The sequence below is a fragment of the Streptomyces griseus genome, from assembly GCF_001715295.1.
GTDB classification, from domain to species: Bacteria; Actinomycetota; Actinomycetes; order Streptomycetales; family Streptomycetaceae; genus Streptomyces; species Streptomyces griseus_G.
Map to the genome: position 1 here is coordinate 1,255,951 of NZ_MDKB01000001.1, position 108,747 is coordinate 1,364,697.

Genomic DNA, 108,747 nt, shown 5'->3' on the forward strand with positions numbered 1-108,747 from the left:
CGCGGTCGGGATCGTCAAGGGCAAGCCCTTCGAGCCGGACGAGCGGATGCGGAAGATCCTCACCGAGGCGGCCGCGGTCGGCAACGCGACCGCCCGCACGCTCGCCTGCCGCCCGCGCCCGGCCGAGGGGGCGCACTACTACGGAGCCTCGTCCCGGTGGGTCAACGGCCTGCTCGCGTCCGGCTACGACTTCATGACCCCGCCCGCGGACGTCACCGACCGCGGCGTCGAGCCTCGTCCGGTCAGCGGCGCCCGGAAGCTCAACCTGCGGTCCTGGTGGTGGTACCTGGCCGTCGGCATCAGCCCGACGTTCGCCACGCGGCTGACCGGCGTCGGCTCGCAGTACCTGTTCTCGTTCGCCGACCGGGAGGGCCGGACCCTCGACGGCGGTGGGTACTACCGGCTGGTGCTGCCGCCGGACATTCCCGCCGCCCGGTTCTGGTCGGTCACCGTCTACGACAACCAGACGCGGTCGATGCTCGACACCCCGCAACGGTTCCCACGGGCCGGCAGCCAGGCGTATCCCACCCCGGCTGCGGTTCCCGACGGGGACGGCACGACCACGGTGCACTTCGGGCCCGATCGGCCCGACGGTGTGCCGGACGGCAACTGGATCCGAACCACACCCGGCCGGGGGTGGTTCGTGGTCCTGCGGCTCTACAGCCCGCTGCAGCCGTTCTTCGACAAGACCTGGCGGCCGGGCGAGATCGAGTCGGTGGACTGACCTTGCGCGGTGATCCCAGGGCGTCACGGTCCGGACAGTCGAGGTGGTCATGGGCACGTCTTCGCTGGGGAGTTGGAACGACGGTGCCGCGAAGCGGGCGATCGTCGAGTTCGTGACGTCCGCGGCCGCGGAAGGGTCTCCGGGCTACGTTCCGCCGATGGACCGGGTCGCCGTGTTCGACAACGACGGCACCCTGTGGGTCGAGACCTGGGGCCTGCCGAGGGAGAACGTGATCGGCTCGGCCCCGGAGTTCGCCTACCGGGACGGCACACTGGTCCGCCAGGCGGTTCTGCACGGCCCTGTCGCGCTCGGGCCCGGAAAACCGGAGTACGTCCTCGCCCGCACCGGCCGATTGCCGCGCCTCGCGGCCGGCAACGACGACGTGGACGTCGAGATGCTGCGGTCCGCCCGGTTCGCCCTGCTCGTCGTGCATGACGACGCCGAGCGGGAGTACGCCTACACCGACGGCGCGGACAGGGCACGCGCCATGGCGGGAGAGGCCGGCTGGACCACGGTCAGCGTCAAGAACGACTGGAACACGGTTCTCACGGCACGACCCACTCAGGAGGAACCCAGTGCCTCATGTCAGTGACGCCCCCAGCCCCGGCACGCCGGCCGGGACCCTGAACTCGATCAGCATCCCGGACCGGTTGGAGACGGTCTTCGGAGCGATGGACTTCTTCGACGGCCTGCCCCTGCCCGGATCGGTCACCCGCAGCTACGACGCTCTGGACCTGCTGCGCGGGATCGAGGCGTTCCTCAACTGCGTACCCGGCGCCTCCATGGTGGCGATGCGGCGCGGACTGCGCAGCCTCGGCATCGACTCCCACACCATCGGCTACACGGCCCCGCGCTGCACCTCCGCACCGGTGCTGCTCACGGGCAACACGGAAACCACCTACGGGATGACCTTCCTGGCGCTCGACCAGGACGGGCCCACCGTGGTCGAGGCGCCGGGGAACTCACTGTGCATCGTCAACGACCTGTGGCAGCGCTACGTCACCGACATGGGCATCGCCGGGCCCGACAAGGGGGAAGGAGGCAAGTACCTCTTCCTGCCCCCGGGCCATGAGGGCGACGTTCCCGAAGGGTACTTCGTCGTGCGGCCGGCGACGTACGCCTCCTGGGTGCTGCTGCGGGCGCTGGGTGGCACGAAGGGCCTGCTCACGGCGCGGATCTACCCGCTCTCGGCCGCGGCGGACCCGCCCGAGCAGCACTTCCTCGACTGGGCGGAGTCGGACTTCAACACCGTTCACGCGAACGACTTCTCGTTCTTCGAGGAGATCGACACCCTCGTCCAGGGGGAGCCGCCCGGGGCGCTGGATCCCGAGCGGGCCGGTCAGCTCGCCGCGATCGGCATCGTGCCGGGCAAGCCGTTCCGGCCGGACGACCGGATGCGCTCGATCCTCGACACCGCCGCGAGGATCGCGTCGGGCATCGTGCGGACGCTGGCCTTCAAGCCCCGTGACCGGAGCTTCTACTACTACCCCGACAGATCATGGAAGACCCCCTTCCCCACGCGCAGTTACGAGTTCCTGTCGCAGGAGGGCGCACGCCAGCTGGACTCCCGGGCGGTGTTCTACTACTTCGCGGCCGCCGCCTCGCCGGCGATGGCGGCGGCGGCCGTCGGGGCCGGGTCGCAGTACGCCTACACGGCGGAGGACTCCGCGGGGGAGTGGCTCGACGGCGGCAGGAGTTACACGCTCACGCTGCCGCGAGACATTCCGGTGAAGAACTTCTGGGCCGTCAACGTCTACGACCCACAGACCCGGTCGCTGCTGCGCACGGACCAGCCCTACCCGAGCGTCAACAGCCTGTCGCACGACGTCCGGTCCGAGAGCAACGGCGACACGGTCATCCACTTCGGCCCGACCGCGCCGCAGGGCAAGGAGGGCAACTGGGTCCGGACCGTCCCCGGCAAGGGCTGGTTCACGCTCCTCCGCCTCTACGGCCCGCTCGAAAGCTGGTTCGACAAGAGCTGGCGGCCGGGCGAGATCGAACCGGCGTGAGGCAGGCGGCCGTGGGTGAGGCGATCGGTCAGATTCTGCCCTACGGCGTCGCCGTGGCGCTGAGCGCGTTCCCGATCATCGGGGTGGTGCTGATGCTCGCCACCCCCAGGGCGCGCTCCAACGGGCCCGCGCTGCTCCTCGGCTGGGCCCTCGGCCTGGCTCTGGTCGGAACGATCGTGCTGCTGGTCTCCGGCGGCGCCGGCCCGAGCGACCAGGGTCAGCCGGCCGACTGGGTCAGCGCGCTCGACCTGGCGCTCGGCGTGCTGCTGCTGTGGGTGGCGGTGAAGGAGTGGCGCGGCCGGCCGCGCGGCGACGAGGAGGTGACGTTGCCGAAGTGGATGAAGACGGTCGACTCGTTCACTCCGGTCAAGGCGCTGGCACTGGGGATGGCACTGTCCTCGGTCAACCCGAAGAACCTGCTGCTCTCGATCGCTGCGGCGTCGACGATCGCACGCACGGACACCTCCGCCGGTGCACAGGCCGTGGCACTGGGCGTCTACGTGGTGCTCGGGGCGCTCGGGCCCGGAACACCGGTCGTGCTCTACTTCGCCCTCAAGGAGCGCTCGAAACACGTCCTCGACGGTCTCAAGCTCTGGATGGAGCGGAACAACACGGCGATCATGGCCGTGATCTGCCTGCTCTTCGCCGCGAAGCTGGTGGGCGACGCCGTCAGTGATCTCTCCTCGTGAAGGCGGACATGCACGGGCTGTTCCCCTCACTGCGCGGGTACCGGCGGCGGTGGCTGGGCCGGGACGCGCTGGCGGGGATGACCGTGTGGGCGGTGCTCGTGCCCGAGGCACTCGCCTACGCGACGATCGCCGGGGTCTCACCGGTGGTCGGCCTCTACGCCGCCCCCGCGGCTCTGCTCCTCTACGCCGCCCTCGGCAGTTCCAGGCATCTGGTCGTCGGGCCGATGGCGGCGACGGCGGCACTGTCGGCGGCGGTCGTCGGAGGCGTCGCGGGCGGTTCGAGCGCCCACTTCACCGCGATGACGGCGGCGCTGGCCCTCACGGTGGGCCTGGCGGCGCTTCTCGCCGGACTGCTGCGCCTCGGTTTCCTCGCCGACTTCATCTCCGAGCCCGTGCTGAAGGGCTTCATCGTCGGCCTGGCACTGACGATCATCGCGGGCCAGTTGCCGAAGCTCTTCGGTGTCGAAGGCGGGTCCGGGAACTTCTTCGAGAAGATCTGGGCCCTGATCACCCACCTCGGAGGAACCAGCGGCCTCACCGTCCTGGTCGGTCTCGGGAGCCTCGTACTGATCCTCGTCCTCAAGCGGGTCGCCCCCCGGACGCCCGCCTCCCTCATCGCGGTGGCGGTGGGAACCGCGGTGGCTGCGGCCTTCGGCCTGGCGGGTCACGGTGTCCAGGTCGTCGGCAGCGTCGAGGCCGGCCTGCCCTCGTTCGGCTTCCCCGACGTCTCGGTCGGCGAACTCGGCGACCTCGCCGCCGGGAGTGTCGGCGTGCTGCTCGTCGCCTTCGCCGAGGGACTCGGGGCGGCGAGGAACTACGCCTCCCGCGGCCGGTACGAGATCGACGCCGACAGGGAACTCATCGGGCTCGGGGCCGCCGGGCTGGGCGCCGGCCTGTCCAGCGGCATGGTCGTCAACGGCAGCCTGTCCAAGACCGCCGTCAACTGGTCGGCGGGCGCGCGCACCCAGCTCTCGGGCGTCTTCGCGGCCGTCCTGACCGTCGTCACGCTGCTCTTCCTCACCGGCCTCTTCGAGAAGCTCCCGGAGGCCGTCCTCGCGGGGGTGGTGATCGCGGCCGTGGTCGAGCTGGTCGACGTCCCCTCGCTGGTCTCTCTCCACCGCGTCTTCACCCGCAGGCTCGGCCAGGCCTACGGTGTCGCCGCGCGGCCCGATTTCCTCGCCGCGATCGCGGCGATGCTCGGGGTGATGGCGTTCGACACGCTGCCCGGCCTGTTCATCGGTATCGGGGTCTCCCTGCTTCTGCTGCTCTACCGCTCCTCGCGCCCGCACATCAGCGAGCTGGGCCGCATGCCCGGGGACGGTCATTTCGCCGCGCTCGACAGGCACCCCGGACTCCGCGGGATCCCGGGTGTGGCCGTCCTGCGCGTCGAGGCCGGCATCTACTTCGCCAACGCCGAGCGCATCCGGTCCGAGGTGCGCAGAGCCGCCGCGCGGGAGGGGGTGACGGCGGTCGTGATCGACGCCGAGACGGTCCCCTTCATCGACGTCAGCGCGGTGCACATGCTCGACGACCTGGCCGGGGAACTCGAGACCCTGGGAGTCCGGCTCCTGCTCGCCCGCGACACGGGCCAGGTGCGGGATGTGTTGCGTACGGCCGAAGCCCGGGCGGAGTTGCGGCGCGTGTATCCCACCGTCCGGGCGGCTGTCGACGCGGCCGGAACCCGCACATGACCCCAGCGGGCGGCTCCGGCCCACCCGCGTTCCGCTCGGATCACCTCGTGCGCACCTCCCCGCGAACCTCTCCGGGCGCCCCGGCCCGACTGCCTGCGCCACGCGGTCCCCGGTCGCGTGAGGCTCTCGACGCCGTCACTCCGCACCTGTCTGCCGGCGTCCTCCGGCCGTGCCCCTGTGCCCACCTGACTCGCGCTCACCCCGCAGAAGGCCCAGGGGTGGTGAAGCCGTGGTCAGCCGGTGGTGAGGCGACCACCACCCCCTCACGTGCCCCGGGCGGGCCGCCGTCGAGAGGCCGATCAGTCCGGCCGTCCACCCTCTGACGTGCCGTCCAGCCCCGGCGGGGCAGACGCCGACCGGCCGGCTCTCCCCGTACAACCCCCGCTACGTCAGGCCCCGTCGGGCCGGGATTCGCGAGCGGAACCGTTCCGCACGGCTGTTACACAACGATCATTGAGTGCGCCCGAACGGCCCCTGAATACTTCGGAGCCCGGGGTCGTACGCGTATCCGAACGCGTCCCCGTGCGGGCCGGGCCCTCGCCCGCCCGATCCACTCCTGAGCAGGGACAATCTTGCGTAGACGATCAAAGAAGGCGTACGCCGTCGCCGCTGCGGCCGCCGTCGCCCTGACCGCGGGCATGACCGGCCCGGTGTCGGCGAAGACCGGCGCCCCGGACACGGCATCCCCTGGCACCGCCAAGGATCGGGGGGCGGACGGCAGGACCGTGCACACCGTCACCCTGATCACCGGCGACCGGGTCCACGTGGACTCCCGTGGCCGGGTCGGTGGCATCGCGCGGGCGAAGGGCCGGGAGGACATCCCCTTCTTCACCGAGACGTACGAAGGCCGCACCTACGTGGTGCCGCGCGACGCCCGGCGGCTGATCGCCGACGGCACACTCGACCGGCGCCTGTTCGACATCACCGGACTCAGCCGGCCGGACAGCCGCAAGGCCAACCGGGCCGGGCTGAAGGTGATCGTCGGTTACCGGGGCCCGGCGGCCGAGGCCGCCCGCGCCGAGGTGCGGTCCTCCGACGGCACCACCGTCCGCCGGACCCTGTCGGCCCTCGACGCCGACGCCGTCACCAGCGCCGGTGTCACCGACAGCACGGGCTCCCTGTGGGACGCCCTGACCCGGCGGAAGGGCGACGGTTCGGCGGCCACGACCACCGGTGTCGCGCGTATCTGGCTGGACGGCGTACGGAAGGCGACGCTCGACCGCAGCACCGGCCGGATCGGCGCCCCGGCGGCCTGGGCCCGCTCGTTCGACGGCAAGGGCGTGAAGATCGCCGTCGTCGACACCGGAATCGACGCCACCCACCCGGACCTGACGGGCCGGGTGGTGGCGGAGCGGAACTTCAGTGCCTCTCCCGACGCCCGCGACCGAGTCGGACACGGCACGCACGTGGCCTCGGTCGCGGCCGGGGCGGGGACCAAGGACACCCGGTTCAGGGGTGTGGCACCCGGGGCCGAGCTGATCAACGCCAAGGTGCTGGACGACCACGGCTCCGGTGACGACTCCAGCGTCCTCGCGGGCGTCGACTGGGCCGTCGCCCAGGGTGCCGATGTCATCAACATGAGCCTGGGCGGCCCCGACACCCTGGGGACCGACCCCCTTGAAGCGCAGGTCGACAAGGTCTCCGCCGAGAAGGGCGTCCTGTTCGCGATAGCCGCGGGCAACAGCGGGCCGGGGCGGGGAACGGTCGCGTCCCCGGGCAGCGCCGACGCGGCCCTGACGGTCGGCGCCGTCGACGACGACGACCGGATGGCCGACTTCTCCGGCGTCGGGCCCCGCACCGGGGACGGTGCCGTCAAGCCCGACATGACCGCGCCGGGCGTGGACATCACGGCGGCCGCGGCGGCCGGTACCGGGGCACAGAATCCTCCCGGGTACGTCAGCCTGAGCGGTACGTCGATGGCGACCCCGCACGTCGCGGGCGCCGCGGCGATCCTCAAGCAGAAGAACCCCACCTGGAACGGCGCACAGATCAAGGCCGTCCTCATGGGCTCGGCCGTCGGCGGTTCCCACTCGGTCTTCCAGCAGGGCTCGGGCCGGCTCGCCGTCGACAAGGCGATCGACCAGACACTCGTCTCCGAGCCGGGCTCGCTCAGCCTGGGCACCCAGCAGTGGCCCCACACCGACGACACACCCGTCACCGAGCCGGTGACGTACCGGAACAACGGCACCGCCGACGTGACGCTGGACCTGTCACTGGCCGAGCCCACCGGCGGCGACGGGCAGCCCGCCCCGCCCGGGTTCTTCACCCTCGGAGCACAGCGGATCACGGTCCCCGCCGGCGGCGAGGCCTCGGTGGACCTGACGGCCGACACCCGGCTCGGCGGGACGGTCGACGGCGCGTACTCCGCCACGGTCGTCGCCTCCGGGGGCGGCCGGAGCGTGCGCACCGCGGCAGCGGTGGATCGTGAGAGCGAGTCGTACGACGTCACCTTCACGACCATCGGACGCGACGGTGCGGCCAGCACCGCCTGGCAGGCCGACCTGAAGGGCTACCGCGACTCCGCCGCGAACCAGCGGTTCTTCCCCGATCTGTCCTCGGGCTCCACCACGGTACGGCTGCCGCGCGGCACGTACAGCCTCGCCGCCGACATGCTGGTCGACCCCGCGGCCCCGCGCAAGGGCGCCGATCTGATCAGCAACCCGCAGCTCACGGTGACCGGCCCCACCACGGTCACCCTCGATGCCCGCACCACGCGGCCCGTGTCCGTCAAGGTGCCGGACGCGAACGCACGCTTCACGCGTGCCGGGATGATGTACACCCTGAACACGCCCGAAACCTTCCTCATCCAGGGGGGCGAGTTCAGCAGCTTCGACAACCTGCGCACCGCGTACCAGGGCCCCACGATGGACGAGGGCTCCCTCACCCAGCAGTGGTCCGCGAACTGGGAGCGGGACACCACCGAGTACAACGTCCTCACCGGCGGCCCGGTCCGGCAACTCGCCACCGGCTACAGCAAGTCGTACTCGTCCCAGGACATGGCGCTGGTCAAGGCACGGATCGGGTCGTCCGTACCCGGCCTCGACGGCGCGCTCGCGGCGCACGGCATCCTGGACTACGGCGGCGGGGTCGAGGCCCTCTACTCCGTCCAGGCGGCACCGGGAACCCGCAACGTCTACGTGTCCACGGCCGAAGGCGCCGCCTGGAACATCGTCGCGGGCGTCCTGGGCGAGGCGGACGCGGGTGGCTACCGCGGCTTCGACTCGGCGTACGACCTCGGCGAGCCGCGGCGGTTCACGGCGGGGGCGACGTACACCGAGAACTTCAACGTCGGTGTCCTGGGCCCGCGGATGAACGCGAACGAAGGACTCGTGCGCGACGGCGACACGATCTACGGGGCGTTTCCGCTGGTCGGTGACGGGGCGGGTCATGCCGGGTTCGTCCAGTACTCGAGTGCGAGCACCACGATCCACCGCAACGGCGAGCTGTACAGCCGGAAGGGGGCCGCCATCGATCAGGAGCAGTTCACGCTGCCGCCGGAAGCCGCCACGTACAAGGTGGCGACCACGATCCACCGGAACACCGCGCTCAACCGCGCCGGTACCCGGATCGACGCCACGTGGACCTTCGACTCGGCGCACACGGACAGCGCGACCGGACTCCCGGTCTCCACGGTCCGCTTCCTGCCGAAGCTCGCGTGGGACTCCACCGCCCCGGCGGGAGACGTCCAGACCTTCCCCGTCACGGTGCAGGGCGCGGCGGCCGGCGCCGAGCTGAAGACGCTTCGGGTCCTCGTGTCGTACGACGGCGCGAACTGGCTGTCCGTCCCGGTCGTGGCGGGCAGGATCACGGTACGGACCCCGGAGAAGGGCAAGGCGATCTCCCTGCAGGCCGTGGTCACCGACACGAGTGACAACCGGTCGACGGTCACGATCCACAACGCCTTCTTCGGCAGGTGAGGCGACACCGGTCCTGAAGCCGCGGGGACGCGCGACCGGACGACAGGCCGGCGTGCGGGACACAATCCCCGGACGACGTGACGAGAGCGGCCCGCCGGAAACGAGGCTTCCGGCGGGCCGCCGCATTCCCCTCCGGGACGACCGGAGCCCGGTCCGGTCGGCACGGCCCTTCGCACGCCGTCCGGAACGGATCACCGGGCCGGTACCGGAACCGGGCGAACAGGGCACTCGGCCGGCGGGAGGCGTCCCTCCTGCCCGACCAGGGTGACGGACACCGCCCCTTTCGTGTGCGCCGCGTAGGCGGCCGTGCAGACGAGCTGGTCGCGGGCGGGAGCCGACAGCCGTGCCACCCGCGCGCGCAGCACGACCTCGACGGTCAGGTCGCCTTCGTCGATCCGGTCCGCGACGGACGCACCGGGCAGCGAGGGAGCACTGCGCAACCCGGCCCGCCGTTCGGACGTGTCCGGACCGGCGAGAAGGGCGGTGACGGCTGCCAGCGTCGAGAGGGGCCCACTCATCCCCCCGTCCCCCGGGGGCGGACCACCGAGGCCGTTCCCTCCGGGTGTCCCGTCAGCCGGGGCCGACGGGTCGTCCGGCATCGAGGAAGCCGGGACGCCGCCCCGCCACGCCGCATCGACGTTCCGCGGCACGGGCAGCAGTTCGCCGTCCGGGGAGAAGAAGAACAACAGCACACGTCCCTCGCGCGGGGGAAGCAGATCGGCGACAGCCGGTCTGCCGGCCTCCACCACGGCCGTCTCCTGGATACCGCATCCCGCGAGCGGACCCACACCGAGCACCAGCAGCAGGGCCGCGCACCGGGCCGTCCGGGGCAGACCGCGCGACACCGGCTTCCTCACGACGTGGCCTCCGTCCGGTCGCCCCCACGCGCGGACCCCGGACCGTCCGGAGCGCCGCACCAGGACGCGGGCCCCTCGAAGGGCAGCTCGACGGTGAACAGCGCGCCACCCCCGGGGGCGTTCTCCGCACGGATCGTGCCGCCGTGCAGGTGGACGTTCTCCGCGGTGATCGCGAGCCCGAGTCCACTGCCCGATGAGCGGGACCGAGCGGCGTCCGCCTTGTAGAAGCGGTCGAAGAGGTGCGGCAGCGCCTCCGCCGCGATCCCGGGGCCACTGTCGCGTACCTCGGTGATCAGCACACCCTCCCGTGCCGACAGCCGGACCGTGACCGGCTCGCCACCGTGGCGAAGGGCGTTGCCGACCAGGTTGGCCACGACGACGTCGAAGCGGCGCGGATCGAGGCGGATCCGCAAGCCGCCGGGCAGCTCCGCGCGGACCCGGCCCAGCCACTGCCTGCCGGACAGGGTGCTGCGCACAGCCTCGGCGGCGTCCACCTCATCGGCGACGAGTTCGGCCGCGCGGGCGTCGAAGCGGGAGATCTCCATCAGATCCTCCACCAGCACGGCCAGTCTGCCGGTCTCGAGGCTGATCAGCCGCACCGCGCGGGCGGTCTCCGGGTCGAGTGTCCCGGCGTCCTCGTCCACCACGTCCGTCACCGCGAGCATTCCCGCGAGCGGGGTGCGCAACTCGTGCGAGACGTCGGAGGCGAAGCGCCGGGCCCGCACCCCCGCGTCCCGCAACTCCTGCACCGAGCGCTCCAGTCGGGCCGCCGAGTCATTGAACGTCCGGGCCAGGTCGGCCATTTCGTCCCGGCCGTGCACGGGTATACGGGTGTCCAGCTGCCCGCCGCCCATCGACTGCGCGGCGCGCCGTAGAGCCCGGACCGGACGCAGTACGCTCCGCGCCGCGAGCAGCGCGGGCACCAGAGCCACGGCGAGCCCCGGCAGCGCGCCGTCGCGGGCAGCGGTCACCAGGGCGTCGATGTCCCCCTCCTCGTTCGTCATGGGCATCACCGCGAAGAGGACCAGACCGCTCGGCAGCGCGTCCCCGCCTGCGACGACCCGGGTCATCACCGGCATGGCGATCGTCAGGTACGCCTTTCCGTCCTTGACGACGCGTTCGAAGCTGCCGTGGGGCGAAGTGAGCGCCGTGCGACGCAGCTCCGCGGTCAGAACACCGGAGACGGGCCGGTCACCCGAGGAGGCGCGCAGGGAACCGTACTCGGCGAAGACGATCCACGGATGCGGTTTGGCGCGGGCCGCGATGGCGTAGAGGTCCCACCGCAGCGACTCCGGGTCCAGGGGCAGGCCGGGGACGAACTGCTCGACCTCCTCCCGGAAGGAGGCGACGGCTGTGTCCTGCGCACGCACCAGGAGCGCGCTGCGGGCCTCACGGTAGGTCAGTGCGGCGGTCGTGACGGCGCTGACCGCGGCCACCAGCAGGAACGCGATCACCAGCCGGGTGCGCAGCCCGAACGCGGCGGTCACCCCGGGCATCCTCACAGCGGGCCGAAGCGGTAGCCCGAACCCCGGACGGTCTGGATGTACCGAGGCTCGGGGGAGGGGTCTTCGATCTTGGTGCGTAAGCGGCGCACACAGGCGTCCACCAGCCGGACGTCGCAGTGGTACTTGTGCTCCCACACCTCCTCCAGGAGCCTCTGCCGACTGAAGACCTGTTCCGGCGCCGCCGACAGGTGCAGCAACAGCTTCAGTTCGGAGGGCGCGAGGGCGACGGAGTCACCCGACTTGAGGACGGTGTGAGCGGCGCGGTCGACGGCGAGTTCACCATGGTGCTCCAAGGCGGGTCCGGTGCCGGCCGGCCGTGCCGCGCGGCGCAGCACGGCACGTATGCGGGCCTCGATGACCCCCGTGCGGACGGGCTTGACGACGTAGTCGTCCGCCCCCGCCTCCAGGCCGAGCACGACGTCCGTGTCGTCACCGCGCGCGGTCAGCATGATGATCGGCAACTGGCTCGTCCCGCGCACCCGGTCACACACCTGGACTCCGCTCATGGCGGGCAGCATCAGGTCGAGCAGGAGGAGGTCGGGGCGAAAGCCGCCCAGTGCCTCCAGACCGGCCTCACCGGTCGCGATGGCGAGAACCTCGTGGCCGCGCCGCCGCAGCCCGAGCTCGACCCCCTCGCGCACGGAGGGGTCGTCTTCGATGAGGAGGACACGGGGCACGGCGGGTCTCCAGGAGCGTGGGGAACGGGGGAGTCGTAGGAGTTCGGCGACCGCGCGGCACGGTGGGAGCCGAAGGCCGGAGGCCCGCGTCGGCGATTCGTCTGCGCGTACGCGCCACCGCTCGACCGGTGACCCGCGTCAGCGTGTACGCCGCGGCCGGTCGGCGAGCCGGCCTTGTGTCGCGTCGGCCTCGGTCGGCCGAGCGGCGTGCGTGCCGACTGCCCGGATGCGAGGGCGACTCCCTCCCGGCCCTGTGACGGCCCGTCGGGTGCGGGGCCGACGAAAACGGGGGCGGGGACGGGGCATGTCGTACTCCAGGAGTGAGGCGGCGGCCCCCATGATCCCAGGCGTGGGTGAACTCCTGTCCCGGGGTGTGGACGGACGCCGCTCCCGGTCACCGCGTCCTCCGGGACGATGCCCGCCGCCGGGGCCACCCCGGGCACCGGCCGGCCCGACCTCCTGGGCGGCCCCCGAGGCACCCAGGCCGGAACAGACCGCGGGAGCCCGGGCGCACCGCGCCGCTCATCGTGGTGACGCGTCACACGGTGGCGCTCCTGCCCGGCATGTTCCAGCCGGTCCTCGCCGTAGGCCGGCACACGTACCCCTCCACTCGAAGACGCTCCGATGGCCCAGGTGCGGTGGTGGCCTGCGGTAGGTGAGGCACATGGTCGACAGGGCGGCCTCTTCCCGAGAACGGAGCGATCCCTTGCAGCGCACCGCACAGATCTCACCCCAGGCCATGGAGTCGATCTCGACCCCCGAGCGGGTCGAGACCCACCTCGGCACGCTCGAATTCCCGCTGGGCGTGCCCACCGAGGAGACCGCGAACCGGGTGTACGACCATGTGAGCCATGTGCGCGCGGTCAGCGCGTTCCTCGACGCCTACTCCGGCGTCAGCCTGTGGGCGGCCCGCCGGGGATTCCTCGAGGCAGGAATCCAGGACCACGACGTCCTGCTCTTCTCGGAGTTCATGGACTCCGCCTCGCTGGTGCTGACCGGAAACGCCGACACCGTCTACTTCCTGAGCTTCCTCGACCTGACCGAGGGTCCGCTGGTGGTGGAGGTGCCGCCCCTGGCACTCTGTTTCCTCAACGACATGTGGTTCCGCTGGGTCGCGGACCCCGGCATGGCCGGTCCGGACCGCGGAGCGGGCGGCACGTACCTCTTCGTGCCTCCCGGGTACGACGGCCCCGTTCCCGAGGGCGGGTTCTTCACGCTCCGGACCCGCACCACGCGGCTCATCCTGGGCGGCCGGGCGTTCCTGGAGGGCGACGACCCGAAGCCGGCGGTCGAGCGCATCAAGGAGGGACTGCGCATCTACCGCTATGTCCCCGGTTTCTACGGGACCAGCATCGGGGAGATCGTCACCGGTGGCACGGCCCCGCCGCTGCCCTGGACGGCGGAGACCTGGAGCGCCGCGTTGCGCAGGCCCGATCCGCCGCGCTTCGTCGAGGGCTCGGGGCTCCCGGTGAACACGGTCCCGCCCGGGGACGCGACCTACTTCGCCTTCGCGAGCGAGCTCGTGCACGATCAGCCCGCCGAGGCGCTCGACCCCGAGATCGCCGGAGCTCTGGCCGCGGTCGGGATCGTCAAGGGCAAGCCCTTCGAGCCGGACGAGCGGATGCGGAAGATCCTCACCGAGGCGGCCGCGGTCGGCAACGCGGCCGCCCGCACGCTCGCCTGCCGTCCGCATCCGGCCGAGGGGGCGCACTTCTACGGTGCCTCGTCCCGGTGGGTCAACGGCCTGCTCGTGTCCGGCCACGAGTTCCTGGCCCCGCCCGCCGACATCACCGACAAGGGCGCCGAGCCGCGCCCGAACGACGGCGCCCGGAAGCTCGATCTGCGGTCCTGGTGGTGGTACCTGGGCGTGGGCATCAGCCCGGCGTTCACGGCGCCGCTGACCGGCGTCGGCTCGCAGTACCTGTTCTCGTTCGCCGACCGGGAGGGCCGGACCCTCGACGGCGGTGGGTACTACCGGCTGGTGCTGCCGCCGGACATTCCCGCCGCCCGGTTCTGGTCGGTCACCGTCTACGACAACCAGACGCGGTCGATGCTCGACACCCCGCAACGGTTCCCACGGGCCGGCAGCCAGGCGTATCCCACCCCGGCTGCGGTTCCCGACGGGGACGGCACGACCACGGTGCACTTCGGGCCCGATCGGCCCGACGGTGTGCCGGACGGCAACTGGATCCGAACCACACCCGGCCGGGGGTGGTTCGTGGTCCTGCGGCTCTACAGCCCGCTGCAGCCGTTCTTCGACAAGACCTGGCGGCCGGGCGAGATCGAGTCGGTGGACTGACCTCACCCGACAGCGCTTCGGACGGTGAGGTGCATGGGCACGGCCTCGCCGGGGAGTCGGGACGACGGTGCCGCGAAGCGGGTACTCGTCGACCGGGTGACGTCCGCGACGACGGTGGAAGGCCCGCCGGGCTTCGTACCACCGATGAACGGGGTCGCCGTGTGCGACCACGACGCACCCCGGTGGGCCGACACGGCGGCACCGGAGCGGACGGTGCCCTCGTCGCCCGGCACGACGCCGCCCGGGAGAACGCCTGCACCGACTGTGCCGAGCGCGCACCCGCGACGGCGGAGCGGCCCGGCCGGACGACGGCCGGCGTGAAGAACGACTGGAAGAACCGTGCCCGACCCGTGCCCGAGGAACACCCCGCTGGCATCTCCGTAATCAGCGACCGCACACAGCGCGCACATCTCAATCAGCAGCCAGGGCGCCCCGGAGAGCCGGACGGCCACTCCTCGGAAGCCACTGAAGGCAAGAACCGATAAGCCACATCCGGCCCTCCCGGGCCACCCAACAACTTACGGAGGAACCCGATGACTCACGTGGGCGATGCCCCCAGCCCCGGCACGCCGGCCGGGACCCTGAACTCGATCAGCATTCCGGACCGGTTGGAGACGGTCTTCGGAGCGATGGACTTCTTCGACGGCCTGCCCCTGCCCGGATCGGTCACCCGTAGCTACGACGCTCTGGACCTGCTGCGCGGGATCGAGGCGTTCCTCAACTGCGTACCCGGCGCCTCCATGGTGGCGATGCGGCGCGGACTGCGCAGCCTCGGCATCGACTCCCACACCATCGGGTTCACGGCCCCGCGCTGCACCTCGGCACCGCTGATCCTCACCGCGAACACGGAGACGACGTACGGGATGGCCTTCCTGGCGCTCGACCAGGACGGCCCCACCGTCATCGAGTCACCGCCGAACTCGCTCTGTTTCGTCAACGACCTGTGGCAGCGCTACGTCACCGACATGGGCATCGCCGGGCCCGACAGGGGGGAAGGAGGTAAGTACCTCTTCCTGCCCCCGGGCCATGAGGGCGACGTTCCCGACGGGTACTTCGTCGTGCGGCCGGCGACGTACGCCTCCTGGGTGGTGATGCGTGCCCTGGAAGGCGAGGAGGGCTTGCTGCGGACGCGGATCCATCCGCTCTCGGCCGCGGCGGACCCACCCGAGCAGCGTTTCGTCGACTTCGCGGAGTCGGACTTCAACACGGTCCACGCGAACGACTTCTCGTTCTTCGAGGAGATCGACACCCTCGTCCAGGGGGAGCCGCCCGGGGCACTCGATCCCGAGCGGGCCGGTCAGCTCGCCGCGATCGGCATCGTGCCCGGCAAGCCGTTCCGGCCGGACGACCGGATGCGCTCGATCCTCGACACCGCCGCGAGGATCGCGTCGGGCATCGTGCGGACGCTGGCCTTCAAGCCCCGTGACCCGATCTTCTACCACTACCCCGACAGCGCGTGGAAGAATCCGTGGCCGTCGCGCAGCCACGAGTTCCTGTCGCAGGAGGGGGCCCGGTTGCTGGACGCCCGTGCGGTGTTCCACTACGTCGGGGCGGGTACCTCGCCGGCGATGGCGGCGGCGGCCGTCGGGGCCGGGTCGCAGTACGCCTACACGGCGGAGGACTCCGCGGGGGAGTGGCTCGACGGCGGCAGGAGTTACACGCTCACGCTGCCGCGAGACATTCCGGTGAAGAACTTCTGGGCCGTCAACGTCTACGACCCACAGACCCGGTCGCTGCTGCGCACGGACCAGCCCTACCCGAGCGTCAACAGCCTGTCGCACGACGTCCGGTCCGAGAGCAACGGCGACACGGTCATCCACTTCGGCCCGACCGCGCCGCAGGGCAAGGAGGGCAACTGGGTCCGGACCGTCCCCGGCAAGGGCTGGTTCACGCTCCTCCGCCTCTACGGCCCGCTCGAAAGCTGGTTCGACAAGAGCTGGCGGCCGGGCGAGATCGAACCGGCGTGAGGCAGGCGGCCGTGAAGGTGGTGACCGGTCGGCTTCGCCTCGAAGCCGGTGGGCGACGCCCCCGGTGATCTCGCCTCGTGAGGGCGGACATGCACGGGCTGTCCCCCTCACCGCGGGTGCTGATGGCGGCGATCGGGCCGGGACGCGCCGACGGGGAGGAGGAGCCGTGCCTGGCCGACCTGGGCATCAGCTACTCCTTCCGCCCGCCGGCCCGCGGCCCGCACGGCGAGACTCCGGTCCTCGGCACCGACAGGGCCGTCCACGTCATCGATCCGGACACCGGCCGGATCGAGACACACCTCCCCCGCACCTGACACGCAGCCCCGGCAGCGCGCTCGACCGGAAGCCTCAGCACCCTCTCCCTGAGCACGGGACAACGCGCCGGGAACCGGACCAGTGAGGCTTAGGAGCGGTTGTACCTGGAAACGACTACTCCCGAGCGATCGCCGTTTCGGCGGTCGGCCGGCACCGGGAGAGGTCTTACGTGGACGCGCCTTTATACCTGAGGCCCAGGGTGGAACCACCGCTCGCCGCACTGCTGTCGGACCGGAAATTCCTGCACTCGCTCGTCGACGCGCTGGGGTCGCCGCTCAACGTACTGCTCCCCGAGGCCGTGGCCGAGAACGTCGCCCGCTTCCGTGCCGTCTACCGCCGTCACCGCCTCACCGGGCGGGTGTACTTCGCGCACAAGGCGAACCGTTCCAGCGCCCTGCTGCGGCGGCTGGCGGCGGAGGACCCGGCCGTCGTCGGCGTCGACGTCGCCTCCGTGGCGGAGCTGAGGCACGCGTTGGGATGCGGGTTCACCGGAGACCGCATCATGGCCACCGGTCCCAAGGACTCCGCGTTCCTCTGGCTGGCGGCCCGCGTGGGTGCGACGGTCAACCTGGACTCGCCCGGGGAACTGGAACGGCTCTCCGGACTGGTGCGCGCGCACGGGCTCGGCCAAGTCGCCGTGCTGGTACGCCTGTCGGGGTTCGACCACGCCTCCGGTCACGGGGCAGCGGGCACCCGGCTGCTGTCCCGGCGGAGCCGTTTCGGCACGCCGCTGCGGGACACGGAGGCGCTGCTGGCGGCGCTCGAACGCCACACGGAGACAGTGGAGTTCCGCGGCGCGGCTTACCACCTCGACACCACCGGAGTCGAGGAGAAGGCGCGGGCGCTGGAGCAGTGCGTGCTGTTCATGGACGCATGCCGGGCACGGGGACTCTCGCCGCGCGCTCTCGACATCGGAGGCGGATTCGGCGTCGCCTACGTCGGCGAGGCGGAGGAGTGGGAACGGTGGACCACCGCGCTGACCGAGGCGGTGCTCGGTGTCCGCCCGCCGCTGACCTGGCGCGGTCACGGATACGGGTTGCGCAACGAGGGCGGCACGGTGCGCGGTGCCGCCGCGCTGTACCCCGCGTACCGTCCCACAGCCGGCCCCGGATACCTCGACGAGCTGCTCACCCAGCCCGCGCCGGTACTGGGCCGCCCGCCCTCCACCCTTCTGCTCGAGCACCTCCACGACCTGTACATCGAGCCCGGGCGTTCTCTCGTCGACCAGTGCGGACTGACGCTCGCGCGCGTGCTGGACGTACGGCCCGTGGACACGGAATCCGGGCACCACCTCGTGCACCTCGCCATGAACGCGGGCGACATGAGCCTGGAGGAGCACGGAGTACTGGTGGACCCCGTCCTGCTGCCACGGGGTGAAGCCGCGGCCGGTGACGGGCAGCCGGTCGGCGTCCACCTCACGGGCAACCTCTGCCTGGAAGGTGACCTCATCACTCGCCGTACGGTCTTCCTGCCCCGGCTGCCGCGGGCGGGGGACGTGCTGGCTTTCGTCAACACCGCCGGCTACGCGATGGACTTCCACGCCCACCACGCGCAGCGGCAGCCGGTCGCGCGGACGGTCGCGGTGGATCGGCGGGGCGCATCCTGGAACTGGTGCCCGGACGAGGACTACTGGCCGATCACACCCGTGGGGGGAACAGCCGGATGAGGTACGACAGCATCACCGAGGCCATAGGGAACACGCCTCTGGTGCGCATCGATCCCGCCGTGCACGGACTGCGCCACATCGACCTCTACGCCAAACTGGAAATGCTCAACCCCTTCGGGTCGGTCAAGGACCGGCCCGCGTGGCACATGGCCCGGCCGCACCTGGAGGCTGCCACCGACGGTGACGGGACGGTGGTGGAGCTTTCCAGTGGCAACACCGCCAAGGCGCTGGCCCTGCTGGCCGGTATCCACGGCGTGAGGTTCAAGAGCGTCACCAACCGCATGCGTGTGCCCGAGATCAAGGAACTCCTGCTGCTCATCGGCGCGGAGATCGAGGAACTTCCCGGGCGCAGCGAGTGCCTCGATCCGTCCGACACGGACGATCCGCTGACGCACTTCCACCGGGCCCTCTCCGACCCGGGAAGCACGTATCTGCACACCGATCAGTACTTCAACCCCCGCAACATCGACGCCCACGCGGAGGGCACCGGCCCCGAGATCGTGAAGGATCTGGACGGCCGGGCGCCGGACTGGTTCATCGCCTGCGTGGGTACGGCCGGTTCGTCGACCGGTGTCGCCAGGGTCCTGCGCGAGCACGATCCGCGCGTGCGGGTCCTCGGCCTGGTCGCCCACAAATCGGACTTCATCCCGGGTATCCGCACCATCGACGAGGTCCATCAGGTCGGCCTGTTCGACCCGGCGACGTACGACACCATCGAGTCGGTCACCTCGGACGAGGCCGTCGACGGGATGATCACTCTCATCCGCCGCTGCGGACTGCTGAGCGGACCGACCGGGGGTGCCGCCTACCAAGGAGCGGTCCGGCAACTGCGGTACGCCGACGACGAGCTGGACGGGACGGGGGAGCGCCGCACGGCGGTGTTCATCGTGTGCGACCGGGCCGAGAGCTATCTCAGCTATGTGCGTCAGCGGCGCCCGGAACTCCTGGGCCGCACGGCCCGAGGGCGGTCCGCGACGGCCGTCACCGACTCCGAGGCCCGTGCGGAGGCTCGCGTCATCGGGGTGGAAGAGGCCCGGCGCTGGTCTGCCGCGGGCGATCCTCGTCCCCTCGTCGTCGACCTGCGCAGCCCCCACGCCTATGCCGCCCTGCACATCGAGGGCTCGGTCAACATCGTGGACGAGATGTTCGAGGACCTGCTCCGTGGTGGGCTCCCCTTCAGCAAGCGCACTCCCGTACTGCTCGCCTGTCCCGTAGGCGAGAGATCGATGCGTCACGCTGCCGCACTGTCCCGGATGGGCCACCCGGACGTCCGGAGTCTGGCCGGTGGGATCGTCGCCTGGCGGGATGCCGGCGCACCGCTGGTGCGCGAATGAGCCCGGCCGGCCCGCTTCCTTCCCTCGAGCCCGGGAACCCGCTCTGGCAGCAGGAAGCGAGGGAACAGTTCCCCATCGTCACCGCGCACCCGGAACTGGCATACCTCGACAGCGCTGCCACGTCCCAGAAGCCACGTGCGGTGCTGGAGGCCGTGCAGACCTACCTCACGACGTCGAATGCCAACGCCGGCCGCGGCACCTACCCCTGGGCCAACCGGACGACGGAACTGGTGGAGTCGACCCGGGAACGTGTCAAGGAGTTCCTCCACGACCCCGAACCGGGCCGCTCCGGCGTCCACTTCACCAGTGGCACCACCGAGGGCCTGCGCACCGTCGCCCGTGACTGGCTCGTGCCGTACCTCGACGACGGGGACGAGATCCTCGTGCCGTACGCAGACCACCGGGCCAATCTCGACCCCTGGCTCGAGGCCGGTCGGCTTCTGGCCGAGCGCGGTGTCCAGGTGCGCGTGAAGCCGCTGCCCTACCAAGCAGGCTCCGGAGACTACGACCATCGGGCCTTGGCTCAGGCTGTGGGCCCGCGGACCCGCTTCGTGGCCGCCACCCACGTCCACCACGTCTACGGCGGTGACATGAACGTGCACCGTATCCGTGAGGCGGTCGGCCCGGACGTGGCTGTCTGCCTGGACGCGGCGCAGAGCGTCGGTCACCTCCCCGTCCGCCTCGACGATCCTTCCCTGGACGTGGACTTCGTCGTCTTCTCGGGTCACAAGGCGATGGCTCTGCCAGGCTCAGGGGTGATCTGGGCGCGCAATACGCGGGGGCCGGTGTTCCGGCCGGGGGGCTGGCAGGGTACGCCCAACACGGCGGGCATCGTCTCGCTGCGGGCCGCTCTCGACTGGCTCGACACGATCGGGCCGGAGCGCGTCGCGCACTGGACGACGATGCTCACCACCCGGTTGACGGATCGGCTCGCGCGCCTGGGGCCGTACGAGGTCATCGGCTGTCAGGCGAGCCTGTCCGCCGACTCCCCCCTCCCCCCGGAGCAGCGTCGACGCGGCATCGTCACCTTCCGGCACCGCGACATCCCCTCGGACGATCTCGGGTTCATCCTCTTCAGCCACGGATTCATGGTGCGAGCCGACAACCTGTGCCAGGCCGGCTCCGACGGCCGGGACGCTTCGGTGCGCGTGAGCCTGCACGTGTACAACACGGTGGAGGAGATCGACCGGCTGCTGGCCGTCCTCGCGTCGCTGGCGTGAAAGGCAATTGATAATCGTTACCATCTGTAGGTCCGTCGGTGCCCCCGCACGGACGGGAGACGGACGAGGTGACGCGAGCTATGGGTGTGAGCATGGCGACGGCCAGGGCCTGGGTCGAGCGCTGGGACCGCCAGCAGGAGCGGTACGCGGTGGACCGCGAGGAGCGGTTCACCGTGATCGGCGATGTCGTCGAACACGCCGTCGTCGGCCGTGCGGACCCCTTGCTGCTGGACCTCGGGTGCGGTCCCGGCTCCCTGGCCGCCAGGCTCGCCGACCGGTTCCCGCACGCCGAGATCGTGGCCGCCGACATGGACCCCCTGCTGCTGGAACTGGGACGCACCCACCACGCCGACGCCGCCCGCTACGTCGACACCGTCATCGGGGCGGACGGCTGGACCGGCGCCCTCCGGCTGGGCCGCCCCGTGGACGCCGCCGTCTCGACGACCGCGCTGCACTACCTGCCCGAGCCTGCGCTGCTGCGCACCTACCGCGCCCTCGCGTCCCTGCTGCGCCCCGGAGGTGTCCTGGTCAACGGGGACCACTTCCCGCCGGACGCGGCGGCCTGCTCGGAGCTCACCGCCCATGTGGGCCGTCGCAGGTCCGAACGCGCGGGCGGCCACGCGGGCGAGGACTGGCGGTCCTGGTGGGACGCTGCGGCCCGGGACCCCGAACTGACCGACCTGCTCGAAGAACGCCGACGGCGCCACGCCCTCCGTGCCGGCAGTGGCGACGAGCAGGTCGCGGTGGGCCGGCACACCGCACTGCTGCGTCGGGCCGGCTTCGCCCACGTCGCGCCGGTCTGGCAGTTCGGAGACAGCGCCGTCCTGGTGGCGGTCATGGGTGACACGGGCGGGCCATCCGCTCCCGCCGGAGCCTGAGATGTTCCATCTCGGTGTCTCAGGGTCCCGGCGAACGCCGTCCGCCCGGCGTTCGCCGATACCTCACGGGTGACAGGGCGAACACGGTCCGGCGGCGGACCGTGGGACGCCTGCGTCCCGATCTTCCCGGCGATCACCGCCACCGGAGTCCGGTCGAGGCCGATGCCGAGGGTGTCGATGGCTTGGCGGTGCAGGTGGAGTCGGACGTGGGCGTAGGTGCCGGATGTGACGCCGATGCACTGCGGGGCTTCTTCACCGAGCAGGCCACCACAGGGTGCAGCGTCCGGCGAGGGCGCTGACGTACTCGGACTCCCCGTTCCGGGGCCACCGCGAGCAAGGACGCGGGGACCGATCAGGCCAGCCGACCCACGGCACGCGCGTTCGCTCGTCGGTCTGCATGTGGCGCGGGCATGGTTGCGCTCCGGACCTTTGGCTCCGGTGTCGCGGGCGAGGAAGGGGATCTGCGCGCGCAACTGCCGTCTGATCGAGGACCAGGAGAGCCGGCTCGCGCCGAAGGGGCGCTGGTCGCTGCCGCGCCGGGCGAGTGCGCTGTTCGACGAACATCTGCGGCTCATCCAGGGCTTCGAGATCCCGATCGGGCGCATCGACGGCGTGTACAAGCTGGGCCAGATCAAGTCCCCGGCCGACAGGGCCTCCCAGGCGAAGGCCTTCCGGGAGCGCGGCACGGACAGCATGGACCGGCTCGCCGACTGCATCGAGCCACAACAACTGCCCCGGCAGGAGCCGGGCCGGTTCGGATCAGCCCGTGCAGGGGACAGGCTGACACGCCGTAGGGCGGGAGCACGACGGAGGCGCCGCCTCTTCGGAGGTGGCGCCTCCGTCGTCGTTCCTACTTCCGCGGGGCGACGCCCGCCAGGCCGTGGCGCAGCAGGGCGTAGGCGTGGTCGGCGTCGGCGACCGCCTCGGGGTGGACCTCGTCCGCGGACCGTCCCGCGACGATGCGCCGCCAGTTCACCGACGCCAGGATGCGCTCGGTGGCGATCACCTGGCCGGCCAGCAGGGCCGCGGTGATCTCGTGGTCCGAGTCCAGCGCACCGGCCAGGGTCTCGGCCAGCGCGTTCTCGGCCTGGGCCAGGTACTCGCTGACGCGCGCCACCAGGCTCGGCGTGGAGTACACGAGATGGTGAAAGGCCAGGACGTCCTCGTCGTCGTTGAGCCCCGTGATGGGGTCCCGGGCCGCCAGCCCGTCCAGGAAGTGCTGGTGCAGCGCGTCGATCGCGGACACCCCGGGCGGCCGCTCGGCCACGATGCTGCCGGCCACCGTCTGGTGGTCGGCGAAGCGGTGGACGACCAGGTCTTCCTTGGTGGGGAAGTACTTGAACAGCGTGGGTTTGGAGACCTCGGCGACCGCCGCGATGTCGACGACCGAGACCTGGTCGAACCCGTGCTCCAGGAAGAGCGAGATCGCCGTGTCGGAGATCGTCTCTCGCGTTCGCTGTTTCTTGCGCTCCCGCAAGCCCATCGGCGCGTTCACCAGGCCATCCTAGCGCATCCCTTACCGGGGCAATCGCGTAACTGAGTATGTGAATTTACTTGGCTAAGAAATCTGCTCCAGTGTCCGCCGCGGAAGAGGAAGGGCTGCTGCCCGCGCTGACGGAAGGACGGGCAGGACATGGCACAGGCAACAGCGGCTTCCATCGTGAGGTCGGTGCGCTACCGGTGGTGCGGGCTGGGGGTGATTGCCCTGGCCCAGCTGATGGTCATGCTGGACATGACGATCGTGAACCTCGCCCTGCCCTGGGCCCAGCAGGACACCGGTATGTCGGACGCGAGCCGGCAGTGGGTGGTGACCGCCTGCACCCTCGCCTTCGGCGCGCTGCTGCTTGGCGGACGCGTCGGCGATCTCGTTGGCCACAAGCGCGCCTTCATGGCCGGGGCCATCGGCTTCGCCAGGTTGTATGGTCCGTCCGGCGATGGACATTCGCGAGATTCCCCCCGTGATACCGAAGCTTCGATACGTCTTCAGCCACCCTGCAACTCCACGGAGTCCACAGTGCGATCAGTGACTATCGCCGCAGGGATTTGGTGCAAGTGCGACCGTCGGGGGGCGGAAATCCGGCCACTTCCCACACAGCGGCAACCACCAGGGGCCCTGATCCGCCGTGGAATTCGTCAGTCGGCCCTGAAGAAGATGCGGCCCAGGGGAGTCCCGGACCGCACATCTCGGCCACATCAGCGCCGTCAGGCGGCGAGCGGCTCCGGCAGGGGCCTGGCGTGCAGGACCTCCAGCCGGGACACCGCACGCGTCACCACCACGTACAGCCGGTGCAGTCCGCGCGGCTCGGACTCGACGATCGCCGCCGGCTCCACCACCACGACATGGTCGTACTCCAGGCCCTTAACGACCGTCGCGGGCAGCACCGTCACCCGGGCGGCCGTGCCGACCTCGTCGGCGGTCGCCGTCTCGATGCCCGCCTTGCGCAGGGCCGCCGAGGCCGCGGCCACCGCGTCGTCGGCGGCGATCACGGCGACCGACCCCTCACGGTCGAGCGCCGCACGGACCGCGGACACCGTGGCGGCCGCCACGTCGTCGACCTCGCTGACCGTCAACTCGCCGTCGTGGCGCAGCGAACGGGCCGGCGGCACATCCACGCCGAGGGCCCCCACCAGCCGGTTGGCCAGCTCCATCACCGCGGCCGGGACACGGAAGCCGGTGGTCAGCGGGACGACCGTGGCCTGCGCCTTACCCAGATACGTCAGCTGCTCCCGCCAGGACCGCGCCGACCAGGGCGCCGTCGCCTGCGCCAGATCACCCAGCACCGTGATGGAACCGAACACGCTGCGCCGGGCGATCGCCCGGCACTGCATCGGCGACAGGTCCTGTGCCTCGTCCACGACCACATGGCCGAAGCCCCCGGGGCGCTCGATGAGCCCCGCTACCTCGTCGAGCAGCAGCACGTCCTCGACCGACCAGGAAGCGCTCTTCTCCGACCGCGGCGGCTTGGCCCACAACAGCGCCTGCTGCTCGGCCGCGTCGAACACGCCGTCCGCCGCCTCCTCCATCACCGCCGGGTCGCTCAGCAGCGCGGCCACGACCTCCTCCGGCCGCGCCACCGGCCACGCGACCTCCAGCAGCGCGGCCACCGGCTTCGAACGGCCGATCTTCCGCGCCCAGGTGACACTTTTCGGCCCGGCCCGCCGCTCGGCCTGCTGCTGGATCAGCGTCACCACCCGCGAACGCACATGCTCACGCCCGACCCCGTACGGCACTCCCATGCCCCGCACCTCGTCGATGACCCGGGCCAGGTCGTAGGAGTCGATCCGCCAGCGGTACGAGCCGTCGGTGACCGCGATGGACTCCTCAGGGTGCCTCACCCTGGCGTACAGGGCCCGCTCCAGGACGTCCGCCATCCGGTCGCTGTGCTTCAGGGCGCTGACGTCCTCCCCGTCCACCCGCTTGACAGGGTGCCGGGCCACCACGTCCTCCACCGTGAGCTGCGCGATGTCGATCTCGCCCAGCGACGGCAGCACCTCGGCGATGTAGCGCAGGAAGGTGCGGTTCGGGCCGATGATCAGCAGACCGCTGCGCTGCAGCCGCTCCGGGAACGTGTAGAGGAGAAACGCCGCGCGGTGCAGGCCCACGGCGGTCTTGCCGCTGCCCGGCGCGCCCTGCACACACACCGACTCGTTCAGCTCGCTGCGGACCAGGTTGTCCTGTTCCGGCTGGATGGTGGCGACGATGTCACGCATCGGGCCGAGCCGGGGCCGTTCGATCTCCGCCGAGACGATCGCGCTCGCCGCGTCGCCGTCGCCCTCGGCCCGCGCGTGGTCGAGATGCTCGTCCTCCAGGCCGGTGAGGTCCTCCGGAGCACCGTGGCTCCAGGGGGCCCAGCCGAAGCGTCGTCGCACCGCGACGCCGCGCGGTTCCAGGGCGCTCGCCTGGTAGTAGGTGCGGGAGACCGGCGCACGCCAGTCGATCACCAGGGGCGGTGCGGCCGGGTGCTCCGAGACCCGCCTGCGGCCGATGTAGTACCGCTGCCGCCGGTGGTCCCCCGCGTCCTCCGTGTCCTCGAAGTCGAGCCGGCCGAAGAACAGCGGGCTGTCGGGCTCCTCCGCCATCTGCCGTGCGCGGGTCCGCAGATAGCGGCCGAGCGCCTCGGCGCTCGCGCCGTCGCCCGACACGTCCTCGCCCGCGACGACCTGGTACTGGGCATCGTCCACCTGGCGGGTCATCGCTTCGCGGCACATCGCGACGTAGGCACGCCCCAGGGCCAGCTCGTCGTCGAGTCCGACGCCCTCCTGGGTGCCGTACGTGTCCCGGACGTGTGGCGTCATCGATCGACCTTTCCGAAGTGACGGCCTTGCGCTCCGCCCGGCGGGACCGGACGGCGAATTCCCGATCCCAGCATAACTGAACCAGGTTAATAGAATGGCTTGGTTGTGTTATTGGTAGGCGTGGGGAGGGCTGGGTGGCGATGGGGTCTCCCGCGTACGCCGACCTGGGTCAGCGCCAGGCCGAGGCCTACGTCCGCGCTGGGCGGCGGCCCGGGGCGCTGAGGGGCCGCGACCTGCGTAAGCGTCGGGCGGTGCCTCATCTCCGCCGGGCCTCGGCCTGGGGCCCCGCGGGTGCGACCCTGGGGTCGGGTGGCGGCTGGGCCTCGCCGGGCCCTACACGGGTCGGCATCGGGCGGCGACCTCTGGCGCCGAGGGCCCTGAGCTGGGCAACGTCCGGGTAGCGCCTGGGTGGGCGGCGGCGCGCCGTCCGCCGGACGACGACCGGTTTCGCGCCCCGCACCGGGCGCCGGCCCGGGTCCTCGCCAGGGCGAAGTTCAGGTCAGCGCCGGGCCGCGAGCGGTCCTCCCGGTGCCACCGCCCGCACCAGATGGGCAGGTGCGTACAGCTCCTTGCCGATCCACAGCGGGGGTGGCGTTCCACGTCCAGACCGTGTTCCAAAAAAAGGAGCAGCCCCGTCGCGCGGCCTCGGCCGTCGCCGAGCGGGCGTCGGTGGGCAGCTCCAGCAGGGTGCGAACCGCGCATGCGGTCTCTTCGGCCGTGCCCTCCCAGCGGCCAGCGAGCCGTTGTCGCGCTGCCGCTGCAGGAGCCAGTCGACGGACCCGTGCAGGAAGTCGGCTGCGTCCGGGCCTGCGTGCCGGTGGTGGCCAGGGCGCAGCGCATCGTAGCGAAATAGGGGCATTGGTGCCATTTGTCGGACCAACTGTCGTCCCTCGACATCTTCGAGTTCCACGCGTGCCCGTGTACAGTGAACAACGCCCCTGACCTGCACAAAGCAGGCAGGGAGCCGTCTTCCAGGAGTCCAAAGTGCTGCGTACTCTGTTCAAGTCCAAGATCCACCGGGCCACCGTCACCCAGGCCGACCTGCATTATGTCGGGTCCGTGACGGTTGACGCGGATCTGATGGACGCGGCTGACCTGCTGCCCGGCGAGCTCGTCCATATCGTGGATATCGACAACGGTGCCCGGCTCGAGACGTACGTCATCGAGGGGGAGCGTGGTTCCGGTGTCATCGGGATCAACGGAGCCGCCGCCCACCTGGTGCACCCCGGTGACCTGGTGATCCTCATCAGTTACGCCCAGGTGGAGGACGCCGAGGCCCGCACCTTCACGCCGCGCGTCGTGCACGTCGACGCGGACAACCGCATCGTCGCCCTGGGGGCCGACGCGTCGGCACCCGTGCCGGGTTCCCGTACGGAGCGCAGTCCGCACGCGGTGCCCGCACAGGCCTGATCCGACCGTTTCCCGATTCGCGTCCAGCCTTCGAGGAGCAACCCCATGGCAGCAGAGAACACGTCGGTGGAGATCCGCGACGACCGCGAGCACGGCAAACTGGTGGCGTACGAGGACGGTACGGTCGCCGGAACCATCGCGTACTTCGTGATGTACCCGGAGCCCGGCGCCCTGGTCGCCGTCCACACCGTCGTCAGGCCGGCGTACGAGGGGAAGGGCATCGCGGGGGCCCTCGCCCGGGAGTTCTACACCATGGCGGCCCGCGAGGGGGTACCCGTGGTCCCGCTCTGCCCGTACGTCGCGAAGTGGGCCACCCGCCACCCCGAGCAGGCTCCCGAAGCCCCGGAGGAACTGGTCCGGGGCGCGCAGAGGCAGCTCGAGTCGCACCCTGAGCTGCTCTGATCCCGGCCGGGGAGTGCGGGGCCGGGCGAGAGGGACCGCGTACGGGGACGGCCGCGGTATCACGTGTGGACTCGGCAGGCGCGGGCAGCCGCATCGGGAGACGGTGGAGATGCGACCATCTCGATCCGCTCGTACCTTTGTCTGCTGTTGGAGGCCCGAGATGACCCATCCGATTCCCGACCCGGTTCCGCCCCCGCCGGCCCCGCCCGTGCCCGGCCCGCCGTCGCCGGTGCCGACGCCGCCCGCGCCGGACCCGGCACCCGTTCCCTCCCCGCCCCCCGGCCCGCCGCAGCCGGTGCCGCCCGGCCCGGCACCGGATCCGATTCCGCAGCCGCCGAGCCCGAACCCGGAGCCCGTACCTGAACCGGAGCCCTCGCCGCAGCCTGCGGGCTGAGCTGCCCGCGGACCGGGCCGACGGCCGGAGCCGAAGGCCGTGCGGGTACCGGCCCCGCCCGCTCGGCCGGCGCCCCCGCCGAGCGGGCAGCATGGTGGCCGGCCGGTTCCGGAGCGCCGTGTCAGGGGGCCGGCCTGCGTTCGGTCAGAGCCGTCAGCGCGTCCGCGTGGTCCAGCCCGCTCTCCGCAGCCACCGCATCCAGGGACTGCGCGTCGCGCACCGGGGCGAAGTGCGGTCCGTCTCCGTCCGGGCCGAAGGAGAAGCCGTACACGGCGGGCCGCGGAAGGCTGTTGTAGGCCCACGGGGTGGAGAAGTAGTACGCCCCGGTGTCGTACAGGACGACGAAGTCGTCCTCCCGGATCTCGGGCAGTTCCCGGGCGTGAGCGACCACATCCCCGGCGAAACAGCAGGGCCCCGCGACGTCCTGGACCATCGGCGGCCCGCTCCGGGGGCGTCCTTCCCCGTCGAACACGCCCACCCGGAGCGGCCAGGCCTCGGGCATGAAGACCGTACGGGTGGCGATCTGGGCCCCGGCGTGGGTGAGCGCGATGCGGCGGCCGCCCGCGTCCTTCGTGTACTCCACGCGCGCCCCGATGAAGCCGTTCTTCGCCAGCAGGGACCTGCCGAACTCGGTGACCAGGTGGTAGCGGCCGTCGAAGAGGCCCGGAGCCGCCGCCCGGAGTGCGGCCACATGGTCCGAGAAGGCGGGACGCACCTCGTCGTCGGCGAAGTTGACCGGCAGCCCGCCGCCGATGTCGATCCCGGTGACCTGCCGGGCCCCCACCGTGGCGTTGATCTCCTCGGCCAGCCCGTACGTCTCGGCGATGCCCTCGGCGATGAGTTCCGGCGGGCAGCCCTGGGAGCCCACGTGGGTGTGGAGCCGGGTCAGCCAGGGACGCTCCGCGAAGGCCTGGACGACCTGTTCGCGGGCGCCCGGGTCACGCAGGGCCACACCGAACTTGGAGGTGGCCGTCGCGGTGCTCATCGCCCCGATGGAGCCGCCTCCCACCTGCGGATTGACGCGCAGCCCGAGTACGGACGCCGAGTCCGGGGAGCGCAGTTCCCCGATGCGGCGCAGTTCGCCCGGGCTGTCGGCGTTCACCGCCACACCGAGCGCCAGCGCCAGCCGCAGCTCCTCCCGGGTCTTCGCGGGGGAGTCCAGGACGATCCTCTCCGGGGCGAACCCCGCCTCGACGGCGAGCCGCAGCTCACCCGGGCTCGCCACCTCGCAGCCCATGCCGCAGTCGGCGAGCAGCCGCAGCACAGGGACGAGGGAGGCGGCCTTCGCGGCGAAGGTGTGCAGGACGGGCACGCCCGGAACCGAGGCGAAGGCCTCGTGCAGCGCGGTGACGGAGTCCCGGACACCGTCCACGTCGAGGAAACCGGCCACGGGCTGCCGCTCGCCGAGCAGTCCGTCCGCCACGGCCCGGCGGACCGCCTCGGCGAACCGTGCCGCGCGCGGGCCGGGCGGGGAGTGTGCCGCGCCTGCGGCGCGAGTCGTCGATGTCATACGGCGAGAGTGGACGAGAGGAACCCCCCGGGTCTTCGTCGCGCAGGACAACGCCGGCGGCGCAGCCCGTCCGGACGCACAACTCGCGGACCGACGTGCCACCCGGCGGTCACGTGTCACCCGCCAGCCGCACCGCGAGTGTGAGCAGCAGCCGGGTGTCCGGGTCGTCGAGATCGACGCCGAACCGCTCCCGCACACGGCGAAGGCGGTACCGCAGCGTATTGGGATGGACGACGAGCCGCCGCGCCGCCCGCACCACGTCACCCGAGGCGTCGAGATACGCGGCCAGCGACCGCACCAGCACACCGCCGGCCGTGAGATCGGAGCGCACGAGGTCGTGCACGGGGCCGGTGCCCGCCTCCCACAGCGGCCGCACCGCGTCCAGGGCACGCAGGACGTCGATCCCCGGCCCGGCCTCCGCGGGCCCCGCGTGCCGCAGTGCCGGGCCCGGCCCGCCCCGCCGTTCCCGCTCCCGCAGCACCCGCACCACCAGAGCGGCCTCCTCCCGGGAGGCGGCGGCTTCGACGGCGGACGGGACCACGCACCCGGCCCCGGCCCGTACGGGGACCCCGCCGGGCAGGGCGGACGCCAGGCCGGCCAGTTCCCGGGCGAGGCCGAGCACCTCGCGTTCCTGACCGCCGCCGCGCAAGGGGAACAGCACGAGCAGCCGCTCGGCCTCACGCAGCACCAGGACACCGGAGCGGTACGACAAGGCCTGCAGCGCCAGCGCGTCCAGCGTCCGCCGAATCCCCGACCACGTACCGAATGCGGGCGTCCACGGGCCCTCAGGAGGCGGCGGCGCACCGGACGGCTCCGGTACGTGGGGCAGGGAGGCGTCCGCGGTGCCCGGCTCCGGGTCCGGGAACGGCGACGCACCGCCGACGGGCGGCGTCGTACCGCCGACGGGCGGCGTCGTACCGCCGACGGGCGGCGTCGTACCGCCGACGGAAGGTGTCGCATCGGCGTGGGGCGGCTGAGTGCCTCCCACCGGTTCCGGCCGTACGCCGTGCCCCGGGGCCCCGGCGGGTTCCGCGATCACCACCGCGCACGGGGCCTCCGGCGCTAGCCCCAGCGACCACGCGTGCGTGCGCCCGTCGCCCTGCCCGTACAGCAGCCCGCGCAGGGCCCCGTCCCGGCGGCGTACGGCTCCGCTCTCCCGCAGCCGGTGCCTCACCAGGAGCGGGGCGGCGGCCTCGGCGGCCCGCCGCAGTGCGTCCCCGGCACGGAGCGAGAGGCTGCGGCCGTCCGCCGCCGCCCAGATCGAGCCCAGTACCTCGGGGCCGTTACGGACGGCGACGACCAGGCGCTCGGGGCTGTCGCCGTCGGCGGGCCGGCGGATCACGTCCCGGGAGGTCCACAGCGCCCGCAGCACCCCGCTGCGCCGCAGTTCCGCGATCCGCCACTCCGGCACCCGGCCGCCCAGGATCGTGGAACGGCGTACGCCGTCGGCCTCCGGCAGGGTCGCCGAGTGGGCCAGTACCCGGAACGAGGTGTCCTCGATCGTGATCGAGCCCCCCGTACGCGCGGCGATGGCGGCGGCCAGCGCGTCGAGGTCGTCGCCGTACGGGTGGGCGTCCGCTCCCGGGTCGCCGGTGGTCGCCGCGGCGAGGGCCAGCGCGGAGCGCAGCAACGCGGCGGTGTCGCTCCAGTCCGTCCAGGCCGCCCTGGCGAGCAAGGCGACCCCCGCCTCGGCGGCCGCGGCCAGGACCTCCGGTGCCGCAGGCGCTCCCTCCGTCTCCCGCAGCACCACGGCGCAGGCACCGCTCCGGGCCGCCTCCCGCACGGCCTCCGTCGCGTCGGCGCAGGCGGCGGACGGACCGACCGCCAGCACCACGTGCCCACCGGCGTGGCCGCCCGCCCCCTCGTCGCCGAAGACCACGGCCCGCACCGCCACGTCCCGCTGGGCGGGAGCCACCAGCAGTCGCAGCGTCCCCGCGTCGTCGTAGGCGAGGAGCCGGCGGAGGGTTGCCCCGGGATCCGGTTCGGCGGGAGACGGGCTGCTGGTCACGGGCCGAGCATACGAGGACGGCTGATCAGCCGGCCGGGACCTCCGACCTGTCGCCGCCCCACAGTGTGTGGAACGAGCCGTCCCGGTCGGTGCGCCGGTAGGTGTGGGCCCCGAAGAAATCACGCTGGCCCTGGGTGAGCGCCGCGGGCAGCCGGTCGGCGCGCAGCCCGTCGTAGTACGAGAGGGCCGCCGCGAAGCCGGGGGTCGGCACTCCCTGCCGTACGGCCTCGGCGATCACCGTGCGCCAGTCGTCCTGCGCCGCACCGATCTCGTCGGCGAACTGCTGGTCGGAGAGGAGGCTCAGCAGGTCGGGCCGGCTGTCGTACGCCGCGCGGATCCGGTCCAGGAAGGCAGCGCGGATGATGCACCCGGCCCGCCAGATCGATGCCACCGCCCCGAGGTCGATGTCCCAGTCGTACGTCTCGCTGCCCGCCCTGATCTGGTGGAACCCCTGCGTGTAGGACACGATCTTGGAGGCGTACAGCGCCTGCTCGACCCGGTCGGCGAAGGCGGCCGCCTCCTCCGTGCCCAGCGGTGCGGCCGACGGGCCGGGCAGGCCGCGGGCCGCCTCCCGGAGGTCGGCGTGGCCGGACAGGGAGCGGGCGAAGACCGCCTCGGCGATACCGGACACGGGCACGCCGAGGTCGAGGGCGATCTGTACGGTCCAGCGTCCGGTGCCCTTCTGCTCCGCCCGGTCCTGGACGACGTCGACGAACGGGGAGCCGGTCGCCGCGTCCGTGTGGGCGAGCACCTCGGCGGTGATCTCGATGAGGTAGGAGTCCAGGCGTCCGGTGTTCCAGCTGCGGAAGGTGTCCGCGATCTGCGCGGGGGAGTAGCCGGCGACGGCACGCAGCAGGTGGTAGGCCTCGGCGATGAGCTGCATGTCGGCGTACTCGATGCCGTTGTGGACCATCTTCACGAAGTGACCGGCGGCGTCCGGCCCGATATGGGTGGTGCAGGGCGTCCCGTCCTTCGCCTTGGCCGCGATCTTCTCCAGCATCGGACCCAGCGACGCGTAGGACTCCTCCGAGCCGCCCGGCATGATGCTCGGCCCGTTCAGTGCCCCCTCCTCGCCTCCGGAGATGCCCACGCCGACGAAGTGGATCCCCTGTTCCCGCAGTTCCTTCTCGCGGCGCCTCGTGTCCTCGAAGTGAGCGTTGCCGCCGTCGATGACGACGTCACCCTCCTCCAGGAGCGGGGCGAACTCCTTGATCACGGCGTCGGTCGGCTCCCCGGCCTTCACCATGATCACGAGGCGCCGTGGGCGTTCCAGGGCGGCCACGAACTCCTCGGGGGTGTGCGCGGGGACGAACGTGCCCTCGTCGCCGAAATCCTCGACCAAGGCGTCGGTCTTCGCGGTGGTGCGGTTGTGCACCGCCACGGTGAAGCCGTTGCGGGCGAAGTTGCGAGCGAGGTTGCGGCCCATGACCGCCAGGCCTGTGACGCCGATCTGCGCAGTGCCGCTCATCTGTCTGCTCCTGCTGTCCGGTGCGGGGGGGAAGGGGAGGAGGGAGGGATCGAAAGGGGGGCGACGGAGAAGGGACTCGGGGGAGGGACGGGGAAGTGGCCGGAAGGAGGAGGGCGGGGCGGGGCGTGCCGGAAGCGAGGGCCGGTCAGGTGTACGAGGCCCGGGCGCCGTGCGTCCGGCACCTCACCTCCGCGTACCCTCTGACGCGCGCGGCGGTTCCGTGCCGGTACCCGCCCGTCGCCGTGGGGATCGGTCAGTACCTCTGCTCATCCCCCTCCTCGGGGATCACATGCATCGCCGCCTCCTCCGCCGAGGCCGCGGCACCGTCGATGCCGACGTCCTGCGCGGTGAGCGTGGCCTCGACGTGGCCGTCGCCCTGCTGGGTGAGCCGGCCGGCGCGGTCGGTGCCCACCTCCGTGTCGTAGAGCTCTCCGTCACCGTCCGCCAGATCACCCAGACCGTCGCCGGGGGAGCCGGCTCCCTCGGGGACTTCCCTGGTCAGGCGGGTGGCGAGTGATTCGCGGGAGTGCTGCTCCGATGCGGTGGTGCCTTCGTCGTCGACCGCCCACGGCCGTTCGGGCGGTGAGTACCCCTCGTCGAGGAGGTCGGTGACCCCGGACGTGTCCAGGGTGTCCTCCAGGTCGAGCAGGTCGTCCCGGTCGAAGGCCTCCGGTTCCTGGGGCTGGTAGACGTCGTCCCCTCGGTCGGTGTCGGTCATGGTGCGTCCCTTCCGGTCCGGTGCGGACGGCCTGCCGCCGTGTCGCGGGGGCGCCGTTCTCGCTCACGCCCATCCGTGTCCCTGTACGCAATTCCACTCCGGTCCCGGGAGGGACGCAACGGAAGCCCGTTCCCCACCCCGCGGGCACCGGACCGGGACGAGGACCCGGAGGTGACGACCCCGGGATGACGGCGCCGGCCGACGACTGTCGGTCACGACGCACCTGTCCGGTACGACGCGGGTATCCGGCCGGGGCCGGCGATCTGTCCTGTCATTGGCATGGACCTGCCTAGCTCCCCTCCACTACAGTCCTGGAAGCCGCCTGAGAGCGCTCTCAGAGCGATCTCAGGCGCCTGTTCCACCCCCACGATGCTGGAACAACAGAAGGGGAACTCCCCGTGAGACACACGACGATGGTGCGGACCGGTCTGTCCGCCCTGCTCATCCTCGGCACCTGGGCAGCCGCCGGCGTCACCCAGGCCTCCGCCGCGGACACTCCCCCCGCCGAACCGCAGGCGTCCGCAGGCCTGATCTCCGCGATGCAGCGGGACCTGGGTCTGACGCAAGCCCAGGCGGAGGCGCGGCTGACCGCGGAGAAGGAGGCGACCGCTCTGCAGGCCCCCGCGCAGAAGGCGGCCGGCGCCTCCTTCGGCGGCTCGTGGTTCGACACCGCGTCCGGGAAGCTCACGGTCGCCGTCACGGACCGTACGGCCGCCCGTTCCGTGCGCGCGGCCGGCGCCGAGACCCGACTGGTCGAACACACCGCCCGGCAGCTGGACACCGCCAAGGACCGGCTGGACGCACTCGCCGCGCCGAGCGGCATCAGCAGCTGGCACGTCGATCCGCGGGCGAACACCGTCGTGGTGAACGTCGTCGCGTCGGAACGGCGTGACAACGATGTCCGTGCCTTCCTCGCGAAGGCGCGGAAGGCCGGCCCGGTCACGGTGAAGGAGACCGCCGAGGCCCCGCGGACGTTCGCCGCGGGAACGGTCGGCGGAGACCCGTACTACACGGGCAACGTCCGCTGCTCCATCGGGTTCTCCGTCCACGGCGGCTTCGTCACGGCAGGCCACTGCGGCCAGGCGGGCGGAGCGGTCAGAGGATGGGACGGCTCGGCCATAGGCAACTTCCAGGGCTCGTCCTTCCCCGACAACGACTACGCCTGGGTCAACGTGGGCAGCGGCTGGTGGACCGTACCGGTCGTCCTCGGTTGGGGCCAGGTCTCCGACCAACTGGTACGCGGATCCAACGAGGCCCCGATCGGCGCCTCGATCTGCCGGTCCGGCTCCACCACCCACTGGCACTGCGGCAACGTTCTGGCGAAGAACGAGACCGTGAACTACAGCCAGGGCGCCGTCCACCAGATGACGAAGACCAGTGTGTGCGCCGAACCGGGCGACTCGGGCGGCTCGTTCATCAGCGGTGACCAGGCGCAGGGAGTCACCTCGGGCGGCTGGGGTAACTGCAGCGGCGGCGGCGAGACCTGGCACCAGCCCATCAACGAGATCCTCAACCGCTACGGACTCAGGCTGCACACCGCCTGAACCGCCCCCGCCGGGGCCCGGTGACCCCGACGGTGCGTGAGCGGTCTGCTGCGGTACCGGGCCCGGTACCGCAGCAGACCCGGGCCGTACGGGGGACGCGGAGGTCCGCGCCGGCCGGGCCGTCCCCGGCCGGGTTGCCCGGTCCCGGCCCCTCGGTCCGGTCCGTTCCAGCTACCGGCCCCGGCCCCTCGGCACGCTCCGCTCCGGAGCTAGAGCGAGCCCTCGGGGCCCTCCTCGCCCTCGTCGTCGGCGCTGAGCTCCTCGGCGCGCAGTGCGAGGTCCTGCAGCACGTCGGTGGAGGTCACGTCCTGCTGGCCGGAGTCGTGGATCTGGGCGAGCGCGATGAACGCCAGGGTGAACGCTCCGACCAACTGCTCCACGGCTCCGCCGACTTCACGGCCGACCAGGGCGGCCATCTCCTCGACGCTCGCATCGGCGGGGATGGCGATGTGCGGCATCGTCTCGTTGAGGAGGGTGGTCACGATGCTGCCGCCCGCCTCCAGGTCGCCCCCGCTCATGTCCTCGGCCTGGCGCTGCATCTCGCCCGCCTCGGTCAGGATGCCGATCACTCGCTTGAGGACTTCGCTCTGCTCCATACGGTGAGCATAGGTGTACCCGCAGCCCGAACCGGATCGGCTGTCCGCACCGCTCGCGCGCGGGAGGGCGGAGGCCGGCACGGGACGCCCGGCCGGCCCACGGCGGCGGGCTGGGCACCGCCCACCCGTCCCGCGTACCGCTCCGGAGGCCGACGGAAGCGGTACGGCGGGTGAGCCGAGCGTGCGCCCAGTGCGAATGGAGCGCAGATCGAGCGCGCAGGGGGCGCGGAAGACACCGGCAGTGCCGGGATCGAGAGGGCCCCCTTGTCACATCCCTTTGCCTCCCCATAAGTTGACGCCTGCGACGTGTCCTAGAGCCAGTGGGGGAGCCGAGTCATGGCCGCGAACGGACGGCACCGCAGATATCAGCCCAGCCTGATCAACCGTGCCTCGCTCACGGTGACGGCGGGCGGCGCGGGCCTCGCGCTTCCGCTCCTCGCGGCCGCACCGGCGGGCGCGGCATCCCAGGACGTGTGGGAGAAGGTCGCCGCTTGCGAGTCGAGCGGCAACTGGCACATCAACACGGGTAACGGCTTCTACGGCGGCCTCCAGTTCACCGGCTCGACCTGGGCCGCCTACGGGGGCACCGCCTTCGCCCCCCGCGCCGATCTGGCCACCCGGGAGCAGCAGACAGCCGTCGCCGAGAAGGTGCTGAACGGGCAGGGACCGGGCGCGTGGCCCACCTGCTCGGTGCAGGCCGGCCTGACCCGCGGAGGTGACGCGCCGGACATCGCTCCGCAGTCACGGCGCAGCACGCCGGTCGACGGGACGAAGGCCGGAGCCGTGAGGGACAGGGCCGCTGCGGACGGATCCGCCCGGGCCGAGACCGCGTCCGCGCCTTCGGAGGCCCCGCGGGGCCGGTCCGGTCAGGCGTCCGCGTCGGCGACGTCCGCCCCGGGGGAGCGGGACGCGTACACCGTGGAGCGCGGCGACTCCCTCTCCGGCATCGCGTCCGCCGAGCGGGTACAGGGCGGCTGGCAGCGCCTGTACGCCGCGAACCGCTCCGTGGTCGGCACGGACCCCGACCTCATCTTCCCGGGGCAGCGTCTCCGCCTCGACGTCGCCGAGGCGCCGAGCACGGCAACAGGAGCGCCGAAGCGGAAGGAGGCCGCCAGGCCCGCCGGGGGACCGGGGGCCAAGCCGGCCCACCCGACGGAGCGCACGGCCGAAGCGGCCCCGGAACGCACCGCGAGGCCCGCCCCGGAGCGCACGCGTCAAGCGGCTCCCGAGCGCACCGCGAGGCCCGCCCCGGAGCGCACGCGCGAAGCCGCTCCGAAACAGGTCTCGAAGCCCTCCGCCAAGTCCAGGGAAGCCAGACAGCACTCGGGGTACACCGCACCCGTGCAGGCGAGCACCGGCACCCCGTACCACCAGGCGGGTTCCTGGTCGAGCGGCTACCACACGGGCGTCGACTTCCCCGTCCCCACGGGAACCTCGGTGAGGGCCGTGGCCTCCGGGACGGTCGTCTCGGCCGGCTGGGCGGGGGCGTACGGCTACGAGATCGTCATCCGCCACAGCGACGGCAAGTACAGCCAGTACGCTCACCTCTCCGCGCTCAACGTGCGCGAAGGCCAGCAGGTGAGCAGCGGCCGGCGGATCGCACGCTCGGGCTCGACGGGCAACAGCACGGGCCCGCATCTGCACTTCGAGATCCGTACCGGCCCCGGATACGGTTCCGACATCGACCCCTTGGCCTACCTGAGGGCCGGCGGCGTCAGCGTCTGAACGGCCCCGCCGTCCTCGGTGCCCTGGGCGCGTAAGTTGCCCCGGCGCCCCGAGCCGGCGCCGGAAGGCTTCCCGCCGAACTCCACGCGCCGACCACCGTGCCCCCGCGTCAGGGGCAGGGACACCCCCGTCGGCGCCGGGAACGGGGCAGGGCCGTCCGGCTCATGCCGGGACGGCTGCTTCCCGGGGACGGGAAGCGCCCTCGCGGCCGGAGCACCGTGTGGGGCGTCCCCCGTCCGCGTCAGGGTGACAGGATCCGGCGTACGCACCTCCGTGCCCGCATCGGCAGGGTCGCGCCCCTCCGTCCTGGCCTTCTCCGCCGCGCGGCGCTCGGCCCCCACCCGCTCCGTGGTCAGCAGGATCAGTCCGGCCGCCGCCAGCGCCCCGCAGCCGAGCGCGAGCAGGGTCCCCGTCACGCCGTAGCGGAACTGCTCCCCGAACAGGGCGATGCCCACCCCCGCGGCCACCACCGGATTCACCACCGTGACGGTCGCCAGCGGAGCCGTCAGCCCCGCTCCGCGGTAGGCGGCCTGGGAGAGCAGCAGGCCCGCGGCGGCCAGGCCCCCGATCACCAGCAGGGTCGGCAGACCCGAGGTCACCGAACCGGACGTCCACTCGACCGCCACGGTCTTGGTGAACACCGACGCGATACCGAACGCGATCCCCGCGCCGGTGGCCAGTACCACGCTGCGCAGCATCGGACGGCGCCCTGTCACGGCCCGCGCGAGCAGCAGCACGACGACGACCGCACCGGACGTCGCGGTCGCCAGCATCAACTGCTCGGGACCCGCAAGCGTGCGCGAGCCCGGGTTCCCCGTGAGAGCCAGCAGCCCCGCCAGTCCGACCGTTGCCATGACCGCGCCCCGCCAGGCCGTCCGGCCCGCCCTGCGGTGGACGAACAGCGCCGCCATGGGCAGGGCGAACACGATCGTCAGTGCGCCCAGCGGCTGGACGAGGCTGAGCGGTCCGTAGGCCAGAGCGACGACGTGCAGCAGTGCGCCCACCCCGTTCAGCGCCACCGCCACCCACCAGACGGTGGTGCGCAGCGGGGCGTACGGCCGGCCGTCACCGGCCGCCGCCACGTGCTCCTGGACGATCGCCCCGGCCGCGTAGGCGACCGCGGAGACCAGTGACAGGAGCACGGAGAGCGCAAGGAAACTCATGTACACCACGATGTCCTGTCGAGGCCGCCGAGTCGTCGTCCCTGAGGCGGCGATCCGGCGTACTGCTCCGGTAGTACGTACGTCACTCCCGGGTCCTCCTCTCGACGGTAGTCCCGCATCCGCCGGACGTCAGAAGATGCCGTACCCGGGTCACGGGGAGCCGACGGGCGACTGCTCCCCGTGACCCGGGTACGGCCGGACGGCGCGTACGTACGTCAGGGAGGTATGTCATGTACCTGCGTGCCCGGCCCTCGCCCCGGCTGTACCGACATGCCGCACGCACGACGCGGCCGGTCTCGCTCCGCACGCCCGTAACGCCTCGGCGCCCGCCGCCGGACCACATGTCCGGGGGCGGGCGCCGAGGCGCGCGAGCTGTCAGGTGCTGAGCTGGAACTCCGCCCGGATGCGCTTGCCGACGGGCACCCGCTCGGCCGTGACCCGGTCGCAGAGGGCGACCACGATCTCCATGCCGTGGCCGCCGAGGCGGTCCGGGTCGGGGGAGTAGAGGACGGGGAGGGCCGTACTGCTGTCGTACACCGTGATGCTGATGCGCTCGGCGTTGCCCTCCAGCTCGAGCATGTACGGTCCGTGGCTGTACCGGTCCGCGTTGGTGATGAGTTCGCTGACCGCGAGCATCAGATCGCTGCGGGTGTGCTCTCCGAGCACCGCCAGCCACTCCGCCGCCAGCCGGACCAGAAAGCGATCGGCCAGCGCGCGTGCCTGTGCGATGCATCCGGGCTCGCCGTCGAACACCTCGGCGGTGAGCAGAACATCCGTGGACGGTAGCCCCCGACAGGGGTCGTCCGGCCGTGAGGTGGCCTGATCGTTCATGTGCTCCAGCCAAGGCGCCGCAGGGTGGTCGTACCGACCATTTCTCGCCGATCGTCTACCCGCGTCGAAAGATCCCACTCCAGGAGACCTGAATGATTTTACGCACGTCCGGGCAGCCGGACCACGCTGACGAAGAAGTCGTCGATCTGGCGCACCGCCCCGATGAACTGCTCCAGGTCCACGGGCTTGGTGACATAGGCGTTGGCGTGCAGTTTGTAGCTGCGCAGGATGTCCTCCTCCGCGGAGGAGGTGGTGAGGACCACCACGGGGATCAGGGCCAGTTCCGGATCCGTCTTGATCCGCTCGAGCACCTGCCGACCGTCGTACCTGGGCAGGTTGAGGTCGAGCAGTACGAGATCGGGACGCGGCGCGTCGGCGTGTTCGCCCCGGCGGTAGAGGAAGTCCAGCGCCTCCTGCCCGTCGCGGACGACGTGCAGCGTATTGCGGATCTTGTTGTCCTCGAAGGCCTCACGGGTCATCAGCTCGTCGCCGGGGTCGTCTTCGACGAGCAGGACCTCGATGGGTTTGACCGGGTCGTTCACGCGGGCTCTCCGGAACTGGGGTTGAGCACGGCGGGTGCGAGCAGCTCGGCCGTGGTGTGTGTGGGCGCCTCGGGAAGTACAGGCAGGGTGAAGTGAATCAGCGTACCCTCGGCGGGCTCAGGGTCCAGCCAGATCCGGCCACCGTGGAACTCGATGATCTTACGGCAGAGGGAGAGACCGATGCCCGTCCCCTCGTACTCGTCCCGGGCGTGCAGGCGCTGGAAGATGACGAAGACCTTGTCGGAGAACTCCCGCGCGATCCCGATGCCGTTGTCCGCGACCGTCAGATGCCAGTCGTCACCCTCCCGGACGCAGCCGACGGTGATCCGGCACGGCACGTCGGGACGGCGGAACTTGACCGCGTTCCCGATGAGGTTCTGCCAGATCATGGTCAGCGACGTCGAGTCGCCGAGCAGCTCCGGCAGCGGAGCCTCACGGACGACGGTGGCGCCGGCCTCCTCGATGGCCAGGGTGAGGTTGGACAGGGCGCGATCCAGCGAGCGTTCCATGTCGACCGGCTTCCAGCTCTCGTGGACCCGCCCCACCCGGGAGAAGGTCAGCAGGTCGTTGATGAGGACCTGCATCCGCTTGGCGCCGTCGACCGCGAAGTCGATGTACTGCTTCCCGCGTGCGTCGAGCTCCGTGCCGTACCGCTTCTCCAGCAGCTGGCAGAAGGAGGCCACCTTGCGCAACGGCTCCTGGAGGTCGTGCGAGGCCACGTACGCGAACTGCTCCAGCTCCGCGTTGGAGCGCCGCAGTTCCCCGGTCTGTTCGGCGAGCAGGGTCTCGCGCTTCTGGGACTCGGCGAGCTCCGCGACCAGACGGCGGCGCATGTCCTCCACCGCCGAGGCCACCGCTCTGACATCCGAGGGGCCGTGGACCTCGATCCGGTGGCCGAACGCGCCCGAGCGGACCCCGTTCGATGCCGCTGTCAGTCGGCCCAGCGGGCGGCCCACCACGCGGCGCAGCAGCAGACTGAGCGAGACGACCGTCAGCAGGAACCCGACCAGCAGCGCCGCGAGCACCCGGTCGCGGGTGGTACGGGCGTCGTCGATCTCGGCACGAACCTGGTCACGCGCGGTGCTCAGGTCCTGCTGCTGGACGGTGTACAGCGCGCGCAGCGTGTCGAACTCCGCCTTGCTCCGCCGGACGGGGAGAGATGCCGCACCGGCCTCTGCGCCCTCACGCCCCGCGGCGATCAGCGGCTCGGCCCGCAGGCTGCGCCAGCGCCGGGCCGCCTCCTCGATCCGGTCCAGGTCGCCGGCGAACGGCTGCTCGTCCCCGACCAGGGCGCGCACGCGGTCCAGGTGTATCCGCTCGGCCCGCTTCCCGGCCTCGTAGGGTTCCAGGAACGAGGTGTCACCGGTGAGGGCGAAACCGCGTACGCCGGTCTCCTGGTCGAGCAGGGCGTTCTGCAACTGGAACGACGCCGAGCGGGCGGGCTGGATCCGGTCGACCAGTTCCGTGGTCCGGTCGGAGATACGGGAGAGGACCAGCCCGCCGACGACGAGGCACCCGCAGACCACCAGGACGAAACCCGCCAGGATCAGGTGGACCCAGTTCTGCACCGAAAGCCGGGCGATGATCCCCTGCTGCCCGGCGGAGTCGTCACCGGCCGCCTCGGGGCCCGCCACGGCGGGGTCCGGCGTCTCAACGGTCTCGGGGGCACTCGCGACGGTCTCGGTGGTACTCACGCGTCCGCCCGCCAGCCGAGGTGGAGGACGGCGACGTCGTCGGCCAGTCCTCCGTACGGAGCGGCGCTCTCCGTGGCACCCGCGACCAGGGCGTCCACGAAGGCCCGTGGCCCCAGATCGGCGTGTTTCTTGGCCATCGCCAGCAGTCCTTCCTCGCCGAGACGGGCCTGCGGGCCCGTACGGCCTTCGAACAAACCGTCCGTGAAGAGGACGAGTTCGCTGCCCGGGGGCAGCTCCAGCTCCGTGAGCGTCCAGCGGCCGGCACCCGGAAGCAGACCCAGGGCCATGCCCACGTCGGGCTCCACCCAGCTGACGTCCGTGCCGCGCCGGAGCAGCAGCCCGGGGTGGCCGGCCCGCGCGATGTTGACCCGGTCCCTGCTCGCCGGGAAGACGAGCGTGGTCACCGTGGCGAAGACATGGGGGTCCGACCGCTCGGCGGCGAGTATCCCCTCCAGGAGGCTGATCTTCTCCAGCTGGGAGACCCCGGTCATCACGGCCGTGCGCCAGGCCACCCGCAGACAGACGCCCAGAGCCGCCTCGGCGGCACCGTGTCCGGACACGTCACCGATCACGGCGTGCACCACACCGTCGTCCGTCTGCACGACGTCGTAGAAGTCACCGCTCAGCAGCCCGTGCGCACGGCCGGCCTCGTACCGTGCGGCGACCCGGAAGCTGTCGTCCTGCAGCAGCGGGATGGGCAGCAGCGCGCGTTCCAGGCGGGCGTTCTCCTGGGCTATGAGCCGGCTGGTCCGGATGGCGGCGGCCGACCGTTCGGCGTGCTTGCGCTGCAGGGCGTAGCGCACCGCACGGCCCAGGGCCTCGGGGTCGAGCCGGCCCTTGACGAGGTAGTCCTGTGCGCCGTGCGCGACCGCCGACAGGCCGGTCTCGGACTCGTCGAGACCCGTCAGGACGACGATGGCCGCGTCCGGGGCCGACTCGACCACCTGACGGACCGCGGCGAGGCCGTGTGCATCGGGCAGGTGGAGATCCAGCAGCACACAGACCGGAGCGGGGGAGGTCCGCAGGAACCGCCGCGCCTCCGCCAGCGTCTTGCACCACGTGAGCGAGGAATCCAGCTCGCTGTCGCTGAGCATCTCCTCGACGAGCAGGGCGTCGCCCGCGTCGTCCTCGACCAGGAGCAGAGAGGCGTCCACGTCCCAGACGGATGTTTCCCCAGCGGATTGCTGCTCCGGAATTCCCGCGGGCTCCAACAGCCCCGCAGAAACGCCCGGCGGCAATTCGGCCACGCCCCACACTCCCTCGAACGGACGGCGCGTGCCACCCCGCGCCGTAACGCCGTGAAGCATATGTGACCGAGGCCCGGCGCTCGGCCGGGCCTCGGTCGGTCTGATGGTGGGCAAGGTGTCCAAGCTCAGGCCTCGACGCACATGCCCGCGCGCAGGCGCTGCACGATCCTGCTGAGCAGCCGCGACACGTGCATCTGTGACACACCGAGCTCGGCGCCGATCTGGGCCTGCGTCATCTCCTGGCCGAAACGCATGCGGACGATCTTCCGCTCGCGGTCGTCCAGCTGGCGCAGCAGCGGAGCCAGTGCGTGCAGATTCTCGACACTCTCCATGCCGGGGTCCTCCTCACCCAGCACATCGGCGTACGCCCGCTGGTCGCCGCCGGAGTCGCTGTCGGCACTGGGGGTGTCCAGCGAGCCCGCGGAGTACCCGTTGGCCGCCACCAGGCCCTCGATGATCTCTTCCTCGGGGAGATCCAGATGCGCGGCGAGCTCCGCGACCGTGGGGTCGCGGTCGAGCTCGGACGACAGCAGCTCCTTGGCCTTCGCCAGCTCGACCCGCAGCTCCTGCAGCCGGCGCGGGACGTGCACGGACCACGTCGTGTCGCGGAAGAACCGCTTGATCTCGCCGACGATGTACGGCACGGCGAATGTGGCGAATTCCACCTCACGCGACAGGTCGAACCGGTCGATGGCCTTGATCAGGCCGATCGTTCCCACCTGGATGATGTCCTCGGCGTCGTCACCGCCCCGGTTGCGGAAACGCGAGGCGGCGAACCGCACCAGCGAGAGATTCATCTCGATCAGAGTGTTGCGCGCGTACTGGTACTCGTGGGTTCCCTCTTCGAGGACCTGCAGCCGGTCGAAGAACAGCTTCGACAGAGCGCGGGCGTCCTGCGGCGCGATCTTGCCCGCGTCCTCGATCCACGGAAGCGCGGCCTCGTCCGAACCGGTACCCACCTCGTCGCACTGCGCATCCGCCGTGCCGATCGTTTCGGTGGTTCGCACTGACATGGCCGTCATGGTGTCGCCCTCCCTGAATCCGGTGTACGCACCGGCACCTGCCCGCCTCCGCGGAAGTCATGCCTCCTCGTCTTCGAACTTCTTCCCTGTGTTGCCCGGACCGAACGTTTTTCCGCGCATCGACCCTTTCGGGTCGGTCGATTTGATGGCTTTAAGGGGTATTTGTCCCATCCGCTTACTGGTCGGTGTGTGAGGAGCGTCTCATTCCGGGCAGGTGTGGTGGTCCCGGGAACAGAAGGAGAGGACATGAGCGACAGCGGCGCGGCGGGACTGCGCACCGTCACCACCAGGATCCCCGCGCGACTTGACCGGCTGCCCTGGTCCCGATGGCACTGGATGATCGTCATCGGGCTGGGCACCGTCTGGATCCTGGACGGCCTCGAGGTCACGGTCGTGGGCAACATCGCCAGCAGGCTCTCCGAGGACGGCAGTGGACTCGCCATCAGTGACGCCCAGGTGACCGGCATCGCGGCCGCGCTGTATGTAGCCGGAGCCTGCTCCGGCGCGCTGGTCTTCGGCTGGCTCACCGACCGCTTCGGGCGCAAGAAACTCTTCCTCATCACCCTCGCCGTCTACCTGGCGGCGACCGCCCTCACCGCGATCTCCTTCTCGGCCTGGTGGTTCTTCCTCTTCCGCTTCCTCACCGGCTTCGGCATCGGCGGGGAGTACGCGGCGATCAACTCCGCCATCGACGAGCTGATCCCCAGTAAGTACCGGGGCCGCGTCGACCTCGTCATCAACGGCAGCTTCTGGCTCGGAGCGGTGGCCGGCTCCCTGCTCTCCGTGGTCGCCCTGAACACCGGCATCTTTCCCAAGGATCTCGGCTGGCGGCTCACCTTCGCCCTCGGTGTGGTCCTCGGGCTGGTGATCCTGCTCGTCCGCCGCCACGTACCGGAGAGCCCGCGCTGGATGGTCACCCACGGCCGTGACCGGGAAGCGGAGGAACTCGTGGACGGGGTGGAGCGCGAGGTGGAGTCGGAGACAGGCGCGAGCCTGCCTCCGGCCGCGTCCTCCATCACCGTCCGGCAGCGCAGGAGCATCGGCTTCGGGCTCATCGCCCGTACCGTCTTCCGCTCCTATCCCAAGAGGGCGGTCCTCGGACTCGCCCTCTTCATCGGGCAGGCCTTCCTCTACAACGCCATCACCTTCGGCTTCGGTTCGATCCTCGTGAAGTTCTTCGACGTCTCCAGCGGCGCCACCGGCTACTACTTCGCCGTCATCGCGTTCTGCAACTTCCTGGGGCCGCTCTTCCTCGGCCGCCTCTTCGACACCGTCGGACGTAGGCCGATGATCGCGGGGACGTACATCCTCTCCGGAGTGCTGCTCTTCGGTACCGCGGGGCTGTTCGGCGCCGGGGCCCTGACGGCCGTCACGATGACCGGATGCTGGTGCCTGGTCCTCTTCGTCGCCTCGGCCGGCGCCAGCTCCGCCTACCTGACCGTGAGTGAGATCTTTCCCATGGAGACCCGGGCGATGGCCATCGCGTTCTTCTACGCGGTGGGCACCGCGGCGGGAGGGATCACCGGCCCCCTGGTCTTCGCCGACCTGACACAGAGCGGAGTGGTCGGCGACACCGTCCTGGCGTTCTGCGTCGGGGCCGGTCTCATGGTGGCCGCCGGACTGGTCGCCCTCTTCTTCGCGGTGCCGGCCGAGCAGAAATCCCTGGAGGAGATCGCCACCCCGCTGTCGGCGACCTGACGGCCGGGGCGCGCGGAACCGGGCGGGCCCGGCGGCCGAACGGAGCAGCTCCGGAGTCGTGGCAGACTTGACCGGGGCACTCGGCCCGTGGCGCGCCGGCCCTCGCCGGCCCCCGGCCGGACCTCCTCCCCACGCCCGGCGGCGGCGCGAGTGACGAGTGACAGAGGAACGGCAATGACGGTGACACAGGACAGCCCTGAGCGCGCTCCCGGAATCGACGAGTTCGGTCCCGGAATCGACCCGGAGCGGCTTGCCGTCTGCCTCGGCGTCCTCGACGAACTGGACACCATCGAGGTCGACCACCCCGACGCCATCGCCGTGCGCCGGGCCACCGCGGGCATCTACCGCACGGTGAAGCAGCGCCGACGCCAGGAGCGCCGCGCCGCGAAGACCGCCCACGACAAGGCGGTCACCGAGGCGACCGCGACCGGCTCCGCCGAGCGCATCGACGACGAGACCCAGGGCGTACTGCCCTCGTCCTCGGCCACCGCCGAGATCGCGGGCATACTCCAGCGCCCCAGGTCCTGCTACATCTGCAAGACCCGGTACGTCGAGGTCGACGCCTTCTACCACCAGCTCTGCCCGACGTGCGCCCGGGAGAACCGCGCCCGCCGCGACGCCCGCACCGACCTCACCGGGCGCCGGGCGCTGCTCACCGGCGGCCGGGCCAAGATCGGCATGTACATCGCGCTGCGGCTGCTGCGTGACGGCGCCCACACGACGATCACCACCCGCTTCCCCAACGACGCCATCCGCCGTTTCAAGGCGATGCCGGACAGCGACGAGTGGATCCACCGGCTCAAGATCGTCGGGATCGACCTGCGCGACCCCGCCCAGGTGGTGGCACTGGCCGACTCGGTCGCCGCCGAGGGGCCGCTGGACATCCTGATCAACAACGCCGCACAGACCGTCCGCCGCTCCGCGCAGGCCTACAGCGAGCTGCTGAACGCGGAATCCGCCCCGCTGCCCGCGGGTGAACTGCCGGCCTCCGAGGTCATCGGGACGTTCGGCAGCGGCACCGTCGACCGGGTCGCCGCCCTGCCGGCCGCCCGCAAGGAGGGCCAGGGGCTCAGCGCCCAGGACGTCACCGACCTCGCGCTGGTCACGGGATCCGCCTCACCGGCCCGTATCGCCGCCGGCACGGCGATCGACGCGGGCGGCCTGGTGCCGGACCTGCACGACACGAACAGCTGGATCCAGACCGTCGAGGAGGTCGAGCCGATCGAGCTCCTCGAGGTCCAGCTCTGCAACTCCACGGCCCCCTTCATCCTGATCAGCCGGCTCCGCCCGGCGATGGCGCGGGCTGCCGAACGCGCCTACGTCGTGAACGTCTCCGCCATGGAGGGCGTGTTCAGCCGCGGGTACAAGGGGGCGGGACACCCGCACACCAACATGGCCAAGGCCGCGCTGAACATGCTGACCCGCACGAGCGCCCAGGAGATGTTCGAGAAGGACCGCATCCTCATGACGGCCGTCGACACCGGCTGGATCACGGACGAGCGCCCTCACCCGGACAAGATCCGCCTCGCGGAGGAGGGTTTCCACGCCCCGCTCGACCTCGTCGACGGCGCCGCCCGCGTCTACGACCCGATCGTGCGCGGCGAAGCGGGCGAGGACCTGTACGGCTGCTTCCTCAAGGACTACGCGCCTGCCGGCTGGTGAACTCCGGCCCGCCCGCCGCCGCGGCGGCGGCCCGTCCCCACGGGCCGCCGCCGCGGCTGTAGGGCCCCGGCCCGGTTATCCGGGGCCGCCGTGGTCCGAGGGGCGCGTGATCGAGCGGTGGCCGGTGAGCCCGCTGGCTGAAAGTGACCCAGGACACACGTTCCGTCGAGCGGGATGCCGCTCATTTGGCTACTCTGAACGGAACGGACGCCACCAAGGGATCCACGAAACTTCCTCGGCCGTCCTGGGACGGGTCTGTAAGCAGGCCGCCGTCCCGCCCCGTACCGGCGCCACCGCGACCGAACTGTTTCAGCCCCTGCCCCGTAAAGGGTGGGCGATACACGGTTCTCACCGCCGCAGCGTCGCCACCGCCCCGGGGTTACGCGACACATAAGGAGTCCGCGGTGACACCTGAGATGACACAGAGCGAGCAGCGCCCGGCCGAACTGACCGTGGAGCGGCCCCGCCGGCCCGAGAAGCTCCGCAACATCGAGGTCTGGGCACGGTCGGCGCCGATCCGGCTCGCCGGCTACGAGGACGATCTGGCCGAGCCCCACATCCTGCCCGGCATCGACTGACCGCTCCCGCCCCGCGTCGCACGAACCGAGCTCCCGCACCCCGCATCGGCGGGGGCCGGAGCCGTCGTCCTGCCCGGGGCCCGAGCCGTGGTCACGCCCGCGCCGTCGTCAGGGCGGGCCTGGCCGCCGGAGTGAGGCCGGCAGGGACGCGGGCCGCATGAAGTCCCGCACGTAGGTCCGGTTCCACCAGCGTCCCGTGGCCCTCAGCTCCCGCAGGTCCGTGAACGTGTAGTGGAAGACCCTGGCCCGTACGTGGATCGGTGGGGCGTCCGGGAACGGGTTGTGGCGCAGCAGCCGCAGGGTGTCCCGGTCGCCCAGGAGCAGCCGTTCGACGAAGGGCCCGAACCAGGAGTGGGCGTACGCGGGGGAGAGCGCCGCGAACCACATCATCCAGTCGAGCCGCAGGTGGTACGGGGCGAACTGGCGGGGCAACCTGCGTGGATCTCCGGGTTTGCCGCGGAAACCGTACTCGCGCCACCTGGTGCCCGCGTGGACGACCGGTTCGTCGGTGCCCTCGACCACGACCTCCAGTCGCACCCGGCTGACGCTGCCGAACGCCCCGTAGGTGTTGACCAGGTGCAGCGGGTCGAACGACCGGTTCATCACCTGCCGGCGGGAGAGGAGATTGCGGGCGGGCCGGTAGCTCAGGAGCAGGACGAGGGCGGTGACCGCGACGACCACCACCTCGTACCAGATAGGCGGGGCGGCGGCCGTGGGCGCGGGGCCGGCCAGGGGGGACCAGTCGATCACCGAGAGGGCGATGACGACGGTCAGCCAGTTCAGCCAGGCGAAGTTCCCCGACAGCACCAGCCAGAGCTGGGTGATCGCCATCAGGCCCGCCGCCGCGCTCGCCACCGGTTGCGGGGTGAACAGGAGGAAGGGCACCGCGAGCTGGGTCACGTGGTTGGCGGCCACCTCGACCCGGTGCGCCGGTTTCGGCAGCCGGTGGAAGAACCAGCTGAGCGGCCCCGGCATCGGCTGGGTCTCGTGGTGGAAGTCGAGGCAGGTCAGCCGCCGCCAGCACGCGTCCCCGCGGATCTTGATGAGCCCGGCACCGAACTCCAGCCGGAAGAGCAGCCATCGCAACAGCCACAGCACCAGGACGGGGGCGGCCGTCTCCCCGTTGCCGAGGAAGACCGCGAGGAAGCCGGTCTCCAGAAGGAGGGACTCCCAGCCGAAGCCGTACCAGACCTGGCCCACCTGGACGATCGAGAGGTACAGAACCCACGGCACCGCCCACAGCGCCATCGCCCCCCAGAGCGGCAGGTACCCGTCCACGCCGGCGGCGAGAGCGGCCGAGACGGCGGCGCCCGTCCAGGCCACCAGGGCGAAGAAGCGGTCGGAGTAGTGCAGCCGGAACAGCCCGGGCGCCGACCGCCAGGGGGTGCGGCTCAGCAGCTCGGGCACGGGGAGCATGCCCCGAGCGCCGATCAGCGCCCGGAACTGCAGGGCCGCGGAGAGGAACGCGACCAGGTAGACGACGGCGAGCGAGCGCTGGAAGACCAGCCTGCTCAGCCAGTAGCCGTCCGCGGTGAACCAGTCCATCACCGACCAGTATCAGCATCGCCCGTCCCCTGCGCCGCCGACACGGCCCGGCGCAGCGACCTGCCGAGCCGGCGGGCGTACCACCGCTGGACCACCGGCACCACGGGGCCCGCCAGGCGCGTGTACCAGATGTGGGGGCGGGAGAACGCCGTGACCGTGAACCACACCGTCCCGTCGTCCGCGAGCTCCACGACGAAGCTCTCCTCCCCGCATTCGGGATGCCGCGCCCGGGTGCCGTAGGCGAAGCCGGTGCGGTTGTGCTCGTACGCGGTCCAGACGACCTCGCAGGCGGCGGTGAAGCGCAGCGGCCCGGCGCCGATCGACACCTCGACGGTGCCTCCGGCCGAGGCCCGCTCGGCCGACGCGTTCACCCGGGCCCCGGTGGCACGGTGCATGCGCCACTCGGTGACGGCGGCGCCCGCTGTCTCGAAGGCCGCCCGGCCGCGGCCGACCGCGGTCCGGTGGCGCAGGTGGTGATAACCCTCGGGCAGCGGCCCGAGACGGGTCGCGCCGACTTCCGGGTAGGTCAGGTTGCTCATGCGGTCCTGCTTTCCGAGGGTGCGGAGGGGGCGGGGTGGTGGAGACGGCGCCAGGCGAGCAGCGAGCAGAGGGCGAAGCCCAGCGCGTTGCCCAGTCCGTGCGTGGCGGCCATCCAGGTCAGGGTGGGGTGGGGGAGTCCGGTGGCCTCGCCGAGCGCCCAGCTCAGCGCCAGCACCATGGTGACCACGAGGACGGCGGCCGACGCGGTGAGCAGCGCCCGGGCGGGGCGGTCCGGGCCGCCGGCGCGTGCCGTGCGCCAGGTCAGCAGGGCGACCGCCCACATCCCCGCGGTGAGTACGACGGCGCCCGCCAGCTCGGCCGTGTCCCCCACGAAGTAGCCGCCGAGGACCAGGAGGGTGCCCAGCGGCACGCTCAGGGCGGCGAACCGGCCCCCCGCCCCGTCCCCGGCACGGCAGACCAGGCCCGCGACGAGTGCGGCGGCGAAGCCGGCGAAGTGGAAGTGCGGCACGGTCAGGGCGAGGATCCCCAGCCCGAAGCCGAAGAGTTCGTGGCCCGAGCGCTCGGCGACGAGGGCGAGCGCGGCGACCGACGGGGTGGCCAGGGCCGTCAGGAGCGCGATCTCCGCCGGTCGCGCGCTGCGGGTCCTCGCCACGCGGAGCGGAGCGTGCGCGGCCAGAAGTACCGTACCCAGGGCGTAACAGAGGGCGAGTGCGGCAGCGGCGCCTCCGCGCGGCAGCCAGAGGGACACGGCACCCGGCACCGCGAAGTACGGCCACAGGCGCCGTATCCGGCCGAGTGCGGGATCGCCGACGAGCCCGAGGCCCATCGGTACGACCACCAGCATGCCGAGCATCACGATCAGTCCCACCAGCACGGACACCGTGCCCCACCCCCGCGTCGTCCCGCGCCGCTCCCGTACCTCCACGGGAAACTGAACACGTTCAATAGTCGCCTCCCTCAGGGTAGAGCCTGACTTGAACACGTTCAAGTCAGGCGGCTCGGTCGAACAATGGGATGAATGGTGGCAGAGTGGCGCACATGGATGATCGGGTAGCGGGTACCCCGTCACTGCCGGACGACTGGCCCGCCCACCCGGACCTCAGCCTCGCCCTGAACCGCATGGGCAGCTTCGACTGGGATCTGGACAGTGGCCTCCTGCACATGGACGAGCCCGCCCTCGAGGTGTTCGACCTGCGCCCCGGCGAGTACGACAAGCGCCCCACGTCCCTCGCCCTGCGCGTCCCGGCCGACGAGGCGGTGCGGCTGGACCACCTGGTCTCCGAGGCGCTCAAGGGCGGCCGCAACGACTACGGCGCCTACTTCCGCAGGACCCGGAGCGACGGGACCCTGTGCTGGACCCACACCCAAGGCTTCATCCGCCGCGACGGCACCGGCAGGCCCCGCCGCATCATCGGGATCGTCCGCGACGCGACCCAGGAGCTCGCCGACTCCACCGCCCGCCGGACCGTGGACGAGGAACGCCGGCGCCGTACCAGCCTGGTCGAGGGCACCACCGCCGCCCTGGCTCACGCGCGCACCGTCCAGGACGTCACCGACGTGCTGAAGAACTCCCAGGGGCTGGCACACCTGGGCGCCACCAGCCTCGTCATGGGCCTGCTGGAGTCCGGGCGCATCCACCTGGTGGCGGACGGCCCCGAGGGGGCCTACGTACCCGGCACCCGGTTCACCCGCACGGACGAGGACTACCCGATGAGCGAGGTGATCCGCACCCTCACACCCCGCTTCATCGAGTCGGCCGAGGACTTCGCGGCCTCGTACCCCGTCCTGTGGCCCCACATCAGCCATCTCGGCATCACCGCCGCCGCCTATCTGCCGCTCATCGCCCAGGCCCGTCCGATCGGCGCGCTCGGCCTGCTCTACGGCAACAAGGCGGGCTTCACGGCCGACGAGCGCAACCTCCTGGTGGCGCTCGGCAGTTCGATCGCCCAGAGCCTTCAGCGGGCCATGCTCTACGAGCAGGAGCACGATCTCGCCCAAGGCCTCCAGCAGGCGATGCTCCCGCGCCGGATCCCCGAGGTGGCCGGCGCCCAGGTCGCCTTCCGCTACCGCTCGGCGCGACTGGGGCGGGACATCGGCGGCGACTGGTACGACATCATTCCGCTGCCCAACGGCCGCGTCGGGGCCGTCATCGGTGACGTGCAGGGCCATGACACTCACGCCGCGGCCGTCATGGGACAGCTGCGCATCGTGCTGCGTGCGTACGCCGCCGAGGGGCACAGTCCCGCCACGGTCATGGCCAGGGCCTCCGTCTTCCTCCACGAACTCGACACCGAGCGCTTTGCCACCTGCACCTACGCCGAGGTGGACCCCACCACCGGGGTGCTGCAACTGGTACGCGCCGGGCACGTGGAACCGCTCGTACGGGAGGCCGACGGAAGCTGCCGCAGGCTGACCACCGAAGGCGGGCTGCCGCTGGGGCTCTCCGCCGAGTTCGGGCAGCTGGAATACCCCGTCAACACCGTGGACCTCGACCCCGGCCAGACCGTCGTGCTGTACACAGACGGGCTGGTGGAACTGCCGGGCGAGGACTTCGACGAGGGCATGAGGCTGCTGACGGCGATGGTGAGCGAGGGGCCGCAGGACCTCCAGCGGCTGGCCGACCGGCTCTGCGAGGTCGTCGACGAGCGCGGTGGCGACGACGACGTGGCGGTGCTCCTGCTGCGCCGCAGCGCCGCCTACCCGCCCCATCCGGGCGGCCGGCTCCAGCAGCACGTCGCGCAGAACGACCCGGAGGCCCTGACCTCGTCCCGCCACATGATCCGGGCGGCGGTGCGCGCCTGGGGCGCGAAGGACCGCGCGGACGAGGTCGAGCTGGCGGCGGACGAGCTGATCACCAACGCGCTCATCCACACCGACGGCGGCGCGATCGTCACGATCCGGATGCTCACCGGCTCCGGGCGGCGTCTGCGGGTCGACGTGGAGGACCGGTCCAGCGCCCTGCCGCGCCGGAGGGACGCGGGCGACTCCGGCGTCTCGGGCCGGGGCCTCATGCTCGTCGACCGGCTGGCCGACACCTGGGGAGTGGAGTCACGCGGCAACGGCAAGAGCGTGTGGTGCGAGTTCGTCCTCCCGGACCGCTTCTGAGCGGTCCCGGACCCGCCCCGCCGGGTGCGGCCGGGCCGGATGCCGCCGACGTGCCCGCCTGCGCGCGCCTGAGTTCGACAGTACGTAGCATGTCCGTGCTTGTCCGTAACCGACCATCAGGATTGACTGCGATCCCGCAGTTCTCCCGTCGATGACGCGAGGCCCCGTTGAGTACCGAGCTACTGGCACCCCTTGATCTGGCTTTCTGGCACCTCGAGACCGACACCCACCCGATGCACCTCGGCGCGCTCGCCGTCTTCTCCCCGGTGCCCCCGGTCGCCCCGCGGGACCTGCTGGAACTGCTCGGTGCCCGCGCCGCCGCCGTTCCGCGCCTGCGGATGCGGGTGCGCGACGTACTGCTGCCGGTGGGCGGAGCGGCCTGGGTCGCCGACAAGGACTTCGACGTGCACCGGCACGTCAAGCGGGTGGTGCTCGACGGCGGCGACTTCATGACCGAGGCCACCCGGCTCGCCGGTGAACTCATGGAACAGCCCCTCGGGCGGGGCCGGCCGCCATGGCAGATGTATCTGCTCGACAGCCCCGGGGGCGGGCCGTTCGCGGTGCTCGTCAAACTGCACCACGCCCTCGCGGACGGGATGCGGGCCGTCGCCATCGGCGCCGGCATCTTCGATCAGATCGCCCCGGCGGGCACCGGCCGCGCGGCGGGCCGCCGGGTATCGCTGTCCCCGCGCCCCCGGCTGCCCGGACCGTCCGAGGTGGCGGGCATGGCGCTGGACCGGATCGGGGGCGTCGGCCGGGCGCTCGGCGTCGGCGCCTCCGTCGTCCGGGCCAGCCGCCTCGACCTGCGCGGTACGACCGCCCTGACCGCGCATTCCAGCGGTACCCGGCGCATGGCCACCGTGGACCTCGACGCCGGAACGGTTCAGCGGATCCGGCGCGCGGAGGGCGGCACCGGCAACGACGTGCTGCTCGCGGTGGTCGCCGGAGCACTGCGCCGCTGGCTGCTCGAACGCGGCGAGCGGCTCCCCGGCGCGGACCCGCGCGCGCTGGTGCCCGTCTCCCGGCGCAGACCGGGCGGCGCGGCCGGCGGCAACCGGCTCTCCGCGTACCTGCTCGCCCTCCCGGTGGGTGAGCCCGACGCCCGGGAGCGGCTGCGGCTGGTGCGCACCGCCATGGACCGCAACAAGGCGGCGGGCCCGATGCGCGGTGCGGGCGCCGTCGCCGTACTCGCCGACCAGCTGCCCGCGCTGGCCCACCGGTTCGGCGCGCCGCTGGCCGGGAACGCGGCCCGGATGCTCTTCGACGTCCTGGTCACCAGCGTGCCCCTGCCGCGCTCGGCACTCTCGCTCGGCGGCTGCCCGCTACGGGCCGTCTACCCGATGGCGCCGCTCGCCCGGGGGCAGTCGCTGGCGATCGCCCTGTCCCCGTACGGCGGGCAGGTGCAGGTCGGTCTCGTGGCCGACGGCGAGGCACTGCCGGATCTCGGCCGGCTGGCGGCCGCGGTCCACGACGAGTTGTGTGCCCTCGGCGCACTCGTCCCCTCGGTGCCGGCTCCGGCCTGAGGGCTTTTCCGCGCCAGAGATCGGACTGATCGCCGCCCTTTCCCGGCTGTCGCCCGTGCGGGCCGGCTTGACGGCCCCGAGTGATCCGATGAATATTCTGTCCGACGAGGGACGACCACCGGCGGGGGCGGCACAGGCATGGAGCGCAACAGGCTCGGGCGCAGCGCGGTGGAGATCACCGCGCTCTCCTTCGGAGCGTCGGCCATAGGCAACCTCTTCACCCGGGTCGGACCCGGGCAGGCCGCCGCCGCAGTCGACGCGGCCTGGGAGGAGGGTGTCCGCCACTTCGACACGGCCCCGCACTACGGGACCGGGCTGTCCGAACGCCGCCTCGGTGAGGCCCTGCGCGCCCGCCCCAGGGACAGTTACACGGTGTCGACGAAGGCGGGCCGGCTGCTCGAGCCCCTCACGGCGGCCGAGGCGACGGCGTCCGGCGGGCTCTCGGAGGGGTTCGACGTGCCCCACACCCACCGCCGCCGTTGGGACTTCAGCGGGGACGGCATCCGCCGGAGCATCGAGGAGAGCCTCGAACGGCTCGGCCTCGACCGCGTCGACGTCGTCTATCTGCACGACCCCGACGACCATGAGGAGGCCGCCTTCCGGGAGGGGTACCCGGCGCTGGAGCAGCTCCGCGCCGAAGGCACGGTCGGCGCCATCGGCGCCGGCATGAACCGGACCGCGATGCTCACCCGCTTCGTGCGCGACACCGACGTCGACGTCGTCCTCTGCGCCGGCCGCTTCACGCTCCTGGACGGGAGCGCCCTGGACACGCTGCTGCCCGAGGCCGCGGCGCGGGGACGCAGCGTCGTCGTCGGAGGCGTCTTCAACTCCGGACTGCTCGCCGACCCCCGCCCCGGAGCGACGTACGACTACGCCGCGGCCCCCGCCCACCTGATCGACCGGGCCCTGCGCGTGCGGGCCGTGACGGAGCGGCACGGCGTCCCGCTGCGGGCCGCCGCGCTCCACTTCCCGCTGCGCCACCCGTCCGTCGCGGGCGTCCTGGTCGGCCTCCGCTCCGCCGACGAGGTACGCGACGCCGCCGCCCTGCTCCGCAGGCCCGTGCCCGAGGCACTCTGGGACGATCTGCGCGCCGAAGGGCTCCTGGACGACCGGTCCCTTCCTGCGGCGGACGGCGGCCCGGGAACCGGCGCATGACGCAGTCGGTGCCTGTCGTCGACGCCCATCACCACGCCCGGGACCTCGCCGTACGCGACCAGGACTGAATCAGGGGCGCACAACTCGCCCCCGTCCGCCGCACCTTCACCCTCGCCGAACTGGAGCCCGAGACCCGCGCCGCAGGTGTGGAAGCCACCGTGCTCGTGCAGACCGCCACCACCCCCGAGGAGACCCCCGGAACTCCTCGCCCTCGCCGCGGCCCACGATCTCGTCGCCGGCGTCGTCGGCCGGACCGACCTCACCGCGCCGGACATCGCCGACACCCTCGCCGGTTTGCGGTGCCTGTCCGGTGGCGACCGGCGGGCCGGTATCCGCCCACCAGGTCCGGAACGAGCCCGACCCCGAGTGGCTGCTGCGCCCCGACGTCCTGCGCGGACTCGGGGCCGTCGCCGCCGCAGGCCTCGCCTACGACCTGTTCGTCCGTCCGCTGCACCTGCCTGCCGCCGCCCGTGCCGCGGCGCTCGTGCCAGGGCTCACGTTCGTCCTCGACCACGCGGGCAAACCGCCGGTGGCCCGGCGGCGAACGCGGCCGTGGTCCGCCGGACTGCGGGCCCTGGCCGCACTCCCCCCACACCGTCTGCACACTCTCCGGCCTGGTCACCGAGGCCGACCCCGCGCTCCTGGACCGTCCATGACCTGCGCCCGTTCGCCGGCATCGTGATCGACGCCTTCGGCCCCGGACGGCTGATGTTCGGGTCCGACTGGCCGGTGTGCCTGCTCGCCGCTCCGAGCGCCGGCGTCCTCGAGGCTGCGCGGGCGCTCACCGGGCGCCTCGGCGAGGAGGAACTGCGGTCCGTCTTCGCGGGCACCGCCCGGCGCGTCCACGGCCTGCGGACGACCTGGATCCGCGCCGTCCGGCAGGCATCCGGCGGGCCGCTGCGGCAGGCTGGGGTCATGCCCGAACTGCCGGAAGTCGAAGCCCTGCGGGACTTCCTCGACGACCACCTCGTCGGGAAGGAGATCGCCCGCGTCCTGCCCCTCGCGATCAGTGTCCTCAAGACGTACGACCCGCCGGTCACCGCCCTGGAGGGCGCGACCGTCACCTCTGTGGCCCGCCACGGCAAGTTCCTGGACATCGCGGCCGGAGACCTCCACCTGCTCGTCCACCTGGCCCGGGCCGGCTGGCTGCAGTGGAGGGACGACTTCCCCGCGACGCCGCCGCGGCCGGGCAAGGGCCCCCTCGCCCTGCGTACGGTCCTCACGGGCGGCGACGGCTTCGACCTGACCGAGAGGGGTACCACCAAGCGCCTCGCCGTCCATCTGGTGCACGACCCGGCGGAGGTGCCCGGCGTCGCACGCCTCGGGCCCGACCCCCTGGCCGACTCGTTCGACCGGGAGACCTTCGCCCGGCTGCTGGGCGGGGTGAGCCGCCAGATCAAGGGAGCCCTGCGGGACCAGTCGTTGATCGCGGGCATCGGCAACGCCTACAGCGACGAGATCCTGCACGTCGCGAAGATGTCGCCCTTCAAGCTGACCACCGGTCTCGGCGAGGACGACATCACCCACCTGTACACGGCCCTGCGCACCACCCTCCAGGACGCCGTGGAACGCTCACGGGGCGTCGCGGCCGGAAAGCTCAAGGCCGAGAAGAAGAGCGGCATGCGCGTCCACGGCCGCGCCGGACAGCCCTGTCCCGTCTGCGGCGACACCGTCCTGGAGGTCTCGTTCAGCGACTCCTCCCTGCAGTACTGCCCCACGTGCCAGACCGGCGGCAAGCCCCTCGCCGACCGCCGCCTGTCCCGCCTGCTCAAGTAGCCGGCCGGCTGACGGCGGCGCCGGAGCCCTGGCCGAGTCCTGTGGGTGCATGCCCCACCCCCGGTACGCGATGGCCCCGTGGACCCCCGGAACCACCGAGCCCGGTAAGCCCTACACTCCGGCCTCATGCTGCGTGTACTGGCCGTCGACGACGAAGAGCCCGCCCTGGAGGAACTCCTCTACCTCCTGCGCGCCGACCCCCGCGTCAGGAGCGCAGAAGGGGCCTCGGGGGCCACCGAGGCGCTGCGCCGCATCGGCGGTGCCGTCGACGCCGGGCCGGAGGATCCCTCGGCCATCGACGTCGTCTTCCTGGACATCCACATGGCCGGCCTCACCGGACTCGACGTGGCGCAGCTCCTGGCCGGGTTCGCCGAGCCGCCGCTCATCGTCTTCGTCACCGCCCACGAGGGCTTCGCCGTGCACGCGTTCGACCTCAAGGCCGTCGACTACGTCCTCAAACCCGTCCGCCGCGAGCGCCTGGCCGAAGCCGTCCGCCGCGTCGCCGAGCAGGTCGGTGAGCGCTCCGCGCCCGTCCACGACACGGCCGCCGACCAGATCGCTGTCGAGCTCGCCGGGGTGATCCGGTTCGTCGCGGTCGAGGACATCGCGTACGCCGAGGCGCAGGGCGACTACGCCCGGCTGCACACCGCCACCGGCAGCCACCTCGTCCGGATTCCGCTCACCACCCTGGAGGAGCGCTGGCGTTCCCGGGGCTTCGTACGCATCCACCGCCGCCATCTCGTCGCGCTGCACCGCATCGACGAGCTGCGGCTCGACGCGGGCAGCATGAGCGTCCGCATCGGGGAGGCGGAACTCGCGGTCAGCCGTCGTCACACCCGCGCCCTGCGTGATCTCCTGATGCGGCAGACCGGCCGCTGACCTGCGCCTACCCCATCCACACCCCTTCCCAGGCGGCCCCCGCGCCGCCTACACTCCGAGCCCATGTCCGCAGAGAGCACCCCCCGGCGCGAAGTGGTCACGGGGGAGCCGCGACGGGTGCGTCCGCTGCCCCGCTACCGTGCCCAGTCGGAGATCGACGAGCAGACCGCCCTCGGCGGCGCCTACGTGCGCTCGCTGATGCGCAGTCAGCTCCGCGCCGGCCTCACCGCCTTCACCGTGCTCGCCCTGGTGGCCGGCACCCTGCCCCTGGTCTTCGAGGCCCTGCACAGCAACGCCGTCGTCTGGGCGGTGCTCGGCTTCGCCACCTGTCCGCCGCTCACCCTGACCGCCTGGTGGTACGTACGCCGGGCGGAACGCAACGAGCGCGACTTCGCCAGACTCGTGGAAGGCCGTCCCGCACCGTGAGCACCCCAGGCCATCCGGCATCGGTGGTGGCGGTCGCCCTCGTCGTCCTCACCACCGTTCTCGTCGGCGGCTTCGGCCTGCGGATCTCCCGCACCACCTCCGACTTCTACGTCGCCTCCCGCACCGTGCGGCCCCGGCTCAACGCGGCGGCGATCAGCGGTGAGTACCTCTCCGCGGCCTCCTTCCTCGGCATCGCCGGGCTGGTCCTCGTGCACGGCCCCGACATGCTCTGGTACCCGGTCGGCTACACCGCCGGATACCTCGTGCTGCTGGTCTTCGTCGCGGCCCCGCTGCGCCGCTCGGGGGCGTACACCCTGCCCGACTTCGCCGAAGGGCGCCTGGAGTCGCGGCAGGTGCGCCGGCTGGTCAGCGTGTTCGTGGTCGGCGCGGGCTGGCTCTACCTCGTCCCGCAGCTCCAGGGCGCCGGACTCACCCTGAAGATCCTCACCGGAGCGCCGGGGTGGCTCGGCGACGCCCTCGTCGCCTCGGTCGTGGTGATCGCCGTCGCGGCCGGCGGGATGCGCTCGATCACCTTCGTCCAGGTCTTCCAGTACTGGCTGAAGCTCACCGCGCTCCTGGTCCCCGCGATCTTCCTGGTGCTGGCCTGGCGCGGCGACGGACAGCCACGCGTCAGCTTCGACGACCAGGTGTCCGCCTTCCGCGCCGACCACCCGCTCTACGCGACGTACGGCCTGATCGTGGCCACCTTCCTCGGCACCATGGGCCTGCCGCACGTCGTGGTGCGCTTCTACACCAGCCCCAACGGCCGCGACGCCCGCCGGACGACCGTCGCGGTCCTCGCCCTGGTCGGCACGTTCTACCTGCTGCCGCCGGTGTACGGAGCGCTGGGCAGGCTCTACGCCCCCGAACTCATCCACGGAGGCGACTCCGACGCCGCCGTGCTGCTGCTGCCCGCCCGGGTGATCGGCGGCCTCGGCGGGGACCTGCTCGGCGCGCTCGTCGCGGGCGGCGCGTTCGCCGCGTTCCTGTCCACGGCGTCCGGGCTCACCATGGCCGTCGCCGGAGTGATCACGCAGGACGTCCTGCCCACGCGCGGCGTGCGGCACTTCCGGCTGGCCACCGTCCTGGCCGTCGCCGTGCCGCTGGCCGGTTCGCTGCTGGTCGGCCGCGTGCCGGTGGCCGACGCGGTCGGCATGGCGTTCGCGGTCTCCGCCTCGTCGTTCTGCCCGCTCCTCGTCCTCGGTATCTGGTGGCGGCGGCTCACCCCGCCCGGCGTGATCGCCGGACTGCTGCTGGGCGGCGGCTCCGCTCTGCTGTCCGTGGCGATCACGGTCAGCGGCGTGGTCCGCCCACCGGGCTGGCCGCACGCCCTGCTCGCCTGGCCCGCCGTCTGGTCCGTCCCGGTCGGCTTCCTCGCGATGGTCCTGGTCTCCCTGGCCACCCCGGGGCGGATACCGCCGGGCACCAACGCCGCCATGTCCCGCTTCCATCTGCCGGAAGCACTGACCTCGGGGAGCGGGCGGTGACCGGGGCCGGGATCGCCGCCGTCGCCGTGCTCACCCTGCTCCTCTTCGGCACCGGCTTCCTGCTGGGCCGCACGGCCCGGCCGGTGCGTACCAGCGACGTGGGCACCCCGGTCGAACACGCCACGTTCGAGACCCTGCACACCGCCTCCCTGGCCGCCCCGCCCCTGCGCGCCGGACTGACCGAGGAGAGTGCCCGCAGATCGGCCCGCAGGCTCCGCTCGCTGCTCGGGACCGACGCCCTCTGCCTCACCGACCGCGACCGGGTGCTCGTCTGGGACGGCGAGGGCGACCACCACGGCAAGGACGTGATGCACCAGGTGCGGGAGCTGCTCGCCAGCGGCCGGGACACCGCGTTCCACAGCGACTGCGGAGACCTGGACTGTCCGCTCCGCTGGGCGGTCGCCGTCCCGCTGACGGTCGACCACCGGGTGCACGGCACGCTGGTGGCGTACGCCCCCCGGGAATCGGCCGTGCTCGCCAGAGCGGCGGGGGAGGTGGCCCGATGGGTCTGCGTACAGCTGGAACTCGCCGAGCTCGACCGCTCCCGCACCCAGCTCATCGAGGCCGAGATCAAGGCGCTGCGGGCCCAGATCTCGCCGCACTTCATCTTCAACTCGCTGGCCGCCATCGCGTCCTTCGTACGCACCGACCCCGAGCAGGCACGGGAACTGCTGCTGGAGTTCGCCGACTTCACCCGCTACTCGTTCCGCCGGCACGGCGAGTTCACCACGCTGGCCGACGAACTCCACTCCATCGACCAGTACCTGGCGCTCGTACGGGCCCGGTTCGGCGAACGGCTGTCCGTGACCTTGCAGGTCGCCCCCGAGGTGCTGCCGGTCTCCCTGCCGTTCCTCTGCCTTCAGCCACTGGTCGAGAACGCGGTCAAGCACGGGCTGGAGGGTGCCGTGCGCCGCAGCCGCATCACCATCAGCGCACTGGACGCCGGGGCGGAGGCCGAGGTCGTCGTCGAGGACGACGGCACGGGGATGGAGCCGGAGCGGCTGCGGCAGATCCTGCGCGGCGAGGGCGGCCCCTCCACCGGGATCGGGCTGCTCAACGTGGACGAACGGCTGCGGCAGGTGTACGGGGACGACTACGGGCTCGTCATCGAGACGGGGGTCGGGGCCGGCATGAAGATCACCCTGAGGCTGCCGAAGTACCGTGCGGGCGTCCACGGATCGTGAGGCGGCGGGGCGCCCGGGCGGTAGGGGACGCCCGGCGCTCCCGGCGGCGTCCGGCGGCTCACCCCGACGGCCCGACGCCCCGACGGTGTCCGGGGCTCAGTAGAGATGGACCGCCAGATGGCCCAGCGGCAGTCCGAGCTGCCAGGCGGGCGTCCACACCTGAGCCTCGCCCTCCCCTTCCTCCGCAGTACGTCCCCTGTGCGGCGTGCCGATCGCCTCCAGGTCGGCCGCCGGCAGCTCGGTCTCCTCCAGCCACCGCCACGCCGCACGCGCCAGGGCGAGATCGGGGTCCGGCCACGTCCCGGGCCCGTGCGTCCAGCCGCTCGCACACCCACCGCCGCCAGGGCGTGCCGGCGGCGGTGAGCAGCCTCAGCTCGTCCACCTCGGCCGCGGACAGCGCTCCTGCCGCCGATGTACCGGGGAGCGGCACCGCCCCGCCGGCGAGGAAGAGGGTCAGGGCGAGGGCTTCGCGCCCGGCCCGGTACTCGAGCGACGCCGGTTCCATCAGGTCACCGTTCACGAGTACCTCGTCCGCGACGTACTCGGCGTACATCCAGGCCATCGGGACCGGCAGCCCGCCTCCTCCGGTGAGGTCGTGAAGTTCGGGACGCATCCCGCCTCGCCTCTTCCTTCGACTCGGCACGGGGGGTTCACGCGGCATTGAACCGGGGGCGCCTTCCCCGCGTGGGCAGAAGGGCAGGATCCGTCGGAGATACGAGGTGTGATGACCGCCGACCGCGGTGACGGCCCCCATGTCGTGCGGCTGCTGGGCGCCTACGTCCTCGACGCCCTGACGGAGGACGAGAGTGGTCCCGTAGCCCGGCACCTCCAGCGGTGCGACCCCTGCGCAGCCGCCTATGTGGAGGTCGCGGACGCCGTGTGCCTGCTCTCGCTGCTCGACGAGGAGGAGCTGCTGGAGTAGCCGGGCAGATTGCGTGAGAGCAGCCGCAGCGCGTAGTACGAACGGGACTTGACCGTGCCCGCCGGTATGCCGAGGGCCTGGGCCGTCTCGCCGACGCTCAGGCCACGGAAGTAGATCTGCACCAGAACCGCGCGGTGTTCCGGGCTCAGCGTCCTCACGGCCTCGCGCACGTCGAGCGCGCGCACCGCGGCCTCGGCGGTGTTCTCCCGGGCGGGGGCACTCTCCAGGACCGCGTCGCCGACCTCCGGCGGCCGGGCCTGTCGGGACCTGCGGGCGTCGATGGCGAGGCGCCTGGCCACGGTGAAGAGCCAGGGGCGCATCGAGTCGTACGGGGCGTCGAAGGCCTCGGGGTGCTGCCAGGCACGGACCAGGGTCTCCTGCAGCAGGTCCTCCGCCCGCTGGCGGTCACCGAAGGTCAGCCCGAGCAGGAAGTGGAACAGGGCCGGCCCGTGTTCCCGCTGCAGTTCCACGAGGGCCCGCTCATCGGTTGTCGCCGTGGTCATCGTGCACGTCCTTTCCCGAAGAGGCCCCAGCCGCCTCGCTCCACCTGGCGTATACGAACGCATCGCGCGGCCGGGGAACAGGCGGTGCACCGAGGTGTGCGGCGAGCGGTCGCACGGAGCGGCGAATGGTGCGGTGAACGGTCGAGAGGCAGCGATACAGCCGATTCAGGTACTTCGGACTCTTTGTCCTTGACTCACCGGTATGAATATATGTGTATTCGGATGGCCGAAATCATCCCAACCAGGAGTCGCGCAGATGATGCAGCACATCCGACCGGCCACGGTGCTCGCCGTCGCCGCACTGCTCGCCGCAACGGCCTGTACCGGCCAGGCGTCCGCGCCGCCGGGGTTCGCGGGGCGGCAGCCGTCCGTGGATCGCGGGGCGGGAGGCGGGGGAGCGGACGGGGCGCGCGCCTTCACCCTGCTGGCCTCGGGTGACGTCCTCCCGCACTCCTCGGTCATCGATCGCGCGGCTGCCGACGCCGACGGAAACGGCTACGACTTCCGCCCCATGCTCAAGGGAGCCGCTCCCCTGGTCAGGGGTGCGGATCTGGCCATCTGTCACATGGAGACGGTCTACGGGAAGAAGGGCGGCCCCTACACGGGCTATCCCTCCTTCCGCTCGCCGCCCGAGGTGGCGGCGGCCTTGCGTGCCACCGGCTTCGACTCCTGCTCCACCGCCTCCAACCACTCCATGGACGACGGTGTGGAAGGCATCGGGCGCACGCTCGACGCGCTGGACCGGGCGGGTGTCGCCCACGCCGGTTCCGCCCGCTCCGCGGCCGAGGCCCGCCGTCCGGCCGTGCTCACGGCCGGTACGGGCAAGAAGGCGGCGAAGGTCGCCCACCTCGCGTACACCTACGGCACCAACGACATCCCGCTCCCCGAGGGACAGCCCTGGGCCGTCAACCTGATCGACAAGGACCGGATCCTCGCCGACGCCCGCGAGGCCCGGCGCGCGGGCGCGGACGTCGTCGTCCTCTCCCTGCACTGGGGCACGGAGTGGCAGGAGGCCCCCGACGACATGCAACGCGAACTCGGCCGTGAGCTGACGGCCTCCGCCACCGACGGACGCCCGGACATCGACCTGATCGTGGGCACCCACGCGCACGTCCCCCAGGCGTACGAGAAGGTCAACGGCACCTGGATCGTCTACGGCATGGGCGACCAGATCGCCGGCGCCATGATCGACGACGAGGGAGCGCCCGCCCCGCGCGGCAACGAGAGCTCGATGGGCCGCTTCACCTTCGCCCCACCCGGCGAACCCGGTGGCCGCTGGAAGGTCACCAAGGCCGAATTCCTTCCCCAGTGGTTCGACCCCGTGGCCGGGCGCATCACCGACCTCGACGACCCGGCGGCCGGCGACGGGGACCGACGCCGCGAGATCCGCGACCGCATCAGTGCCGTCGTGCTCAGCCGGGGCGCCGCGCAGGACGGTCTCGTCAGGGGCAAGTGACCCGGCGGGGCGGGACGGGCCCGAGGGCGGCGGGCCTCACGGCACGACGGTGACCGGCCACCGCCCGGCCTTCACCAGCCGCACCGCCACCGATCCGACGAACCGGTGCCCGGCCGACTCCGACGCGCCGACCACCACCGCGTCCGCCTTCAGTTCGTCCGCCGCCGTCACGAGCCCGTTGTACGGGTCACCGCGGAAGGTGTGGAACTCCCACCGGACGTTCCACGTGTCCTTCAGCCGCTCGGCCGCCGTCCTGATCTCGTTCACCAGCCCCTCGGCGACCTCCCCGGTCGCCTCGGCCACCGGCGCTCCCAGCGCGGCGCCGGCCGAGAGCACCGGCTGCACGTAGACGAGGGTGAGCATCGCGTTCTGGCGGCGGGCGAGGCCCGCGGCGTAGGCCGCGGCGCGCATCGAGGAGTCGGACCCGTCGATGCCGGCGACGATCACCTTGGGTCCGTCCGTGCCGCGCTCGAACCGGTGTTGTTGCTGGTCTGTCACGGCCACGAGGTTAGCCGCTCGCCCCGGCCGCGTTACCTCCTGGGCCACCTGCCCGCCCCAAGGCCCCGCCGGACGCCGCGCGGGCGCTCGCCCCATCGGGTGCACATCACCCCTTCCCCGGTGTGGTCGGCGGGCCCGCGACCGGACTCCGTGCGAGCAGTTGGTCATGAAATATGATCAGCTTCCCGTCGGGCGCCGCCCCCTCCTGCGTCTCGCCCTCGCGCTCGGGGCCGCCACCGCCGTACGCGTGGTCGCCGCCGACCCGGCCCGCACGCCCGTCCGCCCTGGCGGAGAGCCGCTCGCCGCGGCCGCCGGCCCCCCGGCGCGTCCACGGGCCGGCGGCGCGGACTACCGGCTGAGACCCATGACCGGGCACGCCGCGCCCCGCTTCCGGCCCGCGGCGCCACCGGTGCGCACCCGTCCCTTCGAGGAGCTGCCGGAGCTCGGGCACGACGCCATGGTGCTCAGCTTCGACGACGGTCCCGACCCCCGCTACACGCCGGACATCCTCGCCACGCTGCGCAGGTACGGCGCCCGGGCCATGTTCTTCGTCTGCGGCGGGATGGCCACCGACCACCGTGACCTGCTGCGCGAGATGGCGGACGACGGCCACGTGGTCGGCAACCACTCCTGGTCCCATCCGCTGATCCCCGGTCTCTCCCGGCGCGCGATCCGTGACGAGCTGGGCCGCACCAGCGACGTGATCGAGCGGACGCTGGGCGCGCCACCCCTGTGGTACCGCGCCCCGTACGGCGCCTGGAACCGGAACTCCTTCGAGATCGGCGCGGCGCTCGGCATGGAGCCGATGGCCTGGACCGTCGACAGCCTGGACTGGACGACGCCGGGAACCGGCACGATCGTCCGCAGGGTCGAGCGGGGAGCGGCGCCCGGCGTCGTGGTCCTCTCGCACGACGCGGGCGGCGACCGGTCCCAGAGTGTGGAGGCGCTGCGCCGGTATCTGCCCGCGCTGATCGCGGACGGCTACCGGATGACCGTCCCGCACCGCAGCTGACGGTGGGCGTCGGGGGTGCCGGCCCGCACGGCCGGCACCCCCGACGGGCGAGGGGCCGCGGTCACCGCGTCTCGACGAGCCGGGCGAAGACCACCACGTTCCCGTCGTATCCGGCGGCCTTCGTGTAGCCGCCGCCGCAGGTGATGACCCGCAGTTCGGCGTACCCGGTGTCTCCGTAGACCCGGGCGCCCGGGAAGTCGTCCTTGGGGAAGACCTCGACGCCGTAGATCTCGAACACCGCCACCCTGCCGTCGTAGCGTTCCACCTCCACCTGCCGGCCCTTGCTCAGGGAGCCCAGGCCGTAGAAGACGGCGGGACCCGCCAGGTTGTCGACGTGGCCGACCACCACGGCCGTTCCGCGCTGTCCCGGAGCGATGCCGTTCTGGTACCAGCCGACGAGGTTGGGGTCCTGCGCGGGAGGCGCCTCGATCCAGCCGGCCGGGTCCAGGTTCACGTCGATCACGGGCGCGTCGACCTGGATCGCCGGGATCTGCACGCGTGAGGCGGGGGCGTAGGGGAGCGGCTGGACCGGATCGCCGGCGGTGACGGTGGCCGTGGCCGGGTCCTGAGGGCCGGCCACCGAGGCCGCGGCGGCGGGCTGCGGCGGCCCGGGAGAGGTGTCCACGCCGTTGCGCATGAGGGCGACGCCCGTGAGCATCACCAGGGCGATCGCCCCCCAGGGAGTACGTCTTCTGCGCTCGCCGCACCACTGGTCCCGGCCCATGGTTCTCCCTTCGTCACGACATGGCACAGGCTAGGTGCGGTCCGTGAGGGCGGCGATCGGAGAGGGGCGAACGGGTGGCGGACCAGGCGCCCACGGGGAGAGGCTCTGCTCTTCGGAGTAATGAGCGGATAAAAGTTCTGACGGACCGTGACCTGCGGGTCCGTCAGGTGATCGACACGAACGACGGCGTGTCGGCTCACCGAGGTGGAGCAGTACCGAAGTGCGTCGTCAACGGTCTGTGGTGAGGGTTCGTCATGGGATGCGTCCTCGTCCATTGATCCCGGAGAACAAGGCTCCGGGGCGCGCTTCCCGTTGGAGGTTCAACGATGCGTGCTTCACGCGCTCTCGCGGCGACCGCGACCGCATTCGCGGCGGTCGGGCTCGCTGCCCCGCTGGCCGTCGCGGGCGGCGGCCCGGGCAGCAACCCGAGCAACATTCCGACCAACGTCACCGTCAACCCGTCCTCGGTCCACCAGGGCGCCACCATGCAGGTGAGCGCCGAGGGCTGCGGCCGCTCCGGCGGCAAGGTGTGGTCGAACGCGTTCCCGACGGTCAACCTGTCCCCGGGCCGGGTCGGCTACGCCACGGCGCACATCCGGCACAACGCGACCCCCGGTCACTACAGCCTGTCGGTGAAGTGCAACGAGAGCGGCAACCACTTCGGGAGCGGCGGTGACGGCGGCGACCGCGGCGAAGCCGGTGACCGGGGCGAGGCCGATGACCGGGGCACCGGAGGGGACGGCGGGGACCGCGGCAACCGCGGGCACGAGACCGACGGGGTGGCGACGGCCCGCTTCACCGTGCTCCCCGGCCGGGGGGCACAGGGCGGTCTCGGCGGTTCCATCGGTCCGAGCAGCGTGGAGATGCAGGTGGGCGGCGGTCTCGTCGCCGCGGCAGCCGTGGGTGGCGCCGTCTTCCTCGTCCGTCGTCGGATGAGCGATGCGGCGGCCTGAGGCGGCGGACGTCCCGCCCGGCCCGATACGCCCGTCGCCCCGGATCCTGGAACAGGATCCGGGGCGACCGTCGTGCGCGGTGGGCGAGTCGTGCGGTCAGTGCTGACGGCCCGTCTGCCGCCGTCGCAGGGCGAAGAAGGTTCCGGCCGCGGCAGCCGTCACGAGTGCGGAGCCCGCGGCGAGCTCGGCCGGGCCCACCGGTTCGATGCTGCCGCCGAGTCCCCCCAGCACTCCGCGGGGAGCAGCGGTGGAACTGGTCGTCGGGGTGATGGCGGTGATGGTCAGTGCGGCCGTCTTCGTGGTGGCGCCGCAGCGGAACGTGACCTGGTAGACGGCGCCCCGCTTCGCGCCCTGGTCGACCGTGGCGGTGGCCGACTTCCCACGCGGGATGGTGACCGTGTCGAACACGCCCGAGAACGCGGTCGCGTCACCGGTGCAGCCGACGGCGCCCAGGGTGACCCGCCCACCCGGCGCGACGCTCGAGGGAGTGACGGTCGGCGTGAACGTGGTGGCCGTGCCGCCGGTGAGCACCTGGGCCGACGCGGCCGGTGTCATCAGGGCGCAGGCGGCGGCGCCCAGCAGAGCGACGGGAGCGACACGTATCGCGCGCATGGTGAATCCTCCGGGTCCCCGAGGAGCAGCCGCGGAACCGGTTTCCGCACGGCGTGAGAGATGCACCTCGATGCCCGGAACGCTAGGAGTGTCGCATATGGTCCGCGATCGGGGTCAGGCGAATGGGGCAGCCCTTTCCCCCGGCCGGCGCACCGGTCGGGGGCAGGACGTGTCCCGGAGCTAAGGGCTGTCCCGCACTTCCCGGCGGGCGTGCGACGACAGTTACGGCACCTCGCCGCGTTGTCGGAACGTCCCCATACATCCGGTATGCGGACGTCCCTCCGCCTTGCGATGCCCCGCATCTGACGCCGCACGCCGATCCACCGGGAAGTGCGGGACAGCCCTTACCCGCCCGCGGCGTGCGGGAACAGATCGACGAAGGGCGCGGCCGTGGCCGAGATGCCCCGGCCGAACGGGGCGTCGAAGTCCCAGATGAGGAAGAGCAGAAAGGCGATCAGCACGCTGAAGAGGCCCGCCAGCAGCAGTTCACGGAAGGTCCTGCGGATCTGGAGCGTGAAGATCAGCCCGACCGTGACCAGCGCTCCGGTGATCAGGCCGAACCAGACGACCCCCGGCATCGTCGCCCCCGCGTTCTGCCCCCGCGCGCCGCGTGCGTCGTCCGCCGCGGCCACCTGGTCGACCAGAGGCTGGTAGGCCTGCCCCTCGAGCTCCGTCCGGGGGACGTACCTCGTGACGTCGGCCCGTACCCGATCGAGCAGCCTGGTGCCTTCCGCGGTCAGGGAGCCGTGCTCCGTCATGGCCTTCCACTCGTCGTCGACGACATGGGCCACGTACGCGTCGACGTCCCCGCGGATGCGGTCGCGCACCTCGGCCGGGTAGACGGCGGAGCGCGCGCTGACCTCGTGCAGGGCCTGGGCCTCCAGGCGTACCGATTCCTGGGCGGCGCTGCGGCCCTCCCAGACACCGGCGATGGCCAGGCCGAGCACGATCGCGTACACCACGCCGATCATCATCGTCATGTACTCGATGACGTCCGGCGTCTCCGACGGGTCGTCGTCGTCGCCGATCCGGCGGTTGTTGAGGATGGCGATGGTCAGGACGACGGCACAGGCCGAGGCCATCGCGATGGTCAGGACGAGCCATTCCGACATGGGTGCCCTTCACGGTCAGCGGGACGATCGGGGCCGCAGCACTGCTACGGCGAAGACGGCGGGCGCGGTGATCACCAAGGTGAGGGAGACCAGCGAGGTGCCGCTCCTGGGTGCCTTGCGGGCAGCCTTCCGGTAGGCGGGCAGGGCGATCGGCCCGGGTGCGGGCGGGACGGGCCGCGCCGTCGGAGTGGGGGAGGGCGGGCGCGAGGGAGGTGGGGGCGGTGGGGGCGGTGGGGGTGGCGCGNACTGGGACGGACGTGGCGCGGTCGGCTGTGGGGGTTCCGGCTTGGGCGGCGGTGGCGGTGGCGGTGGTGGCGGCGGTGGAGGCGGTGGGGTCGGTTCGGGTTCGGTGATGACGGCCTCGCAATCTCCGTCGCCGGCCACGGCGACGAACGAGTCGCCGTCCCCCTGCCCGACGGTGGCGATCGCGCAGGAGTCGCCGACGGCGGGTGCCGGTACGGCGAGCAGCCAGAGCAGGGCAACGGCGGCCACGAGCCGCCGTATGGGTGATCCGTACACGCCGGGGAGCATGTTCCCCGGCGGGGCGTCACACGCGGGGGGCCGGGCTGATTCGCCCGATGGAGGGTACGTCCGGCTGTTCATGTTTGGGCCCGACGACGAAGGATCGCGCGCCGGGACGAACACGGCGGTGTTCTGCGGCCGTACGCGAGCCAGGGGAGAGGCGGGCCCGCGTACCGGCCGGCGGGGGAGCGGAGGGGCTCGGCGCGAACGCCTGGCGGAACGCCTCGTTCGAGCGACGGCACGGTTCTCCCGGCGCAACTGGCTCCGCCGGCGGCGTGCGGTCAGGAGACGGGTCCGTCGTCGACCTCTACCGCCGGACCGGGGTGCCGCGGCCTCAGGTCATGACGCGCCGACGGCGGCTTCGGCGCGTCCGGTGCGGCGGTGTGGGCATGGGCCACAGCTCGGACGCGGGAGGGAGTGCGTGACCTGATGGGCCGGGGCGCCAGGGTGCCCTGGCGCCCCGTCCTGTAGGGCCACGGCTTCCGGCCGACGGGGTGAGATGCCCGACGGTCGCGGGCCGGGCGATGCCCCCGTACGCCGGGGACACGGGCCGGCGGTCCGCCGGGCAGGGCACCGGCTGTTCCGGGTCGCGGTGGCGCCGTACGGAAACGGGACGCGGGTGAACGCCGACGGCCAGTGGGCTCGGCGCCGGACGATCACGCCGGAGTTTCGGTTCGGAAAGACCCGGAACTCGGAAAACGTGGACACCGACAAGTGGGTACGGCGGTTTACCGTTTCCCGCCCGACTCGGTCCGGTCGAACAATCGGCGCGCGGGTGACCGCCCGAGAAGTGGCCCGCCATATCAGCCACATGGCTGAAAATGCCGTCGAAGGTGTCACCGTCAAGCGATGCGTGCCACTCCGCTCCACCGACGGTATCCAGCGGCAGCCGCTCGACTGTCGACCGGTCCGCGCATCGGCCGGCGAAGTCGGGGTACCAACAGGCTTGGCGGCGGGGGGACATGGCACCCCTTGGTATCCGGCGTAAAGCCCGTCGGCTCCTGTGCTGGTGGCCGGGAAGTCATTTCGTGCCGGTCCGTCGCCGCATGTTCACGCGCAGCGACGGACGTTGCACATGCCACTGGTGTGTGACCAATAACGGATCTCTAATTTCCGTTTCCGCTCGCTCTCCTGGCGGCCGGTCAGTAGCCTCTGGACAACACTGACCATGAACATGGCCGGATCGCCGTGGCGACTTGTTGGAGACATCGATGGAGCGTCCCGCCTGGGCACCGCAAGGCATTGACATCTCGGTGCCGAGCGTGTCTCGCATGTACGACTTCTATCTGGGCGGTTCGCACAATTTCGAGGTGGACCGGGAAGCGGCCCGCAAGGCCATGGAGTTCCTGCCGGGTCTTCCCAAGATCATGCAGGCGAATCGGGCCTTTATGCGCAGGGCGGTGCTCCACGCAGCCCATTCAGGCATCAGCCAGTTCCTGGACATCGGCTCCGGCATACCGACATTCGGCAATGTCCACGAAGTGGCCCAGGCCGCCGACCCGGAGGCACGGATCGTCTACGTCGACCACGACCCGGTCGCCGTCGCCCACAGCCAGGCCGTCCTCGAGGGCAACGAGCGGACCGTGGTCGCCGCCGCGGACCTCCGCAAGCCCCGCGCCATCTTGGACGCCCCGGAGGTCCGCGGACTCCTCGACCTGGACAAGCCCGTGGCCCTGCTGCTCGTCGCGGTACTCCACTTCATCGAGGACGCCGACGACCCGTACGCGGCCGTCGCCGAACTGCGTGACGCGCTGGCGCCCGGCAGTCTGCTCATCCTGACCCACGCCTCCTACGAGGGCATTCCGCTCCCGCAGGAGGAGGCGGGTGGCGCGGTCGGCGTCTACCGCAGCATCCGCAACCCCCTGGTCATGCGGTCGCGCGCGGAGATCAGCCGGTTCTTCGAGGGGTACGAGATGGTCGAGCCCGGCCTCGTCTTCATGCCCGACTGGCGTCCCGAGTCCCTCGAGGGGCGGGCCCAGGAAGACCCGTTCGCCTCCTCGGGCTTCGCCGGGGTGGGGCGCAAGGCGTGAGCATTCCCGCCCAGGCGTCCGGCACGCCGGACGCGGAACCGGACGGCCCCGAGGGCCGGCTCAGACGATTCGCCACCATCTGGAGCCGGGCCATCTTCCCGTCCACCGCCACCTCGATGACCCGCCCGGAGTTCGAACAGCATCTGCTGCCGCTCGCCCGGGAGCTGGACGCCATCCTCCACGCGCGGCCCTTCGACGCCACCCCCGCCCACCGGGTGGGCGGCGCGCTGGTCGCGGCGCACTGCACCGACCCCGACGCGCTGACCTCCACGCTCGGCGTCATCGACTCCTACCTGGTGCTCTACTGCGGTGGCAACGGCCCGGTGGAACTCTCCACGGAGGACAGCCGGGCGCGGTGCGCCCGCATCCAGCACGCCCTGGCCGGGGGGTTCACGCAGGCACTGCGCGAACGCACCCTCGCCGAGCAGGAGGCCATCGCACGCTCGGCGCTCGCCGCCCGCTCACAGGCCGAACAGGCTCTGCACGCCACGGAGGCACGCTTTCGCGCCGTGTTCAAGGACGCCGCCATCGGCATCGGCATCGCCGACCTCGACGGCAACATCCTGGAGATCAACGACACCCTCACCCGGATGTTCGGCGGCCTCGAGCACCACGTCCGCAGTCACAAGGTGCACGAGTGGGTCCACCCGGAGGACTCGCCGCACGTGTGGAAGTACTACGGCGAACTGGTGCGCGGCGAGCGCGAGCACTACAGCGTCGAGAAGCCGTACTACCGCAACGACGGCACGGTGTTGTGGACCAACCTCACGGTCTCACTGCTGCGGGACGCGAAGGATCAGCCGCAGTACCAGCTCGCCCTGTTGGAGGACACCACCGAGCGGAGGCTGCTCAACCTGCGGCTGCGCTACGAGGCCACCCACGACGCGCTCACCGGACTGCCCAACCGGACCCTGTTCTTCGAGCGTCTGGAGAAGGCCCTCACCCCCAGGGAGGGCATGCGCTTCGGGCTCTGCTACCTCGACCTCGACGGCTTCAAGGCGATCAACGACAGCCTGGGCCACGCGGCCGGTGACCGGCTCCTGGTCGAGGTCGCCGACCGGCTGCAGAGCTGCGCGACCGCACCGGGCGAGATGGTCGCCCGGCTCGGCGGGGACGAGTTCGTGGCCCTGACGACCGGACCCCGTACCGAGGACGAGGTCGACGAACTGGCCGCCCGCATCCTCTCGGCGCTCGCCACGCCCATCCGCCTCGACGGGCGGGAGCTGACCGTACGCGGGTCCATCGGCGTCGTCGAGGGTCCCTCCGGCGAACGCACCGCCGCCGAGGTGCTGCGCAGCGCGGACATCACCATGTACCGGGCCAAGGCCGCCGGCGGCAACCGCTTCGCGCTCGCCGACGCGGAGGCCGACGCCCGTGCCATCACCCGGCACGGGCTCACGACGGCCCTGCCCACGGCGCTGGACCGGGGGGAGTTCTTCATCGAGTACCAGCCGCTCGTGCACCTGCACGACGGCAGCGTGCACGGCGCGGAGGCGCTCGTGCGCTGGTGCCACCCGCAGCACGGTGTGCTGGGGCCGGACCGCTTCATCCCGCTCGCCGAGCACACCGGTCTCATCGTGCCGCTCGGGCGCTGGGTGCTGGAGGAATCCGTGCGCCAGGCCAACCACTGGCAGGAGCGGCACACCGACGGAGGCCCCCTGCGGATCAACGTGAACCTCTCGCCTACCCAGCTCCACCACCCCCGGCTGGTCGCCGAGACCGTCGACGTACTGGAACGCTCCGGGCTGGAGCCGGGGGCGCTCTGCCTCGAGGTCACCGAGTCCGCGCTGATCGGGGCGGACGACGACCTGCTGAAGCCGCTGCGCCAACTCGCGGAGATGGGCGTCGACATCGCGCTCGACGACTTCGGGACGGGGTACTCGAACCTGGCGAACCTGCGGCGGCTGCCGGTGAGCGTGCTCAAGCTGGACCGTTCCTTCACGCAGGGGATGCAGCACCACCCGGCCGATCCGGTCGACCTGAAGATCGTCGAGGGCATCGTCTCGCTCGCCCACAGCCTGGACCTCGCGGTCACGGTGGAGGGCGTGGAGACCGGTGCGCAGGCGGAGCAGTTGAGGCAGCTCGGCTGCGACACCGCCCAGGGCTGGTACTACGCCAGGCCGGGGGCCCCGGACCGGATCCACTCCCTGCTGCTGGCGGACGCCGTCTGACGTACCCCTTCCTCAGCCGTCGGCTGCCCCTCAGCCGTCCGGCGGCTCACGCCAGCCGCCGGACGGTTCCCCGGGGCCGCAGGTCGGCTGCTCCCTCAGCCGCCGGACGGGCCGGGTCCGCCCCCGGCCGCGGGGCCGGCGGGCGGCGCCCCCAGGAGCATGCGCTGCAGCTCGCGCGCCGCGCGCGGTGGTTCGACGTCGCTGCGGTGGGCGAGCGCGATGGTGCGCCGCAGGCCCGGCGAGGCCAGCGGCGTCGTCCGCAGGTCCTGGCCGGCCCGTACGGCGACCATACGGGGCACCACCGCGATCCCGAGCCCGGCGCGTACGAAGCCCAGTACGGCGTCCATCTCGCCGCCCTCCACCGTGAACGAGGGCTCGAAACCCTCGGCGCGACAGGCGGCGACCGTCAGTTCGCGCAGGTCGTAGCCGTGCCGGAACATCACCAACGGCTCGTTCTCCAGGTCGGCGATGTGCACGGCCCCCCTCCTTCCGGGCGCGGGCCGGCCGGCCGACGACACCACCACCAGGTCCTCCTGCAGGAGCTCGACCGTGGTGAGCGCGGGGGAGGCCGCGGGCAGCGGCAGCACGAGCAGCGCGAGGTCCAGGGCGCCCCGCGCCAGCTCCCGTACGAGGTCGTGGGAGCCGCCCTCCTCGATCAGCAGCCGGATTCCCGGGTGCGTGCCGTGGAAGGTGCGCAGGACCTCGGGCAGCAGACCCGTGCAGACACTGGGGGTGGCGCCGAGCCTGATTCGTCCCCGGCGCAGCTGGACCAGTTCCTGCACCTCGTGCCGGGCGGTGTCGGCGTCCGCCAGGATCCTGCGGGCCAGCGGGAGCAGGGCCTCACCCGCGTCGGTGAGGGTGATGTTGCCCCGGGCCCGGCTGAACAGTTCGGCGCCCAGCTCTCTCTCCAGCGCCTTGATCTGCTGGGAGAGGGAGGGCTGGGAGACGTGCACCTCCTCGGCGGCGCGGGTGAAGTGCCTGGCCTCGGCCACGGCCACGAAGTAGGTGAGCTGCTGGAAGTGCATGGGACCGACGCTACCCCGCTGCATAGCCGATGCCTATGAACATGACTCGTTTCATGTTTTGGACTGATGGTCTCCCGTACCTCTAGCGTCGTGTCCATGGCATTGGCAACGCGGACGGACCGACGGCCGTCCATGACGCGTACGCTCTGGGACTCGTCCGTCGGGAAGAAGACGATCATGGCCGTGAGCGGCCTGGTCATGCTCGGTTACCTGGTGGTGCACATGCTGGGCAACCTGAAGATCTTTTTCGGATCGGACGAGTTCAACCACTACGCGCACTGGCTCCGGACACTCGGCGAACCCTTCCTGCACTACGAGTGGGCACTCTGGATCGTCCGCGTGGTGCTCGTCGCGGCCGTCGTCCTGCACGCCGTCTCCGCGTACCAGCTGAGCCGCCGGGACCTCCGGGCGCGTCCGACGGCGTACGTGCACAAGCGGGCGCGCGCGAGCTACGCCACCCGCACCATGCGCTACGGCGGCCTCATCCTCGCGCTGTTCATCGTCTGGCACATCCTGGACCTGACCACCGGCACGGTCCACCCCGGCGGATTCCAGCCCGGGCACCCCTACCAGAACGTGCTCGACACCTTCTCCACCTGGTACGGCAACGTCGTCTACATCGTCGCCGTACTGGCCCTCGGCCTGCACGTCCAGCACGGTTTCTGGAGTGCGGCGCAGACCCTCGGCGTGGGCAACGCGACCCGGGACCGCGTACTGAAGGCCCTCGCCAACGTCCTCGCAGTGGTGCTGACGGCCGGATTCGTCTCCGTACCCGTCGCCGTCATGACCGGAGTGGTGAGCTGACATGAGCGACTACACGAACTACCGGACCGGCGAGCCCGTCGTCGACTCCAAGGCACCCGAAGGCCCCGTCGCCGACCGCTGGGACACGCGCCGCTTCCAGGCGAAGCTCGTCAACCCGGCCAACCGCCGCAAGCACACCGTGATCGTCGTCGGCACCGGGCTGGCCGGCGGATCGGCCGGCGCCACCCTCGCCGAACAGGGCTATCACGTCGTCCAGTTCTGCTTCCAGGACTCACCCCGCCGGGCCCACTCCGTTGCCGCGCAGGGCGGCATCAACGCGGCGAAGAACTACCGCAACGACGGCGACTCCGTGCACCGGCTCTTCTACGACACCGTCAAGGGCGGCGACTTCCGCGCCCGCGAGTCCAACGTCCACCGCCTGGCCGAGATCTCCGTGGAGATCATCGACCAGTGTGTCGCCCAGGGAGTCCCCTTCGCCCGCGAGTACGGCGGCCTGCTCGACAACCGCTCCTTCGGCGGGGTCCAGGTCTCCCGGACCTTCTACGCCCGCGGCCAGACCGGACAGCAGCTCCTCCTCGGCGCCTACCAGGCGCTCTCCCGCCAGATCGCCGCCGGCAACGTCGAACTGCACGCCCGTACCGAGATGCTCGACCTGATCGTCGTCGACGGCAGGGCGCGCGGCATCGTGGCCCGCGACCTCGTCACCGGGAGGATCGACACCTACTTCGCCGACGCGGTCGTCCTGGCCAGCGGCGGATACGGCAACGTCTTCTACCTGTCGACGAACGCCATGAACTCCAATGCCACCGCCGTCTGGCGGGCCCACCGCAGGGGCGCGTACTTCGCCAACCCCTGCTTCACCCAGATCCACCCCACCTGCATCCCGCGTACCGGCGACCACCAGTCCAAGCTCACGCTGATGAGTGAATCGCTGCGCAACGACGGCCGCATCTGGGTGCCCAAGGCGAAGGGTGATCAGCGGCCCGCCGGCGAGATCCCCGAGGACGAGCGCGACTACTACCTGGAGCGCATCTATCCGGCCTTCGGGAACCTGGTGCCCCGCGACATCGCCTCCCGCGCCGCGAAGAACGTCTGCGACGAGGGCCGCGGCGTCGGACCGGGCGGCCAGGGCGTCTACCTCGACTTCGCCGAGGCCATCCAGCGCATGGGCAGGGCCGCGGTCGAGGAGAAGTACGGCAACCTCTTCGACATGTACGCGCAGATCACGGCGGAGAACCCGTACGAGACCCCGATGCGCATCTACCCGGCCGTGCACTACACGATGGGCGGGCTCTGGGTCGACTACGACCTCCAGACCACCGTTCCGGGACTGTTCGCGATCGGCGAGGCCAACTTCTCCGACCACGGGGCCAACCGGCTCGGCGCCTCCGCCCTGATGCAGGGCCTCGCCGACGGCTACTTCGTCCTGCCGTCCACCATCAACGACTACCTCGCGCGCCACCCGCACAGCGAGGAGATCGACGACCGCCACCCGGCGGTCGCCGAGGCCGTCGCCGAGACCGAGGACCGTCTCCACCTCCTGCTCGCCGTCGACGGTGACCGTACCCCGGACTCCTTCCACCGCGAGATCGGCGCACTCATGTGGGAGTTCTGCGGCATGGCCCGCACCGAGGAAGGGCTGCGCGAGGCCCTGCACCGCATCCCCCGGATCCGTGAGGAGTTCTGGCGCCGCGTCAAGGTGCCGGGCACCGGCGAACAGCTCAACCAGGCGCTGGAGAAGGCCAACCGCGTCGTCGACTACCTGGAGCTCGCCGAGCTCATGTGCCTCGACGCACTGCACCGCGCCGAATCCTGCGGCGGGCACTTCCGCGAGGAGTCGCAGACCCCGGACGGCGAAGCCGCCCGCAGGGACGAGGAGTTCTCCTACGTCGCCGCCTGGGAGTTCGGCGCCACCGGCGACGCCCCCGTCCTGCACAAGGAAGACCTCGTCTTCGAGTACGTCCACCCCACCCAGCGGAGCTACGCATGAAGCTCACCCTGCGCGTCTGGCGCCAGCAGAACGCCGAAGCACCCGGCGCGATGGTCACCTACGAAGTCGACGGGATCTCGCGGGACATGTCGTTCCTGGAGATGCTCGACACCCTCAACGAGGAGCTCATCCTCGGCGGTGACGAGCCCGTCGCCTTCGACCACGACTGCCGCGAAGGCATCTGCGGCGCGTGCAGCCTCGTCATCAACGGCGACGCCCACGGCCCCGAACGCACCACCACCTGCCAGCTGCACATGCGGTCCTTCCAGGACGGTGACACGATCGACGTGGAACCGTGGCGTGCCTCGGCCTTCCCCGTGGTCAAGGACCTCGTCGTCGACCGTTCGGCCTTCGACCGGATCATCCAGTCCGGCGGATACATCTCCGCCCCCACCGGGACAGCCCCCGACGCGCACGCCACCCCGGTGCCCAAGCCGGACGCCGACTTCGCCTTCGAGCACGCCGAGTGCATCGGCTGCGGTGCCTGCGTCGCCGCCTGCCCCAACGGCTCGGCGATGCTCTTCACCTCGGCGAAGGTCAACCACCTCAACGTGCTCCCGCAGGGCGCCCCCGAGCGGGAGACCCGGGTCCTCGACATGGTCGCCACCATGGACGAGGAAGGCTTCGGCGGATGCACCCTGACCGGGGAGTGCGCCACCGCCTGTCCCAAGGGCATTCCGCTGCCGTCGATCGCCGCGATGAACAAGGAGTGGCTGCGGGCCACCCGCAAGGTACGCCGCTGATCCCGGCGCTGCGACGGAACGAGGCCGACGCCCCGGTGACCGGGCGGGACCGCCCCGCCCGGTCACCGGGCCGTTCGCGGCTCACTCCCTCCGCAGCGCCTTCGCGAGGTAGGGGGCCGTGCGGCTGCCCGCCGCCCTCGCCACCTGCTGCGGGGTGCCCGTGGCGACGATGCGCCCGCCGCGGTCCCCGCCGCCCGGTCCCAGGTCGATCACATGGTCCGCGCCGGCCACCACCGCCATGTCGTGCTCCACGACCACCACGGTGTCGCCTGCCTCGACCAGACCGTGCAACTGCCGCATGAGCACCTCCACATCGGCAGGATGGAGGCCCGTCGTCGGCTCGTCGAGCAGATAGAGGGTGTGCCCCCGGCGGACACGCTGCAGCTCCGTGGCCAGTTTGATCCGCTGGGCCTCCCCACCCGACAGTTCCGTCGCGGGCTGACCGAGCCGCAGATAGCCGAGCCCCACGTCCAGCAGGGCCCGCAGACTGCGCTCCGCCGACGGCGTCCCCGCCAGGAAACCGGCTGCCGCCTCCACCGTCAGGTCCAGCACCTCCGCGATCGTGAGGCCGCGCAGGGTGACCTCCAGGGTGGCCGGGTTGTACCGCGCACCGTGGCAGTCCGGGCAGGGGGTGTACGTACTGGGGAGGAAGAGCAGTTCCACGGAGACGAACCCCTCGCCCTGACAGGTCTCGCACCGCCCGCCCGCCACGTTGAACGAGAAGCGGCCCGCCCGGTACCCGCGCTTCCGTGCCGTCCCCGTGGCCGCGAACAGCTTCCGTACGACGTCGAACAGCCCGGTGTACGTGGCCAGGTTGGAGCGTGGCGTACGGCCGATGGGCCGCTGGTCCACCTGGACCAGCCTGTCCACCGTCTCCAGCCCCTCGGCCGACGCGCAGCCGCGGGCCGCGGTGTCCGGGGCCTCCGTGGTGTCCGCCGGCCGCCGGTCCGCGAGCACCCCCGCCAGGACCTGGCCCACCAGGGTGGACTTGCCCGACCCGGACACCCCCGTGACGGCGGTCAGCACCCCGAGCGGGACCGAGACGTCGACACCGCGCACGTTGTGCAGGTCCACCCCGTGCAACGTGATCCGGCCGGCCGGGGTGCGCGGCTCCCGTGCCGGCGGCGGCTCCTCGTCGAACAGGAACCGCCGGGTCGCGGACCCCGCCACCCCGGCGAGCCCCTCCGGCGGCCCGCTGTGCAGCACTCGGCCCCCGTGCTCGCCCGCCAGCGGCCCCACGTCCACCAGCCAGTCCGCCTGGCGCACGACGTCCATCTGGTGCTCCACCACGAAGACCGAGTTCCCCGCCTCCTTCAGCCTGCCGAGGACGCGGAGCAGCGACTCCGTGTCCGCGGGATGCAGGCCGGCCGACGGTTCGTCCAGCACGTAGACGACGCCGAAGAGCCCCGAGCGCAGCTGTGTGGCGAGCCGCAGGCGCTGGAGTTCGCCCGAGGACAGGGTCGGGGCCGTGCGGTCCAGGCTGAGATAGCCCAGACCCAGCTCGGACACGGGCTCGATCCGGGCCAGCAGGTCGGCCGTGAGCACGCGCGCCGTACCGTCGCCCCCCGCTGCCCGCAGCACCTCGGTGAGGGTCGCGAGGGGCAGCGAGACGAGGTCGGCGATCGTCCGGCCCGCGAAGGTGACCGCCATCGCCTCGGGACGCAGCCGGCTCCCCCGGCACACCGGACACGGCTCGGCGGTGAGGAAGCGTTCGGCCTTCGCCCGCAGCGTACGGCTGCGGGTATCGGCGAACGTGTGCATCACGTAGCGACGCGCACTCATGTACGTGCCCTGATAGGGGCGCTGGATCCGGCCCGCCTCGCGGACCGGGCGGACGGTGACCACCGGTTGTTCGTCGGTGAACAGGATCCACTCCCGCTCCCGCGGATCGAGCTCCCGCCACGGCCGGTCGACGTCGTGGCCGAGGGCGTCCAGCACATCGCGGAGGTTCTTGCCCTGCCACGCCCCCGGCCAGGCCGCGATCGCCCCGTCCCTGATCGACAGCGACGGATCGGGTACCAGCAGCTCCTCGGAGGTGCGGTGGACGCTCCCGAGTCCGTGGCACTCGGGGCACGCCCCGGCCGCCGTGTTCGGCGAGAACGCGTCGGAGTCGAGCCGGCGGGCCCCCGCCGGATAGGTGCCCGCACGTGAGAACAGCATGCGCAGCGAGTTGGACAGGGTGGTGACCGTACCCACCGAGGACCTGGCGCCGGGTGCCGACCGGCGCTGCTCCAGGGACACGGCGGGCGGCAGACCGGTGATCTCACCGACGTCGGGCGCACCGACCTGGTGGATCAGCCGGCGGGCGTAGGGGGCCACCGACTCGAAGTAGCGCCGCTGGGCCTCGGCGTAGATCGTCCCGAACGCCAGAGAGGACTTTCCCGACCCCGAGACGCCCGTGAAGACCGTCAGGGTGTCACGCGGGATGTCGACGTCCACGGCACGGAGGTTGTGCTCACGAGCGCCGCGCACCCGGACGTACGGATCGTGGGGGGTGGACATCGGCGGCAGGGCTCCGTAACGGTCGGCGGGCGGACACGGCTGTGCCGGTGATCCTGCCGCATCGCCGGATACGCTGCATGCCGCTCTCCTTCTCGCTCTGCTCGCGCAGGCGGCGGGCCTTGTCCTGGAGTCGCTGCCGCTGGTCCGGGTCGGTGGCGCGCTCCGCCGCCTCCTTCAGTTCCTGCGCCTTGGCGCGCATCTGCCGGGCACGGCCGCCGGGCTCTCCTGCAACGCTCATGATCACTCCTGCATCTGTGGGGGAGCGGACAGGATCAGGGAAGCAGCGCCCGCGCCGCCGTGCATCTCGAACGGCCACCCACCGCGATCGCCGCAGCTGGGCGCCGGTTCCCCGCCCGGCGAAAGACGGTTCGGCCCGTGCACGAGGGGTACGTGGGAGGCGACCACCGATGTCAGGGGAGCGGAGGAGGACCATGAGCGAGCGCCGCTCGAAGGAAGCCGCGGACACGGACGGGGAGGACACCGGCACCCCCCTTCCCAGGGACATGCCCGACCAGCAGATACAGGCGGGAGAGGACCCACTGGACGTGCCCGTCCTGCCCAGGACGCCCGGGCAGGACGCGGACGGGACCGGTGGCGAGGGCGCCGGTGCGGAGCTGCCCGAACTGGACGAGTCCGGAGCGGGCCGCGACGAGCCGCTCCAGGCGGGGGTCCATCCCGAGCACCCCGCACCGGACGAGCCGTCCGGCTGAGAGGGCCTGTCCGGGGGGCGTGCGGGGGCACTCGGGGTGGCCCTGCACGCCTTCGCACGGGCCACCGGGCCGCGAAGATGACAGGATTGACGCATGGACGTGTGGCGCAGGAACCGGGTGACGGTGACGGGCCCCGAGGACGGCCCGGTAGTGGTGCTCTCCCACGGATTCGGCTGTGACCAGAACCTGTGGCGTCTGGTGGTGCCGCTCCTCGACGACCGCTTCCGGGTCGTCGTCTTCGACCATGTGGGGGCGGGACGCTCCGACATGTCGGCATGGGACGCGGAGAAGTACTCGACCGTCGAGGGGTACGCCCAGGACGTCGTTGCGGTCTGCCGGGAGTTCGCGCCCGTGCCCGTGACGTTCGTGGGGCATTCGGTGAGTGCCATGATGGGCGTCGTGGCCTCGGTACAGGAGCCGGAGCTCTTCGAGAAGCTGGTCCTGCTCACCCCCTCGCCGCGCTACGTCGACGACGCCGGCTACCGGGGCGGATTCAGTGCGGAGGACATCGAGGAACTCCTCGACTCGCTGGAGAGCAACTACCTGGGCTGGTCCGCGACGATGGCACCCGTGATCATGGGCACCCCGGACCGTCCGGAGCTCGGCGAGGAGCTGACCAACAGCTTCTGCCGGACGGACCCGGAGATCGCACGCGTGTTCGCGCGAACGACCTTCCTCTCCGACCACCGCGCCGCCCTGGCCGGCGTGACGGTACCGACCCTGGTCGCCCAGAGCGCACGGGACGCCATCGCCCCGCCCGAGGTGGGTGCCTACGTGCACGCCCACATCCCGGGCAGTGAACTGGTCACCCTGGACGCGACGGGCCACTGCCCCCAGCTCAGCGCCCCGCGGGCCACGGCCGACGCCATCGCCTCCTTCGTGCTGGAGCGGTGATGGAGGGTACGGGGGCCGACGGGGGCCGGGGGAGGGCAGGTGGCGAACCCGGGCGGACGGAAATGGCGGCCCTGCTGGGCGACAACGCCGAGGACCTCTACGAGAACGCGCCGTGCGGATATCTCTCCACCCGGCTGGACGGCCGCATCGTCAAGATCAACGGGACCCTGCTCAAATGGCTCGGCATGCGGCGCGAGGAGGTGGTGGGTCACAAGCGCTTCTCCGACCTGCTCACCGTCGGCGGCCGGCTCTACCACGAGACCCACTTCGCCCCGCTGCTGACCATGCAGGGCGAGGTCAGCGGCGTCGCCCTGGATCTGGTGGCCGCGGACCGCGGCGTACTGCCCGTCCTGGCCACGTCGGTCGTCAGGACGGGCACCGACGGCGAGCCGTTGCTGATCCGCACCACCCTCCTGGACGCGCGCGACCGGCGCGCGTACGAGCGGGAGCTGCTGCGGGCCCGGCGGGAGGCCGAGCACGAACGCGTGCGCCTGCAGCGTCTCGCGACCACCCTGCAGCGGTCGCTGCTGCCCCCCGTACTCGTATCCGTCCCCGGTCTCGACGTGGCGGCGCACTACCACATCGCCTCGTCCGACGAGGTGGGCGGCGACTTCTACGACCTCTTCCCCCTGGCGTCCGGCAGTTGGGGTTTCTTCCTCGGGGACGTCCGGGGCAAGGGCGCCGAAGCGGCGGCCGTCGCCTCCCTCGCCCGCTACACCCTGCGCGCGGCGGCCGTCTACGACCGGGACCCCGCCAGGGTCCTGGGCGCTCTCAACTCGGTGCTCATCGACGGGGAGAACGTTGACGAAGAGCCGCGCTTCTGCACCGCCATCTTCGGCCGGCTGGCGCCCGAGGGCGAGGATCGGGGCTTCCGCGTGGCCCTGGCGAGCGGCGGCCACCCGCCGGCCGTGCTCATGCGCTCCGACGGGAGCGCCGACTTCCTCCCGACCCCGGGAGGCCAGCTGGTCGGCGTACTCCGCGACGCGGACTTCACGGGCACCGTCGTGCATCTGGGCCTCGGGGACACGCTGCTGCTCTACACGGACGGCCTGCCCGAGGCGCACACCGCCACGGGCGACGGCCGGTACGGTGACGAAGCACTGCTGGAGTTCACCCGGGCCCTGGCACCCACCTCCGCCCCCGCCGCGATCGAGGCCCTGACCGCACTTCTGGACTCCCTCGGCCAAGGCCTCGACGACGACACCGCGCTCCTGGCCCTCAGCGTCCCCGCCGTGCCCGCGCCCGAGCCCGCCGCCGGGAGGCCCGGCAGCCGGGAACCGTGAGGCGCGGTCCTGCCCTTCGCCCCGGCAGGTGCCCCGCTGCCCTTCACGGGCTGTGCCCCGGTTCCCTGCGGATCGTCGCGGCCCGCCGGGTACTGCGGGACAGCCCTTAGGGTGGTCGCCGTGAGAAGAGACGACGCCCGGCCGCTGGCCGTGTTCGACCTGGACGGAACGCTCGCCGACACCGGACACCGGCAGCACTTCCTGCAGGGACGCCGACGGAACTGGGCCGCGTTCTTCTCCGCCGCCTCCGACGACCCGCCGCTGGCCGAAGGCGTGAGCCTGGCTCTGGCGAGCGCGGAGGAGTGCGAGGTCGTCTACCTGACCGGCAGGCCGGAGCGCTGCCGCCGAGCCACGCTCCTCTGGCTGGAACGGCAGGGGCTGCCGCGCGGCCGCCTCTTCATGCGGCGTGAGGACGACCGGCGGCCGGCCCGCCACACCAAGCTGGAGATCCTCGAGCGGCTGGGCCGGCAGCGCGAGGTGCGGGCCCTCGTCGATGACGACGAGCTGGTCTGCGACGCGGCCGAGCGGGCCGGATTCACGGTGGTACGCGCCCGGTGGGCCCTGCCTTCTCCCGAGCTGAAGGACGCGCAGGAACGCGAGGGGCGAACCTGACGGGCGGCGGCCGACGCACGGGGTCGTGTGCGCCCCGTCGAAGGCCGTCCCGTCGAGGCGCAAGCCGGCCGGGAGCCCCGGCCGGCAGCGGGCGAGGCGGCCGTCCTTCACGTGGCCACGGACGTGCGGCCTCCCGAACCGGTACGCGGTAGCACGCGCACGTCTCACCCCTGAGGGCGATCCCGCAATGCCCGGTGGACCAGCGCGCGGCGTCGGATGCGGTGCATCGCACGGCGGAGGGACGTCCGCATACGGGATGTGGACGTTCCGACAACGCGGCGAGGTGCCGTAGCTGTCGTCGCGCGCCCGCCGGGAATTGCGGGACAGCCCTTGGGTCCGCCATGGACGGCCGGAGCCGCTCGTCGACTTCTTCTGCCGTAGGACGAGGGCGCGGTCGCACCACGGGCGGAGAGGTGGGTCGTCCACGAGGGCCGATCCAGCTCGCCCCCGCGACGACGAACCGCGGGGGCGGGGTGCTACTTCCTGCTCCGGAAGTCGAACGACTTCAGGGCGCCGCCCACCGCTTCGACGATGCCGGCCCGGTCGCTTCCCTCGGCGTCGCGGACAGTGATGTGGAGCGCCCAGAGGAACGTCGCGCAGCGAACGAGAACGGAAAGGAACGCGAGAAGCAGCACCGCGGCAAACGCGCACGGAGACATGGCAAGGACATCGACAAGAGACAGCGACAAGAGGGTGGACCCTTCACCTACGCGGCGGAGGCCCGGAAAAGGGCGCACTCCGTTGCGGTCGATCGACTGCAAGCTTGCCTTCCGCAGGAAGGCGTCCACGTGGGTCCACGCCCGTGGTGGCGTCCGGACGAACCGGTTCCCCAGAAGTTTCCCACAGCAACGCCCCTGTGGTCAAGACGTGTTGGCGTGCCGGACGCGGGGTGCGGTCGTCGTCGCACCTGGCCCCGGACGGCAAGCGCGGAAGTTCGCCTGCCGGATGCGTGTGACCGTTCACCCCTTCTCCGTCCGTGGTCCCGTGGAGCCTGCTCCGCGGTGCCACGCGAGGCGTCGTCGCGGCCTCCGGGGTGTCACAGGGGCGGCATTCGGCCCGGGTAGGCCCTTGACCTGTCGATTGGTCCATACCAAACTCCCAGCCACAAGCCCGTGCGAGCGCCGCCCGCAGTCCCCCCACCCGGGTCCTGTCGTTCCGTCGTGCCGTTCCGCAGAAGGTGACCTCGTGAAGATCCGCATACTGGCCCGAGCCGCCGCGCTCGTTTCCTCCGTGGTGCTGGGAGGCTGTGGCTGTCTCCCCGGAGCCGGTGACGACAGCCGCACGGTCACGGTGTGGCTGATGAAGGGCAGCGTCTCCCAGGGCTTTCTGGACCGGTTCACCGAGTCCTACGAGAAGGAGCACCCCTCCGTCCGGCTGGAGTTCGTCCTCCAGGAGTGGGGCGGCATCGGTCCCAAGGTCATGAAGACCCTTGCGGGCGACGACGTGCCGGACGTCATCGAGGTCGGCAACACCCAGGTCGCCCAGTACGCGGAGAGTGGCAAACTGCGGGATCTGACGCTGGAGACGATGCGTGATCTGGGCGGGGAGGACTGGCTCCCCGGGCTCGCCGAGCCGGGCAGCGTCAACGGCGGGCAGTACGGCATTCCCTGGTACGCCGCCAATCGCGTCGTCATCTACAACAAGGACCTCTTCGAGAAGGCGGGCATCACCGCACCACCGCGGACCCGCGAGGAGTGGATCGAGGCCACGGAGAAGCTGGACGGCGCGGACCGGCAGGGCATCTACCTCGCCGGCCAGAACTGGTACGTCCTCGCCGGGTTCATCTGGGACGAGGGCGGTGAACTGGCCGACGACCGGACCGGGGACTGGGAGGGTGCCCTCCACTCGCCCGCCGCGCTCAGGGGCATGGAGTTCTACAAGCGGCTTCAGGCGCTGGGCGACGGGCCCAAGGACGCCGACGAGCAGACGCCACCCGAGACCGACGTCTTCGCCGAGGGCGACGTCGCCCAGATCATCGCTATCCCCGGAAGCGCGGCGCTCATCGAACAGCGGAATCCCGAACTGAGGGGCAGGCTCGGTTACTTCCCCATTCCCGGCAAGAGTGCGCAGAAGCCGGGAGCCGTCTTCACCGGGGGATCGGACCTGATCGTCCCGGAGCACGCCGGCGAACGCGGTGAAGGTGTCGAGGTCGTCAAGGCACTGGCGGGTGAGCAGTGGCAGACCGAACTCGCCAAGGAGATGAGCTACGTGCCCAACAAGCCGGCCCTTGCCCATGTCATCGAGGGTCAGGAGGGAACGGCCGCGATGGCGGAGGGTGCCACGCAGGGCCGGGCGACCCCCAACTCGCCCCACTGGGCGGCGGTCGAGACGGACAACCCGATCAAGCCCTACATGACGGCGGTGCTGGAGGGCGGGGACCCGGCGACGGAGGCGAGGAAGGCGTCGCGCCGCATCACCTCCACGCTCATCTCCGGCTGACCACCCCCACCCGCCCCCGCCCGGTCCCGGGGCGGGGGCGAGGCCTGCCCCCGCCCGGGGGCCAGCCGTCGCACGTCCCGCTCTCCACGGCGCTCACGCCGAGTCCGGCCGGGCACGGAAGAAGCAGGGGCCGGGCCGGCGTGCTCCCGTGACCGCCCGCGCTCCCGGGACGCCGTGTTCCAGGCGCGACCGACGCCCGCGCAGCGGTCCGGCCGCCACCTCACCGGGGACACGGGCGCGGCGGGGGCCGCCTTCGGCGGGGACGATGGGCTCGCCGTCCCGCTCCTGCGGGGAGCCGCCGTCGGGCTCGTCGCCGAAGGCGACGGACGCCCGCGCAGCGGTCCGGCCGGTTTCCTGCCTCCACCTCACCGGAGGCACGGGCGCGGCGGGGGCCGCCTTCGGCGGGACGACCGGCTCGCCGCCCCGTTCCGGCGGCCGGGAGCCGCCGTCCGAGCGAGACGGCGAGATCCACCTCCTGCGGCGGGCCCGGCCGGCGCGCGCCGGCACGGTCCGCTCAGTCGGCCGTCGCGAGCGACAGCGCGAAACGGCCCCCGGTGTCCGTCCACCACCGGTCCAGCCGCAGCCCCGCGGCCGCCAGCTCTGCGCGCACCCCTTCCTCGCGGAACTTCGCGGAGACCTCCGTGCGCAGTTCCTCCCCCTCATCGAACGTCACCACGAGGTCCAGCTCCCGGATCTTCACCGTCAGCGCCCGCCGGGCCCGCAGCCGCATCTCGATCCACTCGTTGTCCGGGTCCCAGACGGCCACGTGGTCGAAGTCGCCGAGCTGGAAGTCGGCCCCCAGCTCGCGGTCCACCACCGTCAGGACGTTCTTGTTGAACGCGGCCGTCACCCCCGCCGCGTCGTCGTACGCGGCCACCAGCGTCGCCTCGTCCTTGACCAGGTCCGTACCGAGCAGCAGCCCGTCACCGGGCGAGAGCCGCGCCCGAACCGAGCGCAGGAACTCCGCCCGCTCACCGGGCAGCAGATTGCCCAGCGTTCCGCCCAGGAAGGCCACCAGCCGGGGACCGGGACTGTCGGGCAGCTCCAGGGCGCGCGTGAAGTCCGCGACGATCGCGTGCACGGAGAGCCCGGGCCGCTCGGCCAGCAGGGCACGGGCCGCCCCGGTGAGGGCGCTTTCGCTGACGTCCACCGGTACGTAGGTGTGCAGTGCGGGCATGGCGTCCAGCAGGTGCCGTGTCTTCTCCGAGGACCCGGACCCGAGCTCGACCAGGGTCCGCGCACCGGAGGCCGCGGCGATCTCACCGGCACGGGCCAGCAGGATCTCCCGTTCGGCCCGCGTCGGGTAGTACTCGTCCAGCCGGGTGATCTCCTCGAACAGGTCGCTGCCGTGCGCGTCGTAGAACCACTTGGGGGGCAGCGTCTTCGGCTGCCGGGTCAGACCGTCCAGTACGTCGGCGCGTAGCGCCGCGTCCGTCGCGTCGACCGGCAGGGTGCGGGTCAGCAGGAAGGGACTCACGCGGTGGGCTCCTTGAGCGGGGTCAGCGATACGTCGGTGTCCGTCGCGGCCAGCAGGGTGCGGTCCGCGACCTCACGCCAATGGGGATCGTCGTCGTACGGCTCCGAGGCCACCACCGTGCGGCGCCCCGGTTCGTGGAGGTACCAGAGCGTGTCGCCCCAGGCCGTCGCCACGATGAGGGAACCGTCCGTCACCAGCAGGTTGAGGCGTGAGCCCGGCGCCGCGTCCGCGACGTCGAGTATCGTGCCGGCGACCGCCCGGGACACCTCCCCGCCCTCGGCCACCCGGTGCAGCACGAGCGCCCATATGAGGGCCGAGTCGCTCCGCGCCGCGAGGGTGAGCAGTCGTTCGGGCGGCAGGGCGCCGGCCGGCCCGGCCAGTGAGCCGGGCCAGCCGGGCACCGCGCCGTTGTGGCTGAACAGCAGACGGCCCTCGGCGAACGGGGCCGCGGCTGCCTCCCCGTCCGCCCCGGCGAAGGTCGCGTCGCGGACGGCGGCCAGCAGCGCCGTACTGCGCACCACACGCGCCAGGTCGGCGAATCCCTCGTCGCCCCAGACCGGGCCCGTGCGCCGGTAGCGCCCTGGTACGTGATCACCGTCCGCGTACCAGCCGACCCCGAAACCGTCCGCGTTGACCGTGCCGTGCTTCTGGTGCCGGGGTTCGAAGGACTGACGTACGAGCGAGTGGGCGGGTGCCGAGAGAATCTCGCCCAAGGCCACCGGCTCGCCCACATAAGCGATATGACGGCACATCAGGCACTCCTTGCGGTCCGGAAACCGGCGAAGATCTGCCGCCTGACCGGAAGGTCCCAGTTGCGGAACGTGCCCCGGCAGGCCACCGGGTCCACGGCGAAGGAGCCGCCGCGCAGCACCTTGTGCTCCGGACCGAAGAAGACCTCCGAGTACTCGCGGTACGGGAACGGGACGAAGCCCGGGTAGGGCAGGAAATCGCTCGACGTCCACTCCCACACGTCCCCGATCAACTGCCCCGCTCCCGAGGGCGACCGGCCCGCCGGGTATGCCCCCGCCGCCGCGGGGCGCAGGTGGCGCTGGCCCAGGTTGGCGCGCTCGGGCGTCGGGTCCTCGTCCCCCCAGGGGTAGCGCAGCGAACGTCCGGCCGCCGGGTCGTGGCGGGCGGCCTTCTCCCACTCGGGTTCCGTCGGCAGCCGGCGTCCGGCCCATCGCGCGTACGCGTCGGCCTCGTACCAGCTGACGTGGAGCACCGGCTCGTCCTCCGGGACCGGTTCGGTCACCCCGAAGCGCCGGCGCAGCCACCGACCGGCGTCGCGATGCCAGAACAGGGGAGCGACGAGGCCGTGTTCGCGGACCATCGCCCAGCCTTCCGGGGCCCACCAGCGGTCGTCCGTGTACCCGCCGTCCTCGATGAACCGCCGGTAGGCGCCACAGGTGACCGGGGCGGTGTCGACGTGGAACGCCGCGACCTCGCGCCGGTGCGCGGGCCGTTCGTTGTCCAGAGCCCAGGGCTCGGCCGACGTCCCCATGGTGAACGGCCCACCGGGGACCAGCACTTCGGCCGGCAGGGTCATGGCGTCGGTGGGCTCCGGCGGCTCCGGGGCGTGCAGCACGGCCGGTCCGCGGCGCAGCTGGTGGGTGATGAGCATCGTCTCGTCGTGCTGCTGTTCGTGCTGCGCGATCATGCCGAAGGCGAAGCCCGCCCGTTCGAGCGGGCGGCCCGCGCCGTCGAGCGCGGCGCCGTCGAGGATGTCCAGCACCCGGCCGCGTACCTCGGCGGCGTAACGGCGGGCCTCGGCGGGCGGCAGCAGGGGCAGTGAGGGCCGGCTGACACGGGGGTGCTCGAAGGCGTCGTACAGCCCGTCGATCTCGGGACGCATCGCCTCACGCCCTCCCACGGCGCGCAGCAGCCACTGTTCCTCCTGGTTCCCGATGTGCGCCAGGTCCCAGACCAGGGGCGACATCAGCGGTGAGTGCTGGGCGGTCAGATCGTGGTCGTCGACGCTGTCGGTGAGCAGCGCGGTGCGTTCTCGGGCTGTCAGGAGTGCGGCCAGGGCGCGCCCGCGCAGCGCCTCCGTGTCGCATCGCAGGCCGGTGGGGATGCCGGTGCTGCCGGTGTCGGCGGTGTCGCTCATCGGCCCAAACCCTTTCCGTGCGGGGGTACGGCTCCGGTGTCGGCCGGGTGGGGAAGATCGTCGCCGGGACACCGGCCCCGCGCCACGTAACGGTCGGTGAACGCGGCGACGGTGTCCATGACGTGCCGGCTCGCCCCGACCCTGGGCAGTGCCTCCAGCGCCGCGGCGAAGCAGGCGGCGGCCGCCGAGGAGAGCTCCGGATCGCTCATCCCGTCCCGCGCGGCGGCGGTCCAGAGAGGGTTGCGGGGTGCGGCGGCGTACCCGGCCGTCTCGGCCAGGGGCTTCACGGCGCGGTACACGGTCTCGGCGGCCTCCGCGTCGTCGAGGAGTGCTGTGGTGACGGCCAGGGGGACCAGCCAGCCGTCCTCCCCGGACTGGGCGTCGATCATGCGCAGTTCGAGATGCCCGCGGGGGCGTACCGGCGGGAACAGTGTGGTGACGTGGTAGTCGAGGTCGCCGCGCACCGGCGGTCTCGGCACGCCCGTCCGGATCCAGTCCCGGAAGGACAGCTTCTCGGGTACGGCCCAGGGGGCGTCCCCGTCGCTCCGGACGCACATGACGGGGGTGTCGAGGACGTGGGCGGCCCACGCGTCACGCGGCGGACGTTCGGTCCGCGGGGCGAGCGCCCGGGCCGGATCGAGATCCGTCCACAGCGCCTGCCGCGTCGAACGCCAGCCGGTCCGTCGCCCCTGCCGGAAGGGCGAGTTGGCGAACGCCGCCACGAGGACCGCGCCCAGCAGGTGGGTGAGCTGCCAGCGCCGCGCGTAACCCAGCGGGCCCGGTTCCTCCTCGCCGGCGTCCAGGCAGACCTGGACGGACGCGGTCGTGCACATCATGGCGCGGCCGGAGGCCCCCGAGCGGTCGAGGGCGGCTTCCATCGCCGCGTAGCGGGGCTCCTGGAGGAGACGGCGCGGGGGGTGCCAGGGATCGACGCCGAGACCGGCCGGCACGAGCCCGGCCCGGCCGAGCGCGTCGCGTACGAGGGCCAGATCGGCGGCCATGGTGTCGACGCAGGACATCAGGGAGGGGGCGGGCCGGGAGCTGAGCTCCAGCTGGCCACCCGGTTCGCACGTCAGGGCCGCGTCCAGCGGGAGCGCGCGCACGGCGTCGGCTGCGGCGCGGAGCCTTTCGGGTGGAACGGCGACCTGGGGACGTTCACGGTCGTGGATGAGCCATTCGAGTTCCACTCCTACGGTCCGGGGCGGTCCCGTCTTGAAACATATGCCGCGCAGCAGCTCCTCCGCGTCGTCCTCGCCGAGCGGCTCCGCCTCGACGGGCGGGCCGTAATCACCAGGGGTGTCCAGGGGCATGCCGGGCCTCCTTCTCGGGTGCTTCCCTCCCAGCCAAACCCGTAGCGGGATTTCGCACAAGGGTGCCTTCGCGGCGCGGAAAACCGGTTGCGTCCATGCCGCGGGGGAGTCCAGCATGCCCCGTATGCACCACAGGGGGGCGCGTCCATGAGCGCGCGACTGCGCGGCATCGCGCGCGAGACGGAGGCCATCGTCCGGGCCGGGCGCTACCACCTGCCCGGAGGGCGCGAGGTGTCGATCGAGCGCGCGCTGACCACGGCACTCTCGGGGACCCGCCTGTACGGTCCGGAGCCCGTGCACGTCCCCGTACTGGACACCGGCCGCGTCCCGTTCATCGAGGTGACCCCCGAGAGCAGCCTGCGGGCGGCGCAGCGGCTGACCGAAGCGTCGGCGGGCAAGGTCGCCGTACTCACCTATGCCTCCGCCCGGAACCCGGGCGGCGGTTACCTCAACGGCGCGCAGGCGCAGGAAGAGGCACTCTGTCGCGGCTCCGCGCTCCACTCCACGCTGCTGCGCGCCCCCGAGTACTACGCGCACCACCGTGCCGAGCGCTCCGCCTTCTCCAGCGACCGGGTCATCCACTCGCCCGGCGTGCCCGTCTTCCGGGACGACCGCGGCAGACTTCTGGAGAACCCGTACACAGCCGGGTTCCTGACCTCGCCCGCGCCCAACGCGGGAGTCATCCGCAGACAGGAGCCGGACCGGGCGCACCGCATTCCGGCGGCGCTCGCGAGCCGGGCCGAACGGGTGCTCGAAGTCGCCGTCGTACGGGGTTACCGCCGGCTGGTCCTCGGGGCCTGGGGATGCGGGGTTGGGGTCTTCCGTAACGACCCGGCCGAGGTGGCAGGCGCGTTCCGTGCGCTGCTCACCGACGGCGGGCGGTTCGCGGGCCATTTCGAGCAGGTCGTCTTCGGTGTCCTGGACCGCACCCCCGACTCCGCCGTCCGGACGGCCTTCGCCAGGGTGTTCGCCGCTCAGCTCCAGCCGTAACGCTCCCGCAGCCGTCCCACCACGCGGGCGTACCTGCCCCGGTCGAGCGCACAGGCCTCACGGCGCATCCCGTCCTCGTGCACCCGCAGCACCCGGTCCAGATCCACCCAGGACGGGCGGCCGGAGCTGTCCCACGGCCCGGCGCCCAGCGCCACCCACTCGTGGTCCCCGTCGTGCTGCTTGCTGGAGAGCTGCACGGCGAGCAGGGTGCCCGCCGCCTCCCGGGCCACGACGAGCACCGGCCGGTCCTTGCCCCGCCCGTCGTTCTCCTCGAAAGGCACCCAGGTCCAGACGATCTCGCCGGGGTCGGGGGCGCCGTCGCGGTCCGGTGCGTACGAGGTGCGCACCGGCCCCACGTCGAGGGGATCGGCCTGCGAGGTCGCGGCGGGGCCGCTGCGGCCGGGGAAGTCGGACGAGGGGTCGCTGCTGTGATCGATGCGCTGGAAGGTCATCGCAACACCGTAGAACCCGCCCGGGGCGACGCGTGGAGCGGGTCCGGCCGTCCGCGCGCCGCTCACGGCCCCGTGGACCGGGCCCCGGCCCACGGGCGGTGCGGGCCGGTCTGGAAGACTGCCCGACGCGATGAGCCAGTTACCCGAGCAGCCCGCCGACCTCTCCGTACCGACCAGCGCCGACGTGGCGCGGCTCGCCGGAGTCTCCCGGGCCACCGTGTCCTACGTACTGAACAACAACACGACCGTGCGGATCAGCGAACCCACCCGGCGCCGGGTCAGGGAAGCCGCCTCCCACCTCGGCTACGTCCCGCACGCCGCGGCCCGCAGCCTGCGTGCGGGCCACACCCGGATGGTGCTCCTGCCCACGGTGCACGTCCCGGCCGACCCACTCCACCAGCGCTTCCTCGCCGACCTGCAGACGGATCTGCGGCGGCTGGACTACACCGTGGTGCAGTACGGGACCGTCGGCCTCGACGCCGGCGAGGCGGCCAGGAGCTGGGCCGAGCTCCGTCCCGTCGCGGTCGTGTCCCCGGCCGGCATCACCCTCACACCCCATGCCATCGGCGTGCTCACCCGCTCGGGTGCCAAGGCCGTCCTCACCCTCGGACCCCAGCCGGTGGAAGGGGCGCACGCCCTGGTCACCGACCAGCGCGAGGTGGGCAGCTGCGCGGTGCGGCACCTGCTCTCCCGGGGACGCCGCCGGATCGGGGTCGTCATGCCCCAGGATCCCGGCCTGGCACTGTTCTCCGGGCCGCGGCTGGCCGGCGCCCGCCGGGCCGTGGAGGAGTCGGGGACCGACGCCCGCATCCAGCCGCTGCCGCTGCGGTACGACGAGGCGTCGGCCGAGGAGCTCGCGGCGCGTTGGCGGAGCCTGGCACTGGATGCCGTGTTCGCGTACGACGACGAGTACGCCATGCTCCTGACGAGGGCGTTGCAGGACGCCGGAGTCCTGGTGCCCGCCGAGACGGCGGTGATCGGCGCCGGCGACCTGATGCTCGGCAGACTCCTGCGGCCCCGGCTCAGCAGTGTCAGGACGGAGCTGGCCACCGCCCAGCCGCCCGCCGAACTGATCGACCGGCTGGTCCAGCACCCCGGCGGAGCCCCGGAACGCCACTACCTCCTGCGGACCGCCGTCGTCGCACGCGAATCCAGCTGACCGTACGGCGGTACGTCACGACGTGCGTACCCCCCGAGGGATGTCTAGCGTCGTCGGCATGAGCCATCCGCAGAGCTACGAGATCCTGCTGTTCCCGGAGCACGAGGAGTCGGACGCCGATGCCCACGCACCCGGCACGGCCATCCGATCGGGGGTCGTGGCGGCCACCGGGGAGACCGGCGCCTCGGGCTACCCGCGCTACGCGGGCGACGGCATGGAGGCGGACATCGACCCCTCGACGCACACCGTCGAGGCGCTGCTGGTGGACGGATGGGAGCTGGACTACGCCCTCACGGTCAGGATCGCCGAGCGCGTCGGCGGTACGGAACGGGAGCTCGGCGACACCCGGCCCGAAGGGGAGGAGGGGGAACGGCCCGAGGACGCTGCGGCGGCGCCGCCCCCGGACGATCCGTCCGGGGGCGGCTGACCACCGGCTCGCGCGCCCGACGCCCACGCGAAACGCTCGGCCGGGAAACCCCGGCCGAGCGCCTGCATGAAATGCTCGCGGCCTGATCAACACAACCCCGTGTTACGGCGACCCCTGGAACCGCCGAAGCCGCCGGGCCCTCCGGACGTGTGCCGCGCGCCTACTGCGCTTCCTGCTGGGCCTGCTTCTGCTCCTCCACGGACTTGCGCACCTCGTCCATGTCCAGCTTGCGGGCCTGCCCGATGACGTCCTCGAGCGCGGCCTCCGGCAGGGCCCCCGGCTGGGAGAAGACCGCCACGTTGTCACGCACGATCATCAGCGTGGGAATGGACCGGATCTCGAAAGCGGCCGCGAGTTCCTGCTGCGCCTCCGTGTCGACCTTGGCGAAGACCAGGTCGGGGTGGCGCTCGGACGCCGAGTCGTAGACCGGCGCGAACTGCCGACACGGACCGCACCAGGAAGCCCAGAAGTCGATGAGCAGGAAGTCGTTGTCGCTGACGACCTGATCGAAGTTTTCCTTGGTGAGCTCTACGGTGCTCATACTCTGATACCTCTTCCTGGGATCCGTCAGGTCCTGCCGGGCACAACGGTGCCGCCGCCGTCCGTATTCCGCCTGCCCATGTGGCCCGGGCGCACACCCGCGACGACACTGTTCCCATGACTGATGCCAATACCGAACAGAGCACCGAGTACGACGTCGTGGTCATCGGTGCGGGGCCCGTGGGCGAGAACGTCGCGGACCGGGCCAGGGCCGCCGGACTGAGCACCGCCGTGGTGGAGTCCGAACTCGTCGGCGGCGAGTGCTCGTACTGGGCCTGCATGCCCAGCAAGGCGCTGCTGCGTCCGGTGGTCGCCCGCGCCGACGCGCGCCGCGTCCCGGGGCTGAGCGGGGCGGTCCGGGGACCGCTCGACGCGGACGCGGTCCTCGCCCACCGCGACGAGGAGGCCGCCCACTGGAAGGACGACGGCCAGGTCGCCTGGCTGGACGGCATCGGTGCCGACGTCTACCGGGGCAAGGGGCGGCTGACGGGCGTCCGGCGGGTCTCCGTGACCGCTCGGGACGGATCCCGGCAGCACCTCACCGCGCGGCACGCCGTCGCCGTCTGCACGGGCAGCCGGGCCGTCGTCCCCGCCGTTCCCGGCGCCGCCGACGTCCACCCGTGGACCAGCCGTGAGGCGACCAGCGCCAAGGAGGTACCCGGCCGCCTGGTCGTCGTCGGCGGGGGAGTGGTGGGCGTCGAGATGGCCACCGTCTGGCAGGGCCTCGGCGCCCAGGTGACGATGCTCGTCCGCGGCGGGCGGCTGCTCCCCAAGATGGAGCCCTTCGCCGGCGAACTGGTCGCAGAGGCGCTCACCGAGGCCGGCGCCCGCATCCTCACGGGCGTGTCGGCCACCGCCGTGCGCCGGGCCGGCCACGACGGCCCCGTCACCGTCGAACTCGACAACGGGGAGCGTCTGGAGACCGACGAGATCCTCTTCGCCACCGGGCGGGCCCCGCGTACCGACGACCTCGGCCTCGACACCGTGGGCCTGAAGCCCGGGTCGTGGCTCGCCGTCGACGAGAGCTGTCTCGTCGAGGGCAGCGACTGGCTCTACGCCGTCGGCGACGTCAACCACCGTGCGCTCCTGACCCACCAGGGCAAGTACCAGGCACGGATCGCCGGATCGGCGATCGCGGCCCGCGCCCAGGGCACACCGCTCCCGGACACCGGCCGCTGGGGCGCCCACGCCGCCACCGCCGACCACGCGGCCGTACCCCAGGTCGTCTTCACCGACCCGGAGGCCGCCTCGGTCGGTCTGACCCTCGCGGAGGCGGAGGCGGCGGGCCACCGGGTACGGGCCGTCGACTACGACCTGGCGTCCGTCGCCGGCTCCGGCCTCTACGCGCGGGGGTACAAGGGACGCGCCCGGATGGTCGTCGACCTGGACCGAGAGATCCTGCTCGGTGTCACCTTCGTCGGCCCGGGCATCGGGGAACTGCTGCACTCCGCGACGATCGCGGTCGCGGGCGAGGTCCCCGTCGAGCGGCTCTGGCACGCGGTTCCCGCGTACCCGACGATCAGCGAGGTCTGGCTGCGGCTGCTGGAGACGTACCGGGGCTGAAGCACCCCCGGACGGGGCGTGCGGGACCGGGCCGGAACGGCGCGCCGACGGCCGTGGGCCCGGGCCGGGACCGCTCCCAGCGGCCCGGTGCACCCCCGGCCGCGCGGAACAGGAGGGACCGCCCGCCGCCGTCCCGGCGTGTCCCGGCACGGGACGGGTGCGGGGGGAGACGATGGACGTCTCCCGGGCACCCAGGCGCCGGGTGCGGGGCGGATGGAGGCGTGCGTGAGCCAGCGGGTGGCGGCCGAGCGGAGCCGGAAGAGGAACCGGGCGGTCGTGCCCGCCGCCCCGGCGACGGGCCCGACGGGCGGTGGGGAGCAGGGAGCGGCACCGGACGGTCGGCGCCGTGTCCCCCGCACGGACGTGGTCCTGCGCGATCCCCGCCTGACGGAGGCGGCCGGTCGGCTGGGACACGATGTGGTGAAGGCGGCGGTCCGCCGGGCCCAGGAGCGCTCGCGCGAGGGCTCCCTGGCGCCCGCCGCAGTGGCCGACGCGGCGGTCGCCCTGCTGCCGCGCACGGCGAGCGGGCTGCGTCCGGTGCTCAACGCCACCGGCGTCGTACTGCACACCAACCTCGGGCGGGCCCCGCTGTCGGCGGCTGCCCGGCAGGCGGTGCGGGACGCGGCGGGGCCCACCGACGTCGAACTGGACCTGGAGACCGGGGTACGGGCCCGCCGGGGCCGCACCGCCCTGGCCGCGCTCCGTGAGCGGGTGCCGTCCGCGGCCGCCGCGCACATCGTCAACAACGGCGCCGCCGCACTCGCTCTGGTGGCCACCGCCCTCGCCGCCGGCCGCGACATCGTCATCAGCCGGGGGGAGATGGTCGAGATCGGGGACGGTTTCCGCCTGCCGGACCTGCTGGTGTCCACCGGGGCCCGACTGCGCGAAGTGGGTACCACCAACCGCACCACCGTCGCGGACTACGCCGAGGCGATCGGTCCGCAGACTGCGTTCGTCCTGAAGGTGCACCCCGGCAACTTCCTCGTCACCGGCTTCACCAGCGCCGCGGACGTCGGCGGACTGGCGTCGCTGGGCGTCCCGGTCGTCGTGGACATCGGCTCCGGACTGCTGGCCCCTCACCCGCTGCTGCCCCGGGAACCCGATGCCGGGAGCCAGCTCACCGCGGGGGCGTCACTCGTCACCGCGAGCGGCGACAAACTGCTGGGCGGACCGCAGTGCGGACTGCTCCTGGGCACCGAGGACCTGATCCGTACCGTGTCGCGCCACCCGCTGGCCCGGGCCCTGCGGGTCGACAAGCTGACCCTGGCCGCACTGGAGGCGACACTGCGCGGGCCGGGGACCCCGACCGGGGCGGCCCTGACCGCCGACCCGGCGCTCCTGACCCACCGTGCCGAACGGCTGGCCGCCGCGCTGGCCCCCGAGTGCCCCGACGTCCTGGCCGTCGGGAGCGCCGCGACGGTGGGCGGCGGCGCCGCACCCGGAGTGCCCCTGCCCAGCGCCGCACTCTCACTGCCCGAGCGGTACGCCGCCGCCCTGCGCACCGGTCCGGTACCGGTGGTCGGACGCATCGAGGCGGGGCGGTGCCTGCTCGACCTGCGAGCGGTGCCGGCCGAGGACGACGAGCGGCTGGCCGCGGCCGTACGAGCGGTCACGGAGAGGTAGGCCCCATGCGGGTACTGGCGACGGCCGGCCATGTCGATCACGGAAAGTCCTCGCTGGTGCGCAGGCTGACCGGCATGGAGCCGGACCGGTTCGAGGAGGAACGCCGACGAGGACTGACCCTGGATCTCGGGTTCGTGTGGACCCGGCCGGAGCCGGAGGACACCGGCCGGGAGCGCCTCGCCTTCGTGGACGTGCCCGGGCACGAGCGGTTCGTCGCCACCATGCTGGCCGGGGTGGGCCCCGTACCCGCCGTGCTGTTCGTGGTGGCGGCCGACCAGGGCTGGCAGCCCCAGTCGCAGGAGCACCTGGAGATCGTGCACGCCCTCGGGGTACGCCACGGCGTGCTCGCCGTGACCCGCAGCGATCTGGCCGACCCCGGGCCTGTGCGGGCGGACGCCCTGGAGCGGATCGCCGCGACGTCCCTCGGTGCGGTCCCGTCCGCCGCGGTGAGCGTCGTGACCGACGAGGGGATCGGTGAACTCCGAGCGGAACTCCACCGGTCGGCCGCGTCGCTGCCCACCCCCGACGCCGCCGCGGACGTGCGGCTGTGGCTGGACCGCGCCTTCACCGTGCGCGGTCACGGGACGGTCGTGACGGGAACCCTGGGCGCCGGCACCCTGCGGGTCGGTGACCGTCTGACGACGGGGGACGGTACCACCGGGGTGAGGATCCGCGGACTGCAGTGCCTGAACGAGAGCCGGGAGGAGGTCCGCGGCGTCGCACGGGTCGCGGTCAACGTCCACGGTGCCCCGGAGGGAGCGCTGGGCCGGGGACAGGTGCTTCTGACCCCCGGCCGCTGGCTGCTCGCGGCCACGGCCGACGTGCGGGTCGCCGGCACGCCGGCCGGGGAGCTGCCCCGGTGCCAGACGCTGCACGTCGGCACGGCCGCGGTGCCCGTCACCGTGCGGCCGCTGGGCGAGGACACCGTCAGGCTGACGTCGGCCCGCCCACTGCCCCTGCGGGTCGGGGACCGGGCCGTGCTGCGGGAACCGGGCGGACGCCGTGTGCCCTGCGGGGTGACCGTGCTCGACGTGCGGGCGCCCCGGCTGACACGTCGGGGGGCGGCCCGCGCCCGGGCCGCCGAACTGGCGGACGTGACCGGCCGTCCGGACGGCACGGCCGAGTTGCGGCGGCGTGGGATCGTCCGGCGGCCGGAACTGGAGGCCATGGGCGTACCGGCTCCCGTACCGCCCGTCGTCGGGGACTGGCTGGCCGATCCGGCTCACTGGGCGGCGCTGCGGGAGCGGTTGACCGCCGAGGTGGAGCGGCACGCGGCCAGCCATCCCCTCGACCCCGGACTGCCAGCGGAGGCGGCCCGGCGCCTGCTCGGTCTGCCCGACCGGGCCCTGGTCGACGGGCTCGCCGGGAGCCCGGGTGCGAGGGAACTGCGCTCGGCCCAGGGGCGGTTGTATCTTCCCGACCGCAGGGAACCGGGTCTTCCGCCGGCTGCCCTGGCCGCTGTCGAGGCCGTGCGGCAGGAGCTCGGGCAGGCACCGTTCCGCGCCCCGGACGCCCACCGCCTGTCCGGACTCGGGCTGACCCGCCGGGTACTGGCGGCCGCCGTCGAGGCCGGCCTGCTGCTGAGGGTCGGCGACGGCATCGTTCTGCTGCCGGGAGCGGACGCCCGGGCGGCGGACGTCCTGCGGGACATGCCCCAGCCGTTCACGCTCAGCGAGGCCCGGCAGGCGCTGGACACCACGCGCCGGGTGGCCGTACCCCTGCTGGAGTTCCTGGACACCCGCGGAGTCACCGAGCGGGTGGACGAGCGGCGACGGCGCTGCCGGGGGTGACCGGAACAGCGGAGGCGGACGGGAATCGAACCCGCCTGCCCGAGATCCTCGGGCACCTCGGTTTTGAAGACCGGGAGGGCCACCAGGCACCCACACGCCTCCATCGCCCGCCCAGGTTAGCGGAGGGCCACCGACGCACCGGGTACAGGCTCGCCGTCGCGGCGGGACACCCGCGTGTGCCGCCCACCCGTCCGGCGGCAGCACCCGAGCGCCCCGTCGCACCTCACCGTCATCCCTCGACCCAGGAGAACCGGACATGACCTCACCCGGCGGAACCCGCGTACGGCTCACCCAGTTCGCCCACGGTGGCGGCTGCGCCTGCAAGATCCCGCCCGGCGAGCTGGAGGACGTGCTCGGCGGCCTGACCGCTTCCACGCCGGCCGCGAGTGGCACTCGGCTCCTGGTCGGGCTGGCCACCGGAGACGACGCGGCCGTCGTCGCCCTGCCCGCCCGGGACGGCCTGCCGGGGCAGGCGGTGATCTCCACCGCCGACTTCTTCACCCCCGTCGTCGACGACCCGTACGACTGGGGCCGCATCGCCGCGGCCAACGCCCTGTCCGACGTCTACGCGATGGGAGGCCGTCCGATCCTCGCCGTCAACCTGCTGGCGTGGCCTCGCGACGTCCTGCCCATGGACCTCGCGCGGGAAGTGCTGCGGGGTGGGCTGGACATCGCCGCGGAGGCGCACTGTCCGGTGGGCGGCGGGCACAGCGTGGACGACCCGGAACCCAAGTACGGGATGGCCGTCACCGGCCTCGCCGACCCGGACCGGCTGCTGCGCAACGACGCGGGCCGGCCGGGCACCCCGCTGTCCCTCACCAAGCCTCTCGGGCTCGGTGTGCTCAACAACCGGCACAAGGCCACCGGCGATCGTTTCGAGCAGGCCGTGGCCACCATGGTCGCCCTCAACCGGGACGCGTCGGCCGCGGCCCTGGCGGCCGGGGCGGCCTGTGCCACCGACGTCACCGGCTTCGGCTTCCTCGGCCATCTGCACAAGCTGGCCCGCGCCTCGGGCGTCACGGCCGTGGTCGACACCGCGGCCGTGCCCTACCTCGACGGGGCACGGGAGGCGGTGCGCGACGGATACGTCAGCGGAGGTACCCGGCGCAACCTCGAGTGGGTGGGGCCGTTCACCGACTTCGGGCGCACGGACACCGGTACCCGGCTCCTCCTGGCCGACGCCCAGACCTCCGGTGGCCTGCTGGTGGCGGGGGAGGTGCCCGGAGCGCCGGTGGTCGGCGAACTGGTGCCGCGTGGCCCGCGTTCCGTCGTCCTGCGCTGAGGCCTTTCCGGTCCGCTCAGAGTTCGGTGCCGGTCCGCTCGTCGATGCCCGCCCGCGCCCGGTAGGCCCGTACCAGCTCCAGGGCCGCCGGTCCCCGCGGGCGGCGCCCCGGCCGGATGTCGACGGCGAAGGCCTTCGTCTCCTGGATGTGTGTGTTCGGGTCGAGTGACATGTGCACCAGTTCGTTGGCGGCGTCGCCGGTCGTGCAGCCGTTCGGCCCCCAGTGGTACGGCATCCCGACCTGGTGCAGCGTGCGGCCCTGCACGGTGAGAGGCGCCATCCGGTCGGTGACCAGGACCCGGGCCTCGATCACCCCGCGCGCGCTCACGACCGTCGCCCAGCCGGTGTGCTCCAGTCCGCGTTCGGCCGCGAGGCCGGGGGAGACCTCGCAGAAGAACTCGGGCTGCAACTCGGCCAGATAGGGCTGCCAGCGGGACATGCCCCCTGCGGTGTGGTGCTCGGTGATGCGGTAGGTCGTGGCGACGTACGGGAAGACCTCCGACCCGGGCTCCTCGCCGCTGGGCTGATAGCGGTTGTCGGGATGCGGGGGCAGGAGGTGCCGCACGGGATTGCGCTGCTGCCCGTACAGGAGGTTCGGGAACGGTGAGTCCTGCGGCTCGTAGTGGGTCGGCAACGGGCCGTCCGTGAGCCCGGACGGCACGTACAGCCATGCCTTGCCGTCCGCCTGCATGATGAAGGGGTCGATGCCCGAAAGCCCCTCCGGGCCCTTCGCCCCGGGTGGCGGCCGGTGACCGGGAGACCGGTCGGCCTCGAAGTCCGGGACGTCGTGGCCACGCCAGGAGCCCTCGTCCTCGTCCCACCACACGAGCGCCTTGCGTTCGCTCCACGGCCTGCCCTGCGGATCGGCCGAGGCCCGGTTGTACAGGATGCGGCGGTTGGCGGGCCAGGCCCAGCCCCATTCGGCGGCCACCCAGTCCTGTTCCTGGCCCGGTGTGCGGCGGGCCGCCTGGTTGACGCCGTCGGCGTGGACCCCGCAGTAGATCCAGCAGCCGCAGGCGGTGGAACCGTCGTCCTCGAGCTGCTGGTACGAACTCAGCGGAACGCCGTCGGCGTCGTGCCCGTTGATCTCGGCCAGGACCGCCCCGGCGTCGGGCTCGGCGTGTTCGCCCCGGGTCGGGTACTCCCACGTCAGGTCGAGGAGCGGCCGGTCCATGGGATCGGTCGACCGGGCCAGCTTCTCCCGGACGAGCCGCCCGAGGTGGTAGGTGAACCACAGGTCGCTGCGCGCCTCACCGGGAGGTTCCACGGCCTGATGATGCCATTGCAGGAGTCGCTGGGTGTTGGTGAAGCTGCCTTCCTTCTCGGTGTGCGCGGCGGCGGGAAGGAAGAAGACCTCGGTGCCGATGTCCTCCGTCCGCATTTCGCCGGTCTCGATCTCGGGGCCGTCCTTCCACCACGTGGCCGACTCGATCAGGGAGAAGTCCCGGACGACGAGCCAGTCCAGGGCTGCCATCCCCAGCCGTTGCATCTTGGCGTCGGCGGAACCGACCGCGGGGTTCTCCCCCACGAGGAAGTAGCCCTTGCAGGTGCCCTCCAGCTGGGCCATGACCGTCTCGTACGTGGAGTGCGAACCGGTGAGCCGCGGCAGGTAGTCGAAGCAGAAGTCGTTCTCCGCAACGGCCGCGTCGCCCCAGTACGCCTTGAGGAGGCTGACGAGGTAGGAGCGCATGTTCCCCCAGTAGCCCTTGCGCGTGGCCTCGGCCCGGACGAACGCGTCGAGGTCCTGCCGCTGGTGGGCGTGCGGCATGGGGATGTATCCGGGGAGCAGGTTGAACAGGGTGGGGATGTCCGTGGACCCCTGGATGGAGGCGTGTCCGCGCAACGCGAGGATTCCGCCGCCCGGCCGGCCGATGTTTCCGAGCAGGGTCTGCAGGACGGAGGCGGCGCGGATGTACTGCACGCCGACGGTGTGCTGGGTCCAGCCGACCGCGTAGGCGAACGCGGTCGTGCGCTCGCGCCCGGAATTCTGCGTGACCAGATCGCACACCTGGCGGAAGAGGTCCCGCGGTACACCGCAGGCCTCCTCGACGACCTCCGGGGTGTAGCGGGCGTAGTGGCGCTTGAGCACCTGGAAGACGCACCGGGGATGGGAGAGCGTCTCGTCCCGTTCCGCCTCGCCCTCCCCGAGGTCGGCACCGCCCGAGCCGTGCGACTCCCCGCGCGCGGCCTCCGTCACCGAGCTGCCGCCGGTGCGCTTCGGGTACTCCTGGTCCCGTTCGCCCGATGCCGCCTGCATCTCCGTGCCCTGGTACTGCCAGCTGCCGTTGTCGTAGCTGCGGCTCTCCGGATCGAGACCGGAGAAGACACCGTCGAGGTCCTCGGTGTCGCGGAAGTCCTCCCGCAGGACGACCGGCCCGTTGGTGTAACTGACGACGTAGTCACGGAAGTAGCCGTCCGTCTGCAGGACGTGGTTGATGATCCCGCCGAGGAAGACGATGTCGGATCCCGCGCGCAGCGGCACGTGCACGTCGGCCAGCGCGCTGGTGCGGGTGAACCGCGGGTCGACGTGGATCACCTTCGCGCCGCGTGCCTTGGCCTCCATCACCCACTGGAACCCGACGGGATGGCACTCCGCCATGTTCGAGCCCTGGATGACGATGCAGTCGGAGTTCTGCAGGTCCTGCTGGAAGGTGGTCGCGCCGCCGCGGCCGAACGAGGTTCCCAGACCGGGAACGGTGGAGGAGTGTCAAACACGCGCCTGGTTCTCGATCTGAACCGCCCCCATGGCGGTGAACAACTTCTTGATCAGGTAGTTCTCCTCGTTGTCGAGCGTCGCCCCGCCCAGACTCGCGACACCCAGCGTGCGCCGGGTACGGGCGCCGTCGACCTCCCACTGCCAGCCCGCCCGGCGAGCCTCGATCACCCGGTCGGCGATCATGTCCATGGCCGAATCCAGGTCCAGCCGTTCCCACTCGGTGCCGTGCGGGCGACGGTAGAGGACGTCGTGCTCACGTGCGGCGCCGGTCGTCAGCTGCAGACTGGCCGACCCCTTGGGGCACAGCCGGCCGCGCGAGATGGGGGAGTCCGGGTCGCCCTCGATCTGGGTGACGCGTCCGTCCTCGACGTAGACGTTCTGGCCGCAGCCCACCGCGCAGTAGGGGCAGACCGACTTGACCACCCGATCGGCGGAGGCGACCCGGGGAGTGAGCCGCGCGGTGGTCCCGCTCTTCGCCGCGGCTCCGCGGCCCAGCGGATCCGTACCCGTCAGCTGCCGGTGGACGGGCCAGGAGTCGATCCAGGTGCGTACGCCCATGACGTCTGCCCTTTCGGTGATGCCGTTCCCCGGCGGTGCCCGCACCCCGTACGCCCGCACGGCGACGGCCCGGAGTTCCGGTTCCTCCTGCGGAGCATCCTCCCGCATTCCCCCCGCTACGGCACTTCCGGCCGGGCGTGCAGGCCGCCGTCGTCGTACGCCGCCTGACGCGCAGGCCGTGCGGGCGAGGCATCGCGGGGCCGTCGCGGGAGACCGTCGGCCGGGGACGGGTGTCACCCCCACCGGCGGATGCTCACCGGTGCGTACGGAAGGTGGCGCGGTGACGCGGTACCCGGCCGCAGGTGCCGGGAGGCGGCCCGAAGCGGTGGGCGCTTCGGGCGAGGGAGATCAGGACCGGGGGCCCTCGGGCCCGGGGTCCCCGGACCGCGACCGTGCGTCGAGCCGCTCCCGCTGCGGCACGACCGTGTACCTGGGGTCCTCCGCCGACACCACCCCGGCGTGGAAGACGCCGAAGCGCAGGGCCGCGGAACCGGCCAGCAAGGCCGTGCCCGCCACGGCGGCGGGGGCGCGGCCTCGTCCACCCGCGTAGCCGGCCAGCGCGGCGCCGCCGGCCGTGAGGATCTCCGACGCACGCACCAGCGTCTGCGGCCTGCCCTCGGCGAACGGCTCGGCCGCCTGCCCCATGCGCCGCTTCATCACCCGGAAGGCGCCCAGTTCCAGAGCGGCCCCGAGGACGGCCATGCGGCGCGCGGGACCGGACCGGCCGGGCGGTGTGCAGGCCAGTGCGAGCCCGGCGGCCGCGGTGGCGGCGGACCCGGCGAAGACGAACGGCATCTCCCGGTAGCCCTCGTGCCACGAAGGCACGGCGGTGTCCGAGAGGAGTACCGCGGTGTAGGTGGCCACGGCCGGGCCCAGGACGGCTGCCGACGCCGTGGCGGCGGCACCTGTCAGGCGGTAGCGCCCGGCGGCATCGGTGGCTGCGGCGACCACCGTGAGCGGCGCGTACGCCGCGAGCAGCCAGGAGCCGATGTTCATCGGCGAGGTGGGCTTGAAGACGCGCAGCATGTTGACGAACCGGGCGGGTCGGCCGAGGTCGTGCACGAGTGCCGCGAGCGAGAGGGAGATGGCGCCGGCCGCCCCGAGTTTCGCCGTTCGTGCCAGGGCGGGCCGGTCCGTCACGTGCGCCCCCGCGGCCAGCAGCGACGAGGCTCCGGCCAGGCCGCCCAGATAGAGGTAGCCCGCGATGTCCAGCGGTTTCCACCGTGGTCTGTTCAGGATCGGTCTGCCGTAGTAGGAGGAGAACTCGGCCTCGGGCACCATGGCCCGCTCGCCCCGCCCGCGGCGCCGGCGTCCCGCGTGCTCCCCCGTGGTGGCGTCACGTCCGGGGCGCGCGCCCCCGGCGCCCGCGCGGCTCACGTCCGGACCTCTCATCGGGACCTCCTGGCGAAGCTGACGACCGCGAGCGCGGCCAGCGAGGCGGCGGCCGTGGCCGCGTGCCGCCACATGGCGGGCAGATCACGGGTGGTGACGACCGGGTCCGGCGGCAGGCCGTAGACCTCCGGCTGGTCGAGCAGCAGGAAGAAGGCCCCGTCGCCACCGACTCCGTCCTGCGGGTCCTCCCCGTACAGGCGGGCGTCCGTCACCCCGGCCGCGTGCAGCTGCGCGACCCTGGCCGCCGCCCGCTCCCGCAGTTCGTCCAGCGGGCCGAACTGGATGGACCGAGTCGGGCAGGCCTTCGCGCACGCCGGTTCCATGCCGACGCCCAGCCGGTCGTAGCAGAGGGTGCACTTCCAGGCCCGGCCGTCGTCGGGGCGCTGGTCGATGACGCCGTACGGGCAGGCGGGGACGCAGTAGCCGCAGCCGTTGCAGATGTCCTCCTGCACGACGACCGTGCCGAACTCGGTGCGGAAGAGGGACCCGGTGGGGCACACGTCGAGGCAGGCGGCGTGGGTGCAGTGCTTGCAGACGTCCGAGGACATCAGCCAGCGCAGCTCGCTGCGCCCGTCGGGTGCGACGGGGGAGATCTCCCCGGACGGGGCCCCCGCGGGTGCCTCCCCGCAGCCCGGTCCGGGGGACGTAGCGCCCGGGCCCGGCGCGGAGGGTGTGACGCCCAGGTCGCGGGCGGCCGCGAAGACGTCCACGGTGTCCTGGCCGGTGCCGGGTTCCTGGCCGCCCAGGGGTTTGCGCTGCTCGATGAAGGCCACGTGCCGCCACGTGCTTCCGCCGAGCCCCTGGGTGTTGTCGTAGGACATCCCCGTCAGTTCCAGCCCGTCCTCGGGAATGGCGTTCCACTCCTTGCACGCCACCTCGCACGCCTTGCAGCCGATGCACACGGAGGTGTCCGTGAAGAACCCCACGCGCTGCGGGGCGTCCGGGTACCCGGCGGCTCGTGCCACGTCGGGTTCCGGGCCTGACAGCAGTCCACCGTCCGCGACCGTCCTGTCCGCTCCGCCCCAAGTACCGTCCGTCATGGCCGGACCTCCTCGCTCATGTGGTGGTGGCGTCGCCCTGCTCGCCGGCGGAACGGCCTGTGGCCGGTGAACGATCCGCGCGGTGACCTCCCACCGAAGCCGCAGCCGCAGCCGTACGCCGGTAGCCGCTCCCCGCACGGGTGAGCCCGCGTGCACCGCCTGCCGCCGTCCGGGACGGCCTGCCGTCGGTAGGAAACCGCCACGGTGTGCTGCCCTCCTGCCTCGGATCGTCGGCCGCCTCGCCGTGTCCGGCTGCTCACCGATCGTTCGAGCCTCCCACGGGTTCCCCCGGTGCGCGCGTCCGGAAAGGCGGTCCCGGCAGGGGGCGGACCGCAGACCGACGGTCGAACGCGCTCCGCGTCCCTCCGCATGAGGCGCCGAGCCGTGCGGGCCGAAGGGGGGAGGCGGGCACCTCGGTGACGGTGACCGCGTGCCTTCCTGGTCCGTTTGCGTTTGGGACGGCGGGGTACGCGGCCCGGCGTCGACATCCCCGCAGGAGAAAGGACCACGTCATGGGCCACGGAGGAGACGTCATCGCCGAGCTGACCACGGATCACCGCGAGGTCGACGAACTGTTCGCGAAGATCGAAGCGCTGCCCCCGGGGGAGAAGCGGCGCAAGCAGTACGCGGACGAGGCCGTCATCGAACTGGTGCGGCACTCGGTGGCCGAAGAGGCGTACCTCTACCCGGCGGTGCGCAAACTCCTGCCGGACGGTGACGCCCTCGCCGACAAGGAGATCGAGGAGCACGCCGAAGCGGAACGGACGATGAAGGAACTCGAAGGCACCGAGGCGGGCGACGCCGAGTTCGACCGCCTCATCGGGCACCTGATGACGGAGATCCGCTCGCACGTGCGCGACGAGGAGGACAACCTCTTCCCCCGGCTGAGGAAGGCGGCATCCGCCGAGGAACTGGCCGACCTGGGCGACAAGGTCCGTCGCGCCAAGAAGACCGCCCCGACCCGCCCCCACCCCTCCGCCCCGGACACCCCGCCCGCCAACAAACT

The 108,747-nt window shown here is 72.2% G+C and carries 86 protein-coding genes, 1 tRNA gene and 4 pseudogenes; 52 read left to right on the forward strand and 39 right to left on the reverse strand.

Annotation, left to right across the window (positions count from 1 at the left end; genetic code table 11):
- The 6 genes from BA175_RS31375 to BA175_RS05000 all read left to right on the forward strand — a co-directional run.
- On the forward strand, positions 1 to 724 hold a 724-nt coding region (locus BA175_RS31375; RefSeq protein WP_217493211.1), incomplete at its 5' end, for a DUF1214 domain-containing protein.
- Positions 725 to 773: 49 nt separating this feature from the next.
- Positions 774 to 1,316, forward strand: a complete 543-nt coding sequence (locus BA175_RS04980) for a hypothetical protein (protein ID WP_069169971.1) — start codon at positions 774 to 776, stop codon at positions 1,314 to 1,316.
- Positions 1,300 to 2,733, forward strand: a complete 1,434-nt coding sequence (locus tag BA175_RS04985) for a DUF1254 domain-containing protein (protein ID WP_175420740.1) — start codon at positions 1,300 to 1,302, stop codon at positions 2,731 to 2,733. The genes BA175_RS04980 and BA175_RS04985 overlap by 17 nt, the downstream gene beginning before the upstream one ends.
- An 11-nt stretch (positions 2,734 to 2,744) precedes the next feature.
- Complete coding sequence (locus BA175_RS04990; RefSeq protein ID WP_069170332.1) at positions 2,745 to 3,422, forward strand: GAP family protein; 678 nt, start codon at positions 2,745 to 2,747, stop codon at positions 3,420 to 3,422.
- Between the two features lie 8 nt (positions 3,423 to 3,430).
- A complete protein-coding gene (locus BA175_RS04995; RefSeq protein ID WP_069170331.1) occupies positions 3,431 to 5,113 on the forward strand; it encodes a SulP family inorganic anion transporter in 1,683 nt (560 codons plus the stop codon).
- 572 nt (positions 5,114 to 5,685) lie between these two features.
- Positions 5,686 to 9,030 (forward strand): S8 family peptidase, encoded by a 3,345-nt coding sequence (locus BA175_RS05000; protein ID WP_069169972.1) that lies wholly within the window; start codon positions 5,686 to 5,688, stop codon positions 9,028 to 9,030.
- Positions 9,031 to 9,221: 191 nt separating this feature from the next.
- Here the strand turns inward: BA175_RS05000 and BA175_RS05005 are convergent, their stop codons facing one another.
- Genes BA175_RS05005 through BA175_RS05015 form a run of 3 tightly spaced genes read right to left on the reverse strand, consistent with a single transcriptional unit; the run spans position 9,222 to position 12,069 of the window.
- The gene (locus tag BA175_RS05005) at positions 9,222 to 9,887 is read right to left on the reverse strand and encodes a hypothetical protein (RefSeq protein ID WP_069169973.1); all 666 of its coding nucleotides are present in this window, start codon (positions 9,885 to 9,887) and stop codon (positions 9,222 to 9,224) included.
- Positions 9,884 to 11,383: a sensor histidine kinase gene (locus tag BA175_RS05010; RefSeq protein WP_107407510.1), complete on the reverse strand. Its 1,500-nt coding sequence runs from the start codon at positions 11,381 to 11,383 to the stop codon at positions 9,884 to 9,886. The genes BA175_RS05005 and BA175_RS05010 overlap by 4 nt, the downstream gene beginning before the upstream one ends.
- Before the next feature lie 2 nt (positions 11,384 to 11,385).
- Positions 11,386 to 12,069, reverse strand: coding sequence for a response regulator transcription factor (locus BA175_RS05015; protein WP_069169975.1), 684 nt, complete (start codon positions 12,067 to 12,069; stop codon positions 11,386 to 11,388).
- Between the two features lie 706 nt (positions 12,070 to 12,775).
- Here BA175_RS05015 and BA175_RS05020 point away from each other — a divergent pair.
- From BA175_RS05020 to BA175_RS05055, 7 genes are all read left to right on the forward strand, one after another.
- Positions 12,776 to 14,368: a DUF1254 domain-containing protein gene (locus BA175_RS05020; RefSeq protein WP_254667807.1), complete on the forward strand. Its 1,593-nt coding sequence runs from the start codon at positions 12,776 to 12,778 to the stop codon at positions 14,366 to 14,368.
- 533 nt (positions 14,369 to 14,901) lie between these two features.
- Complete coding sequence (locus tag BA175_RS05030) at positions 14,902 to 16,335, forward strand: DUF1254 domain-containing protein (RefSeq protein ID WP_079159378.1); 1,434 nt, start codon at positions 14,902 to 14,904, stop codon at positions 16,333 to 16,335.
- A gap of 89 nt (positions 16,336 to 16,424) precedes the next feature.
- On the forward strand, positions 16,425 to 16,649 hold the full coding sequence (locus BA175_RS05035; protein WP_069169977.1) for a hypothetical protein: 225 nt from the start codon (positions 16,425 to 16,427) through the stop codon (positions 16,647 to 16,649).
- A 170-nt stretch (positions 16,650 to 16,819) separates the two neighbouring features.
- Positions 16,820 to 18,316, forward strand: a complete 1,497-nt coding sequence (locus BA175_RS05040; RefSeq protein ID WP_069169978.1) for a Y4yA family PLP-dependent enzyme — start codon at positions 16,820 to 16,822, stop codon at positions 18,314 to 18,316.
- Positions 18,313 to 19,650 (forward strand): pyridoxal-phosphate dependent enzyme, encoded by a 1,338-nt coding sequence (locus BA175_RS05045; RefSeq protein WP_069169979.1) that lies wholly within the window; start codon positions 18,313 to 18,315, stop codon positions 19,648 to 19,650. Before BA175_RS05040 ends, BA175_RS05045 begins: the two co-directional genes overlap by 4 nt.
- The gene (locus tag BA175_RS05050; protein ID WP_069169980.1) at positions 19,647 to 20,870 is read left to right on the forward strand and encodes an aminotransferase class V-fold PLP-dependent enzyme; all 1,224 of its coding nucleotides are present in this window, start codon (positions 19,647 to 19,649) and stop codon (positions 20,868 to 20,870) included. Before BA175_RS05045 ends, BA175_RS05050 begins: the two co-directional genes overlap by 4 nt.
- 80 nt (positions 20,871 to 20,950) lie before the next feature.
- Positions 20,951 to 21,748 carry a class I SAM-dependent methyltransferase gene (locus BA175_RS05055; protein WP_069169981.1) on the forward strand — a complete coding sequence of 266 codons (798 nt, stop codon included), beginning with the start codon at positions 20,951 to 20,953 and terminating at the stop codon, positions 21,746 to 21,748.
- Positions 21,749 to 22,598: 850 nt separating this feature from the next.
- On the opposite strand, the gene BA175_RS05060 is transcribed toward BA175_RS05055, so the two are convergent.
- A complete protein-coding gene (locus tag BA175_RS05060; RefSeq protein ID WP_069169982.1) occupies positions 22,599 to 23,243 on the reverse strand; it encodes a TetR family transcriptional regulator in 645 nt (214 codons plus the stop codon).
- A 138-nt stretch (positions 23,244 to 23,381) separates the two neighbouring features.
- Between BA175_RS05060 and BA175_RS31605 the strand changes: the two are divergent.
- Positions 23,382 to 23,660 (forward strand): annotated as a pseudogene (locus BA175_RS31605) (MFS transporter); the annotation flags it as partial.
- Positions 23,661 to 23,950: 290 nt separating this feature from the next.
- On the opposite strand, the gene BA175_RS05065 reads toward BA175_RS31605, so the two are convergent.
- Positions 23,951 to 26,044 carry an AAA family ATPase gene (locus tag BA175_RS05065; protein ID WP_139131368.1) on the reverse strand — a complete coding sequence of 698 codons (2,094 nt, stop codon included), beginning with the start codon at positions 26,042 to 26,044 and terminating at the stop codon, positions 23,951 to 23,953.
- A 984-nt stretch (positions 26,045 to 27,028) separates the two neighbouring features.
- Between BA175_RS05065 and panD the strand changes: the two genes are divergently transcribed.
- The gene (gene panD, locus BA175_RS05070) at positions 27,029 to 27,454 is read left to right on the forward strand and encodes an aspartate 1-decarboxylase (RefSeq protein ID WP_069169983.1); all 426 of its coding nucleotides are present in this window, start codon (positions 27,029 to 27,031) and stop codon (positions 27,452 to 27,454) included.
- 45 nt (positions 27,455 to 27,499) lie between these two features.
- On the forward strand, positions 27,500 to 27,856 hold the full coding sequence (locus tag BA175_RS05075) for a GNAT family N-acetyltransferase (protein ID WP_069169984.1): 357 nt from the start codon (positions 27,500 to 27,502) through the stop codon (positions 27,854 to 27,856).
- Positions 27,857 to 28,371: 515 nt separating this feature from the next.
- Here the strand turns inward: BA175_RS05075 and BA175_RS05080 are convergent.
- The 4 genes from BA175_RS05080 to BA175_RS05095 all read right to left on the reverse strand — a co-directional run bounded on the left by BA175_RS05080 (position 28,372) and on the right by BA175_RS05095 (position 33,954).
- Positions 28,372 to 29,760, reverse strand: coding sequence for a diaminopimelate decarboxylase (locus tag BA175_RS05080; RefSeq protein WP_069169985.1), 1,389 nt, complete (start codon positions 29,758 to 29,760; stop codon positions 28,372 to 28,374).
- Positions 29,761 to 29,869: 109 nt separating this feature from the next.
- The gene (locus tag BA175_RS05085) at positions 29,870 to 31,768 is read right to left on the reverse strand and encodes a helix-turn-helix domain-containing protein (protein WP_069169986.1); all 1,899 of its coding nucleotides are present in this window, start codon (positions 31,766 to 31,768) and stop codon (positions 29,870 to 29,872) included.
- 25 nt (positions 31,769 to 31,793) lie between these two features.
- Positions 31,794 to 33,236 carry an NADP-dependent phosphogluconate dehydrogenase gene (gene gndA / locus BA175_RS05090; RefSeq protein ID WP_069169987.1) on the reverse strand — a complete coding sequence of 481 codons (1,443 nt, stop codon included), beginning with the start codon at positions 33,234 to 33,236 and terminating at the stop codon, positions 31,794 to 31,796.
- A 253-nt stretch (positions 33,237 to 33,489) separates the two neighbouring features.
- The gene (locus BA175_RS05095; protein WP_069169988.1) at positions 33,490 to 33,954 is read right to left on the reverse strand and encodes a DUF5709 domain-containing protein; all 465 of its coding nucleotides are present in this window, start codon (positions 33,952 to 33,954) and stop codon (positions 33,490 to 33,492) included.
- Positions 33,955 to 34,367: 413 nt separating this feature from the next.
- On the opposite strand from BA175_RS05095, the gene BA175_RS05100 reads away from it, so the two are divergent.
- Entirely contained in the window at positions 34,368 to 35,498 is a 1,131-nt protein-coding gene (locus BA175_RS05100; protein WP_069169989.1) for a S1 family peptidase, read from the forward strand.
- A gap of 209 nt (positions 35,499 to 35,707) precedes the next feature.
- On the opposite strand, the gene BA175_RS05105 is transcribed toward BA175_RS05100, so the two are convergent.
- On the reverse strand, positions 35,708 to 36,094 hold the full coding sequence (locus tag BA175_RS05105; protein ID WP_069169990.1) for a hypothetical protein: 387 nt from the start codon (positions 36,092 to 36,094) through the stop codon (positions 35,708 to 35,710).
- Between the two features lie 336 nt (positions 36,095 to 36,430).
- On the opposite strand from BA175_RS05105, the gene BA175_RS05110 reads away from it, so the two are divergent.
- A complete protein-coding gene (locus tag BA175_RS05110) occupies positions 36,431 to 37,819 on the forward strand; it encodes a transglycosylase family protein (RefSeq protein ID WP_069169991.1) in 1,389 nt (462 codons plus the stop codon).
- On the opposite strand, the gene BA175_RS05115 is transcribed toward BA175_RS05110, so the two are convergent.
- The 6 genes from BA175_RS05115 to BA175_RS05140 form a co-directional block, all read right to left on the reverse strand.
- Positions 37,789 to 38,982 carry a DMT family transporter gene (locus BA175_RS05115; protein WP_175420742.1) on the reverse strand — a complete coding sequence of 398 codons (1,194 nt, stop codon included), beginning with the start codon at positions 38,980 to 38,982 and terminating at the stop codon, positions 37,789 to 37,791. The two genes, BA175_RS05110 and BA175_RS05115, sit on opposite strands and share 31 nt — an antisense overlap.
- A gap of 375 nt (positions 38,983 to 39,357) precedes the next feature.
- On the reverse strand, positions 39,358 to 39,813 hold the full coding sequence (locus BA175_RS05120) for an ATP-binding protein (RefSeq protein ID WP_069169993.1): 456 nt from the start codon (positions 39,811 to 39,813) through the stop codon (positions 39,358 to 39,360).
- A gap of 98 nt (positions 39,814 to 39,911) precedes the next feature.
- Entirely contained in the window at positions 39,912 to 40,355 is a 444-nt protein-coding gene (locus tag BA175_RS05125; protein WP_069169994.1) for a response regulator, read from the reverse strand.
- On the reverse strand, positions 40,352 to 41,923 hold the full coding sequence (locus BA175_RS05130) for a sensor histidine kinase (RefSeq protein WP_107407536.1): 1,572 nt from the start codon (positions 41,921 to 41,923) through the stop codon (positions 40,352 to 40,354). Before BA175_RS05130 ends, BA175_RS05125 begins: the two co-directional genes overlap by 4 nt.
- 122 nt (positions 41,924 to 42,045) lie before the next feature.
- The gene (locus BA175_RS05135) at positions 42,046 to 43,296 is read right to left on the reverse strand and encodes a PP2C family protein-serine/threonine phosphatase (RefSeq protein ID WP_069169995.1); all 1,251 of its coding nucleotides are present in this window, start codon (positions 43,294 to 43,296) and stop codon (positions 42,046 to 42,048) included.
- 125 nt (positions 43,297 to 43,421) lie between these two features.
- On the reverse strand, positions 43,422 to 44,318 hold the full coding sequence (locus BA175_RS05140; protein WP_069169996.1) for an RNA polymerase sigma factor SigF: 897 nt from the start codon (positions 44,316 to 44,318) through the stop codon (positions 43,422 to 43,424).
- Positions 44,319 to 44,564: 246 nt separating this feature from the next.
- Between BA175_RS05140 and BA175_RS05145 the strand changes: the two genes are divergently transcribed.
- The 3 genes from BA175_RS05145 (at position 44,565) to BA175_RS31045 (ending at position 48,256) form a co-directional block, all read left to right on the forward strand.
- Positions 44,565 to 46,016, forward strand: a complete 1,452-nt coding sequence (locus tag BA175_RS05145) for an MFS transporter (protein WP_069169997.1) — start codon at positions 44,565 to 44,567, stop codon at positions 46,014 to 46,016.
- A 174-nt stretch (positions 46,017 to 46,190) separates the two neighbouring features.
- On the forward strand, positions 46,191 to 47,678 hold the full coding sequence (locus tag BA175_RS05150) for an SDR family NAD(P)-dependent oxidoreductase (RefSeq protein ID WP_069169998.1): 1,488 nt from the start codon (positions 46,191 to 46,193) through the stop codon (positions 47,676 to 47,678).
- Positions 47,679 to 48,082: 404 nt separating this feature from the next.
- Positions 48,083 to 48,256 carry a hypothetical protein gene (locus tag BA175_RS31045; protein ID WP_175420722.1) on the forward strand — a complete coding sequence of 58 codons (174 nt, stop codon included), beginning with the start codon at positions 48,083 to 48,085 and terminating at the stop codon, positions 48,254 to 48,256.
- Between the two features lie 108 nt (positions 48,257 to 48,364).
- Here the strand turns inward: BA175_RS31045 and BA175_RS05155 are convergent, their stop codons facing one another.
- Genes BA175_RS05155 through BA175_RS05165 form a run of 3 tightly spaced genes read right to left on the reverse strand, consistent with a single transcriptional unit; the run spans position 48,365 to position 51,182 of the window.
- The gene (locus tag BA175_RS05155; protein WP_069169999.1) at positions 48,365 to 49,801 is read right to left on the reverse strand and encodes a lipase maturation factor family protein; all 1,437 of its coding nucleotides are present in this window, start codon (positions 49,799 to 49,801) and stop codon (positions 48,365 to 48,367) included.
- The gene (locus tag BA175_RS05160) at positions 49,801 to 50,340 is read right to left on the reverse strand and encodes a DUF1990 family protein (protein ID WP_069170000.1); all 540 of its coding nucleotides are present in this window, start codon (positions 50,338 to 50,340) and stop codon (positions 49,801 to 49,803) included. The genes BA175_RS05155 and BA175_RS05160 overlap by 1 nt, the downstream gene beginning before the upstream one ends.
- Positions 50,337 to 51,182, reverse strand: a complete 846-nt coding sequence (locus BA175_RS05165) for a YndJ family protein (protein WP_069170337.1) — start codon at positions 51,180 to 51,182, stop codon at positions 50,337 to 50,339. Before BA175_RS05165 ends, BA175_RS05160 begins: the two co-directional genes overlap by 4 nt.
- A 158-nt stretch (positions 51,183 to 51,340) precedes the next feature.
- On the opposite strand from BA175_RS05165, the gene BA175_RS05170 reads away from it, so the two are divergent.
- The 9 genes and pseudogenes from BA175_RS05170 (at position 51,341) to BA175_RS05210 (ending at position 61,837) form a co-directional block, all read left to right on the forward strand.
- Positions 51,341 to 53,407 carry a SpoIIE family protein phosphatase gene (locus BA175_RS05170; RefSeq protein WP_069170001.1) on the forward strand — a complete coding sequence of 689 codons (2,067 nt, stop codon included), beginning with the start codon at positions 51,341 to 51,343 and terminating at the stop codon, positions 53,405 to 53,407.
- A gap of 167 nt (positions 53,408 to 53,574) precedes the next feature.
- Positions 53,575 to 54,930, forward strand: a complete 1,356-nt coding sequence (locus tag BA175_RS05175; protein WP_069170002.1) for a wax ester/triacylglycerol synthase family O-acyltransferase — start codon at positions 53,575 to 53,577, stop codon at positions 54,928 to 54,930.
- A 138-nt stretch (positions 54,931 to 55,068) separates the two neighbouring features.
- Entirely contained in the window at positions 55,069 to 56,085 is a 1,017-nt protein-coding gene (locus BA175_RS05180) for an aldo/keto reductase (RefSeq protein WP_069170003.1), read from the forward strand.
- A 68-nt stretch (positions 56,086 to 56,153) separates the two neighbouring features.
- Positions 56,154 to 56,940: pseudogene (locus BA175_RS05185) on the forward strand (amidohydrolase family protein); the annotation flags it as partial.
- A 60-nt stretch (positions 56,941 to 57,000) separates the two neighbouring features.
- Complete coding sequence (locus BA175_RS05190) at positions 57,001 to 57,861, forward strand: Fpg/Nei family DNA glycosylase (protein ID WP_069170338.1); 861 nt, start codon at positions 57,001 to 57,003, stop codon at positions 57,859 to 57,861.
- A 126-nt stretch (positions 57,862 to 57,987) separates the two neighbouring features.
- A complete protein-coding gene (locus BA175_RS05195; protein ID WP_069170004.1) occupies positions 57,988 to 58,740 on the forward strand; it encodes a LytR/AlgR family response regulator transcription factor in 753 nt (250 codons plus the stop codon).
- Between the two features lie 63 nt (positions 58,741 to 58,803).
- On the forward strand, positions 58,804 to 59,166 hold the full coding sequence (locus BA175_RS05200; RefSeq protein ID WP_069170005.1) for a hypothetical protein: 363 nt from the start codon (positions 58,804 to 58,806) through the stop codon (positions 59,164 to 59,166).
- Complete coding sequence (locus BA175_RS05205) at positions 59,163 to 60,653, forward strand: sodium/solute symporter (protein WP_069170006.1); 1,491 nt, start codon at positions 59,163 to 59,165, stop codon at positions 60,651 to 60,653. The genes BA175_RS05200 and BA175_RS05205 overlap by 4 nt, the downstream gene beginning before the upstream one ends.
- Entirely contained in the window at positions 60,650 to 61,837 is a 1,188-nt protein-coding gene (locus BA175_RS05210; protein WP_069170007.1) for a sensor histidine kinase, read from the forward strand. The genes BA175_RS05205 and BA175_RS05210 overlap by 4 nt, the downstream gene beginning before the upstream one ends.
- Before the next feature lie 96 nt (positions 61,838 to 61,933).
- Here BA175_RS05210 and BA175_RS31610 read toward each other — a convergent pair.
- Positions 61,934 to 62,450, reverse strand: a pseudogene (locus BA175_RS31610) (hypothetical protein).
- 111 nt (positions 62,451 to 62,561) lie between these two features.
- Between BA175_RS31610 and BA175_RS05215 the strand changes: the two are divergent.
- Positions 62,562 to 62,759 carry a zf-HC2 domain-containing protein gene (locus tag BA175_RS05215; RefSeq protein WP_069170008.1) on the forward strand — a complete coding sequence of 66 codons (198 nt, stop codon included), beginning with the start codon at positions 62,562 to 62,564 and terminating at the stop codon, positions 62,757 to 62,759.
- Here BA175_RS05215 and BA175_RS05220 read toward each other — a convergent pair.
- Positions 62,693 to 63,262 carry a sigma-70 family RNA polymerase sigma factor gene (locus BA175_RS05220; RefSeq protein ID WP_069170009.1) on the reverse strand — a complete coding sequence of 190 codons (570 nt, stop codon included), beginning with the start codon at positions 63,260 to 63,262 and terminating at the stop codon, positions 62,693 to 62,695. The two genes, BA175_RS05215 and BA175_RS05220, sit on opposite strands and share 67 nt — an antisense overlap.
- 256 nt (positions 63,263 to 63,518) lie before the next feature.
- Here BA175_RS05220 and BA175_RS05225 point away from each other — a divergent pair, with 256 nt between their 5' ends.
- On the forward strand, positions 63,519 to 64,718 hold the full coding sequence (locus BA175_RS05225; protein WP_069170010.1) for a CapA family protein: 1,200 nt from the start codon (positions 63,519 to 63,521) through the stop codon (positions 64,716 to 64,718).
- A 36-nt stretch (positions 64,719 to 64,754) separates the two neighbouring features.
- On the opposite strand, the gene BA175_RS05230 is transcribed toward BA175_RS05225, so the two are convergent.
- Entirely contained in the window at positions 64,755 to 65,216 is a 462-nt protein-coding gene (locus BA175_RS05230; protein WP_069170339.1) for a universal stress protein, read from the reverse strand.
- 166 nt (positions 65,217 to 65,382) lie between these two features.
- Here BA175_RS05230 and BA175_RS05235 point away from each other — a divergent pair, with 166 nt between their 5' ends.
- Positions 65,383 to 66,228, forward strand: a complete 846-nt coding sequence (locus tag BA175_RS05235; RefSeq protein ID WP_069170011.1) for a polysaccharide deacetylase family protein — start codon at positions 65,383 to 65,385, stop codon at positions 66,226 to 66,228.
- Positions 66,229 to 66,289: 61 nt separating this feature from the next.
- Here BA175_RS05235 and BA175_RS05240 read toward each other — a convergent pair whose 3' ends face one another.
- A complete protein-coding gene (locus BA175_RS05240; RefSeq protein ID WP_069170012.1) occupies positions 66,290 to 66,952 on the reverse strand; it encodes a class F sortase in 663 nt (220 codons plus the stop codon).
- Between the two features lie 326 nt (positions 66,953 to 67,278).
- Here BA175_RS05240 and BA175_RS05245 point away from each other — a divergent pair, with 326 nt between their 5' ends.
- On the forward strand, positions 67,279 to 67,905 hold the full coding sequence (locus BA175_RS05245; protein ID WP_069170013.1) for a hypothetical protein: 627 nt from the start codon (positions 67,279 to 67,281) through the stop codon (positions 67,903 to 67,905).
- Between the two features lie 96 nt (positions 67,906 to 68,001).
- Here BA175_RS05245 and BA175_RS05250 read toward each other — a convergent pair whose 3' ends face one another.
- A complete protein-coding gene (locus BA175_RS05250; protein WP_069170014.1) occupies positions 68,002 to 68,517 on the reverse strand; it encodes a hypothetical protein in 516 nt (171 codons plus the stop codon).
- 344 nt (positions 68,518 to 68,861) lie between these two features.
- Positions 68,862 to 69,629 (reverse strand): DUF4239 domain-containing protein, encoded by a 768-nt coding sequence (locus BA175_RS05255; RefSeq protein WP_069170015.1) that lies wholly within the window; start codon positions 69,627 to 69,629, stop codon positions 68,862 to 68,864.
- Between the two features lie 1,733 nt (positions 69,630 to 71,362).
- Between BA175_RS05255 and BA175_RS05265 the strand changes: the two genes are divergently transcribed.
- Positions 71,363 to 72,181 (forward strand): SAM-dependent methyltransferase, encoded by an 819-nt coding sequence (locus tag BA175_RS05265; RefSeq protein WP_079159381.1) that lies wholly within the window; start codon positions 71,363 to 71,365, stop codon positions 72,179 to 72,181.
- Complete coding sequence (locus BA175_RS05270; protein WP_069170018.1) at positions 72,178 to 74,352, forward strand: putative bifunctional diguanylate cyclase/phosphodiesterase; 2,175 nt, start codon at positions 72,178 to 72,180, stop codon at positions 74,350 to 74,352. The genes BA175_RS05265 and BA175_RS05270 overlap by 4 nt, the downstream gene beginning before the upstream one ends.
- A 95-nt stretch (positions 74,353 to 74,447) precedes the next feature.
- On the opposite strand, the gene BA175_RS05275 is transcribed toward BA175_RS05270, so the two are convergent.
- Positions 74,448 to 75,377, reverse strand: coding sequence for a LysR family transcriptional regulator (locus BA175_RS05275; protein WP_069170019.1), 930 nt, complete (start codon positions 75,375 to 75,377; stop codon positions 74,448 to 74,450).
- A gap of 96 nt (positions 75,378 to 75,473) precedes the next feature.
- Between BA175_RS05275 and BA175_RS05280 the strand changes: the two genes are divergently transcribed.
- From BA175_RS05280 to BA175_RS05290, 3 genes are read left to right on the forward strand one after another with little or no spacing between them, the layout of a single operon-like run.
- Positions 75,474 to 76,181 carry a succinate dehydrogenase gene (locus tag BA175_RS05280; protein WP_079159382.1) on the forward strand — a complete coding sequence of 236 codons (708 nt, stop codon included), beginning with the start codon at positions 75,474 to 75,476 and terminating at the stop codon, positions 76,179 to 76,181.
- A 1-nt stretch (position 76,182) separates the two neighbouring features.
- On the forward strand, positions 76,183 to 78,132 hold the full coding sequence (locus BA175_RS05285; RefSeq protein WP_069170021.1) for a fumarate reductase/succinate dehydrogenase flavoprotein subunit: 1,950 nt from the start codon (positions 76,183 to 76,185) through the stop codon (positions 78,130 to 78,132).
- Complete coding sequence (locus BA175_RS05290; protein ID WP_069170022.1) at positions 78,129 to 78,875, forward strand: succinate dehydrogenase/fumarate reductase iron-sulfur subunit; 747 nt, start codon at positions 78,129 to 78,131, stop codon at positions 78,873 to 78,875. The genes BA175_RS05285 and BA175_RS05290 overlap by 4 nt, the downstream gene beginning before the upstream one ends.
- Before the next feature lie 81 nt (positions 78,876 to 78,956).
- Here BA175_RS05290 and BA175_RS05295 read toward each other — a convergent pair whose 3' ends face one another.
- Positions 78,957 to 81,377: an excinuclease ABC subunit UvrA gene (locus BA175_RS05295; protein ID WP_069170023.1), complete on the reverse strand. Its 2,421-nt coding sequence runs from the start codon at positions 81,375 to 81,377 to the stop codon at positions 78,957 to 78,959.
- Between the two features lie 76 nt (positions 81,378 to 81,453).
- Positions 81,454 to 81,615, reverse strand: a pseudogene (locus BA175_RS31615) (DUF6381 family protein); the annotation flags it as partial.
- A gap of 193 nt (positions 81,616 to 81,808) precedes the next feature.
- Here BA175_RS31615 and BA175_RS05305 point away from each other — a divergent pair.
- From BA175_RS05305 to BA175_RS05320, 4 genes are all read left to right on the forward strand, one after another.
- On the forward strand, positions 81,809 to 82,087 hold the full coding sequence (locus BA175_RS05305) for a hypothetical protein (protein ID WP_069170025.1): 279 nt from the start codon (positions 81,809 to 81,811) through the stop codon (positions 82,085 to 82,087).
- A gap of 93 nt (positions 82,088 to 82,180) precedes the next feature.
- On the forward strand, positions 82,181 to 82,981 hold the full coding sequence (locus tag BA175_RS05310; protein WP_069170026.1) for an alpha/beta fold hydrolase: 801 nt from the start codon (positions 82,181 to 82,183) through the stop codon (positions 82,979 to 82,981).
- The gene (locus BA175_RS05315; protein ID WP_069170027.1) at positions 82,981 to 84,264 is read left to right on the forward strand and encodes a SpoIIE family protein phosphatase; all 1,284 of its coding nucleotides are present in this window, start codon (positions 82,981 to 82,983) and stop codon (positions 84,262 to 84,264) included. Before BA175_RS05310 ends, BA175_RS05315 begins: the two co-directional genes overlap by 1 nt.
- Positions 84,265 to 84,384: 120 nt before the next feature.
- Positions 84,385 to 84,876: a phosphatase domain-containing protein gene (locus BA175_RS05320; protein WP_254667809.1), complete on the forward strand. Its 492-nt coding sequence runs from the start codon at positions 84,385 to 84,387 to the stop codon at positions 84,874 to 84,876.
- Between the two features lie 476 nt (positions 84,877 to 85,352).
- Here the strand turns inward: BA175_RS05320 and BA175_RS05325 are convergent, their stop codons facing one another.
- Positions 85,353 to 85,664, reverse strand: a complete 312-nt coding sequence (locus BA175_RS05325) for a hypothetical protein (protein ID WP_069170028.1) — start codon at positions 85,662 to 85,664, stop codon at positions 85,353 to 85,355.
- A 397-nt stretch (positions 85,665 to 86,061) separates the two neighbouring features.
- Between BA175_RS05325 and BA175_RS05330 the strand changes: the two genes are divergently transcribed.
- Positions 86,062 to 87,315: an extracellular solute-binding protein gene (locus BA175_RS05330; RefSeq protein ID WP_069170029.1), complete on the forward strand. Its 1,254-nt coding sequence runs from the start codon at positions 86,062 to 86,064 to the stop codon at positions 87,313 to 87,315.
- Positions 87,316 to 87,829: 514 nt separating this feature from the next.
- Here BA175_RS05330 and egtD read toward each other — a convergent pair.
- From egtD to egtA, 4 genes are read right to left on the reverse strand one after another with little or no spacing between them, the layout of a single operon-like run.
- Positions 87,830 to 88,792, reverse strand: coding sequence for an L-histidine N(alpha)-methyltransferase (gene egtD, locus BA175_RS05340; protein ID WP_069170031.1), 963 nt, complete (start codon positions 88,790 to 88,792; stop codon positions 87,830 to 87,832).
- Positions 88,789 to 89,544 (reverse strand): ergothioneine biosynthesis protein EgtC, encoded by a 756-nt coding sequence (gene egtC, locus BA175_RS05345; protein WP_069170032.1) that lies wholly within the window; start codon positions 89,542 to 89,544, stop codon positions 88,789 to 88,791. Before egtC ends, egtD begins: the two co-directional genes overlap by 4 nt.
- Positions 89,544 to 90,899 carry an ergothioneine biosynthesis protein EgtB gene (gene egtB / locus BA175_RS05350; RefSeq protein WP_069170033.1) on the reverse strand — a complete coding sequence of 452 codons (1,356 nt, stop codon included), beginning with the start codon at positions 90,897 to 90,899 and terminating at the stop codon, positions 89,544 to 89,546. The genes egtC and egtB overlap by 1 nt, the downstream gene beginning before the upstream one ends.
- Positions 90,896 to 92,209 (reverse strand): ergothioneine biosynthesis glutamate--cysteine ligase EgtA, encoded by a 1,314-nt coding sequence (gene egtA / locus BA175_RS05355; RefSeq protein ID WP_069170034.1) that lies wholly within the window; start codon positions 92,207 to 92,209, stop codon positions 90,896 to 90,898. The genes egtB and egtA overlap by 4 nt, the downstream gene beginning before the upstream one ends.
- A 147-nt stretch (positions 92,210 to 92,356) precedes the next feature.
- Here egtA and BA175_RS05360 point away from each other — a divergent pair, with 147 nt between their 5' ends.
- On the forward strand, positions 92,357 to 93,199 hold the full coding sequence (locus tag BA175_RS05360; protein ID WP_069170035.1) for a TIGR02452 family protein: 843 nt from the start codon (positions 92,357 to 92,359) through the stop codon (positions 93,197 to 93,199).
- Here the strand turns inward: BA175_RS05360 and BA175_RS05365 are convergent.
- Positions 93,184 to 93,651, reverse strand: coding sequence for a type II toxin-antitoxin system PemK/MazF family toxin (locus BA175_RS05365; RefSeq protein WP_069170036.1), 468 nt, complete (start codon positions 93,649 to 93,651; stop codon positions 93,184 to 93,186). The two genes, BA175_RS05360 and BA175_RS05365, sit on opposite strands and share 16 nt — an antisense overlap.
- 130 nt (positions 93,652 to 93,781) lie before the next feature.
- Here BA175_RS05365 and BA175_RS05370 point away from each other — a divergent pair, with 130 nt between their 5' ends.
- Together BA175_RS05370 and BA175_RS05375 are read left to right on the forward strand one after the other, a co-directional pair.
- Positions 93,782 to 94,810: a LacI family DNA-binding transcriptional regulator gene (locus tag BA175_RS05370; RefSeq protein WP_069170037.1), complete on the forward strand. Its 1,029-nt coding sequence runs from the start codon at positions 93,782 to 93,784 to the stop codon at positions 94,808 to 94,810.
- A 58-nt stretch (positions 94,811 to 94,868) separates the two neighbouring features.
- The gene (locus BA175_RS05375) at positions 94,869 to 95,237 is read left to right on the forward strand and encodes a hypothetical protein (RefSeq protein ID WP_079159383.1); all 369 of its coding nucleotides are present in this window, start codon (positions 94,869 to 94,871) and stop codon (positions 95,235 to 95,237) included.
- A gap of 160 nt (positions 95,238 to 95,397) precedes the next feature.
- Here the strand turns inward: BA175_RS05375 and trxA are convergent, their stop codons facing one another.
- Positions 95,398 to 95,778: a thioredoxin gene (gene trxA, locus BA175_RS05380; protein ID WP_069170038.1), complete on the reverse strand. Its 381-nt coding sequence runs from the start codon at positions 95,776 to 95,778 to the stop codon at positions 95,398 to 95,400.
- A gap of 116 nt (positions 95,779 to 95,894) precedes the next feature.
- Between trxA and BA175_RS05385 the strand changes: the two genes are divergently transcribed.
- The 3 genes from BA175_RS05385 (at position 95,895) to BA175_RS05395 (ending at position 100,753) form a co-directional block, all read left to right on the forward strand.
- A complete protein-coding gene (locus tag BA175_RS05385; RefSeq protein ID WP_069170039.1) occupies positions 95,895 to 97,340 on the forward strand; it encodes a dihydrolipoyl dehydrogenase family protein in 1,446 nt (481 codons plus the stop codon).
- A gap of 213 nt (positions 97,341 to 97,553) precedes the next feature.
- Entirely contained in the window at positions 97,554 to 98,963 is a 1,410-nt protein-coding gene (gene selA, locus BA175_RS05390; RefSeq protein WP_079159384.1) for an L-seryl-tRNA(Sec) selenium transferase, read from the forward strand.
- Between the two features lie 5 nt (positions 98,964 to 98,968).
- Positions 98,969 to 100,753, forward strand: coding sequence for a selenocysteine-specific translation elongation factor (locus tag BA175_RS05395; RefSeq protein WP_069170040.1), 1,785 nt, complete (start codon positions 98,969 to 98,971; stop codon positions 100,751 to 100,753).
- An 8-nt stretch (positions 100,754 to 100,761) separates the two neighbouring features.
- On the opposite strand, the gene BA175_RS31050 is transcribed toward BA175_RS05395, so the two are convergent.
- A tRNA-Sec gene (locus tag BA175_RS31050) sits at positions 100,762 to 100,855 on the reverse strand.
- 154 nt (positions 100,856 to 101,009) lie between these two features.
- Between BA175_RS31050 and selD the strand changes: the two genes are divergently transcribed.
- Positions 101,010 to 102,035, forward strand: a complete 1,026-nt coding sequence (gene selD / locus BA175_RS05400; RefSeq protein ID WP_069170041.1) for a selenide, water dikinase SelD — start codon at positions 101,010 to 101,012, stop codon at positions 102,033 to 102,035.
- A 16-nt stretch (positions 102,036 to 102,051) separates the two neighbouring features.
- Here selD and fdh read toward each other — a convergent pair whose 3' ends face one another.
- The 3 genes from fdh to BA175_RS05420 all read right to left on the reverse strand — a co-directional run bounded on the left by fdh (position 102,052) and on the right by BA175_RS05420 (position 107,741).
- The gene (gene fdh / locus BA175_RS05405) at positions 102,052 to 105,309 is read right to left on the reverse strand and encodes a formate dehydrogenase (RefSeq protein ID WP_175420744.1); all 3,258 of its coding nucleotides are present in this window, start codon (positions 105,307 to 105,309) and stop codon (positions 102,052 to 102,054) included.
- 348 nt (positions 105,310 to 105,657) lie between these two features.
- Entirely contained in the window at positions 105,658 to 106,701 is a 1,044-nt protein-coding gene (gene nrfD / locus BA175_RS05415) for an NrfD/PsrC family molybdoenzyme membrane anchor subunit (protein WP_175420745.1), read from the reverse strand.
- Positions 106,698 to 107,741, reverse strand: coding sequence for a 4Fe-4S dicluster domain-containing protein (locus tag BA175_RS05420; RefSeq protein WP_069170043.1), 1,044 nt, complete (start codon positions 107,739 to 107,741; stop codon positions 106,698 to 106,700). Before BA175_RS05420 ends, nrfD begins: the two co-directional genes overlap by 4 nt.
- Before the next feature lie 512 nt (positions 107,742 to 108,253).
- Between BA175_RS05420 and BA175_RS05425 the strand changes: the two genes are divergently transcribed.
- A partial coding sequence (locus BA175_RS05425; protein WP_107407537.1) for a hemerythrin domain-containing protein occupies positions 108,254 to 108,747 on the forward strand: 494 nt, incomplete at its 3' end.

Coding starts and splice junctions, on each gene's coding strand:
- BA175_RS04980 (WP_069169971.1), top strand. CDS start 774: ATGGGCACGTCTTCGCTGGGGAGTTGGAACGACGGTGCCGCGAAGCGG.
- BA175_RS04995 (WP_069170331.1), top strand. CDS start 3,431: ATGCACGGGCTGTTCCCCTCACTGCGCGGGTACCGGCGGCGGTGGCTG.
- BA175_RS05010 (WP_107407510.1), bottom strand. CDS start 11,383: ATGCCCGGGGTGACCGCCGCGTTCGGGCTGCGCACCCGGCTGGTGATC.
- BA175_RS05030 (WP_079159378.1), top strand. CDS start 14,902: ATGACTCACGTGGGCGATGCCCCCAGCCCCGGCACGCCGGCCGGGACC.
- BA175_RS05035 (WP_069169977.1), top strand. CDS start 16,425: ATGCACGGGCTGTCCCCCTCACCGCGGGTGCTGATGGCGGCGATCGGG.
- BA175_RS05045 (WP_069169979.1), top strand. CDS start 18,313: ATGAGGTACGACAGCATCACCGAGGCCATAGGGAACACGCCTCTGGTG.
- BA175_RS05050 (WP_069169980.1), top strand. CDS start 19,647: ATGAGCCCGGCCGGCCCGCTTCCTTCCCTCGAGCCCGGGAACCCGCTC.
- BA175_RS05055 (WP_069169981.1), top strand. CDS start 20,951: ATGGGTGTGAGCATGGCGACGGCCAGGGCCTGGGTCGAGCGCTGGGAC.
- BA175_RS05065 (WP_139131368.1), bottom strand. CDS start 26,044: ATGACGCCACACGTCCGGGACACGTACGGCACCCAGGAGGGCGTCGGA.
- BA175_RS05075 (WP_069169984.1), top strand. CDS start 27,500: ATGGCAGCAGAGAACACGTCGGTGGAGATCCGCGACGACCGCGAGCAC.
- BA175_RS05080 (WP_069169985.1), bottom strand. CDS start 29,760: ATGACATCGACGACTCGCGCCGCAGGCGCGGCACACTCCCCGCCCGGC.
- gndA (WP_069169987.1), bottom strand. CDS start 33,236: ATGAGCGGCACTGCGCAGATCGGCGTCACAGGCCTGGCGGTCATGGGC.
- BA175_RS05095 (WP_069169988.1), bottom strand. CDS start 33,954: ATGACCGACACCGACCGAGGGGACGACGTCTACCAGCCCCAGGAACCG.
- BA175_RS05100 (WP_069169989.1), top strand. CDS start 34,368: ATGGTGCGGACCGGTCTGTCCGCCCTGCTCATCCTCGGCACCTGGGCA.
- BA175_RS05105 (WP_069169990.1), bottom strand. CDS start 36,094: ATGGAGCAGAGCGAAGTCCTCAAGCGAGTGATCGGCATCCTGACCGAG.
- BA175_RS05110 (WP_069169991.1), top strand. CDS start 36,431: ATGGCCGCGAACGGACGGCACCGCAGATATCAGCCCAGCCTGATCAAC.
- BA175_RS05115 (WP_175420742.1), bottom strand. CDS start 38,982: ATGAGTTTCCTTGCGCTCTCCGTGCTCCTGTCACTGGTCTCCGCGGTC.
- BA175_RS05120 (WP_069169993.1), bottom strand. CDS start 39,813: ATGAACGATCAGGCCACCTCACGGCCGGACGACCCCTGTCGGGGGCTA.
- BA175_RS05140 (WP_069169996.1), bottom strand. CDS start 44,318: ATGACGGCCATGTCAGTGCGAACCACCGAAACGATCGGCACGGCGGAT.
- BA175_RS05145 (WP_069169997.1), top strand. CDS start 44,565: ATGAGCGACAGCGGCGCGGCGGGACTGCGCACCGTCACCACCAGGATC.
- BA175_RS05150 (WP_069169998.1), top strand. CDS start 46,191: ATGACGGTGACACAGGACAGCCCTGAGCGCGCTCCCGGAATCGACGAG.
- BA175_RS05155 (WP_069169999.1), bottom strand. CDS start 49,801: ATGGACTGGTTCACCGCGGACGGCTACTGGCTGAGCAGGCTGGTCTTC.
- BA175_RS05160 (WP_069170000.1), bottom strand. CDS start 50,340: ATGAGCAACCTGACCTACCCGGAAGTCGGCGCGACCCGTCTCGGGCCG.
- BA175_RS05170 (WP_069170001.1), top strand. CDS start 51,341: ATGGATGATCGGGTAGCGGGTACCCCGTCACTGCCGGACGACTGGCCC.
- BA175_RS05180 (WP_069170003.1), top strand. CDS start 55,069: ATGGAGCGCAACAGGCTCGGGCGCAGCGCGGTGGAGATCACCGCGCTC.
- BA175_RS05190 (WP_069170338.1), top strand. CDS start 57,001: ATGCCCGAACTGCCGGAAGTCGAAGCCCTGCGGGACTTCCTCGACGAC.
- BA175_RS05195 (WP_069170004.1), top strand. CDS start 57,988: ATGCTGCGTGTACTGGCCGTCGACGACGAAGAGCCCGCCCTGGAGGAA.
- BA175_RS05200 (WP_069170005.1), top strand. CDS start 58,804: ATGTCCGCAGAGAGCACCCCCCGGCGCGAAGTGGTCACGGGGGAGCCG.
- BA175_RS05215 (WP_069170008.1), top strand. CDS start 62,562: ATGACCGCCGACCGCGGTGACGGCCCCCATGTCGTGCGGCTGCTGGGC.
- BA175_RS05220 (WP_069170009.1), bottom strand. CDS start 63,262: ATGACCACGGCGACAACCGATGAGCGGGCCCTCGTGGAACTGCAGCGG.
- BA175_RS05225 (WP_069170010.1), top strand. CDS start 63,519: ATGATGCAGCACATCCGACCGGCCACGGTGCTCGCCGTCGCCGCACTG.
- BA175_RS05235 (WP_069170011.1), top strand. CDS start 65,383: ATGAAATATGATCAGCTTCCCGTCGGGCGCCGCCCCCTCCTGCGTCTC.
- BA175_RS05240 (WP_069170012.1), bottom strand. CDS start 66,952: ATGGGCCGGGACCAGTGGTGCGGCGAGCGCAGAAGACGTACTCCCTGG.
- BA175_RS05245 (WP_069170013.1), top strand. CDS start 67,279: ATGCGTGCTTCACGCGCTCTCGCGGCGACCGCGACCGCATTCGCGGCG.
- BA175_RS05250 (WP_069170014.1), bottom strand. CDS start 68,517: ATGCGCGCGATACGTGTCGCTCCCGTCGCTCTGCTGGGCGCCGCCGCC.
- BA175_RS05255 (WP_069170015.1), bottom strand. CDS start 69,629: ATGTCGGAATGGCTCGTCCTGACCATCGCGATGGCCTCGGCCTGTGCC.
- BA175_RS05265 (WP_079159381.1), top strand. CDS start 71,363: ATGGAGCGTCCCGCCTGGGCACCGCAAGGCATTGACATCTCGGTGCCG.
- BA175_RS05275 (WP_069170019.1), bottom strand. CDS start 75,377: ATGCACTTCCAGCAGCTCACCTACTTCGTGGCCGTGGCCGAGGCCAGG.
- BA175_RS05280 (WP_079159382.1), top strand. CDS start 75,474: ATGGCATTGGCAACGCGGACGGACCGACGGCCGTCCATGACGCGTACG.
- BA175_RS05285 (WP_069170021.1), top strand. CDS start 76,183: ATGAGCGACTACACGAACTACCGGACCGGCGAGCCCGTCGTCGACTCC.
- BA175_RS05290 (WP_069170022.1), top strand. CDS start 78,129: ATGAAGCTCACCCTGCGCGTCTGGCGCCAGCAGAACGCCGAAGCACCC.
- BA175_RS05295 (WP_069170023.1), bottom strand. CDS start 81,377: ATGTCCACCCCCCACGATCCGTACGTCCGGGTGCGCGGCGCTCGTGAG.
- BA175_RS05305 (WP_069170025.1), top strand. CDS start 81,809: ATGAGCGAGCGCCGCTCGAAGGAAGCCGCGGACACGGACGGGGAGGAC.
- BA175_RS05310 (WP_069170026.1), top strand. CDS start 82,181: ATGGACGTGTGGCGCAGGAACCGGGTGACGGTGACGGGCCCCGAGGAC.
- BA175_RS05315 (WP_069170027.1), top strand. CDS start 82,981: ATGGAGGGTACGGGGGCCGACGGGGGCCGGGGGAGGGCAGGTGGCGAA.
- egtC (WP_069170032.1), bottom strand. CDS start 89,544: ATGTGCCGTCATATCGCTTATGTGGGCGAGCCGGTGGCCTTGGGCGAG.
- egtB (WP_069170033.1), bottom strand. CDS start 90,899: ATGAGCGACACCGCCGACACCGGCAGCACCGGCATCCCCACCGGCCTG.
- egtA (WP_069170034.1), bottom strand. CDS start 92,209: ATGCCCCTGGACACCCCTGGTGATTACGGCCCGCCCGTCGAGGCGGAG.
- BA175_RS05360 (WP_069170035.1), top strand. CDS start 92,357: ATGAGCGCGCGACTGCGCGGCATCGCGCGCGAGACGGAGGCCATCGTC.
- BA175_RS05365 (WP_069170036.1), bottom strand. CDS start 93,651: ATGACCTTCCAGCGCATCGATCACAGCAGCGACCCCTCGTCCGACTTC.
- BA175_RS05370 (WP_069170037.1), top strand. CDS start 93,782: ATGAGCCAGTTACCCGAGCAGCCCGCCGACCTCTCCGTACCGACCAGC.
- BA175_RS05375 (WP_079159383.1), top strand. CDS start 94,869: ATGAGCCATCCGCAGAGCTACGAGATCCTGCTGTTCCCGGAGCACGAG.
- trxA (WP_069170038.1), bottom strand. CDS start 95,778: ATGAGCACCGTAGAGCTCACCAAGGAAAACTTCGATCAGGTCGTCAGC.
- BA175_RS05385 (WP_069170039.1), top strand. CDS start 95,895: ATGACTGATGCCAATACCGAACAGAGCACCGAGTACGACGTCGTGGTC.
- selA (WP_079159384.1), top strand. CDS start 97,554: ATGGAGGCGTGCGTGAGCCAGCGGGTGGCGGCCGAGCGGAGCCGGAAG.
- BA175_RS05395 (WP_069170040.1), top strand. CDS start 98,969: ATGCGGGTACTGGCGACGGCCGGCCATGTCGATCACGGAAAGTCCTCG.
- selD (WP_069170041.1), top strand. CDS start 101,010: ATGACCTCACCCGGCGGAACCCGCGTACGGCTCACCCAGTTCGCCCAC.
- nrfD (WP_175420745.1), bottom strand. CDS start 106,701: ATGAGAGGTCCGGACGTGAGCCGCGCGGGCGCCGGGGGCGCGCGCCCC.
- BA175_RS05420 (WP_069170043.1), bottom strand. CDS start 107,741: ATGACGGACGGTACTTGGGGCGGAGCGGACAGGACGGTCGCGGACGGT.